We start from the raw sequence: 110139 nt of genomic DNA, 5'->3' as shown, positions 1-110139 counted from the left end.
GATGACAGAAGAAGTTGATGTTGAATGCCCCCCCGCTCGCCGCCAGCCGGGTCAGCTCTTCGCGCAAGGTGGCGAGGCTCAGCATGGCTGCAGGCAATGAGCCCAGCGCGCCGGCCCGAGTCACGGCCAGTGCCAGTGCGCTGTCCTGAACACCGGCCATGGGGGCTTGAATGATGGGGTAGCGCAGCCCCAGTTCGGCAAACAGCGTCATGATGTCGCCTCTTGCCGCTCGGGAGTGACGCCGCCGACCTGGCTGCGCGCCAGGGCGATGGCCCCATCGATGGCCGCCCGGGCCTGCGGGCTGTTCTGCCAGCAGGTCGAGCCCAGCATGCTGGCCACCAGTTGCACGATATGGCCGGTGTCGGCCTCGGCCAATTGCGCCAGATTGTGGTAACCAAGCTGTTCAAGCCGCCTGATGACGGTGGGCCCCACCCCTTTCACGCCGAGCAGCAGCGTCCGCTCCTCGCCCGAAAATCCTTGCTTGCTCTTCATTGATCAGACTCCTTTCCCATACCCTCATTGCACATCGGGCCCGCGAGGGGCCTGATGAAGATAAGTGGTCAACGTACGCTGCGCAGCAGGAAGTCCGGCTGACCGCAGGAGCGCAACTCGCGCTTTTGCATCTCGTCGGAACAGGTGACGGCTGCCGTCCCCTCCTTGTTGATGCAGATATAGACCTCCCGCAGGAATCGACCCCCATCGGCGCAGGCCACCGTGATGTTGTCCGGGGCCAGCCAGTCGTTGGCACTGGCCAGATCCGCCTTGAGCTGGAAACGGCTCTTGCGCAGCGGCTCGGCAGGGGACTGATAGGCGGCCGGGATCTTCACTTTCTGGCGCAGGTCGCTGGCCAGCTGATGAAAGTCGCGCTGGCTCAGACCGGAGCAGGTGCCGTGCTTCTCCCACTCATGGCGATAGAGGAAGCGGCTGGGATAGAGCCCGGCAAACTGCTGCTCCATCGCCGGATCCAGCCGCTCGCGGCTACAGCTGCTCGGGTAGCCGCGCTGATACTGGGGCCAGAGCCCGTGCAGCACGAATCCCAGCTGGCGGGAACATTGGTCCCGGTCGGCCGGCTTGATGGCGCAATGCTCCGGTGACCAGGAGAGCGCCATGGCGTAATAGTCAAATTCGCCGGCCTCCCCTTTAGCCTGAACGGCAGAGGAGAACCAGGGGGCCAGCAGCATGCCGAGCAGCACAACAATCTTCTTCATCTTGGGTATCCAGGGTTATGCACATAATGTCGAGCGGGCCGTTTTGCCCTCGGGAACGGCCATGCTCCCATATTTTGCCCAGAGGGAACACCCTGCCGGGGCACCGGCCCATGTTGGGGTCAGACCAGTAAAGGGTTTCCCCTCCCGGCACCGAGGCGTAAGCTGACTCTCCGGCGGGCCCGCGCGTCCGGCCTGCTTCCCGTCAGCTTTCCTCTTCAACAGGATGTAACATGATCCGCAAGAATCCCTCCGGCCATCTGCCGGTCATCGACGAGTCAGCCTATATCGACAAGACAGCCATCATCTGTGGCAAGGTGATCATCAAGGAGAACGTGTTTGTCGGCCCCTATGCGGTGATCCGCGCCGACGAGGTGGATGCCAGCGGCGACATGGAGCCCATCGTCATCGGCGCCAACTCCAACATTCAGGACGGGGTCGTCATCCACTCCAAGTCCGGCGCCGCCGTCACCATCGGTGAGTACACCTCCATCGCCCACCGCAGCATAGTCCACGGGCCGTGCGAAGTGGGCAACCGGGTGTTCATCGGCTTCAACAGCGTGCTGTTCAACTGCCACATCGGTGATGGCGCCGTGGTGCGCCACAACTCGGTGGTGGACGGCTGCGATCTGCCGCCGGAGTTCTACGTTCCCTCCACCACCCGCATCAACCAGCAGAGCGATCTGGACCATATCCCGCGGGTGTCGGTGGATGCCGCCGAGTTCTCCGAGGACGTGGCCCACACCAACATCGATCTGGTCAAGGGGTACAAGGCGCTCTCCAACGAGTTCTGAGTCCTGCGGCTGCCAGGATCCACAACGGGCGCCCAGGCGCCCGTTGTCACGACTGTAAAGAGGGTGAAAAGGGAGCGTAAAAGCCGTTGAGCTAGCAGCCCGCCTGGCGTTTGATGGGCCATCTTCCCTGGATGGAGTCATCCCCATGTCACGTTACCCCCTCGCACTCACCCTGCTGCTTGCCAGCCTGTCGGCCCAGGCCTGTGAGCCGCCAGCCCCGCCAGCCGGTCGCCCCGACGCGCGCCCGCCGACGTTGCCCACCCCCCTCTATCACGCCAGCAAGCTGGGCCAGGATCCCCAGGCCACCGCCCAGGCGCTGTTCAAGAACATTCCGCCGGCCGAAGCCGACAAACGCTATGAAGTGGTGGTCAGCGTGCGCGAGCTGCCACCCCAGCCCATTAGGCTCCCACCCACCACCGCCCCGCTCAAGGGACAGTGAAACCCACAGCTGGACCGGCAATGAAAAGGGCGCCGCAGCGCCCTTGTCGTTGATGAAAGCCCCTGCTTAGGAGCACTTCTTCAGGCTGATATGCCAGTTGGCGCCGGATTGCACCTGATGTTGGGTGGCGAAGCTGTCCATGTTCAGCGCCACCGACACCTGTAACAGGCTGTTGAGGTAGACCAGCGGCTGGCCTTGTGGCACATCGCCAAAGCTGCTGACATAGGGGGCCTTGCCCTCGTACTTCAGTGCATCCCCTTCGCTGATCTTGATGCAGGCGTTGTCACCCTTGTTGATCCCCGCCTTGGTCAGCAGGCTGTCGTCGATGTTGGTCCAGACGTTGCCGTACTGCACGTCCAGGATCGGAATGGTGCCCTTGAGGGTACCGTCCTGCTCGGCCACTGCCGGCTGATAGGGGATCTTCACCACCTCGCCCGACAGCTTGGGCCCTACCTGTTCATAGCTGATGGCACCGGAGGCGAGCCGGGCGCCGGTGTAGGCGTAAACGTCGCGGCCGTGGAAGGTGTAGGACTTCTCGGAGCCCTTGAGCCGGTTGGTCTTCTCGTCGATCTGACGCACCGTGTCGATGCCGAAGTGTTCGGCTACCAGAGTCAGGGTGCCGTTATCCGGGCTGACGATGTAGTGGCCGCTCTTGGTCTTGAGTACCACCGACTTGCGATCTGTGCCGACCCCCGGATCCACCACGCTGACAAACACTGTCCCCTTGGGCCAGTACTGCAGGGTCTGATAGAGACGGTAGGAGGCTTCCCAGATGTTGTAGGCCGGGATCTCGTGGGTCAAGTCATAGAGCGGCAGGGTGCGATCCACTCCGAAGGCGACCCCCTTCATGGCCGAGACGGCGCCATCCTTGAGACCGAAGTCGGTCTGGATCACCAGCGCCTCGTTGGCGGTGGCAAGGCCGCTGGCCAGCAACAGGGCGAGCGCAAGCGCACGGGGGGCGGTACGAATATCCATATCTGAACTCCTGAAGGTAATAACAAGACAACCATCTAGACATCCAGAATGCCATTACTTCCATATATTGCAAGCCGTATTCCCCGGATGGGGGCGCCGAAAGCCCTCGCCAGCAGGTCGCGGCGGGTGTATGGATAGGGCTGAGTCGCGACCGCCACTAAGGAGACCCCATGACCCGCAACCAGACCACCATCCTGCTCAGCCTGGGGGAGCACAGCAGCCAGCTGCAGCTGACCCGGGCCGACGGCACCCGCTTCACCCGCGACTTGGGCTTTGGCCTTGAAGCCATGACACCGGGCCCGTTTCGCCGGGATCCGCCGAGCGCGCTGGAGCTGGAGCAGGCCATCATGGTGGTGGAGGACGTGCTGATGCCGCTGGCCGCCGAGGTACCGCCCCATGAGGTGGTGACCCTGCAGGCGCCGCTGCCGCTGGCCGAGGTGCTCGGCAGCCGTGAGCTGAGCCGGGAGAGCCTGGAGCAGCTGTTCGGCCAGTTTGCCGCCATGGTGGAAGGTGACCCGCTGGCCGCAGCCAACCTGCCCAAGACCCGGCGCTTTGCCGCCGCCCTCTTGATCCTGCGCGAATGGATGCACCATCTGTCGGCCGAGCGGGTAGTGCTGGCCGACTGAGTCACACTAGCCGGCCGCCGGCTCGAAGCGGGTGCGCCAGGCCGCCCAGGCCAGCCCCAGGCTGATCAGCACGCTGCCGACGGTGAGCAGATCCACCGCCGCCTGCACGCCGCCCCCGTCGCTGACCCAGCCCAGCAGCACCGGCACCCAGTTCGCCACATAGGCGATCACGTAGAAGAGCGACACCAGCCGGGCGTGGCTGGCAGCCGGCGCGATGCGGTTGACCAGGGTCGCACTGCCGACAAACACCGCGCCCTGGGCGTAACCGGCCACCAGCAAGCCGAGCACCGCCAGCCACCACGACTGGGCATGCACGGCGCCAGCAAACAGCAACATGCAGATCGCCAGCGCCAGGGCGCCGCTTTGCAGAGTGTGACGGGCATCGAGCCGGCGTGCCCAGAGCTGACACAGGCCGGAGAGCACCATGTAGGCTGCGATGAGATAGCCGAACAGGCCGAGATCCCGCAGCCCCAGCAGCTGGCTCGCCACCTTGGGGCCGATGGCCAGCAGGCTGGCCGCCACCGCCCAGGCGGTAAACAGCGCCAGTGCACAAATAAAGAAAGCCGCCCCGGTGGCCTTGAGCCCCTCCCCCAGCGATCCCCTGCCCTGCTGCGTTGCCGCAGCCGGCGCCCCTTGCGCGCGGGCGGGCCAGCTCAACGCCACCCCCGCCATGGCGCAGGCCGCCAGCCCCATGATGAGCAGGAAGGGCAGTTGGGTCGGATAGCACTCCAGCTGCAGCGCCAACCCGCTGAACACCGGGCCGAGCGCCAGCCCGGCGGTGAAGGAGAGGGTCGCACTGAGAGCGGCCCGCTTGCCGCCATCGCGCGGGCCAAAGCGCAGCAGAGCCACGTTGGCGGCGCCGGTCAGGGCGCCGGTGCCGATCCCGGCCAGCACCCGCGCCAGCAACAGCGACCAGAAGGAGTCCGCCAGGGAGAACAGCAAGGCGCCTCCCAGTACCGCCAGCAGGGCCGGCAGGATCATGGCGCGCAGATCGCTCACCCTGCCCGCCAGATTGCCCACCCCGAACAGGGAGATCAGCACCCCGCCCGCATAGCCGCCATAGATGAGGGTGAGGCTGACATCGCTCAGGGCCAGCGCCTGCTGATAGTGGGGATAGAGGGGGGTGGGCACACTGCTGTTGAGCAGCGCCGACATCAGCGCCAGCGGCAGAAACAGCAGGATGGCGCGATGGGAGGTGGCCGCCGCAGAGGGGGCGGCGGCGCAAAGAGATGATGACATGCAAGGCTCCGATGAGGGCGGGCAAGGCCGCTGACGAGAGGCGCCATGATAGCGCCCATCGAGGCCCCTCGACAGCCACACAAATGCATCAGTCTGCTTCAATAATGCATGTCAGTGACATCTATCTGCATGTCGAGAAGGGCACTCTCGCCTTGTGATCCCGCCGGTACTGGCTTCTAATGGGCACGCCCCGCCAGGGCACTTTGAGTGGGAGGCTCGATGATCAACTGGGACGACGCGCGGTTTTTTCTGGCACTGGCACGGCAGGGCACCCTGCGCGGCGCCGCCGGCGTACTGGGGGTCGATCAGGCCACCGTGGGGCGCCGCATCACGGCGCTGGAGCAGAACCTCGGCTCCAAACTCTTTATCCGCACCCCCAAGCTCTATGATCTCAGCCCCCTCGGCGAGGCCATGCTGGCGGATGCCAGCGCCATGGAGCAGGCCATCAAGGCCATCGAACGCAAGGCTAGCGCCGACGATCAGAGCCTGTGCGGCGAGGTGCGCATCGCCACCACCGACACCCTGGCCCAGGCCTTCGTGTTGCCCGCCCTCACCCTGCTGCGCGAGCGCCATCCCGGCATCCGGCTCAGCCTGCAGACCGCGGTCAGCGTCAGCGACATCGCCTACCGGGAGGCCGATCTCGCCATCCGCGGGCTGTGCCCGGACAACGACGAGCTGGTGATCAAGCGCCTCACCACCATAGAGATGGGGCTCTACGCCTCCCGCGACTATCTGGCCCGCCACGGCACACCCAAGAGCGGCCATGGCCTCAGCCAGCACGCCCTGCTGCTGTTTGCCAGGGAGCTGGTCTCCCGCCACTGGCACAGCCTGTGCGGGGAACCGCTGCACGAGCCCAACGTGGTGCTGCAGTGCAACGCCCAGCTGCTGTTGCTGGCGGCGGCTCGCCAGGGGCTCGGCATCGCCCTGCTCTCCACCTTTCTGGCCGACAAGGAGCCGGATCTGGTGCGCGTGCTGCCCAGCCTGTGCGATCCGGTCGACATCTGGCTGGTGCTCCACCCCGACTTGCAAAAAGCCAGCCGGGTGCGCGCCGTGGTAGACGCGCTGGAGGAGGTGTTTCACTGCCGCTGAGCCGGCGGCGCCTTCTGCCCGCGGCCCCGCATCTGTTACCATGCCGGCCATCAAGACTGTTTCCAGCGCGGCGTGGCCGCGCCCATCCCGACGGGTACCCTTATGTCCATTGCCTCCTTCGCCGATCTGGCGCTATCTCCCCGCTTGCAGCAGACCCTGACCGAGCTGGGCTACGCCGCGCCGACCCCGGTGCAGGCCAGCGCCATCCCGGTCATTCTGGCGGGGCGCGATCTGATGGCGGGCGCCCAGACCGGCACCGGCAAGACCGCCGCCTTCGTGCTGCCACTGCTGGAGCAGTTGCTGCAAAATCCGACGAACGATGCCCCCCGCCCCATCCGCGCCCTGGTGCTGGTGCCGACCCGCGAGCTGGCGATACAGGTGCATGAGAGCGTCACGCGCTACGCCAAGGGCACCGACCTCACCAGCACGCTGGTCTACGGCGGGGTGAGTATCGCCGCACAGGTGGAGGCGCTGAAAGCCGGGGTGGATATCCTGATCGCCACCCCGGGCCGGCTGCTCGACCATCTGCGGCAGGGAGCGCTGAGTCTGGCGGCGCTGCACCATCTGGTGTTTGACGAGGCGGATCGGATGCTCGACATGGGCTTTATGGACGAGATCAAGGAACTGCTGAAACAGATCCCGGCGGATCGCCAGACCCTGCTGTTTTCGGCCACCTGCGACGACAACTTGTTTGCCTTGAGCAAGGTGTTGTTGCATGACCCTGAACTGATTGAAGTGGCACCGCGCAACACCACGGCGGCCGAGGTGGAGCAGCGGGTCTATACGGTGGATGGCGATCGCAAGCTGGCGCTGGTCGAACACATGCTCAACGTGAAGGGCTGGGCCCCGGCCCTGATCTTCAGCCGCACCCGCCAGGGGGCCGACAAGCTGGCCCAGCAGCTCGGCAAGGCGGGCATCAATGCGCTGGCCTTCCACGGTGACCTGTCACAAGGGGCGCGGGAGAAGGTGCTGCTGGAGTTTCGCGCCGGCACCCTGCAGGCATTGGTGGCCACCGACGTGGCGGCCCGCGGCCTCGATATCAGCGATCTCAACTACGTGATCAATATGGAATTCCCGTTTGTGGCGGAGGATTACGTGCACCGTATCGGTCGCACCGGTCGCGCCGGCAACAAGGGGCTCGCCATCACCTTGTTCAGCCCGGAAGATGCGCCGCTGCTGGAAAAGGTGGAGGCGGTGCTCGACACCCGTTTGCCCCAACAGTGGTTCCCGGGCTTTGAGCCGGATCTGACCCGCTTCGAGCCCGAGCCACGTCGCAGCAGCAAGGCAGCCCAGAAGCAGCGCGCCAGAAAGCAGGCGCTCGCTGGCAACAAGGGGAGTAAGGCTCGGCGCTAAGCCGCTCCGGCACCGCCAATAAAAAACGCCCAGTCGGGCGTTTTTTTGTTTTTCGGCTAACCGCAGGCTGCTATGAATCGGTGGCCAGCACGGGCGGCAGGGCCCGCAGGATGCGCTGCTCGGCCAAAGTGGAGAGCACGAACATCACCAGATAGCCGAGGCCGAGCGCCACGATAATGGCCACCACGTTGGTGGTGAAGCGGGCCACCAGGTAGTAGGCCGCCACCAGCGCCACTATGCCCACCGCCCGGATCAGCAGGCTCTGGGTAAAGTGACCGTGGGCCTTGATGTAGGCGAGCTGGTAGCCGTTGAGCATCATGAAGATGAAGAAGAGGGAGAAGTGCAACAGCACCGGTACGGCCCCCAGATAGTCGGCCGGGAACAGCAGCGACACCAGCGGCTTGCCCGCCAGCAGCATCACCAGGAAGAACACCAGGCTGACGATGGCGCTGAGGCGGAAGATCCAGCGCCGGATCAGGCGGATCTGGCGGTGATCGCCGCTGCGCAGATTGACCGCCAGCTCAGGCAGCACGAAGCGGTAGATGGGGAAGACGAACAGGGTGGTCATGTAGGTGAAAATGGGGCGCACCACCACCTGAAAATCCCCCAGCTCGTCGAGGCTGAAGTGACGGATGGTGAGCAGTACCGTGATGTAGATCATCAGGATGCTGGCCCCCGCCTCGAGGGACGCGGTAAAGCTCTTCTTCACATAGCTGCGCATCTCGGGGCCAAGCTCGACCTTGGCCAGCGGCCGGGTGGCGATGGCCCGGCGCCTGTGCAGATACATGTAGCCGGCGATACCGAGCGAAGAGAACGTCAGCCCGTAGAAGAGCGAAGCAAGGGCATCCATCCCCAGCCCAAAGTAGCAGGCCATAAACAGCAGACCGTTGGCCAGCGGCTCCAGCCAGGTGACCCGGTTGGAGATCCCGTACATCCGGTACATGGCCACCAGATTGGTGAAGTAGACCTTGAGCCCCAGCCCGAAGATGACCCCCACCAGTTGCAGATATTCAGCCCGGATATGGAGCCCGTGCTTGATGTAGGGGATCACCAGCCCCCAGGTGAGCAGCACCATGCCGATGAGGAAGTAGCGGAAGATATTGATGATGTCCCGATCGTTTTTGGTCTGGGAGTAGCTCACCACCATGGAGGAGCGAAAGCCGGTCATCAGGATGAGGGACAGCGAGATCAAATCCACCACGCTGTTGAACAGCGCCAGATCCCCCTTGGCCACCCACTGCGCCAGCCACACCTTGAAGGCGAAGCCGATGATGATGCTGGCAAGGGACGCCCACATGCCGGTGATGAAAGCCTGCTTGAGGCGGCCAAGTGAATCGGGTTGTTCGTCTTGAATTGCGTGCATCACGAAAGGCCCGCTAACTGCGTGAAGAGAGGCCCATCTTATGAAAGGGGGCCGCCCTTGAACAGCCCGAAACTGGAGGCAAGGGCGTCCCCCTGCCAGAAACGCCCGGCCGGGTGCCTTCTTTAGTGCGTCCAGCGCGTCATTAGGCTGCCGCCGCGCCAGCTTATGACTGGGACGCGGCCTTGATCAGCGCCTCGTAGTGATCGATAAGCTCGGGCCCGTGCAGCGGTGAGTCGTGACCGCCCACCACCGTCTTGATCGGCAGCTTCATCGCTTTCAGCCGCTCAAGTGTCTGCGGATAGGCCTTCACATCGGCAAAGCTCAGGTTGCCCAGCTTCTCCTTGAGGATGCAGTTGCCATAGAGCACCTGCTGGTCGGGGAAGTAGACAAAGATGCCGTCCGGCGTGTGAGCCGGGCCCAGGTAGAAGGCGCGCAGCTTGCCCTCTTGCAGCGTGAAGTCGCCCTCGTGCACCACGTTGGGCAGCACCAGCGGCAAGTCCGGGTACTCCGGCAGCCCCTTGCGGGTAAAGGCGACAATCTCGGCCCAGTCGCTCTTCATCAGATCCCGGGTCTGGCGGGTCGATATCACCTTGGCACCGATGGACTTCCAGTAGGCGTTACCGCCTGCCCGGTCGGTGTGGTAGTTGGTGTTGATCACCTCCAGCACCGGCTTGCGGCTGACCCGTTTGATCAGCTTGTGCAGCTCGCGGGCGGTATCCGGCGTCCAGGTCGCCCCCACCACAGTCACTCCCTTGGCCCCGAAATAGACCATGGAGTTTTCCTGCACGTAGTAGTTGTCCTCTACCACGTAGACAGGGCCGCTCACCTGCGTCAGCGACATCCCCGCCGCCCGCACGCTGCCCCCCCAGAAACTCGCCATCAGCACCACGGCCCCGGCCAGCCCGCACTTTATCCAACCCTTCATCATCTTGCTCCCTCGCTCCAACCGGCCCCTCGTCACCCCTGTGACAAGCCGGGCCCATTTATCAGTGGGCAGAAAATACGGGGGATTTGTGAGGGGAAAATGAGGTTGTGTGAAGTCTGGGTGAAGTGAGGGGCTAATCGCGACACAGATTACAGTTGGCAGCGCGGGGAACATTGCGGAAAAGTCGAAAATGGAATGACGGAAAGTCGTCTGTGAGATGGCGGGAACAAACGGCAACTCATGAGTAAAACAGCCTCCTCACCCTGGCCCTCTCTCGAGGGAGAGGAGATGGAAAGTGCCATAACCAAACCACTTATACTCACCAGCACCACATAGCCAACACACAATCACAGCAGGGCATATCTGCCCCCTTCTCCTCCTGCGGGAGAAGGGATGGGGTGAGGGGGAGAGGGGGAGAAAAATGCCAAATGCATGTAATAAACCCAATGATTTAGAGATGATTAGCACAGCGCAATCGTCAGTTTACCATGGCACAAAACGGATCGTTCCTTACAACAAGGGCTGCATAGTAGCTTCATTTCTTCATCGTCAAAATTCGCTTAGCTAGCCCCCCCCAACACGTTGAAGACGTCTATGGACTGATGAGGATTTATTGATATATCATATCGCAAAAAATACATTAAAAATCTCTAATTCATAATTTAATAGACAATACAGAAACGCGTTAACAAGTAATAATTCACCAAGTAAACATAACACCAACCAGAATGGATTTATAAATCAACATGGATAAAGAAACGCTAACTATGGTAGCAAGTTTTGTCGGTGCATCTGCATGGCTTTCTCCGTATTTTTATGAAAAATTCAGAAAGGCTAAATTAGTTGGGAAAGTTATCTCTTGCATAAGTATTGATAATATGACAATGACAGACAATAAAACCGGAGAGGTAATTTCTGCTGGAATTCTATATTTATATAAATTGAGCGTATCATCATTGGGCAGAAATTTTCACCCCAAAGATGTTGAGATATCTGTAAAATATATAAATGGTAGCTGTTTTCCAGGAAGGATTTTTGTTCCACGGAATATAACCTCTGATATCAATGGTGTTCCTCATAAGATATCGCCCCCGAGAGAGTTACTTTTTCCCAATGTATGTGTATTTCAGAAAGATACAGCTCAACACGTCTTTATGCCTTTTGTCGTGGATAAAGCGACGACAGATAAAGTAAGTGTCGTAAGGTTTAAGTTCAAAGATTTCTCTGGAAATGAATCTTCCATTGATATTGATTTCAATAAAATTGATCATGGTCAGTTGATATATGAAGAAATTATTGAACCCACTAGCTTATAAAGATATATAATTGTGGCATAATAGTAGAGATTTTTAATATATACTATTGAGATAATACCCCTTCAGTATGTATCGTAAATGTAAGTTGAGTGTGCTGCTATCTCCCCCTAAAAAGCCTTTCTCAGTGGCATGATCGTTGATAGCAGCTCTAACTTTTGAGGTTAGATGAGGCTACAAACTTCGTTCATAAATCTAGGGCCCCTATAGGCACTGAAATAATGTTACTGATCGAGAACACGCAGTCTTCCCTAGTTTCCACAAACTTAGCGCCGTACCTGCTCCTTTCCATTCTGATCTCTCTACACTGAAAATAAAAAAACCACCCAAATGGCGGGTGGTTTTGTTTTCGTTATCACCGGGCTAACACGAGATATGTAGCCCCAGCCACCAATCACCCCAACGGCGGTGTCCGTGGTGGCACCATACGCTTGCTGCCGGTGGACTCGAAGGCCGAGGCAAAGCGCAGCAGGTTATTGTCGTCATAGGCGCGGCCGGCGAAGGTCAGGCCCACCGGCATACCGATATCGGCCATGATGCCCATAGGAACGGTGACGGTCGGCACGCCGAGGTGGCGGATAGCGAGGTTGCCGTTGGCAACCCAGATGCCATTGCTCCAGGCGATATCGGCGGAGGCCGGATTTACATCCGCATCGGCCGGGGCGACGTCAGCGACGGTGGGGAACAGCACGGCGTCGAGCTTGAGCCCGTCCATCCAGTCCTCCAGATCCAGCTTGCGGGTCTGCTCCAGCCCACACAGACCGTCCGGCACCGAGGCAATCTCGTCAAAGCGCTTGAGACCGCGCTTGGCCATGTTGACGTACTCGTCCATGCCCGCCGCCAGATCACCCTCGCGGTTCGGCAAGGTGCCCGGATCGTGGGGGAAGATCTGGGGGCCATCCACATCGGCCAGCTTGTTGAGTTTGGGATCGCCGTTGGCGCGCAGGAAGTCGTCGAACGCCCAGCCGGAGAGCTCCCACAGCTCGTCGTTGAGAAACTCAGGACTCACGATGCCGCGATTGAACACGGTCGGCGCGCCGGGTCTGTCCCCTTCGCAGTTGGAAACCAGCGGGAAGTCCACCTCGATAACTTCGGCGCCCGCGGCTTCCAGTGCCTGACGGGCCTGCTCCCACAGGGCAATCACGGAGTCGCGGGTATGGATGCGCTGACCAGTCGGGCCGCCGATACCGGGGTTTTCGCTGGTGCCGGCCAGTTCATCCTTGTTGATAAACATGCGCGGCACGCCGAGGCGCTTGCCCTTGAGGGCATCGGGCTTGGCGGCCAGCTCCAGATAGGAAGCCGGACGCACTTCAGAGGCCTTGGGCAGCTGAACCCAGGGCTGCATGCGCCAGAGATCGCCACGGGTGTCGGCATCGTCGGCGACCACTACATCGAGCACTTCCAACAGATCGGCCATGGTGCGGGCATAGGGCACCACCACATCCATGGTCGGAGTCAGCGGCCAGTTGCCGCGCACCGAGATGACGCCACGGGACGGGGTGTAGGCGCACAGGCCGTTGTTGGAGGCCGGGCCACGGCCGCTCGACCAGGTCTCTTCCGCCAGACCAAAGGCGGAGAAGCTGGCGGCGGTGGCGGTACCAGCCCCGTTGGAAGAGCCGGAGGCAAACGGCGCGGTCAGGTAGTCGGCGTTGTAGGGGCTCTCGGCACGGCCATAGACGCCGCGCTGCATGCCGCCATTGGCCATCGGCGGCATATTGGTTTTGCCAAGGCAGATGGCACCGGCGGCGCGCAGGCGCTCAACGGTGAAGGCATCGCGCTGGGCCACCAGATCCTTGAAGGCCGGGCTGCCGGAGGCGGCGGTCAGCCCCTTGACCAGATAGCTGTCTTTGGCGGTGTAGGGGATGCCGTCGAGCGGCCCCAGAGTTTCGCCACGGGCACGGCGCGCATCAGACGCTTGCGCCTCTTTCAGCGCATCGGGATTGGGCACCACGAGGGCGTTGAGCTTGGTGGCAGTCTCGGGGCCGTTGTAAGCCTCGATACGGGCCAGATAGGCCTTGACCAGTTCGACCGCTGTGGTGTGGCCTGCTTCGAGCGCACCGCGCAGCTCGGCAATGGAAACCTCGGTCACTTCGATCATGGGGATCTCCTGTAAAGGGTGACGGTTTGTCATGATGATCGCCGCATCAGCGCCTGCGACCATCACGTCATCAAGAGATAAAACCCCACGGCGTGGGGTTTTGAATGTCTACACTCTTCGACCAGCTTACTGACCTGAAGGGATCTGCTGGGTAATGCAGTGGATATTGCCACCGCCCAGCAGGATCTCGCGGGCCGGCACGCCGACGACCTTATGCTCCGGGAAGATCTCTTCCAGAATGCGCTGGGCTTCGCCGTCGGTGGCGGCATCCAGCAGCGGGTAGACGATGCGATCGTTGGTGATGAGGAAGTTCACATAGGAGCCGGCCAGACGCCCTTCTGCCTCGCGCGGCACACCGGTACCGCTCTCGACACCGGCAGACTCTTCCTGAGTGCAGTAGAGCGGGCCTGGCTGGGGCAGCTTCCACACTTTCAGCTTGCGACCCTTGGCATCGACCGCCGCTTCCAGCACCTTGAGGGCGGCCACGGAGCGGGCGTACTGGGGATCGTTCTGGTCGTCAGTCCAGTGCAGGGCCACTTCACCCGGACGCACGAAGCAGCACATGTTGTCGATGTGGCCGTCGGTCTCGTCCATGTAGACGCCTTCGTCCAGCCAGATAAAGCTCTGCACACCCAGATAGTCGCGCAGGTGCGCTTCGATCTGCTCTTTGCTCAGGTGCGGGTTGCGGTTTTCGTTGAGCAGGCACTCGGCGGTGGTCAGGCAGGTGCCTTCGCCGTCGACATGGATGGAGCCCCCTTCCAGAATGAGCGGCGCGTCGTAACGGGCCATGCCGTGCTGTGCCAGCATCTGGGCCGCCACTTGCTCGTCTTGATCCCACGGGTAGTAGAGACCGCCCTTGTGGCCACCCCAGGCGTTGAAGCCCCAATCCACCCCACGGCACTCGCCGGCCGCGTTGGTGACGATGGTGGGGCCGCTGTCGCGGGCCCAGCAGTCATCGCTGTTCATCTCGACCAGGGTGACATGGGCAGGCATGATTGCGCGAGCCTGCTCCATAAACTGGGCCGGTACCCCCATAAAGACCGGGGTCGCTTGCCCAATGGCATCCGCCACCTTGGCAAAGGTGGCTTGCGCGAAGCGACCGGCCTCACGCCAGTTGTCCGGGCGAAACGGCCAGATCATCCAGACGGCCTGCTGGTGTGCCCACTCGGCTGGCATGGTGAAGCCGTCAGCGGCCGGCGTGGTGTTCATGGTCTTGATGCTCATCGCAAGGCTCCTTGCATGGATTGAGACCCCGCAGGCGTGAAAACGCGGCGCGGGGATCCTGGAAAAATAACAGTGGTCGCAGTGTAAGAAGTTGCGCTCACATCCATCAAATGAATAGGATGGATTGTCCCATAAGCCTGGCAAATAATCTTGATGAAACTGCACCAGCTCGACCTCAACCTGCTGCTCGCCTTTGACGCCCTGATGGCGCAGGGCAGCGTCACCCGCGCCGCCGAAACCCTCTTTATCAGCCAGCCCGCCATGAGCCATGCGCTCAATCGTCTGCGCACCTTCTTTGGCGATCCCCTGCTGGTGCGCACCCCGCAAGGAATGCTGCCAACCCCGCGCGCGCAGCGACTGCATCTTGGTGTACAGCAGGCGCTGCGGCTGCTAGAGCAGCAACTCAGCGACGAGGAGGTGTTCGAGCCGAGCCAGTCGAAGCGCCGCTTCGTGCTCTGCACCACGGATTACGTGGAGTGCGTACTGATCCCGCCGCTCATCCAGCGCCTCAAACGGCTGGCGCCCGCAGTCACCATCGAGATCCGCATCTTGCGCGACACCCTGCCCGAAGCCGAGCTGGCGAGCGGCGAAATCGATCTGGTGCTCGGCTTTGACGAATACATGCAGGTGCCTGGGTATCTCGGCAAGGAGACCTGGCTCACCGAGCCGCTGGCCGGGCTGGTGCGCGCCGATCTGCCGATGGCCGCCCCGGCGCTCGCAGAGAGTGGGGATGAGCCGGCGATCCTGGCCGAGCGCATCAGCTTGGCGCAGCTGATCGAGATGCCCCACGTGTTCCACTCGCCACTTGGCACCTCGGAGGCGAGCCTCGACCGCTATCTGAAGACACTGGGCTTCAGTCGCACCATCTCGGTCAACAGCCAGAGCTATATGTCCGCCGCTGCCATCGTCAGCCAGAGCGATCACCTGCTGGTGCTGCCCAGCATGGTGGCCGAGCTGCTCGCCAGCCACTGGCCGCTGAAAAGCCTGCCGCTGCCCGAAGATGTGCCGGATTATCACCTCAACTGCGTCTGGCATCCCGTTCACGCGCAGCAACCCGCGCTGGTGTGGCTGAAGGATTTGATGAAGGAGCTGGTGAATCCGGAGTAACCCGGCGGCGTGTGACCTCCCCCTCATCCCCAACCCTTCTCCCGCAAGGGGAGAAGGGAGCAAACAACCCGGCGGTGTATGACATCCCCATAAACAACCATGGCTCCCGCGGGAGCCATGGTTGTTTATGGGCGGCGCATTACGCCCGCAGGGCCGTCATCAACTGGGTGACCACGCCGCCCAGCAGGGCGGGATCGGGGCGGCACTGGGCGAAGGTGACCAGGCCCTGAATGTTGATGAGCAGGAAGGCGGTCAGGGTCGGGATGTCGCGCCCGGCCGCCAGCTCGCCGCGCTCGAGGGCCAGGCTCAGCACCGCCGCCAGATCGGCATCCAGCTCGCCATAGATGGCCTTGAGCTTCAGGTGCAGCTCTTCGTCCTGCTCTGCCAGCTCCATCAGGGTGCGGGTCACCAGACAGGTGCCGCAGAGGGCGTCGTTCACCACCTGCTCGAGGTAGGCCTGCACCCCCGCCAGCGGGCTCGCGGCGGCGAAGAAGCTGTGCCGCAGGGCGCTCTTCTCCTGCACATAGTGATCGACCGCCGCCAGCAGCAGGCCGCGTTTGTTGCCAAACGCCGCGTAGAGGCTGCCCGGATGCAACCCGGTCGCCGCCACCAGCTCCTGCATGGTGGTCTTGGCGTAACCCTTGGCCCGAAATGCCTCCATGGCATTTCGCAAGACGTCGTCCCGGTTGAACTCGGCGCTGCGCATGGTTTCTCCGTTGAAAAAGCGGATTCACCGACCAGGGGCCGGCGAGGGGAAATAAGAGGGCGGCAAGTTTACCCCAGCGGGCCGGCAACACCAACCCATGTTGAATGCTCGTTCAAAAAAGACTTGCACACAAAACAAAAAACGTCTTGAATGCACGTTCAAGAATCACTCCCTCAGGACAGACGATCATGAATACCCTGTTTCAGCCCTATCGCCTCAACGACACCCTCACCCTCGCCAACCGTTTCATGATGGCTCCCCTCACCCGCTGTATGGCAGGCCCGGGCCTGGTGCCGACCGAGCAGATGGCCGCCTATTACGCGCGCCGCGCCGACATCGGCCTCATCATCTCCGAAGCCACCATCATCCGGCCGGACGGGCAGGGTTACCCCAATACCCCGGGGATCTACAGCGCCGAGCAGATCGCCGGCTGGAAGAAAGTGACCGGCGCCGTGCATGCCAACGGCGGCAAGATCTTCGCCCAGCTGTGGCACGTGGGTCGTCTCTCCCACCCCTTCTTCCACCACGCCGAAGTGCTGGCCCCCTCTGCCGTCGCCCATGAGGGCACTGTGCCGCGCATGCGCGAGCTGGTCTATCAGGTACCGCGCGCCCTGACCGAGAGCGAAATCTCCCAGCTGGTCGAGGATTACGCCCAGGCCGCCGCCAACGCCATCGAAGCGGGCTTTGACGGGGTGGAGATCCACGGTGCCAACGGCTACCTCATCGATCAGTTCCTGCACCACGCCAGCAACCTGCGCACCGACAACTACGGTGGCAGCCCCGAGAACATGAGCCGCTTCGCGCTGGAGGTGGTGGATGCCATCAATGCCCGCATCGGCGCGGATCGGGTGGGCCTGCGCCTCTCCCCCGGCGCCTATGTGCACCTCGAAGGGGATGCGCGGGATCGCGCCGTGTTCGACCACCTGCTGGCCGAGCTGAACCAGCGCAACCTGGCCTATGTGCATCTGGGCATCTTCGATGACAGCCTCACCTTCGACTACCTGGACGGCCGCGCTTCCGACTACCTGCGCGCCCGCTACGACGGCCATCTGGTGGGGGTGGGCAACTACAGCGCCGAGACCGCAGCCGAGGCCATCAAGGCCGACCGCTTCGACCTCGTCGCCATCGGTCGCCCGCTTATCGCCAACCCGGACTACCTCGCCAAAGTGCAGCAGGGCGACGCCCTGGTTCCCTATGCCGACACCATGCTGGCCGAGCTGGTCTAACGCTCGCCAGCACCTTGCCTGACCAAGGATGGGATCCGCGCCCTCGCGCGGGTTTCCAATGTTTGGGCCCCCTCCCGGGCCCTTTTTTGTGCCTGCTTGTCATACCCGCCGGTTTCGTGATCCTTCGCTGACCCAATAAAAAAGTTGCTAGTAACAACTAGTTGGCTATATTGGTTGTTGATGACAACCAAATAGGAAGCCTGATATGGACCCCCGCCCCCTGCGCGCCCTGTCGCGCGATCTGGTACGTGAACTCGGCATGCTCTCCCAGCAGTGCGGCGAACTGGCGCTCAGTCCGCTCGAAGCCCATCTGCTGATCGAGCTGGAGAGCGGCCCCGCCACCAACCAGCAACTGGCCGAACGGCTGCGCATCGACAAGTCCAACGCCAGCCGCCCGCTGGCCCGCCTGGCCGAGCGCGAGCTCATCAGCTGGCACCCCCATCCGTCCGATGGTCGCAGCAAGGAGGCGCGCCTCACCATCGCCGGCCAGGCCCAGCTGCTGGATCTGCATCAGGAGATGGACAGCGCCATGGAAGAGACCCTGGCCCAGCTCACCCTCGCCGAGCGTGAGCAGCTGTGGACCGGCCTGCGCCTCTATCGCAGCGCCCTCTCCCGTGCCCGTCGCCAGCAGGGTTACCGCATCCGTCCCATCACAGCCGCCGACAACCCCCATATCGCCGCCGTGATCCGTGCCGTCTCCGCCGAATACGGGCTCACCGCCGACAAGGGCTACGGGGTGGCCGACCCCAATCTGGATCGGCTGCATGAGACCTATCAGGGCGCGCAGAGCCGCTACTGGGTGATCGAGGGGCCGGATGGCACCATTCTCGGCGGGGGCGGCATAGCGCCGCTGGCGGGGGAAGAGGGGCAAGTCTGCGAGCTGCAGAAGATGTACTTCATGCCCTCCCTGCGCGGACTGGGGCTGGGACGCCGGCTGGTGCTGCAGGCGCTGGACGAGGCGCGCGCGCTCGGTTATCAGCGCTGCTACCTGGAGACCACCGCCGTGCTGCGCGAGGCCACCGCGCTCTACGAATCCCTGGGCTTCGAGCACCTGCCGGGCCCGCTTGGCTGCACCGGCCACGATGCCTGCGAGATCTGCATGGTGCTGGCGCTTGGCGCCGACGATGGTCAGCGACCGGCCTGAGTGATCAGCTCAGGATAAAAGGGCGGCAGCGATGCCGTCCTTTTGTTTGCCTGCCGCTCAGAGCTGGGCGGCGGGCGGCACGAAACGCAGCGCCACCCCGAGCCGGTTCCAGCTGTTGATGGTGGCCACCGTCACCGACAGCTGCACTATCTGGGCCTCGCTGAAGTGCTCGCGCAGCTCGCCATAGAGGGCGTCGGGCACGCCGTCCGGCGGCAGCCGGGTCAGGCTCTCGGTCCAGGCCAGGGCCGCCCGCTCCGGGGCGCTGAACACGGTGGCATCGCGCCAGGCCGCCAGCTGATCCAGCTTGGCCTGCCCCACCCCGCTGCGACGGGCGATGTTCAGGTGATACTGCAGGCAGAAGCTGCAGCCGTTGAGCTGGGAGGCGCGCAGCTTCACCAGCTCGCTCAGGCTCTTGTCGAGGCCGGCCTCGTCCACCGCCTTGCCGGCGGCGATCAGGGCGTCGTGAGCCGCCGGCAGCAGCTGGCGAAAGTCAGGGTAATCGATGCGGGTGCTCATTCTGGTGTTCTCCTTGGGCATGATTTAATATCAGGGCACGAACAACATATCAGCACCCTGACATGATAAACAAGCCCCCCTTGAGTACAGAGCAGCCCATCCCCCTGCCCGCCCCCGGCGAGGGCAAGCGCGGCGAAGCGGGTCACCTCGGCTATCTGCTGCGCCAGGCCGCGGCCGCCCAGCGCCTGCGCATGGAGCGGGCGCTGGCGGACCTGCCCATCACGGCGCCCCAGTTTGCCCTGCTCACCATGCTGGATGCCTACCCCGGCAGCTCCAACGCCGAGCTCGCCCGGCTCACCCTGCTCACCCCCCAGACGGTGAGCCCCATGGTGAGCAGCCTGGAGCGCAGCGGCCTGCTGGCCCGCACCCCTCACCTCCAGCATGGCCGCATCCAGCAGCTCAGCCTGAGCCCGGCGGGCGCCGCGCTGCTGGCCGAGGCCAAGACCAGGGTCGCCCGGCTGGAGCAGGAGCTGGCCGCCCCGCTGGCCGAGGAGGAGTTGCTGCTGGTCAAACGCTGGTTGGCAAACCTCGCCAGCGGCATGGAGGGCGAGGCCTGACACCAGCCGGTGTTAGCGGACGGTGTTGGCAGTCAGGCCAAGGCAGACAGGAACGCTGGGCGCTTTTCAGGTGGGGAAGTAGAACCAGGCCGTCTTGATCAGGCCCGCCTCCACTTCGAAGACGGCCATGCTCTCCAGCGGCTCGGGGGAGAGGCCATAGATCAACTCGTGATCAAACACCTTGTTGCCGATGACGGTTCTCGACAGCAGCTCTGCCCGCAGAGCCGGGTTGTTGAAACGATGCTCGGCATAGAAGGCTCTGAGCGCCCCCTTGCCCACCGTGCTCGGGCTCTCCGTCGGCATCCGGTATCCCTTGAACGCCTCGCAGAAGCAGGCCAGGAAGGCCTCGAGATCGTGGGCGTTGTAAGCTTGAAATTGTGCCTCGACGGGCAGTTCGACCGACATGCATCACTCCCTGAATCATGTAACAGCCTCCTTTATAGGGGGCATTACCCCCCTTGTCGACGGGTGATGGCAGCTCATCCCCCATCTGCACCTTGATCGCCATGCAAAAAAAGACCCCGCCTGGGCGGGGTCTTTTTTTATCTTGTCTGCCTAGCGGGCAAGCCCTTATCAGTGCTCGCGGGTCTGGCGGAACTGGACGTCAGGGTGACGCTCCTGGGCCAGGCGCAGGTTGACCATGGTCGGCGCGATATAGGTGAGGTTGTCACCACCATCGAGGGCCAGGTTGACCTCGTTCTTGCGCTTGAACTCCTCGAACTTCTTGACGTCGGTCCCTTCCACCCAGCGGGCAGTGGAGACGTTGACCGCCTCGTACAGCGCCTCGACGTTGTATTCGCTCTTCAGACGCGATACCACCACGTCGAACTGCAGCACACCGACCGCACCAACGATCAGATCGTTGCTGATGAGCGGACGGAACACCTGCACCGCGCCCTCTTCGGAGAGCTGCACCAGCCCCTTGAGCAGCTGCTTCTGCTTGAGCGGGTCGCGCAGGCGGATGCGGCGGAACAGTTCCGGCGCGAAGTTCGGGATGCCGGTGAACTTGAGATCCTCACCCTGGGTGAAGGTGTCGCCGATCTGGATGGTGCCGTGGTTGTGCAGACCTATGATGTCGCCGGCGAAGGCGTCTTCCGCCTGCTCCCGGTCACCGGCCATGAAGGTCACGGCGTCGGAGATGTTCACGTCCTTGCCGATGCGCACGTGGCGCATCTTCATGCCCTTGGAGTAGGTACCTGACACGATGCGCATAAAGGCGATACGGTCGCGGTGTTTCGGGTCCATGTTCGCCTGGATCTTGAACACGAAGCCAGAGAACTTCTCCTCGGTGGCAGCCACTTCACGGCTCTCGGCCTTGCGCGGCATGGGCGACGGTGCCCAGTCGGTGAGGCCGTCCAGCATGTGGTCGACACCGAAGTTGCCGAGCGCAGTACCGAAGAAGACCGGGGTCATCTCGCCGGCGATGAAGGCATCGTGATCGAACTCGGGGGAGGCACCCTGCACCAGCTCCAGCTCGCCGCGCAGCTGGGCTGCCAGATCCTCGCCGATGGCGGCATCCAGCTCGGGGTTGTTCAACCCCTTGACCACCCGCTTCTCCTGGATGGTGTGGCCCTGACCGCTCTGATACAGATAGGTCTCGTCCTTGTAGAGGTGGTAGACCCCCTTGAAGGATTTGCCACAGCCGATAGGCCAGGTGATGGGGGCGCACATGATGTTGAGCTCGCGCTCCACCTCGTCCATCACCTCCATCGGATCGCGCACTTCACGGTCCAGCTTGTTCATGAAGGTGAGGATGGGGGTGTCGCGCAGCCGGGTCACTTCCATCAGCTTGCGGGTCCGGTCTTCAACACCCTTGGCGGCATCGATGACCATCAGACAGCAGTCGACCGCCGTCAGGGTACGGTAGGTATCTTCGGAGAAGTCCTCGTGACCCGGGGTGTCGAGCAGGTTGACCAGGCAATCGGCATAGGGGAACTGCATCACCGAGGTGGTGATGGAGATACCACGCTGCTTCTCCATCTCCATCCAGTCGGATTTGGCGTGCTGGCCTGAGCCACGGCCCTTGACGGTACCGGCGCGCTGAATGGCCTGTCCGAACAGCAGGACTTTTTCGGTGATGGTGGTTTTACCCGCATCCGGGTGCGAGATGATCGCAAAAGTGCGTCTCTTGGAGACTTCACTCAGAAATTCAGCTGACATAATTCAACGTTCTTCTATTGGGCGGCGGCCTTAAGCCACCGTGGGATAATTCCGGAGTGCCGCATTGACTCACGGTCCGGCATGGATACGCAACGAGCCACACCAAGCTGGCATCAGACCAACCGGTGGAGAGAGGGAGAGGGTTGCGTTACATGGGTCTTCTCACCTGAGCCAAAGCAAAATTGCGCGACATTATACCCGCGCGAGTGAAAAATACCCAGCCCGGCTTTGCAGGCGAGCAGGGGAGCCTGCGCCCCCTACTCCGCCCGCATCACCTGGTTGCGGCCCGCCTGCTTGGCCCGGTACATGGCCTCGTCGGCCCGTTGCACCAGATCGCCGAAGCTCTCGTCGAGGGGGCTGTACTGGGCACAGCCGATGCTGACGTGCACCGGCTGCCCCTCCGGCATCCCGTCGATGCGCAGCTGGGCGACCCGATGGCGGATCCGCTCCGCCACCTCGACCGCCTCGTCGAGGCTGGTGTCGGGCAGCAGCACCAGAAACTCCTCGCCACCGTTGCGCCCCACCCGATCGAGGGAGCGCAGCTGGGCGGCGACGCAGCTGGCCACCTCGGCCAGCACCTTGTCACCCATGTGGTGGCCCAAGGTGTCGTTGACCTGCTTGAAGTGATCGATGTCGAGCTGCAGCACCGACAAGGTCCGGCCATGCTCTCGCGCCTGCTTGAACCAGGCCTGTCCCTTGGCCTGGATCTGGCGGCGGTTGTGCAGCCCGGTCAGATCGTCGGTCATGGCGAGCCGGCGCATCTTGCGGGAGCGGTTGAACTGATGCAGCGCCAGCATGCCCATCACCAGCAGCAACAAAATGACCACTGCATATTGCCAGTGGCGCCGCTCCTGCAGTTGCTTGAGCTTGGCCTCCTGCAGCAGCTGCTTGGTCTTGAGGGCCTGGTTCTCCAACTCCTTGCGGGCCAGATCGAACTCGAAGCGCATCTGCAACGAACGCTGCTCCCTGAGCACCCGCTCCAGAGAGTGCTTGGTCTCGACGTACTTTTTGAGGCTGGCCAGCGCCCCGTTGATCTGGCCCTGCTGCTCCAGGATCCGGGCCCGCACCTCGTAGACCCGCGCCAGGAAGCGCTGGTTCTTCTCCTTGACGAAGATGGGCTCGGCCTGGGCCAGGTAGTAGAGCGCCTTGGTCGGGTTGCTCTGCGCCGCCTCCGCCATCCCCATCACCAGTTGCCCAAAGTCACGCTGTCGGAGCTCTCGCCACTGCGCAGGATGGCATCCGCCTGCTGCAGCTTGCTCACCGCCTCGGCCACCTTGTTCTGGTTGAGCAGGATGGTGGCGATCTCGATCTGGATCCAGGCCAGCAACCCCTCCTTCTGCTGGGAGCGGTAGAGCTGCTCGGCCTGGATCATCAGCGGCAGGGCCCGTTCATACTCCCCCATCTCGGCATAGAGCAGCCCCTGCTGGGAGCGGATGTCCACCAGCCGCTCCTGATCCCCCAGGGTGCCGTAGTCGTGCTCCAGCTCCTTGAAGTAGCCCTCGGCCCGCTCGTAGAGCCCCATCCGCCGGTAGGCGTTGGCGATCTGGGCCAGCGCCTTGCCGTCCTGCCCCAGCGACTCGAAGCGCTTGTGCGCCTCGATAAGCTCCATCAGCCCCTCCGCCAGCTCCCCCTGATAGGCGTACATGTCGCCGCGAAAGCTGAGAATGTCGGCCTCCTGCAGCCGATCGCCGAGCCGGCGGGCAAGTACCAGCGCCTGCTGATAGTCGGCCTTGGCCTGGTCCATGTTGCCAAGCAGCTGCTGGTGAAAACCGCGACAGGTGAGCAGGCCGGTCTCGGTGATCCTGTCCTTGCGGGCCCGGGCGATGGCCAGCTGCTGATCGGCAAAGGCCACCACGGCGCGATACTCGCTGTCCCACTCGGCGGGCATGGCCCAGCACTGCAGGCGCACGATGCGCCCCTGCACGTCGAGGGGATACTCATCCTTGCTCGCCACCAGCGCGGCGATGCGCAGCCGGAATATGCGGTCGGGCTGGAAGCCCTCTTCCAGCAGCTGCAGCTCGCGGGAGAGCTGGGGTTCGGTCAGCGGCGCCCGGGCCGCCCAGGCGAGGGGCGTGCACAATCCCGTCAGCAGGATCAGGGTCATGATGCGTTTCATGCCGGTTCGGTTTCCCCTCTGGTGGTGCAGCTAGGCAGGTGTGTTCACTATGACCATCATATCCTGCCTTGTTCAAGCACACAGCCACCAGGGAGAAAGAGAGAAAATCAGCCAGATCTGGCGGGCTCTCACACTGACCCCTCGTGCCTCTTTACAGATGGAAAATCAGCATCGACTATAAGCGCCATCCACTACAGGGAAGCGCGGGTTGATGACATACCAGGAGCTGCAGGCGGCCTACGACAAGCTGCTGCAGGAGAACGAACGGCTCAAGCGGGTCGCCGAGGATGCGCGGGAGAAGCTGGAAGCCGCCATGGACGGCACCGGCCTGTGCATCTGGCAGAACCATGTGCCCACCGGCAAGCTCATCATCTTCAACCGCCGCTGGGGCGCCATGCTCGGCTACCAGCCCAAGGAGCTGTCAGCCCACTTCGACGTCTGGCGCGAGCACCTGCACCCGGAAGACAGGGAGCGGGTACTGCAGGCCTTCTTCGATCACCTGAGCGGCAAGAGCCCGTTTTATCAGGTGATGCACCGGATGATCGCCAAGGACGGCAAGACCACCTGGGTGCTGGACCGGGGCCGGGTGGTGGAGCGGGACGCACAGGGCAATCCCATCCGGGTGATGGGTACCCACATCGACATCACCCACGAGAAGGAGTACGAGCAGCAGCTGGCCCAGCTGGCCCACCGGGATCCCCTCACCGGCCTGCTCAACCGCACCGCACTGCAGCGCCAGTTCCCGCAGGAGTACCAGGCGATCTGCTTCATCGATCTCGACGACTTCAAGCAGGTCAACGACAACCTGGGCCACCGCGCCGGCGACGAGCTGCTGATCGCCCTCACCCGCCGCCTGCGCGACTGCTGCGAGGAGGGGGTGAAGATAGGCCGGCTCGGCGGCGACGAATTCGTGCTGCTGCTGCCCTGGACCAGCGACGATCCCCGCACCAGCCACCTGGCCCGCCAGTGCATCAACGCCATCTCCACCCCGTTCGAGCTGCCCAACGGCGACGCCTCGGTGGGATTGAGCATGGGTATTGCGGCGATCCGGCCGCAGGATGATTTCAGCACGGCGCTGGCCCGGGCCGACCAGGCCATGTATCGGGTCAAGCGCAGCGGCAAGCAGGGTTTTTACGTCTCCCAGCCGAGCGGCCAGCCGCTGCTGGATCAGGAACAGGTCAACGAACGGGGGCTCGGCCACCAGCCTCGCTGCTGACGGCCCGTCTCAACTGCGCTGCCAGCGCCGCAGCAGGCGCCCGCGCAGGCCGCAATCGAGCAGCCAGCTGTTGTCGAACACCCGCAGCAGCGCCGGTTTGGCATGGCGGGACATGGCCACCGCGTGAAAGCGGGTCTGCTGCTGGCGCTGGCGGTTCATCCGATCCAGCAGGCTGTGGGGCAGGCTCTGGGCGATGAAGTCGGAGACCACCAGCACGTCCGCCTTGGCAAAGGCGGGGTCATCCAGCTTGATCAGGGCCTTCTCGAGGCAGGGCACCAGATCGGTGCCGCCGTGAAAACTCATGGAGAGGAAGCGCTCCGCCTTGTCGAGCCCGGTGTCGGCGGTGATCTCCAGGGTCGCCACCTCGGTGGAGAAGAGCATCAGGTAGCAGCCCCGCTTCTCGTCCATCGCTACCTTGAGCAGCGCCAGAAACAGCGCCTTGGCACACTCCTCCGGGTATCCCCCCATGGAGCCCGAGGTGTCGATGCAGACGATGAAGGGCCCCCGTTGCTGCAGTTGCCGCCCACCAAGTTCCGGGGTGCGCAGCATGATGCGCTGGCGTGGCAGGGTGCCACGCGATTGGTAGCTGAGCAGGCGCCGCTCCAGATAGCGGCGGTAGAACTCCAGTTCCAGCTCCGGCAGCGCCAGCATCACCGCCTCGCTCGGCAAGAGGCGCATCAGATCGCTGGCCGGGTGAATACCCACCAGATCGTCCGGCACGTCGTCGGTCTGCACCTCCTCCAGCTCGTGCACCTGCACCGGCGGCACCGGCGAGTCGTTGGCCCGGTTGTCCTGCTGGCTGCGCCCCAGCAGGTTGGCGATCTCCGCCAGCAGCGGCTCGCGTTGCAGCATGCGGGCATACTGCTTGACCAGCACCAGGCTGCGCTTGTGCCAGCTGCCCTGCGCCAGATCCCACAGCCCGCCGGCGGAGATCTGGTTGGGATCGAGCGCATCGGCCAGGGTACGGCTCGCCAGCAGCTGATCTTCTATCTCCTGGCGCTGCTTCTCCCGCTCCGCCTCGGCGATCTGCTGCTGCAACTGCAGCAGGCTGCCCACCAGGCTGGTGCGCCACTTCTCGATCAGCAGCTGGCGCTGGCTGTCGGTGGGGTGAGCCATCAGCTGGCGCACCAGGCTGCGCGCCTCGCCGGCGAAGGGACTGTACTGCTCCAGCCCGTCCAGCAGGGCCGGCAGGCGCCCCATCAGCTCGGCCAGCGGCAACCCCTTGTGGGCCTGATAGAGGCGATACTCCTGCTCCAGCGCCACCGGCACCGGCTTGTGGCGCATCTCCTCCCCCAGCTGTTCGCTCCAGCGGCGGATGCGCTTTTGCAACAATCTGCCCTGCAGCGGGGAGCGCTTGATGAACTCGGAGATCTTGGGAGTGGAGGCCAGCAACAGCGCCATCTCGCCCGCCAGCTCCCCCTCGCCGATGAGCAGCCCCAGATCCATCATGCCGATCTCAAGCATGGCGACCTCCGCCGACCAGGCTTACCACAGTCCCTTTCGCGCTCGCCATGGCTCAGGCGTCCAGCTGCGGCAGCCGGTCGTGCCAGTGGCTGAGATCGCTGCGCAGCTGGTCCAGATCCCGGTTCAGCACGAAGAAGCTGTCCTCCACCTGCTGCAGCCAGTGGCGACCGATGAAGAGGTGCTGCTGATGGCGCTCGAACAGGTTGCGCTGGCGCTTGAGCTCCTGCGCCAGCACGCCAGCTTCTGCCAGCAGCCCGGTCAGGGCGGCCTGCCAGGGGGCGATCACCACCTCGGGGATGGGGTTGCGCTCCACCAGCACCAGGGGAATTTGCTGGCGCTGCAGATCCAGCACGTGCAGTCGCAGCTCGTCGTCCAGCACCAGCTCGTAGTGGCCCTCCTTGGGGTTGCCGAGCGGCCAGCCCACCAGCGCCTCGCCGGTGGGATGCCAGTGGGAGAGCAGGGTGCGGTCGAACACCAGCGTCTCCACCAGCCGCTCCGGATCGTCGCCATCCAGCGCCGCCGGGGTGAGCAGGTGGAAGTGCGCCAGCTTGCCGAACGGGCGGGCGTTGGCCAGCGGTATCTGGATGCCGCGGGCGCGGCGCCCGAACCACTGCTGGCGCTTTCTGGCCTTGCAGCACAGGCGCTGGGCCACGCTCTGTTTGAGCTGCTTGAACTGCTCCCGCAGCCCCATCAGCTGACGAGTCATGGCCAGCTGCTGATAGCCGTAGAGGCGGGAGAACTCGGTCATCATCTCCAGCAGGGCGGTGCGCGAGGCCTCGTCATGCCAGAGGCAATCCTTGAACAGCAGCAGATCGAGCGGGGCCACCTCGTCGCGGCCGTTGAAAAAGGCGCTCGCCTTGATGAGCCTGACGGCCTTCTTCCAGCGCCGATCCGACACATAGCAGCTGTGGGCCAGCTGGCTGTCGAGCTGCTGGCGCAGCTGATAGATGAGCTCGAAGCAGTCATCCGGCAACCGGATCCGGTCGATCTGCTCCTGCCACTCTAGGTACTCCTCGCCGTGGATCTGCACCGAGGGCGGCAGATTCTGGTGGGATTGACCGTCGCTAGCCAGCATGGCCTGGAAGTTGGCCTTCTCCTGCACCCGGTCCATCCAGATCCGCACCAGCATGCGGTCGTAGAGCGCTTCCAGCCCGCTGTCGGGGGCCGGCAGCTCGTTGGAGGCGGTCACCAGCAGCCGCATGGGGATGGGGTGCTGACTGTCGCCGTTGCGAAACTGCCGCTCGTTGATGGCGGTGAGCAGGGTGTTGAGGATGGCGGGGCCCGCCTTCCAGATCTCATCGAGGAACACCACCTCGGCCTCCGGCAGGTAGCCGGCGGTGAGCCGCAGATACTTGCCATCTTCCTTCAGCGCCTGAATGGAGAGGGGGCCGAACACCTCCTCCGGCGTGCTGAAACGGGTCATCAGGTATTCGAAGTGGCGGGCATCGAAGAAGGCCAGCTTGAGACGCCGCGCGATCAGGCTCTTGGCGATGCCGGGCGGGCCCAGCAGAAACACGCTCTCACCGCACAGGGCCGCCAGCAGACCGAGCCGCAGGGCATCCTGGCGCTCGTAGAGCCCCTCGCCGAGGGCCGACAGCAGGCGTGGCAGGCGCTCGTGAATGGGGGCGAGACGAAGATTCTGTGATGCTAAAGGTGGCATAGGCACACTTCCGATACTGGGGTTGTCTGGAACCGGCACACCCGCGACGCAATCGAAGGTTCCCTGTCCTGCTTGTTGGATTGTCGGGAGGCCGCCTGTGGCTCGCTCCGGCCGGTTGCCGAGCGCCGGGCCGCCTCACCTGGCTAAAACATACCGCAAAAGATGCAGCAAAACGCGTTCGAGTGTACCCTGCGCAGAGCTTTTTTCATCAATGCAGATCAAGACTGAGTCATCGTCCATGCAAGATCCAGTGCAGCTGACCACGGCGCGGGAGCCCACCCCCGCGCAACCTGACCAGGCATCCGGTCGCCTGCGGCAACACCTGCTGGCCCGGATGGGCATCCCGAGCTGGCAACTGCGCCGGCCAGCCCTGCTGGCGGGCCATCAGGTTGCGCCCGCTTCGGCCAATGAGATCCCGGCAAGCGAGCAGGAGGTGGCCCCCGCCTCGGCCGTGCCGAGCGAGCCGCCAAGCGGCAAGCTCTGGATCCTGGCGAGCCGGCTGCCCGCCCCCAGCCTGCTGGCGGATCTCTGCCAGCTGCTCGGCATCGGCAGCGACGAGGTCAGCCTGCTGAGCAGCCTGCCCGTCGGCCACACCCCGCCCCTGCTCTGGCTGGAGGCGGCCGATCCCGCCTGGCCAGAGGCCCTGATCTGTCCGCTCGCGCCCAGCCCGGCCCAGAAACGGGCGCTGTGGCAGCAGCTCAAGGGGCGCCTCGGCTGAGTGCCGAGCCCCACCCTCTCTTCGTTCAGCCGCCCCGACCCGGAGCCACCATGGTGCAATTTCGTCCCCTGCTCGAGACCGACTTCGAGCTCATCTACCCCATCGAACAGGCTGCCCACAAGGAGCCCTGGAGCCAGGCCAACCTGCTCTCCTGCTTCGGGCCGCGCTACCTCAACGGCCTGCTGCTGGTCGACGGCCAGCCGGCCGGTTTCTACATCTCGGATCTGGTGGCGGGCGACAGCTCGCTGATGAACATCTGCGTGCACCCCGACTTTCAGGGCAAGGGGCTGGGGCGAGCGCTGCTCAGGGAGTACCTCACCCGCAGCAAGGCCAACAAGGCCGAGGCCTGGTTCCTCGAGGTGCGGGCCGGCAACAGCACCGCCATCAGCCTCTACGAGAGCGAAGGGTTTGCCGAGTACTGCCGGCGCGCCGACTACTACGGCACCGGCCAGGATCGGGAAGATGCCGTGCTGATGTCCCGCCTGTTCGACTTCGGCTAAACCGCCGCGCTATACAGCAGCAACACTACAACAACGGCGCGTTGTCGAGAGCCGGATCCTGCAGGCTCTGAGTGGTGTGCAGCACCGCCTCAAACCCGGCGGCGGAGAGCGGCATGAAGAAACCGCGTTGCCAGGTCACCCCGGGCATCCAGATCTGCTGGATATCCACCACTATCTTGATGGGCTTGAGCGGCTCGCCCGGCTGCTGCACATAGATGCCGGGCGGCGTCGCCACCTGCGGGAAGCGCCGCAGTATGTGCTCGCTGCCATCCCCCGCATCTGGATTGAGGCGCACCTTGACCAGCCGGGCCAGCACCGGCGCCATCTCCGCTGATTGCCACAGGCTGGTATCCAGCAGCTTGCAGCGCCGGCATTTGGCGCGTTCGATCACGTAGAGCAGCGGATAGCCCTTGTGCAGGGCCAGCTGCAGCGCCTGCGCATAGCCTTCGGCGCCGCTCAGCCAGGGGTTGTCCTCCTCGCTCCCCGTGCCACCCAGCGTAAACCAGAGCCCGCCGGCCCCCGCCAATAACAGCAATACCCCGGTCACCACCCCCTTGATGCCGACACTCATTGTTCACCCTCCCTGAATGGCTCCGCATGTCAGCCCCCATCATGCCTCAAGTGCCCCCTAATTGACGACTTTGTGATCCAAGACAAATGGCGAACACTTGTAAGCTGTAATCTTAGAGTTTAAACTCCAGCGCGATTTTTCAGTGCCCCTTAGGGCGTACAACTGTTACTTGAGGATGTCTGACTGATGCCGAAACACCACCTGGTTCGACTGATGCGGGAGCGTATCGCCCGGCTTGGCAACAAGGCCGCCCTGCGCGTACAACAGGATGGCCAGTGGCGTGCCATCGGCTGGCGTACTCTTGGACAGGCCATGGACTACTGTGCCCAGGCGCTGATCCGCGCCGGCCACCAGCCCACCGAGATGGTCGGCATCTATGCCCGCAACATGCCGGAGTGGACCCAGGCCGATCTCGGCATCCTGGCCGCCCGCGGCGTCAGCGTCCCCATCTACCCCACCAGCACCCTGGATCAGCTGCGCTACATCGTCAAAGATGCCGGCATCAAGGTGTTGTTCGTCGGCGAACAGCCTCAGTTCGACCAGGCGCTGCAGCTCGTTGAAAACGGCGAGATCCGCCAGCTGGTCGCCCTCGACAGCAACGTCAACCTGCGCGGCTGCCCGCAGGCGAGCCACTTCCAGACGTTTCTGGTCTCCGGCAACCACCAGCCCAGCGAACAGGTGCTGCGCGAGCGCGAGAGCCAGTACCGGATGGACGACCTGCTGACCCTGATCTACACCTCGGGCACCACGGGTGAACCCAAGGGGGTGATGCTCGATTTCGCCAACATCGCCGCCTGCTTCGAGATGCACAACAGCCGCCTCGATCTGAACGAGCAGGATGTGTCGCTCTGCATGCTGCCGCTCAGCCACGTGTTCGAGCGGGCCTGGAGCTACTACGTGCTCTATTGTGGCGCCGAGAACGTCTACATCCGCGATCCGCAGAAGGTGATGGATGTCATCGGCGAGGTGCAGCCCACCGTGATGTGCGCCGTGCCGCGCCTCTACGAGAAGGCCTACGCCATGATCCAGGCCAGGGTGGCCCAGGCGCCGCGTCTGCGCCAGGCCCTGTTCGGCTGGGCCACCAAAGTGGGCAAGCAGATGGTCGCCACCCGCCAGGCGGGCAAAACCGCCTCCCCGCTGCTTTACGGCCAGCTCTGGCTCGCCGAGCGACTGGTGTTTCGCAAGCTGCGCGCCCGTTTTGGCGGCCGCACCCGCTTCCTGCCGGTGGCTGGCGCCCGCCTCGCCGACGAGGTGAACTTCTTCTTCCAGGCCATGGGGCTCAACCTCAAGTACGGCTACGGCATGACCGAGACCACCGCCACCGTCTGCTGCTACGAAGACAGCCAGTTCAAGCTGGGCTCCATCGGCACGGCGCTCTGCGGCATCGAGGTGAAACTGGGTGAGAACAACGAACTGCTGGTGCGCTCCCCTACCGTGATGCGCGGCTACTACAACAAGCCGGAAGCGACCGCCGAGGTGATGACCGAGGATGGTTTCCTGCGTACTGGTGATGCCGGCGAACTCGACAGCGAAGGCAACATCTACTTCACCGAGCGCCTCAAGGAGCTGATGAAGACCTCCAACGGCAAGTACGTGGCCCCGCAACTGGTGGAAGGCACCATCGGCAAGGATCGCTTCATCGAGCAGATCGCCATCGTCGCCGATGCCCGCCACTTCGTGTCGGCGCTGATCGTGCCCTGCTTCGAGTCGCTGGAGGAGTACGCCCGCTCCATCAACCTGCAGTACCAGTGCAAGACCGAACTGCTGCGCCACTCCAAGGTGGTGGAGTTCTTCGAGGCGCGCATTCAGGATCTGCAAAAAGAGCTTGCCAAGTTCGAGCAGGTGAAGAAGTTCACCCTGCTGCCGAGCGCCTTCTCCATGGAGCTGGGGGAACTGACCCCGACCATGAAGCTGCGCCGCAAGATCATCGAGTCCAAGTACCAGAGCGAAATCGAGGCGATGTATAACCATGTCTGAGTACAACCACGTCTGATACCGCTCGGGTTCAGGGAAATAAAAAAGCCGCTTCAAGAGCGGCTTTTTGCTGTTTGTCCGTCACTTACGGCAGCTTGACCAGCGGCTGGTCGCGCAGTTCGGTGGGCCGACCGGCCTGGATCTGCTCCACCCTGGCTAGAGCCTGCTTCACCTCGTCGGCGTTCTGCAGCAGGCGGTAGGTCAGATCGAAGGTCTTGGTCTCCCCCGGCTGAATTTTGGGGACCAGCCCCAGCGGGCGCTGGTACTTGGTGCTGTAGGCATAGCTGGTGCCGGGTTCGATGCCGGTCACATAGCCCTGGGCCCGGGTGTCGGTGTTCTTCCACAGGGTCAGCACCGGCAACTGCCTGGTGTTGTAACCCACCGCCACCCCGGCGCTGCCTGCCCGGTTGTTCAGCACCGCCAGGGTGTTGCCCTCGGCATCGCTGTAGGGCACCAGGTTGAACACCATCTCGTCGAAGCCCTTGGTCGGCCCCAGATAGGTTTGCCAGCTCTTCAGCCCCCCCTTGGCATAGTCGTTGAACGGGGAGATCTGCTTCACCGGGGTGCTGACGCGCGCGCCCTCCTCTAGGATGGGGGCCCCGAAGTTGCCGTGGTAGATGATCTGGTACTCGTTCTCGTAATCGGCGTGGTTGGTCAGCTTGTCTTGCAGGGCAAACTCCGCCTGACCGGGCACGACGCTGAGCTGGGTCCAGGTGACCAGCTCGCTCATCTTGAAGGTGCGCTCATCCACCCGGCCCAGTACGTGAATGGCGTAGGGTGGCTCCTCGTCTATGGTCACGCTGACCACGGAGGCCGGGATGTTCTGCACCCGGCCGTGCAGACTCTTGAGGCGGCCGTCGTCATCCACTCCCGGGTGACCGGTCCACTCGTAGCCACAGCGCACCAGCATCTCGTTGAAGCCATCGAGCCAGCCGAGCCCGGCGCGGCTCTCCAGATCGATGAAGGCCGGATTGACCACCTCCTTGACCGGCGAATCCCAGCCGAGGCGCAGATCGGCGGCTCTGACCTCCTTGATCCCCATGCCGCGGGTCGGGATCAGGGTTATCTTCATCACCCCGTTGTCGACAATCAGCAGGTCCACCCCCTCCTGACGCCCGCCATGCAGCCGTTTCTTCTCGATGCTGAACGGTGCCGGACTCTTGATCCCCAGCTTGTCGCTGGTGATCTTCCAGTCCCCCACATCCAGCCCCTGCTGGGAGTCGGTCAGCAGGAATCCGGCAGCCTGGCCCGAGCTGGCGCCCAGCGTGAACAGTACCGCAATGGAAAGTCTCTTCAACATGGATTTATCCTCGTGTCTCTTGTTTTTGTGAAAGCTGAATCGTTTCAGTGATCGAGAAATTAGGCGGCAAACCCATCAGACTCAAGCTGCAAAAGAGGAAAATGTGAGCCGATTGACAATAAAACCGCCCATCGCGCTGCTGAAGTGAAGGCTGACTCACAGTTATTTTCGGGCCCGTGACGACCGACCGCCCACTGGAGACCGCCCATAAAAAAGCCGCTCCGAAGAGCGGCTTGCAGCAGAAATGGAGCCCGTCAGGCAGGGGTCTTGCTGGTCCCGAAGTAGTCGGCCAGGAAGTCGTCGAACGACAGGCTGTCGCTGCGCTCGCGTTCCCGCTGCTTGGCCAGCGAGTCGCGGGCCTCGCCGGCAAAGTAGGCATCGTCCCAGTACTGCAGCTCACCGGCCAGCATCTCTTCCCGGTAGCGGTTGGCAAGCTCGTCGCCGAAGCAGCCGTTGTCCTGGCCGCTCTCCAGCAACTGCTTGAGCAGGCGGGCGGAGTAGGTGAGCTCGGGGTTGAGCAGCTTCTCGCGGTGCATCGCCAGGGTCTCGCGGTAGCGGTTGCGACCGCAGCAGCGATCCAGCAGCGCGGCCAGCTCGTCGAACAGCTTGAGGCCGTACTCCTTCAGGCCGATGGCATGACCCTGCTCGTCTTCCAGCTCGAGGCCGGGACGACGCCCTTCCAGCACCACCTTGGTCTGGTTGCGGCGATTGCGGGCAATCTCCTCGTCGCCCAGCACCGGGGACGGGCGCAGCAGACACCAGACCAGGAACAGGTCGAAGAAGCGGATCTGATCCACCTCGATACCGTACGGGGTGAAGGGATTCACATCCACGGTGCGCAGTTCGATGTACTCGATGCCGCGCTGCTCCAGCGCGTCCGACGGCTTCTCGCCGCTGCGCGGGGTGCGCTTGGGCCGGATCGGGGCGTACAGCTCGTTCTCCAGCTGCAGCACATTATCGTTGAGCTGGCGGTACTCGCCATTCACCTTGACGCCGATCTTGGCGAAGTCGGGATCATGGGTGTTGATGGCGCGACGCAGGCTGCTCACATAGGCCGGCAGGCTGTCGTGGCTGATCTTGAGCCCCGCCTGGGCGCTGTTGGTGTAGCCCAGATCCGACAGCCGCAGGGCGGTGGCATAGGGCAGGTAGAGGGTGCCCTTGCCAGTCTTCTGGAACGGCAGATTGCTCTTGCGCCCTTTGAGGAAGGAGTCGCAGATGGCCGGCGAGGCACCGAACAGATAGGGCACCAGCCAGCCGAAGCGGTAGACGTTGCGAATAAGCCCCATGTACTTGTCGGAGATAAAGCGCTGGCTGCAGCACCCCTCGCACACCAGCTCCTGCCACTCGCACCAGAAGCTGTCCGGCATGGAGAAGTTGAAGTGCACCCCGGCGATCACCTGCATCAGGCTGCCGTAGCGGTTCTTCAACCCCTGCCGGTAGAGGGTCTTCATCCGGCCGATGTTGGAGCTGCCGTACTGGGCCAGCCGGATGTTCTCCTCGTCGCCGACGAAGCAGGGCATGGAGAGCGGCCAGATCCGCTCATCACCGAGATGATGGATGGTGTGACGGTGGATGTCGCCAAGCTGTTCCATCAGGCTGTCGATGGAGTCGGTGGCCGGCGTGATGAACTCCAGCAGGCTCTCCGAGTAGTCGGTGGTGATGTTGGCATGGGTCAGCGCCGAGCCCAGACTGCGGGGGTGATCGGTCTGGGCCAGGGTTCCTTCCGGGGTGATGCGCAGACATTCACGTTCGATCCCGCGCCGGATCCCCTTGAGGGCGGTCAGCCGTTCCGGCGAACCCAGGGCGGTCAACAACTCGGTGAGTGACAAGCTTGTCGTAGTCATATTCACGGCTCATGTGTGGCCGCCCCACAGGGGGGCGGCACTCTTTATTATGTAGCGCCCTCAGGGCAGCTGCAGCGGATAGATGGGAAGATGAAGCTCCTTCAAGGGTTTTTCAAGCTTTTGCTTGTCCCCCACCACCACAATCACCATCTCGGCCGGGTCAAGCCAGCGTGCCGCACTGGCCTTGAGCGTCTCGGCCGACACCGTCTTGATCAGGTTGTTCTGGGCCTGCACATAGTCCGGCTTCAGGTCGTACATGATCATCTGCAGCAGGAAGCCCGCCTTCTGGCCCAGGGTCTCGTAGGAGAGCGCATCCTGCTGGGAGACGGCGCTGCGCATGTAGGCAAGCTCGACCGGGGTCGGGCCGTTCTTGCAGTAGTTGTCCATCTCCTTGAGGAACTGGCGGATGGCATCCACGGTCGCATCGGCCCGCACGTTGGCACCGGTGGCGAAGGTACCCGCCTCCCGGTTGGCGGAGAAGCCCGAGCTGGCACCATAGGTGTAGCCCTTGTCTTCTCGCAGGTTGAGGTTGATGCGGCTGTTGAAGTTGCCGCCCAGGTTGAAGTTCATCAGCCCGGCGGTGAAGTAGTCACCCGTGGTATCGAACGGCATGGCGCGGCGACCGATGCGGATCACCGACTGGGGCGCCCCTGGCTTGTCCACCAGATAGATGCCCGGCTTGGCCTGCTCGCCCGCCGGCTTGAGGCTGCCCAGAGAGGGCTCGGCCCCCTTCCACTGGGTCAGGAAGGCGAGTTGATCCTCCACCTGGGACTGGGTCACGTCACCCACCACCACCACCTTGGCGTTGGTCGGGTTGTAGTAGTTCTGATAGAAGCGCTTCACGTCCGCCAGGGTCAGCTTCTCGACATCGGCCAGCACGCCGTCACCCGGCTGTCCGAGGCGGTTCTGCTTGCCGTAGACCAGCTCGCGGAATGCCTGACCGGCCAGCCACTCCGGCTGCTGCTCGCTCTGCTTCATGCCCTGCAGCATCTGCGACTTGACCCGCTCGAAGTCGGCTTCGCGCATGCCGGGCCGTTCAAACACCTCGCGCACCAGCGCCAGGGTCTGCGGCAGCTTGTCGGTCAGGCTGCTGATGGTGACCAGGTTGTTGTACTGGGCGCTGGAGACGCTGACGCTGGAGCCGAGCTTTTGCAGCTCGTCGCTGAGCTGAGCCTCGGTCAAACGCACCGAGCCCTGTCCCATCATGCTGGCGGTGAGGCTGGCCAGCCCCAGTTCGCCCTTGCCCTCAGCCCGCATGCCGCCCGGCAGGGCGACCATGATGGAGACGGCGGGGATCTCGTCGCTCTGGGTACCGATGATCTCGATCCCCTTGTCGAGCTTGCCGTGCCAGATGGCCGGCACCTTGACGCTCACCGCATCGGCCGCCTTGGGCTGCACGCTGCGATCAAAATCGTCTTTCACCGGTCGCTCGGCCAGTACCTGATCATGCTTGCTGTAATCCGGCAGCTCACGCTTGGCCGGGGTGAAGTTGGGCTTGGCGGCCTGCCAGTCGCTCTTGCCCTTGGGCACCACGCTCAGCACCACCGCCGGCTTGTTCAGGATGAACTTGTCGTAGGCGGTCTTGACCTGCTCCGGGGTCACCTTGCCGATGGCATCCAGGCTCTTGAACACATAGTTGGGATCCTGGGCGAACACCTGACCCATGGCGAGCTGGCTCACCTTGCCGGAGACGCTGTCCAGACCCCAGATGGCCGAGGCGCGATAGCTGTTGATCGCCTTCTCCAGATCCTCCGGCTTGAGGCCGCGGCCGGCGAACTCGCCGATCACCTTGTCCACCTCGCTCTTGAGGGTCTTCAGGCTGCCGTCCACTGCCGGGTTGGGATAGGCGTAGACGGTCAGGGTACAGGCCAGTTCCTCGCAGTAGTGGGAGGCGCCCGCATCAATGGCCTTGCCGCTCTTGACCAGCGACTGGTAGAGCATGGAGCTGGCGCTGCCGCCCAACACATCGGCAAACATGTCGAGCGCCGGCTCCTGCGGATCGCCGAGCGACACGGTCGGGTAGCTGATGTAGAGCAGCGGCAGGTGCACCTTGTCCTCAAGCGTCACGTAACGGGTCTCGGGCAGGGTGACGGGCGCAGGGGTCGGCTCGGCCACGTCCGGGCCGCGCGGGATGGAGCCGAAATACTGCTCAATCCAGGCCAGCGCCTGCTTGGTGTCGAAGTCGCCGCCCAGAGTCAGAGTCGCATTGTTGGGGCCGTACCAGCGCAGGAAGAACTGCTTGAGGTCGTTGACGTCGACCCGGTCGAGATCCTCCACATAGCCGATGGGCTGCCAGGAGTAGGGGTGGGTGCGCGGGTAGAGCGCCTCGCCCACCTTCTCGCTCACCAGACCGTAGGGCTGATTGTCGATGCGCTGGGCCCGCTCGTTCTTGACGGTGGCGCGCTGGATCTCGAACTTCTTCTGGCTCACCGCATCGAGCAAGAAGCCCATGCGGTCGGCCTCCAGCCAGAGCACCTTCTCCAGCTGGTTGGCCGGCACGGTCTCGTAGTAGTTGGTGCGATCCTTGTTGGTGGTGCCGTTCATGTCACCGCCAGCTTCGTTGATGATCCGCATGTGCTCCTGATCCCCCACATGCTTGGAGCCCTGGAACATCATGTGCTCGAAGAAGTGGGCGAAACCGGACTTGCCCACCTGCTCGCGGGCCGAGCCCACGTGGTAGGTGACGTCCAGGTGCACCAGGGGATCGGATTTGTCGGGCGCCAGAATGACGGTCAGGCCGTTGTCCAGCTTATACATCTGGTAGGGAATGCCGAGCTTGCCCTCTTCCTTGACCTGTTCCGACACCAGGGTGGGTGCCGCCAGCACGGGCAGGGAGAAGCCCAGAAGCATGCTTAATGGAATGAGTTTGTTCACGGTTACCTCGTGAGTGAAGCTAGAAGATCTGCCTGGCCAGCAGAAAGACCAGGGCATAACGCAACAATTTGCCGAGCCCGATGAGAATGAGAGAGCGCCAGAAGGAGAGACGCAGCCAGCCGGCCAGCAGACAGAGACCATCGCCGATCACCGGCGTCCAGGCCAGCAGCAGACACCAGTGGCCATGTTGTTTGAGCCAGCCGAGGGCTTTTTGTTCCCCACGGCCTTGAAAATCTTCCGGTTTTTTCTTGAAGGTGGCGAGCCAGCCGAGCCACCAGGTGGTCATGGAGCCGAGGGTGTTGCCCAGCGTCGCCCACAGCAGCAGGCTGACCATGCTCCACTCCCCCTTGGTCGCCATGGCGCCCAGCAGCACTTCCGAGCTGCCGGGCAGCAGGGTGGCGGAGGTGAAGGCGCTCAGAAACAGCCAGCCGAGCCCCAGCTCGGTGATGCCGTTCATCCGGCAAGAGTCTCCGCGGCAGGCATACGCAGCAACAGCTTGCCGCGCACGTGGCCCTGCTCGATGGCCTGATGGGCCAGCGCCCCCTCGGCCAGGGCATACTCCCCGGCGACCGTGACCTGAACCTCACCCTGGCGCAGCAAGGTCAGCATCTGGCTCAGCTGCTGGCGGTCGGGGTGTACCAGCATGCCGAGCACCTCGATGGCGCTGCCGGCCGCGGCATCCTTGATCTGCTGGGCGCTGATGGTGGGCACCGTCACCAGCCGGCCACCTGGCTTGACGCAGGCGAGCGCCGCCTTGCCGCTCTCGCCCCCCACCAGATCCAGCACCAGCTCGACCTGACCCACCTGGGCTACCCAGTCTGCGTCATGGTAATCCACCATCCGACTGGCCCCCAGCCCGTGCAGGAAGCTGTGGTTGTCGCGACTCGCCGTCGCCACCACCTCGGCGCCATAGGCGCTGGCAAACTGCACCGCCAGGTGGCCGACACCGCCGGCACCGGCCAGGATCAGCACCCGTTGCCCCGCCTTGAGGGCGCCGTGTTCAAACAGCCCCTGCCAGGCGGTGAGGCCCGCTAGCGGCAGCGCCGCCCCCTGTCTGAGGCCAATATCTTCCAGCCTGACCAGCTCCTCCTCGCGCGCCACCACGGACTCGCCGTAGCCGCCGGCCGCGAGGGGAAAGCCCACCATGCCGCACACTCGATCCCCCTCGGCCAGCGCGGTGACGCCGGGGCCTATCTTCTCCACCACCCCGGCCACGTCATAGCCCGGCGTCCAGGGCAGCTTGTCCTTGTTCTGGGCCGCCGCCCAGCCGAGGCCGGCCCGGGTCTTGGCATCGATGGGGTTGACCCCCGCAAAGCAGATGCGCACCCGCACTTCGCCGTCGGCTGGCACCTTGTCCAGGGAAGGGTTGAGCCGAAGTACCGAGGGGTCACCGAATGCGGTAATCTGTAGCTGCGTCATTGCACAATCCATCCTGTTGATTGATCAAGGGTCAACAGAATAACAGCGAGGACACCATGGCTCGAATGTTTCTTATTCCTCTGTTGCTGGCCCTGGGGTGGTGGGCGTTTCTGCTCTACTTCCGCATCCCGCTCAAACAGGGGGCCAAGGGCTTTTACTGGATCATCGGCATCGGTGGCGGGCTGGCCGCCTTCCTCAGCCTGATGATGGTGCTGACCCACTAGCACAGCCCCCACGCGGCAATAAAAAGGCCACCCTGCGGTGGCCTGATGATCAACTCCCCTGCGAGCTGAGATGGTAGTGGCGGTTGCTGCCCTGCCCCAGCACCCCCTGGGCCAGCAGATGCTGGAACACCCGATCCACCTCCTCCAGCGACAGCGACAGCGCCTCTGCGACCCGCCGCTTGCTGCACTTGAGCTCACCGCTCTCCAGCGCGCTGCGCACCTGAGCCACCACCTCCGGCTCGGGCTCCGGTCTGGCCATCACGGCAGGCACCATGGCTGCCGCTTCCGCCTGGCGGGCCAGGGTCTGCTCCCTGGCCTGCTGCCACAGCCAGCTGCGACGAAAGCGGTTCTCCTCGCCGATCAGGCTGACGAAGAAGGCGCCGAACACGTCGAGCAGCACGGAGAGGAAGCAGACCAGCAGAAACTGCACCTGACTGATGCTCATTCCCACCCCATCCGCCAGGCTGCTCATCAGTCCCAGCATGGAGGATTGCTCGTTGATGGGCTTGGCATCGCGCTCCTGGCGCAGCTCATCCTGGCGCAGCCTGAGCTTGGTGTTGGCCTGCTGCAACCCGCTGACGCCGCTGGAGATGCGCGCCATCTCGATGTACTTGCGGGCCGCCTCCTCGTTGAGCTGGATCTGCCGCTCTATGCTGGCGATCTGCTCGTCGAAGCGGGCGATCTCCCGCTCATGGCGCGCCTGCTGGTTGAGTATGGTGTTGGTGGCGCTGTTGATGCCGCCTATGCTGCCACCGATGGAGATGGCCGCCAGCACGCTGTAGAACAGCAACGACCAGAAGGCCCCGCTCAGCTCCCGCCGCGCCTTGCACTCACCGTACTCGTACCAGACGTAGAACTTGCCCAGCTCGAAAATGATGGCCAGGCCGCCGAACAACCACTTCATCAGGGGGTTCTCGTCGATGGAGAGAAACAGCAGCAGGGAGAAGACGATGGAGGCCAGAATGGCCAGCCCGGTAAAACTGTACACCGTGGTCAAGGCGAACCACCCCTTGGGGTAGCGCAGCACGGTAGAAGCCTGTGTAGTCATGATGAAGGGGGTGCGATATGCAGGAAAAGTTGGCTGCCGATTATAGTCAGCCGAGCCACAGAATGAAGGCTAATCATTTGAATTGACTCAGATACCTTCACAAACGGACAGGCTGCGACCAGATTGGGCAAATTGTCGACGCTTCCCCGTTGTCTGCCGCAGAAAACCCCGCTAGCCTGATCGCCTGCCCGCCCGCTGCAAGCCGGCATGACATGCCCGCCAGCTGACGTCGTGCCTAGTTCCGGCCCGGTTAAGGCGCCAGCTTCTACACTGAGACCAATCCTTCCGCACTCGAGGTCATCATGCACAAATCCATACTGCTGCTCTCCCTGCTGCTCGTCCAAGGCATGGCCATGGCGGCGCCCCCCTCCAAGAACAACGATGGCGTCAAACTCTCCACCGACGACATCAAGCTGGACATCAACTGGGATCAGAAAGAGTACGACTGGTGGCAGAGCAACTGCCTCGATCTCGGCATCGGCGACAGCCGCATCCAGCTCAACTGCGACAAGATGGACGGCAAATACCGGGACCACTACAACCGCAGCATCCACAGCGGCAACAACCCGGGCCAGGGCCACAACAAGCAGAAAGGCAACGGCAACAGCAAGAAGAATTGATCCTCATCCCCGTTACCCTGACACAGGGGCCGAGGCCCCTGTGTCCATTTCTCTACCAGTAGTTCTCCGCACTGATGTTGCCGGGCGCCCGCCGCAGGTTCTTGGCCAGCCCCAATGACAGCAGGGTCTGCTGGGTCTCCTTCACCATGGCCGGGTTGCCGCAGATCAGCACCTGACTCAGCTCAGGGGCAAATTCCAGCCCGACCCGCGCCTGCAGCCGACCGTCGGCAATGGCTGCCGGGATCCGCCCTGCCATCGCCTCGGGCCATTCCTCCCGGCTGACGAAAGGCACATAGCGAAAACGCTCGCCGTGGCGGGCGGCAAACCCCACGATAAGCTCCCGGTAGCTCAGCTCTTCCCCCTTGCGCACCCCGTGCACCAGCACCAGATTCTCGAAACGGGCGAAGGCTTCTCCGTCGGCCAGCATGGAGAGGAAGGGGCCGATGGCGGTACCGGTGGAGAGCAGCCAGAGATCGCGCCCGGCCGGTACCTCGTCCAGGGTCAGAAAACCGGTCGCCAGGGATTGCACCAGCAGGCTGTCGCCCGCTTGCAGGGAACCGAGGGACGGAGTCAGTTCCCCATCGGGGATCTCGACGAAATAGAACTCGTGATAGGGGGCTGACGGGGGATTGACGAAGGAGTAGGCCCGCTGGACGCGGCGATCGCCCTGCTCGAGGGCCAGTTTGGTGAATTGCCCCGCCTTGTAGGGGGCCAGCTCGGCCGCCACACGCAGGGAGAACAGGGTGGGCGTCCACTCGATACGCTCAAGGACGCGACCTTCGACCCAGGCCATAGGGATCTCCTCCAGAAGAACGGATCCTTACTCTAACCCTGGGCCTGAAAATAAAAAACCCGCGCAAGTGCGCGGGTTTTTTCTGCAAAAGCGAATCGCTATTACAGGGCAACAACCTGGATCTGTACGGTTGCTTTGACGTCAGCGTGCAGCTGAACAACAACTTCGTAGTCACCGGTGTTACGCAGAACGTTGCCCATGCGGACTTCGCTCTTGGCAACGGCTACGCCGGCAGCAGTGATGGCTTCAGCCACGTCACGGGTACCGATGGAACCGAACAGCTTGCCTTCGTCGCCAGACTTGGAGGCGATAACAACGGCAGCCAGTTCACCCAGCTTGGCAGCGCGCTCTTCAGCGGCAGCTTTACCGGCAGCCAGTTTGGCTTCCAGTTCAGCACGGCGAGCATCGAAGGTCTCGATGTTGGCCTTGGTAGCCATAACAGCTTTGCCTTGCGGGATCAGGTAGTTACGGGCATAACCAGCTTTCACGGAAACTTGGTCACCCAGACCGCCCAGTTTGGCGATTTTGTCGAGCAGGATAACTTGCATTACCTTTCCTCTATAAATTTCGTTGAGTTAGGCTTAAGCGCCGGACCGATTCTTACTTGTTGTGCAGATCGGTGTACGGCAGCAGAGCCAGGTAACGAGCACGCTTGATGGCGCGTGCCAGCTGACGCTGATACTTGGCGCGAGTACCGGTGATACGGCTCGGTACGATCTTGCCAGATTCAGTGATGTAGTTTTTCAGAGTAACGATATCTTTGTAGTCGATCTCGGTAACGTTCTCGGCGGTGAAGCGGCAGAACTTACGACGACGGAAATAACGTGCCATGGCCTTTATCCTCTAGTCAGTGATCCAGAATTACTCTTCGGAAGCAGCTTCAGTAGCTTCTTCGCGGCGCTCGTCGTCACGACGGGTGAAGCGCTCTTCCTTGGCCTTGGCCATCGGAGAAACTTCAGTCACGGCGTGCTTGGTGCGCATGATCATGTTGCGGATAACGGCATCGTTGAAGCGGAAGTTGGTTTCCAGCTCATCGATAACGGCTTGCTCTGCTTCTACGTTCATCAGAACGTAGTGGGCTTTGTGCAGTTTGTCGATCGGGTAAGCCAGCTGACGACGGCCCCAATCTTCCAGGCGATGAATGGTACCACCGGAGGTGGTGATGGCGCCGGTGTAACGCTCGATCATGCCAGGTACTTGCTCGCTCTGGTCCGGATGAACCATGAAGACGATTTCGTAATGACGCATTTTAGCTCCTTACGGATTAATTCAGCCTCCGCCCAGGTGCAGCCAAACCTCGGAGGCAAGGAACATAATGGTGTTTAGACGCTGCTTTTCTAGGGCGGCGTATTGTACAAAATCCCATCCCCCACTGCAACCAGCCGCCACCGATGTTTTTATCTATGGGAACAATACAAAACTTCAATTGATAATAATTATCATTTAGATCTATTCTATCTCCATGCACTTATGGAGGCTGATACCATGCAACCCGCGCTGACCACGGCCATCCCGGCCCGCAAATTCAAGCTAACCCTGCTCGGGCCGGCTTTTATCGCCGCCATCGGCTACATAGATCCGGGCAACTTCGCTACCAACATTCAGGCCGGATCCACCTTCGGCTACCAGCTGCTGTGGGTAGTGGTATGGGCCAACCTGATGGCCATGCTGGTGCAGACCCTCTCGGCCAAACTCGGCATCGTCACCGGCAAGAACCTGGCGGAGCACATTCGCGACCGGCTGCCCAAGCCAGCAGTCTGGGCTTACTGGGTACAGGCGGAGATCATCGCCATGGCCACTGATCTGGCCGAATTCATCGGTGCGGCCGTGGGCTTCAAGCTGCTGCTCGGGGTCACCCTGCTGGAAGGGGCCGGCATCACCGCCGTGGTCACCTGGGGCATTCTGATGCTGCAATCCCGCGGCCAGAAACCGCTGGAGTTCGTGGTGGGCGGCCTGCTGCTGTTCGTGGCGGCGGCCTACATCGTCGAGCTGGTGTTCTCCCGCCCCCACCTGCCGAGCCTGCTGGAGGGTGCCCTCTTCCCCGGCCTGCCCAACAGCGACGCCGTCTATCTGGCGGCCGGCGTGCTCGGTGCCACCGTGATGCCCCACGTCATCTACCTGCACTCGGCACTGACCCAGCACACCCAGGATCAGGGCTCGGTCCCCCAGCGGCTGCACACCACCCGGGTCGACGTGGCCATCGCCATGACCATCGCCGGCTTCGTCAACCTGGCCATGATGGCCATGGCCGCGGCCGCCTTCCACAGCTCCGGCAATCAGCAGGTAGCGGAGCTGGAGTCTGCCTACCAGACCCTCACCCCGCTGCTGGGCCAGGCGGCCGCCACCCTGTTCGGCCTCTCGCTGGTCGCCTCCGGCATCAGCTCTACCGTAGTGGGCACGCTGGCCGGCCAAGTGGTGATGCAGGGCTTCGTGCGCTTCACCATCCCGCTCTGGCTGCGCCGCGCCATCACCATGGCCCCCGCCTTCGTGGTGATCGCCATGGGCCTCAACACCACCGAAATCCTGGTGCTGAGCCAGGTGGTGCTGAGCTTCGGCATCGCGCTGGCGCTCATTCCGCTGCTGATATTGACCGGCGATCGCGCCCTGATGGGGGAGTATCGCAACCACCCGGTGACCCAGGCGGTCGGCCGCCTCATCGTCGCCCTAGTGATCGGGCTCAACGCCTACCTGCTGGTCGCCATGATCTAGCCCGCCATCCCCTCCTCAGGCCGGCTTGTTAACCGAGGTTAATGAGCCGGCCTGCGCTTTGGCGTATGCTGGCGGCTCTCTTCCTCTTCGATTTGCGGGAGCCATCCATGCCACATACCCGAGCCAGCTTCGTGCTGGGCCACCATCAGGAGCAGGCCAGCGTGCTCTTCTGCCAGAGCGGTGACACCAGCCTGCTGGTCACCGACCTCACCCCCTTTCATCCCCAGAGCCACCTCTGGCCCGATCAGCCGGGGGACGTGGGCACAGTGCATTGGGAGGGCGGCGACACGACCGTCGGCCCCTGCCGCATGGGGACCATCAGTCCGGATGGGGAGCTGTTCGTCGACCAGGCGATCCCGGTCAAGCGGGGTGCAGAAGGGTGGCGCTTCGTGGTGGTGCACCCGCTGGCAGGTCACTGTGCGCTGCCAGTGGGCAGCCAGGTGACACTGCGGGTGGATGCCGAGACCCGCCACGCCCTGAGCCTGGGCCACAGCGGCTGCCATCTGGCGGCACTGGCGCTCAACCGAGCGCTGATGCCTTACTGGCGCAAAGAGGTCAGCGAGCGGGACGCGCTGGATCAGCCGGACTTCGATCGCCTCGCCATCCAGACCTCGCGGGTCGAGCCTATGGGTTCGCGCGAGCAGTACCGGATCGGCAAGAGCCTGCGCAAGAAGGGAGTCAACAGCGAGGCACTGCTGGCAGATCTGGCGCAGATTGAAGTGCAGGTCAACCGCCAGTTGGCCGACTGGGTAGCAAGCGGGGCTGACATTCGCCGCAGCCGGGCCGGCGAGGCGATCATCGACTCCCGTTACTGGCACTGCTCGCTGGAAGGCCGGGAGGTCACCATCCCCTGTGGCGGCACTCATGTGGGCAGCCTGGCCGAACTGGGGCAGGTTCAGGTGCAACTGGCCACCTGTGAGGAGGGGTTCACCCTCACTATCCGGGTCACTCCCTGACCGGCCGGCCCGGATGCCTTAAGCAGCCTCCCCCTAGCCGAGGCGGATCAGCAGGATGCCGCCCAGGATCACCAGGGCGGCCAGCAACCGGACCCGCCCCAGCGTCTCCCCCAGCCAACCCCAGGAGAGCAGCACCGCAAACAGCACGCTGCTCTCGCGCAAGGCCGCCACCAGGCCGATGGGCGCCTTGGTCATGGCCCAGATAACGATACCGTAAGCCAACAGCGACAGGGCGCCCCCGATGGTGCCGCTGCGCCACGCCGCAGGCCCCAGCTCGCGCCAGGCGGTGCGACTCTGCCAGCGCATCAGCAGCGGCATCATCAGCGCGGTGAGGGCGAACAGCCAGAGGGTGTAACGTATCGGCTCACCGGCCGAGCGGGCTCCCGCCCCATCGGACAAGGTATAGGAGGCGGTAAACAGTGCAGTGATGAGCACCGCCTGCAGCGCGGCCGGCGCCAGCCGCAGACCGCCGCGCCACGCCATCAGCAACACGCCGCTCACCAGCACCACGGCTCCCGTCACCGCCACCATTCCCGGCACTTCACCCAGCAGCAGGGCACCGAACAGCAGGGTCATCAGAGGGGCGCTGCCCCGGGCCAGCGGATAGATCTGGCCGAACTCACCCAGCCGGTAGGCCCGACCGAGAAAAAGACAGTAGCCGCAGTGCAGCAGGATGGAGAGCCCCAGCCAGGGATATTCGGCCGCCACCGGCCAACCCACCAAGGGCAGCAAGGGTGCGGCAAACAGGCCGGAGCAGAGAGAGACCAGCAAGACGCTGACGCGCCCCTCGGCCTGGCGCTTGGCCAGCGCATTCCAGAGCGCGTGCAGCAGGGCGGCCAGCAGGATGGCAGCAAAGATGGTAGGGGTCACGACAGGGTTCCGATAGCAACAGGCCGCCCAGCATAGCCGGTTTGCCCGGCCATGACAGAGAGCGGCCTCATAAGATGCCTGCTTTTCTCACCCATCGGCCTGCTGCCGATGGGGATGTCAGCGCAATCGACGCTGCCAGTGAATGGCCAGCAGGATGAAGCTGACCCCGACCCAGAGGTTCCACGCCGGGATCTCGCCAAACAGCCAGACGCCCAGCAGTACCACGAACATCAGGCCGGAATACTCGGTCGCCGCGATGCGGTTGGCCTCTACCTGGCGATAGGCGTAGAAGCAGCTGGCATGATAGAGCAGTTGCATGACGCCGCTGCCACCGATCAGCACCAGCAGTCGCCAGTCCACCGGCTGCCATTGATGTACCGCCAGCCCGGCGGTCAGCGGCAGAGCCAGCAGATTGGCCCAGAACAGGGTCGCCACCACCGAGATCCCGGCTGGCAACTTGCGACCCGTGATGTTGAACAGCGCCAGGGTGAAGGCGGTCACCAGGGCGCCCAGCCCGGCCAGATGGAAATCCCCCGGCCGCAGCACGAACACCACCCCGAGCAGCCCCATGCCTCCCAGCAACCAGACGCGGGAATTGATCTTCTCCTTGAGCAGCCAGGCCGCCAGCGGCAGCGTCAGCAACGGAGATACGTAGAAGATGGCGTTGGCCGTGGCCAGCGGCAGCTGGGTCAGGGCCAGCATCATGCCGCCCCCGCCGAGCAGGCAGAGGTGGCCACGCAGCAGGTGCCACTTCCAGGCACCCAACCCCCAGGCCGAGCGCGGTACCCGCAGCATGAAGGGCAGCAGCACCAGCAGGGTCAGCAGCTGGCGCAGGAACATGTATTGGAAGGGGCTGAAGCTAGGGCCGATCAGCTTGACCAGCACGTCGGAGAAGGCCTGGGCCAGATTGCCCAGCACCAGGGTGATGATGGCGAAGGTTTGCAGGTCCAGTGCGAACCGCTTGCGCAACAACTCCATCAGCGACAGCCACTCGAGTGGCGAACGCTAATAAAATGGCTCAACGGCTCAATCGCTGAATCTTGTTCTGAATTAATGGGGTAAAAGACCATTTTTAAAACCTATCCATCAACTGTTGCCGATTAATCACTCAGAGGGTACCCACTAACATGGCGCCGAGCACCCGTTTTCTTTACTACCTCAAGACATAATAATTTCATTGTTATGCTTAAAAGGTATTAAGAGGAGCTCATGCCGATGTGGGGAATGTCATCTTCCAGATAGGGTTCACCCACGGCGGTGAAACCATGACGACCGTAGAAACCTTGCAGGTGTGCCTGGGCCCCGAGATAGATGCTGACCCCGGGCCAGAGCCGGGCACACTCCTGCAGCGCCTGCTGCATCAGCCGGTGACCGAGCCCATCACCTCTCGCTTCGGGCGCGGTCACCACCCGGCCGATCACCACCTGCTGCGCCTTGGCCACGCCGGGCGCCATCAGCCTGGCATAGGCCACCAGTGCCCCATCCTGCCAGCCGAGCAGGTGCAGCACGTCGGGGCGCTTGTCGACGCCGTCCAGATCGAGAAAGACGCAAGTCTGCTCCACCACGAAGACCCGGGATCTCAGGGTGAGCAGTTCATAGAGTTCGTTGACGTCGAGTTGTTCAAAAGACTTGAGAGACCAGTTCATGGGGGTTCCTTGCTCATGATGAGAAGGGCAGCATAGCCAGCCACACGCGAGCCGGCATTAACCTTTGTTAAGATCCTTCAGTCGCTTGCGAATGCGGCTCAGGCTGATGGGGGTGATGCCCAGATAAGCGGCGATCTGGTGATCGGGCACCCTGGCCTCCAGCGCGGGGAAGCTGCGCAAAAAGTGCTGATAACGGGCCTGCGGACTCTCGGTCAGCAGCAGCAGCTCTTTCTCCTCCTTGATGCGCAGCTGCACCGCCAGCAGATGCTGATACCAGGCGGGCCAGCAGGAAAGCGTGCGCAGGTCGGCCAGGTTGAACAGCAAGAGCCTACAGGGCTCCAGCGCCTCAACGCTGTAGCGGGCCGGCTCACCACTGAGCAGGTGGTGGAAGTCGAGAAACTCGTCACCCTCCCAGTAGAACTCCTTGATGTACTCGCGGCCATCCGCCAGCACCACCTTGGCCCGCAGCAGCCCCTGCTCCACCATCACCAGTAGATCGGGTCGATCGCCAGCATGCCAGAGGCAGGCACGAGGGCTCAGGGTCAGCGGCCGGGCAAAAGAGAGGAGGCGCGCGGCCTCCTGCTCATCTGTGACCCGATCCCGGCAAAACGGGGGTCTGTCCATTCAGCTCGCCTCAGGCACGACGCTGGCGCACGGCTTCAAACAGACAGACGCCGGTCGCTACCGAGACGTTGAGGCTGGATACCGCCCCTGCCATCGGGATGCTCACCAGCTCGTCGCAGTGCTCGCGGGTCAGACGACGCATGCCCTTGCCCTCTGCGCCCATCACCAGCGCCATCGGGCCGGTCAGTTTGGCCTGATACACGTCGTGATCCGCCTCGCCGGCGGTACCGACGATCCAGACGCCACGCTCCTGCAGCTCGCGCAGGCTGCGGGCCAGGTTGGTGACCTGAATAAGCGGCACCACTTCGGCGGCGCCACAGGCGACCTTGCGCACGATCGGGGTCAGGCCAGTGGCCTTGTCGCGCGGCACGATCACCGCATGCACCCCGGCGGCATCGGCGCTGCGCAGGCAGGCGCCGAGGTTGTGCGGATCGGTCACCCCGTCCAGCACCAGCAGGAAGGGCTGAGTCTGTTGCTCGGCCAACTTGTCAAGCAGGCTGGCCAGGTCGTGCTCGGCCAGCTTGGGCGCCTCTTTCACCCGGGCCATGATGCCCTGGTGATTGTTACCCTCCGCCTTGTCGTCGAGCGTCTTGCGGTTCACGCTCTGCACCTTGAGGCCGAGCGCATCCAGCTCGGCCAGCAAGGGTTGCAGCCGGTCGTCATCGCGCCCCTTGAGGGCCCACACTTCGATGAAACGCTCCGGGGTGCGCTCCAGCAGCGCGGATACAGCGTGAATGCCGTAGATCAGTTCAGTACTCATTTAGTGCTCTTGGCCTTGTCGCGAGCTTTTTTGCTCGGTCGTCTGTTGCTGGGTTTGGCACGGCCGCCCTTGGCGGATTTGCCGTGGTCCTTGCCCTCTTTCTCTTTGCGTTTTTCGTGGCGTTCGGCGCTCTTGGCCTTCTCTTTCTTGATCTCGGCCTGCTTGCGCGCCATCTCTTTGGCGTTCTTGCCGGTTGCCTTGAGGGGCTCTTCCACCATCACGAAGTCGATCTTGCGATCGTCCAGATTCACGCCCGTCACCTTGACCCGCACCTTGTCACCCAGACGGTAGCGGCGGCGGAAGTTCTCGCCGATCAGTTGCTGGTGCAGCGGGTCAAACTGGTAGTAGTCGTTGGTGAGGGTGCTGACATGCACCAGACCGTCGATGTGGATCTCGGCCAGACGCACGAAGAAGCCAAAGCCGGTGACGCTAGCGATGACGCCGTCAAACTCGTCACCCACGTGATCCAGCATGTACTCGCACTTGAGCCAGTCGGCCACATCGCGGGTGGCGTCGTCGGCACGGCGCTCGGTCATGGAGCAGTGCTCGCCCATCGGGTCCACTTCTTCCAGCTGGTAGTGGTAGCCACCGCTCGGAGTCCACTTGTGGCGCAGGTTGGCCTGCTGCTCCTTGGCGGTCTGATACTTGATCGCGCGGTGCAGGATGAGGTCGGGGTAGCGACGGATCGGCGAGGTGAAGTGAGCGTAGGACTTCAGCGCCAGACCAAAGTGACCGATGTTGTCGGCCTGATAGATGGCCTGACGCATGGAGCGCAGCAGCATGGTGGAGAGCAGCTCAGCATCCGGGCGCCCTTCGAACTTGGCGGCCAGGTCGGCGAAATCTTTCGGCTCGGGCTCCAGACCCCCCTTGAGCTCCAGACCCAGTTCGGCCAGGAAGTCACGGAAACCGGTCAGACGCTCTTCGCCCGGACGGTCGTGCACCCGGAACAGGGCGGCGGCCTCGTTCTTCTCGATGTAGCGGGCCGCGGCTACGTTCGCCTGGATCATGCACTCTTCGATGATCTTGTGGGCGTCGTTGCGCACCAGCGGCACGATGCGATCGATCTTGCGCTGGGCGTTGAAGATGAAGCGGGTCTCTTCGCTCTCGAACTCCACCGCACCGCGCTGATGGCGGGCATGCTTGAGCGCCTTGTAGAGGTTGTTGAGCTCTTCGATGTGACCCACCAGCGGCTCGTACTGCTGACGCAGCTTAGGATCCCCTTCCAGGATCGCCGCCACCTTGGTGTAAGTCATGCGGGCATGGGAGTTCATCACCGCTTCGTAGAACTTGTAGCCGGACATGCGGCCGGCGGCGGAGATGGTCATCTCGCACACCATGCAGAGGCGGTCAACCTGCGGGTTGAGCGAGCAGAGGCCGTTGGAGAGCACCTCCGGCAGCATGGGCACCACGAATTCGGGGAAGTAGACCGAGTTGCCGCGCTGGTAGGCTTCGGTGTCGAGAGCGGTGCCAGGCTTCACGTAGGCGGAGACGTCGGCAATGGCCACCCACAGGCGCCAGCCGCCGCCACGCTTGGCTTCACAGAAGACGGCGTCATCGAAATCGCGGGCATCTTCCCCGTCGATGGTGACCAGCGGCAGGGCGCGCAGGTCGATACGACCCTCTTTGGCCTTCTCCGGCACCTGTTCGCCCAGACCGGCAACCTCTTTGGTCACCTCTTCCGGCCAGGTGTGCGGAATGCCGTGGGTACGCAGGGCGATCTCGATTTCCATGCCGGGCGCCATGTTTTCACCCAGCACTTCCAGCACGGTGCCGACCGCATTGAAGCGGGCTGTGGCGCGCTGATTGATGCGCACGACCACTACCTGGCTCTGGCGAGCCCCCTTGTTCTCCCCTTCCGGGATGATGATGTCCTGGCCGATGCGGCTGTCATCCGGCACCACGAAACCGACGCCGTTCTCGACGAAATAGCGACCGACGATGTCCGCTTCACGGGATTTGAGCAGACGTACCAGACGCGCCTCCTGGCGCCCCTTGCGGTCGATCTCTGTAGGTTGCACCAGAGCGTAGTCGCCGTGCATCAGGCGCTGCATCTCGCGGTTGTTCAGGAACAGATCCGGGCCACCACCCTCGGGGCGCAGAAAACCGAAGCCATCTTTGTGGCCGAGCACGTAGCCTTTCACCAGATTCAGACGATCCGGCAGGGCGTAACACTGGTTGCGAGTGAATACCAGCTGACCATCACGCTCCATGGCGCGCAGACGACGGCGCAGGGCTTCCAGCGGCTCTTCTTCGGTCAGCTTGAGGACCTTTGCCAGCTCTTCACGGGACATGGGCTTTTCATGGCCCTTGATGAGGTCGAGGATCATCTCGCGACTGGCGATGGGGTTCTCGTATTTTTCGGCCTCGCGTTCGAGGAAAGGATCTTTTTGAGACATAAGCAGGCCTTAGGGTAGGTGGTAACGGTGCCATTATATCGGAGGGGGGGGCGAATGGCATCCATCGACTGCCTTTTGGCCAATCTCTCTGTCATACTATGCACAGTTTGCAGGCATGATGAGACATGGAACTCATGAGCAAGGACTCGTTCGCCCAATCCGCCGCCTATCTCAAGCAGGCGGTTCCCCTGATGATCAAGTATCAAATCCCCACCACGCCGGATAATTACACCCTTTGGTATAACTACGTGGCGGCCAGCATGCCCGAGCTCAATCAGGCCATCGATCAGGCCATCAAGCTGCAGGGAACCTGCTCTCTCACCACCTGTGAACGCCTCTATCACCAGCACCTCGCCGCGCAAGATGAGCAGCAGATGGAAACCATGAAGCTCAACCTGGCCGCCATGGCCAACGAGCTTGGTCACACCATGCAGGATGCCCTCTCCGACACCGGCATGTTTCAGGACATGCTCGACAAGAGCTTCGACCGGCTGAGCCTCATCGACGACGAGGGGCTCAGCCTGGAAGACACCATGGGGATCCTGCGGGATCTGGTGCGCGAATCGCGGGACGTGCGCATGTCCACCATGCACTTTCGCAACCAGCTCAGCAGCGCCGAGAAGGAGATCAAGGAGCTGCGCGAGGCGCTCAACGAGACTCGCAAGCTGGCCAACGAGGATGCCCTCACCAGCCTGCTCAACCGGCGCGCCTTCGATCTGGAGATAGAGAGCCTGATCCGCAGCAAGCAGCCCTTCTCCCTGATCCTGTCGGACATAGACCGCTTCAAGAGTTTCAACGATGAATATGGCCACCTGTTGGGAGACCAGGTGCTTCGCGCCTTCAGCAAGCGGCTGCGGGAAACCTGCAAGGAGGGCGTCACCGCCTACCGCCTCGGCGGCGAGGAGTTTGCCCTGCTGGTCCCCATGCGCAGTCTGGCGCTGAGCCGCCAAATGGCGGAGAGCCTGCGCCGGGCCATCGAAAAAATGTCGATCCTGGATCGCAAATCGGGCCGGCGCATCGACCACATCACCGCCTCGTTCGGGGTGGGTGAATACAGCGGCCAGGAGACGGGCGACAGCCTGGTCGAACGCACCGACAAGCTGCTCTACAAGGCCAAGGAGCTGGGTCGCAACCGGGTGATGCCGCTGCCATCCTGATTCCGTCAGCACGCAAAAAGGCCGGTCATTGACCGGCCTTTTTCATGTTTGCCATTCCGGGATCAGAGGCTTTTCAGCTTCTCTTCCGGCAGGGCCAGCTCGTCATTGCGGTTGACGCCGATGCCGCGCTCCAGCACGTGGCGGGCGATGGCATGGGCCTCTTCCAGTGAGTGCATGCTGTAGGTACCGCACTGGTATTCGTTCAGCTCGGGGATCTTGCCCTGCTCCTGCACGGTCAGCACATCGCTCATGGCGGCCTGCCAGGCGGCACCAACCCGGGCCTCGTCCGGCGCACCGATCAGGCTCATGTAGAAGCCGGTCCGGCAGCCCATGGGGGAGATGTCGATGATCTCCACCCCGTTGCCGTTCAGGTGATCACGCATGAAACCGGCAAACAGGTGCTCGAGGGTGTGGATGCCGCGCTCGGAGAGGATCTCCTGGTTCGGCACGCAGAAACGCAGGTCGAACACGGTAATGGTGTCCTTGTTCGGGGTCTGCATGGTCTTGGCCACACGCACCGCCGGCGCAGCCATGCGGGTGTGGTCAACGGTAAAACTGTCCAATAACGGCATTTCTGACTCCTGATTTGGTTACCAGAACCAGCCCCCGCTGGAGAGCTGATCCTTGCATTGTCGATACTGGGCGCCGTAGCGCTGGGCACGGGCCTCCACCTTGCGGGATGTCTTCATCAGCCATCCCTTGCTGCGGTAGCTGCCACGCCGATAGCCACCCCACCCTTCGTGATAGTTGAGATACTGGCCATACGCATCCCACTTGGAGGTGCCATTCAGCCGCTGGGCTTTGTGAGTGTACCAGCCCATGAAGTCGATGGCGTCGGCAAAGTCGTCGCGATCGCTCCAGCCGTTGCCGGTTTCCCGCTGGTAGTCAGCCCAGGTTTCATCTTTGACCTGGGCATAGCCGTAGGCGGAACTGGCACGCCCGGTCGGGATGAAGAGGAAATACTGCATCGGCGGCTGGGCATCGTGCACGAAGGAGGACTCCTGATACATCATGGCCATCACCACCTGGATCGGGGTTCCCCACTTCTCGTTCATCTTGAGCGCCGCCTTGTGCCAGTCCGGTTTCTCGCGAAAGATCTGGCACAGGTTTTCCGGCTGGGCCGGCGGCCGGGTACTACAGGCGGTCAGACCGGCCAGCAGGCCGGCCACCGCAACGAGGCGCATCCAGGACATCAGCAGGATCGAGTCTCCATTCGTTGGCTCATCACGATGCACGGCCATCTCATCAGATGGCGTCTTCGTTCTCTTCGCCGGTACGGATACGAATGACGCGCTCCACCTCGCAGACGAAGATCTTGCCGTCACCAATCTTGCCGGTGCGGGCAGTGTTCTGGATCGCTTCCAGGCAGGCATCGAGATCCTCGTCCTGCACCACCAGCTCCACCTTCACCTTGGGCAGGAAGTCGACCATGTACTCGGCGCCGCGATAGAGCTCGGTGTGGCCTTTCTGACGGCCGAAGCCCTTGACCTCGGACACTGTCATGCCGTTGATGCCGATCTCGGCCAGGGCCTCGCGCACATCGTCCAGCTTGAACGGTTTGATGATGGCTTCAATCTTCTTCATGGTGACTCCTTACCAGTTCTGTTTGCCAAACCCGGACGTGATGGGGTAACGGCGATCCTTACCAAAGTTGCGGGCCGTGATGCGGGGCCCGACCGCCGCCTGACGGCGCTTGTATTCGTTGAGATCCACCAGCCGGATCACCTTGCGCACCACCGCCTCCTCGAAGCCTTCCGCCACCATGTCGGCCACGGAGGCATCTTCTTCCACATAGCGCTTGAGGATGGCATCCAGGATGTCATAGGGCGGCAGGCTGTCCTGATCCACCTGGTCCGGTGCCAATTCTGCCGAAGGCGGACGATCGATGACCCGCTGCGGGATCACATAATCGACGGAATTGCGGTATTCGCACAGCTTGAAGACCAGCGTCTTGGGGACGTCCTTGAGCACGTCGAAACCGCCGGCCATGTCGCCGTACAGGGTGGCATAGCCCACCGCCATCTCACTCTTGTTTCCGGTAGTCAGCACGATGCAGCGACGCTTGTTGGAAAGCGCCATCAACAGCACGCCACGGCAGCGGGCCTGCAAGTTCTCTTCGGTGGTGTCGCGGGCAGTCCCTTCAAACAGCGGTGCCAGCTGGGCCATAAAGCCCTCAAACATGGGCTCGATGGAGATGATATTGAACTCCACCCCCATCCGCTCGGCCTGCTCCTTGGCATCTTCCACGCTCATCTGGGCGGTGTAGCGGAACGGCATCATCACCGCCTGCACCTTGTCGGCGCCGATGGCATCGGCCGCGATGGCCAGGGTCAGTGCCGAGTCGATGCCGCCGGAGAGGCCCAGCACGGCGCCGTGGAACCCGTTTTTGGTGACATAGTCGCGCACCGCCAGTACCAGTGCCTGATAGGTCTCAGCCAACGGCTCCAGCGGTGCCGCGGGTTCCCGCTCTTTCACCGGTTGACCATCGGCAAAACGCACCAGCGCCAGCTCTTCGGCAAACGGTGCCAGCTTGTGGGTCAGCTCGCCTTGGCTGTTGAACACCTTGGAGCAGCCGTCGAAGATCAGCTCGTCCTGACCACATACCTGATTGAGGTAGACCAACGGCAGACCGGTCTGATCGCAGCGCTCGGCCATCAGCTCGCGGCGGATCCAGGGTTTTTCCTGATCATAGGGTGAGGCATTGATGGTGAGCAGCAGCTCGGCTCCCGCCGCCTTGGCGGCCAGCGCCGGACCCGGCTGCCAGAGGTCTTCACAGATGAGCAACCCCAACTGATGACCACGGAAGGGGACCACACAGGTCTCGGTTGCCGCAGTGAAGTAGCGCTTCTCGTCGAATACCCCGTAGTTGGGCAAATCCTGCTTGAAGTAGCGTGCGACCAGCTTGCCTTGCTCGTAGAGGGAGGCGGCGTTGTAGAGTGCCTCCCCATCGCGCCAGGGGTGACCCACCAGAATGGCGCAAGCCCCCTGCCATGCCGCGAGGCGGGCCAGGGCAGCCTCCACCCGGATCATCAGATCGACGCGCAGCAGCAGATCTTCCGGCGGATAGCCGGTCAGAGCCAGTTCGGAGCAGACCAGCAGATCGGCGCCTTGCCGGTCGGCCTCGGCGGCTGCCGCCAGCACCTTGTCACAGTTATCTTCGATGGCGCCTACCGTCAGATTCAACTGGGCAAGCATCAGAGAGAGGGCTTTTGCCATGGCGATGCATCTTGAATTCGAAAATGATGGGGAATGATAAAGAAAAGGCGCTGGCTGTGCCAGCGCCCAAGGCTCAAGGGGTGCAAGTCAGGCTGGTCGCGTTGGTCACTCCATTGTCCACCAGCAGTGAACAGGGGCCGCTCAACACCTGATTGTTGGACTGTTGCGTCATCTGCACGCTGAAGGAGGGTGGCTGCAACATATAGGTGGTGCTGCCCTGGTTGGAATAGGCAAGGTTGATAGCCAGCGTCGAGTTCGCCGGGGCCGTACACAGATAAGCTGCAGGCTGGTTGTTGGCCTGCGGATAGTCGATGCGGCAGGTCGCCCCGGAGTTGGGAGTCGTGATGCTCAGCCTGTTGAACGTATTCTTGCTGCACGCTACCGGTGGGGGATTCTTGCCACCCGTCCCTCGGGTCAGACACTGGATCCAGCCACTGACACTGACGGTCGGTACCGTCTGCGATCCTGTATCCACCTTGACCAGCATATCCGCCGTCTGCGCCAGCGACTGGTCCCGTGGCGAGATGAGCGAAGCCGTGATGCCGGAATTCCCCTGATAGGCAGTGACACGCACGGTGACGCTCTGCAGCACCTGGTTGCTGTCCTTGGTCGATTTCTTCGCCGTCATGTAGCCGCGGCTGTAACTGCCGAAATAGTAGTTGTTGAGATCCACCACCGTCTTGACCGTCTCGTTGGTGACGGCGGCATAGTCGGTGGCATTGCCCGTCAGCAAGTTCTGCGGGGCCATGGCCCACTCCGCCAGCATGGTCAGGTTGATGTCCTGAAACGGCACCTTGGTCAGATAGTCCACCGCGCTGGTATCAATCCCCACCAGATAGACAGGGTCGAGCACATCCACATAAATGCCACGGGCGATGAGCTGCGCCGTACCCGTATTGACGGTGATCCCGGTCGTGGCATCCCCCCCGGCTTCCGCGTTGGTAGCCAGCCAGGCTGAAAAATCGGTGATGGTCGGCAAGGTGGCGGAGGCCCCCTGGGTCCAGTTCAGGGTCGACTTCTGCCAGTCGATGTAGGTCTTGACCACATACTTGATGTATTTCTGATAACTGGCCTGGTTCGCTGGTTTGGCCAGGAAATCGGCCGTGGTCACCACTACCTTGACCAGGTTCCAGTCAGGCAGGGGGCGATAATAACCATCCAGCCGGACGAAGCGGCAGGCATCCACGTACTTGCCGCTGTTCGCCGTGCTGAGGCTGCTGCTGTAGCGTACCCGGCTGGTGTTGAGCGGAGCATAGAAGTTGGTGAAGCTGGAACCACTGCCATCGAAGTGATCCTTGCAGCAGCTGGTACAGAGCGTGGGCTGGCCATTGACGCTGCTGTCCAGCGTCCCCGTGGTCTTGGTCTGCAGCGAGCCTGACTTCCAATAGAGCTGGTTGCTGGCTGAACTGTAGGCCTGACCCGGCAGGTAGGCGCTCAGGCTGGAGCCATAACTGCAGGAGCAGGAGACGGATGCCATGTCCTGCAGCACCTGCTGGGTGTTGCCACCCGCTGCGGGTTTATAAGTCACCGTCTCGAACTGGACCAGCTTGCCCACCAGACCATCTTTGGATGTCACGGTCGGCAGTGGCTTGCTGGTCTCCTGCTTGTTGCCATCGCCCAGCTCCACTGAAATGACGTCCGGGGCCACCCCGGGGGTGTAGTTGACCTTGGGGCCCTGTCTCGCCGTATTCAGACCGCCATCCAGTTGGGAGGAGCTCAAAGACTCGATGGGCGAAACATTGCCAGCCAGTTGCAATGTACGAGCCTGTCCTTCGCTGTCCGTCCACCCGACGTTGACCGTGATCGCCTTGCGGCCCGGGTAACTCAGGCGATAGCCCGCCGGTGCCACGTTTTGCCAGGTTGAGCCATTCAGATACTGATTGGCCACCGTCCATGCCACCGAGTAGGCTTCACCCGACAAGGTTACTGTCGAGTTGGCGGAGGCAATCTGGTTGTAGGACGTCAGTGGGGCCGTCGCGTTCACTATGCTATTGAAGTTGCGAAACTCATCCAGCTTGGACTCCGCCAGTCGCATCGCCGTCTCATAACGCCGGCCATCCTGCGAAACCGTCAGCGCCGACTTGGACATGGCGACCAGGCCGACAATGCCTACTCCCAGCACCACCAGCGTGATCAGGATCTCCAGCAGGCCAAATCCTTTTTGCCCTTTCATCCCCATATCCCCTTACCAGTCTCGCCAGCTGCCGGGCACCTGATTGACGATCTGGAATGCGGCACCATTCGAGATGTTGCTCAGGACACTGGCATCATACTTGGCATCGTAGGTACCGTTGGCGTTGCCCAGTTGATAGTTGGAAACCATGGCGCCATACACGATGGCCCCACCGGTCAGCTTCACGTCCGTCCCGGCTGCTGCGGGGTTGGATGAGTAGGCAAACACCAAGCCATACAGCACCGTATTGCCGTTGACCGCCAGATTGCCATTGCGCACGATGAGAATCACAGGCGCCGTTGCGGAGCCGACGTTGGAAGAGGGTTTGCAGTCCCCATCCACAATGATGAGGCCGGTTGAGGCAGGACCAAGCGAGCTGCAGTTTGTCAGCTTCTGGGTCGCCCTGGCCTCCAGATTGGCCCAGCCGTTGGCATCATCCTTTTCATTGAACAGATACCAGACCAGATCGGTCGGGAAGGCAGTATCGTTGTCCTTGATATCAGACTGCTTGTCCCCCTTCTGGCTGATGTTGGCCGAACAACCGCCGTCGTAGTCCCCCTGATGACAGGTCTGCCCAGTCCCCGTGATCAAGTCGACGTTGCCGCTGGTCCAGACCGACAGTGGCACTCCCAGCCCACCACCATTGGGATTGGCCACTATGGTGAAGTTACCGCCAACCGCCATGCCGCCGGCCACGGTCAGAGGCGCGGCAGGGGAGCCGGCCAATACGCTGAAACGCACGACCTTGGTTTCAACTGCCGCCTGGGCCTGACTATTGCTGAGAGTCGCCTGGGAACGGATCCTTATCGGCGTCACGACCACCGACCCCACCGTGATGGCAGTATCATCAGAGGATGACAAGGTATAGCTGCCCGTGGTCAAGGTAGTCGTGGCCCCGCTGGTACGCCAGGTAGGGTCCAGCGTCAACCGCCCCAGTCCATCGGCCAGACCCACTTCCGCCATTGCCATGGCCTGACGATAGAGCACCTCGTTGAGGGTCACTCGCCGATCTGCCACCAGCATCTTACCAACCAACAGTGAAATGCCCAGCAGGATCAGCACCAGCAACAAAGTGATGGTGAAGGTGGTAAAACCAGCTTGTCGGCTCATGTCAGTACCCATCATTGCGCAGTTTGATATCCCGCTGCAGATTCAGCGTCAGTGCCGGCGTGGCCTTGAACCGCCCGCTCACCATCAATTGCAGCGCCCTCGCCCCGCTGACCTGACTGCTTGGCAGGAGCCTGAACGTCATGGCGGTGATCTCTACGGTATCGTCGCTGGAGATCAGACTGCCATTGCCACAGGTCGTGGTACCAGTCCCTTGCTTGATCCCCTTGCTACTACTGCTGTAGCTGTAAACCAGGGTGTCATCGCTGCTCAACACTCCATTTTCATCGTTGTCATAGCGCACCCTGATACAGGTATACAGGCCGGAGCCCGTCGCGGTTTCCCCCATCAGATCCGTGGCCGTATCAAAATAGAAACTGGACCGGCTGCCAGAAGGAGCGGCAAGAAACTGGGTGGCGTTAGCGTCATACCCGGCCCGCTGGATGTCTCGTGCCATCATGTCCGTCAGCAACTGAACTTCCTGATTCAGACGGCTGGTCTGCATGGCGGTGTAATTGGCCTTGAGAATGGTGGCAAACAGCGAAATGACGGCGGCCACCAGCAGCAAGCCCGCCACCATGGCCACCATCAACTCGACCAGATTGAAACCCCGTATTTTCAGTTGCATGCTACCTCTCCCACCAGGTTGCTGACGGCACAGGTACGTACCCGTCCAAGGTTGTTGGTGACAACCTTCATACTGGCGGCCGAGGAGCTCACCGTGATGCTGCCGCTTGGCAGGGTACCGCGCCGGGGAGAGAAGCTGATGGGACGTATCTGGCTTGAGGACTCCGTGTAGGTGCCCGTCAGAATGATCCCCGGAAATTCACTGGCATCAACGCCTTTGCGCCCCTCGATGCTGGAACAGGTGTCGTTGCAACTGGCGCAACTGCCATCGATGCTGATGCGATAGCACCAGTTGCCGGTGCCGCTGTTGAACAGGATCATTTGCAAATTTCGGTTGCGTTTGAGTGCTTCGGACTTGAGCAGCATCATGTCGGTGTAGACCGCCTGGGTGGCCGCCTTGACCATCTGATCCTGGCGCAGGGATTGATAACTGGGGATGGCCACGGTCAGCAACAGGGCGACCAAGGACAGGGCAACCATCAGCTCTATCAGGGTAAAACCGGCGGATCTGCCCTTTCTGCCTTCCATCAGCTCAAGACTCCTTTCTTTTTGCACGTGCCAGTAGGGTCTACTGTCAGTACTATCCTATAGTATCAACCTGTTTCACGAAGCATGCCGCCCCATGAGAATCAAACAGTCCGGAATCACCTTGCTTGAACTGATCGTCGTGGTCACCATCGTCGCCATCATAGCGTCTGTCGCCTATCCCAGCTTTACCGATGGTTTGCGCAAATCCCGCCGGGCCGAGGCGCTCAAGGGCTTGCTCAGCATGCAGCTGAAACAGGAAGAGTTCCGGGTTTCCAATACCAGTTACAGCGCCACCCCATCCCAAGTGGGCAACCCCACCAGCAGCTACTATGACTTCTCCATTTCAGGTGCCACCGCAACCAACTATACCCTGATCGCCACCAGCAAGGGAGCACAGGTAGGCGACAAGAGCGGCAGCACCATCTGCAATACCCTGACCCTCAACAAGGCCGATACCAAGACTCCCGCTGCCTGCTGGTGACAGACTACCAGCACTCGGCTGCCGTCATGCTGGCCATCGATACCCCCTGCTGTCCGCCCTGATCAAGGGTCAGCAGGCCGCAAGGATCGCCGTTCATCACCCCGGTCGGGATCGCCGTCAGGGTATAGCTGGCGCCGCTGGCATTGAGCGCCAGATTGTAATAGGCAGTCCCGCCATCCCTGGGCAAGGTGGCCAGCCCGGCGGAGGCCAGGTTGCCACCATCATAGTTGCCGTCAGCGGTAAACTGTCGCTCCATGTATTGCGCCGCCTCCAGCAAGGCGGCCTTGGCTTCGGCCCGCTTGGCAGAGGCCATGTAGCTGTTGTAACTGGGATAGGCGATCACGGTCAGAATGGCCGTCACGGCTACCGCAATCATCAGTTCCATCAGGGAAAATCCACGCACCATCTCCACCTCTACTCCAGTTGCAACCAGGACTGGCGACCACCCAAATCACCCGCCCCCTCTTCCAGCGTGACCGATATGTTGCCGCTGGAGCCACTGATGTACTTGCGCTCCATGTCGGCATCTTCCACCACGCTCGGCGTCGTGGTGAGCTCGTCAAACTGCTTGCCGCTGACCGGCACCTTGATGTCGTTGCCGCCACTGTCCTTGATCCCCACATAGTCGTCATCGTTGACGGCACCATCGCCATTGACGTCGAACACCGAGTAGGTCAAACGCGCCCCCGAAACGGGATCCAGCTCCATCAACCAGGAGCGCCCACCGAAGTCACAGGCGTCCGCCGAGGGGATCAGGGTGTTGAAGATCAGCCGCTTGTTGCGATAAAGCATCTCTGACACGGCTCGTTCCCCCACCCCCTTGCTCAACGCAGGGGATTTGAGCACCAGATACCACCCTTTCTGGCTGGTGTAGTTGACCCCCGTGTTGGACACCACCCTAACGTTGAACTTGATGGTGGTGCCATTGGCGGAGTACTCGTGGGTAATGCTCTGCTGCAACAGCTGGCTGCTGAGCACGCTAGCCCCCGTATCCCAGATGCCGTAGACGGCCTCCAGCCTGGGGGTCGCCGGCAGCAACTTGTCGTCATTGGTGAAATAGCTGCCCGTTCCCATCAGCACCATGATGCCCCCCTTGGGATGACGGATGGCCAGCGGGCGCATGGTGACGGGTTGACGCGTACTGGCGGAGCAGGTCCCGTTGCACGCCTGAAACAGCGGTTTTGGCTTGTTGCCGGTCTTGAAGGCACTCCCCCACTGGGCGCTGTTGTTGTCGGTCAGATCGAATTTCCACAGATTGCCCTGCAGATCGCCGGCGTAGACATAGTCCGCCACCCGGTCGCCATCCTCGTCTACCGGCAAGGGGGATGAGAGACCATTGGGCTCGCTGGCCGAGCCCACCTGGGTATCTATCTCCTTGATCACCGCGCCGGTCGCCAGATCCAGCACGAACAGGCGCGCCGTTTGGCTGGTGCTGTTGTAACCGTTGGCTACCAGCGCCACCCATTTGTTGCCGGATTTGACCCGAACCAGGGTCGGTGCCGCCAGCGCCACTCCCATCTCGGTATTGGTAAACTCCCACAACATCTTGTCGGCGGTGAAGTTGTCCGGTGCCGTCACGTCGATGGCAAACACGGCCTTGCCGCCGGCACCGGTCGATCCCAGCAGCACGGTTTTCCAGCTGCTGCCAAGATAGGCATCGCCTACCTTGGCCGTGCCATCGACATAGTAACGATGGCTGTAATCCGGCTTGGTCAGCAAGCTCAGATCCCCCAACAGGCTGACAGGAATGTAGGCCAGGGTCTCCACCCCGTTGGCGACCCTGAAACCATGCAGCATGCCGTCATTGGCCCCCACGTAGAGCATGGGTGTACGGCTGCGAATAGCCGTAGAACCGAGGAAACTCAGATAACCGTCCCGCTCCGCCTGGGTCAGACCGGTGGCGCTGCCGTAGCCGTAATCCCGGCTGCCGACATAGACGGGATCCGAGTTGATGATGTCCCCCAGCAGATCGCTGCGACTGCGAAACAGACCGCCATTGCTCTGTTCGCGACTGCGATCACCGCGCAAATAGGCAACCCGGTTTTCCCCCTGGCTGTCGCCGGCGAGGTTGAACAGGGCACGGTTGGTGGCATTGAGAGCAGCCCAGGTGAAGGGAATGCCGACTCCGTTTTGTCGAGTAAAGATGCTGCGGGAGGTGTGTGCCGGGATCAGGGTGGCGGCATCCCAGGCCATGTTGCCCAGCGACCCATCGCTGTTGAGGGGGATGGAGATGAGTTGCCCCGACCAGTCGCCGCTGTTGTAGCGGGCCTGGTAGATATGGGTATTGCTGTCCAGCCGGGTGGCGTTGGCGGTCACCGAGCTGGCGGAGCTGTTGCGGGCCGCGATCTGGGCCAAGGTGCTGCTCAGGGCTGCGGCAAAGATGTCGGGGTCGCCCGCGCTGAAAAAGCTGCCCTTGCTGTTGAGTGCCGCGTGCCACAGGTCATCGATCTTGTACTCCGGAATGTAGGTCGCATTCTTGTACTCCTTGTCATCCGGATCATGGGGATTGGGCCAGCGGTTCGGGATGCCGTTGGCCGGATTGAGCGACCCGTTGACCCCGAGTCCAACGGTAAAGTTGACCAGATGCTGCCAGTTGGCGGGATCCGCCGTGCTGGTCGGCACCTTGTCGGCCAGATCGGCACGCAAGTCGGTTTTCCAATATTTGTAGGCCACGTCGGCCAGGGTATTGCTGTAACCATCCTTGTCCAGATCCCCTACCGAGGGGGTATCCCCGTTCCAGTAGCCATCTGTCATCAGGATGTTGTAACTCTGCCGGCAGGTGAGGTGGGGCAAGGTGCTGCCGGCACTGGCCGCCCAGGGGCCGTTGTTGTCGGTGCGGGAGAAGTACTCCCCCACATCTTTCAGGCTGGTGCGCAGCGGTGTACCAGCGGCCGGAATATCGCGGCTGTATAGGTCGCTAAAAAAGGCGCTGCGATCGGTGCCGGAAAAAGGCGCTACCCCGCGGATCACGCTGCCGCTGGCGTTGATGGTGGCAAACCCCACCCGCAGAGCCTGCCCCTGGCTTGCAAAAGCACGGCCGACCCCGGCACGAGCCGCCAGGATCCGGGAGCGGTAGTAGGTGTACCAGTTGGCGAAGTTCTGGATCTCCTCGTCATAGGTACAAACGGGGGCGCTCTTGCAATCGCTGCGATTGGGGCGCCCGCCATAGGTACTGCCGGACTTTATCTCCACCCGGGTATAGCTGCCCACCTTCTTCACGTCGCCACTGCCCTTGTAGGCAAAGTAGACGGCAGGCCAGAAGGTTTCATCGTCGTTGTAGTCAGTGGAGGAGAACCCGGTGTAGTAACGCAGGGACTTGGAGCGGTTGTTCTTGGTCAGATCTCGACAGCCGGCGGCGGTATTGAAGGGGTTGTGCGGTGCGCAGCTGATGCTGGCATTCGCCATCAGGGTGCCGTCCGCCTTGGCCCAGGGCCGATAGCTCTGCTGCGGGTTGTAGTAGAGTTTGTTGTTGTTGCTTGAGCGGGTATAGGCATTGCGGTCGTTGTTGCTGGTGAAAGTCACGGTCCGGTTGTCATAATCCTCGCTGCCATAGACATTGTCGGCTCTGGGATAGACGTAGCGGGCGCTGTTCTCGATCAACCCCTCCGGCATCAACTCGAAGTGCATCGAACCTGAGTCATCGAGACTGAACATGATGTTGGGTTCGGCCCGGGTACCCAGATAGAGGGGAACCTGAGCGATGTCGAGGGCCGCCTGCACCTGGGTGCAGAGCAGCAGGGCCGAGAGTCCGTAGCCAGATGCACGCATGGGTTGTTCTCCTAGCGGCTGTAGGTCGATTGCAACAGCACCCGGCTCTCGTCCGAGAGTCCGAATCCCCTTGCCGTGATGCGATAGAGGCGGCGCTCGCTGATGGGCTCGTCAACCGCCAGACTCTCGTTGCTGCCCTGGGTATAGGGCAACCGCTCGATGAAATATTCGGGGGCCCGTCCGCTCAGGCCGCTATTGGCATAGGTGCGCCAGGCCGTGGAGGGAGAAGCGGGATCCACCGCCACGCTGACGAACTCATAGAGGCCGGCACTGTTGTCGTAGGGGCCTGAACTGCCCGCCTCCAGATAGCGCTCGGCAGCACGCAGCGCCGCCTCCGCCGCCTGCAGCGCCTGCTGTGACTCCTTCTGGTTGCCCGCCATCTTCTCCTGCAGCAGGGCGCTCTGCATGCTGGCCATCGCCAGCAGGCTCACCACCGCAAGAAAAATCAGACTGATCACCAACGCCATTCCCCCTTGTCGAGCCATCATGCCTCCCTCCTCATGGCAGCCGGTTGCGCAGGGCGACCGTGGTTTCGGCCACCCAGTACCAGTGATTGTCGACTGCCTGGAAGGTGGCGCCGGCAAAGCTGATGGCCTGCGGATCCGATACCACATTGCCCTGACCGCTGCGCATCAGCAGTTGAACACCGATCCCCAGCACGTTGTCCCAGTTCGGGTTGCTGGCGGCGCTCACATAGCGATCCGCCGCCCGATCCCGGTTCTGATCCTCGCCGAAGGTCAGCTGAACATCGGTGACCCCGTCCACCAGCAGCATGCCGGCGGCCAGCCCGCTCTTGCGATACAGGGCATAGGGTGCGTTGGCAGAGGGGCGGGCAATGTAATAGATCCGGGTCTCCATCCGGCTCAATACCGAGCCGGCACCGAAGCGCTCCTCGACCGGGCTGCTGGCGCCGCCCCAGGAGCTGACGGTATTGCCCGGGGTGTATTTGTTGTCGTTGGAGTGGCCGATATTGACCTCGCTGCCACCACCCACCACCTGGGTCTGGGTGATCTGGAAGATCCGCGCCTTCTGACAGTCGGACACCATGACGATATCCCCCTCGCACAAGTCGCTGTAGCCCTGCTTGCCGGTACCGCAGTAGTTGGCCTTGCTGGAGAGTTGCTGCACGAACAGCTGGGCGGCGCTGTTGTTGCGAGTGACCGGCACCCCGGCGCCGGTCGGCCCCTGCACCAGCAGCACGTCGGTTCCCGGTTTGGGTTTGGGCTCGGCAGCGGTAAACAGGGCAGACAACGCCGTGGGCAGCGTCGCAGTGACATTGTCATAGCCGCGCAGATAGACGGTGAAGTTGTAGGGCAGCGCCGTACCACCGTTAAGGGTGTTGGTGATGTTCACGCCCTGCTTGCTGAGGCAACCCTGGTAGCCCACCATCCGCAGCTCCTGCTGCAGCAGGTTGACGGCAAACCGGCTGTCCTCCTGAACCCGGGCGATGGCCTCACCGGTCAGATAGGTTTTGTGGTTGCCAAGCAGCACCTGAATGATCACCCCGACCGTCAGCAGTGACAGCAGCAGGGCGATCATCACCTCCACCAGACCGACACCGGCCTGACGCAACAAGGTGCGCCGCCCGCTCACAGATCCGTCCTCAGGGTCATGCTGCGCAGCGCAGGCTCAGTGGCCAGCCGGCTGGCATTCCACTGGATGGTGATGGTCGCCTGCCCGGCGCTGACGGCAATCGCCCCGTCACCGCCCGGCAGGCCGGTCAGCGCCTGCTTCCAGTACTGCACGTCCTGTATTGCCATCGAACTGCCGGAGACGGCCTCTCCCAGCCCGACGTTGTATTGGCCGAGCAGGGCCGCGCTGCGATTGGCTCGCATCATGTCGGTGATCATGTAGCCGAACTGAGTCGCTTCAGTGCGGGTGAGCGCCGATTGATTGCTCTTGAGCGCCTGCAACTGCAGGGTCGCCATGCCGAGAATGCCGATCGACAGCACCAGCACGGCAATCATGATCTCAAGCAGAGATACCCCCTGATGTCGTTTCATATGCAGCTGGTCTCCACGATGGATGGGCGCCCGGCCGGGGTGATCGTGATGTCGCGCGAGGCCTCTTGGGCACACTCCGGCGGCTGCAGAGAGAACACCAGCGCCACCTGCTGACGCCCGTCGAGAAAGCCATTGCCACTGAAGCGGACCAGCGACGTATTGCTGACCAGGGTGCCGGCGCCCATGTCGGGAAAGAGCCGCAGCAGTTCGCCGTTGTCGAGGGTGCCGTTGCCGTTGCGATCGACCCAGATCTGCCAGCCAGATTCCCAGTGGTTCTGGGTCAGGTTGCTGGCGGTTGCGGAGAGCGTGACCGCGGTATTGCGGCGAATGGCTTCGGAGCGGGCGAGGTTGATGGCGGCCACGAAGTTGTTGGCCTGGCTGGTCAGCGTCATGTTGCGCAATATCGCGCTAAAGGAGGGAACTCCCAACGTCAGCAGGATAGAGATGAGCGCAACGGTGACCATCAGCTCGATGAGGCTAAAACCTGAACGCAAAAACATCCTGTTTCGCTCTGATTTTGTCGGGGAGGCTCGTTCGCATATCCATGTGCCATCAAGCCAGATGAGAAGATCATCAGCAGTCTAGACCGCAGACCTTCGCTTGCAATTCAATCTACTCAGATCTTGGACATACATCATCAAATTTCGCTGCAATCTCACCACAAACCGGGTAACAAGAGTCATAAGAATCGCCCATGAAAAAGCCACCTCACAGGAGGTGGCTCAGGCACTCATGGCACTATCCCGCACGGGACGGCTGACTCAAAGGATGCGCAGCTCCGGCGGCACCTCAAACACCACGTTCTCTTCACGACCGGGGTGTTCGGCCACCACCTTGCCGCCCAGCTCACGCAGGCGCGTGATGACCGACTGCACCAGCACCTCGGGGGCGGAAGCGCCGGCGGTGACACCGATCGCCTCTACTCCCGCCAGCCAGTCGGCCTCGATCATGGAGGCATCGTCGATGAGATAGGCTTTGGCGCCCACCTTCTCGGCCAGCTCCCGCAAGCGGTTGGAGTTGGAGGAGTTGCGCGACCCCACCACCAGCATGGCGTCCACCAGCCCCGCCATCTCCCGCACCGCATCCTGGCGGTTCTGGGTGGCGTAACAGATGTCGTCCTTGCGCGGCCCCTGGATCTTGGGGAAGTGGGCACGCAATGCATCGATGACGTCCGAGGTCTCGTCCACGCTGAGGGTGGTCTGGGTGACGAAGCAGAGGTCGTCCGGGTTCTTCACCTTGAGCTTGGCCACGTCTTCCGGCGTCTCCACCAGATACATGCCCCCCTCGCGATTCTCGTACTGACCCATGGTCCCGATCACCTCGGGGTGACCGGCATGGCCGATGAGCACGGCCTCGGAGCCCTTGCGGCTAGCGCGATGGACCTCCATGTGCACCTTGGTCACCAGCGGGCAAGTCGCATCGAACACCTTGAGGGCACGGGACTTGGCCATCTCGCGCACCGCTTTGGAGACGCCGTGGGCGGAGAAGATGACGATGCTGTCGTCCGGCACCTCATCCAGCTCTTCGACGAAGACGGCGCCCGCCTCCTTGAGCTTGTTCACCACGTAGCGGTTGTGCACCACCTCGTGACGGACATAGATGGGGGCGCCAAACTTCTCCAGCGCGCTCTCGACGATGCTGATCGCCCGGTCGACACCGGCACAGAAACCACGGGGATTGGCCAGAAGAATATTCATCAGTGAACCGCTTCCTCGTCATCAACCCCCAGGATCTCCACCTCGAACGTGACGGTGTGACCGGCCAGGGGATGGTTGAAATCGACCGTCACCGACATCCCTGCCACCGCCCGGATGATACCCGGCAGCTCGCTGCCGTTGGGCTGGTCAAACAGGATGATGGTGCCGACCTTGGGCTCTACATCGGCACCGAACTTGGCGCGGTCCAGATGATAGATGTTGTCGGGATTGGAGAGGCCGAAGGCCTCTTCCGGTGCCAGCGTGAAGCTCTTGCTCTCCCCTTCACGCAGCCCCAGCAGGCACTGCTCGAAACTGGAGGTCAGGCTGCCATCGCCCATCCGCAGGCGGGCAGGCTTGCCTTGCAACGCAGTGCTGTCGGCCACCGAGCCATCTTCCAGCTTGATGGCGAAGTGGAACAGTACGCTGCTGTCTGCCGCAATCGGCTGGCTCATGGCGTCACATCCTTCTTCTTCTCACTGCGAAAACCGTCCAGCACTATCATGGCGGCGCCGATGAAGATGAAGCTGTCCGCCAGGTTGAACGCTGGCCAGTGGGCACGCTGCCAGTAGAAATCGAGGAAATCGACCACGTGACCCAGCACCAGCCGGTCAAACACGTTGCCGAGCGCCCCGCCGATGATCAGCGAGTAGGCGATGCCGCTCCAGCGCTGAGCGACGGACTGCTTGCGCAGCCAGTGGATCAGCAAGCCGCATATCGCAAACGCCAGCACCGCGAAGAACCAGCGCTGCCAGCCGCCCTGATCAGCCAGGAAGCTGAAAGCCGCCCCCTTGTTGTAGACATGGACCAGGTTGAAGAAGGGGGTGATCTCCACCCCCGGGTAGCCAAATGGCAGCAGCTTGACCACGGCGAGCTTGCTCGCCTGGTCCAGTACAAAGGCCAGCACTGCCAGCCACAGCCAACGCAGGCCGCTTTTATGGTGAGTCATGTTCATCAGGCAAATTGACGAGTTTCGCCGTCACCCTCGACGTTGGTGACGCAGCGGCCACAGATCTCTTCGTGACCCGCGATGGTGCCCACGTCTTCCACATGGTGCCAGCAGCGGTCGCACTTGGCGGCGGCAGACTGGGCCACGCTCAGCCACAGGTCGTCGCGCTCGGTCGCCACGGCGTCTGCCGGGGCGGCATCGACGCTGACAACCTTGGCCTTGGAGGTGAGCAGCACAAAGCGCAGCTCATCGGCCAGGGCGTTCAGACGCGCAGCCAGTGCCGGCTTGGCGAACAGAGTCAGCTCGGCCTGCAGGGAGCCACCGATGCGCTTCTCGCCACGAGCCACTTCCAGCGCCTTGTTCACTTCACCGCGCACGGTGAGGATCTCGGCCCAGAAATCGTCGTTGAGGGTTTCACCCGCTTCCAGCCCGAACAGGCCGTCATACCACTCCTCGGTGAACACGAACTCACCGCGCTCACCCGGCAGCAGCGCCCAGATCTCGTCGGCGGTGAAGCTCATGATCGGCGCCATCCAGCGCACCATGGCTTCGGCGATGTGATAGAGGGCGGTCTGGCAGGAGCGACGGGCCAGGCTGTCAGCCTTGGCGGTGTACTGACGGTCCTTGATGACGTCCAGGTAGAAGGAGCCCATCTCGATGGAGCAGAACTGCATCAGCTTCTGGGTCACACCGTGGAAGTTGTACTCGTCGAACGCCGCCATGATCTCGGCCTGTACCGCTTTGGCACGGCCCACGGCCCAGCGATCCACCACCACCATGTCGGCAGGCGCCACCATGTCGGTCGCCGGATTGAAGCCGTTCAGGTTGGCCAAGAGGAAACGGGCGGTGTTGCGGATGCGGCGATAGGCGTCGGCAGAGCGCTTGAGGATCTCGTCGGAGACGGTCATCTCGCCGGTGTAGTCGGTGCTGGCGACCCACAGACGCAGAATGTCGGCACCCAGCTTGTTCATCACGTCCTGCGGGCTCACCACGTTGCCGATGGACTTGGACATCTTGCGGCCCTGGCCATCCACGGTGAAGCCGTGAGTCAGCACCTGGTTGTAGGGAGCCTTGTCTTTCATCGCCACGCCGATCATCAGGGAGGACATGAACCAGCCGCGATGCTGGTCAGAGCCTTCCAGATACATGTCGGCCGGGTTGCCGTTGAATTCGGGACGGGCGTCAACCACGGAGGAGTGAGTCGAACCTGAGTCAAACCAGACGTCCAGGGTGTCAGGCACCTTGTCGTACAGGTCGGCATCGCTGCCCAGCAGCTCGGCCTTGTCCAGATCCCACCAGGCCTGGATGCCGGACTGCTCGACCCGCTTGGCCACTTCGTGCATCAGGCGCACGGATTCCGGATGCAGTTCCTGGGTCTCCTTGTGGACGAACAGGGAGATGGGCACGCCCCAGGTACGCTGACGGGAGATACACCAGTCAGGACGGTTCTCGACCATCGCCTGGATGCGGTTTTTACCCCAGGCCGGCACCCAGCCGCTCTGGCCGTGCTGTTTGATGCCGTCTTGCTCGATGCGCTCGATCTCTTCCAGCGCGCGCTGCCGCAGACCCTTCTGCTCCATGCTGATGAACCACTGCGGGGTGGCACGGAAGATGATCGGGGTCTTGTGACGCCAGCAGTGCGGGTAAGAATGGTTGAACACCTTGTGGTGCAGCAGGGCGCCACGCTCGGTCAGCACCTCGACCACGGAGGCGTTGGCCTTGAACACGTGCTGGCCGGCAAACAGTTCGGTATCCGGCAGGTACACGCCGTTGCTGCCAACCGGGTTGGCCACTTCCAGACCGTACTTCTGACCGACCACGAAGTCTTCCTGACCGTGGCCAGGTGCGGTATGTACGGCACCGGTACCGGCATCCAGGGTGACGTGGTCACCCAGCACCACCGGCACGTCGAAGCTGTAGAAGGGGTGGTTGAAGCGCAGCAGCTCGAGTGCGGCACCCTTGGCGTAACCCAGGTTGTGGAACTGCTCGATACCGGCGCGGTCCATCACGTCCTTGACCAGCTCGGCGGCCAGGATCAGGCGCTCGGGATGCTCCCCTTCCACCTGCACCAGCGCATAGTCCAGATCGGCGTGCATGGCGATGCCGCGGTTGGCGGGCAGGGTCCAGGGGGTGGTGGTCCAGATCACGGCAGAGATCGGGCCCTTGCCGGTATGGCCTTCGGCGCAATCAAACTTGGCGGCAACGCCCGCCTCGTCGACGGCCTTGAAGCGCACATCGATGGAGGGGGAGTTCTTGTCGTAGTACTCCACTTCAGCTTCGGCCAGGGCGGAGCCACAATCGGTACACCAGTGCACCGGCTTGGAGCCTTTGTGCAGGTGGCCGTTTTCAACGATCTTGGCCATGGAGCGGATGATGTTGGCTTCGGTGCCGAAATCCATGGTCAGGTAGGGGTGTTCCCAGTCACCCAGCACGCCCAGCCGGATGAAGTCGGTCTTCTGCGCTTCGATCTGGGTCTTGGCGTATTTGCGGCACTCGGCGCGGAACTCGGCGGCGGAAACCTTCTCGCCCGGCTTGCCGACCATGCCTTCCACTTTCAGTTCGATGGGCAGACCGTGGCAATCCCAGCCCGGCACATAGGGGGAGTCGAAACCGGAGAGGCCCTTGGACTTGATGATGATGTCTTTGAGGATCTTGTTGACCGAGTGACCGATGTGAATGCTGCCGTTCGCATAGGGGGGGCCATCGTGCAGAATGAACGAAGGCTTGCCCGCTTTGGCGCGGCGAATGGCGCCGTAAAGATCCTGATCGTACCAACGTTTCAGCATGTTGGGTTCGCGCTTGGCCAGATCGCCACGCATCGGAAACTCGGTTTCCGGAAGATTCAGGGTGTGTTTATAGTCGCTCATCAGTCCTGGGTTCCCTTCTTTTCTAAAAGAGTGCTGGGTAAATGGAGTAGTGGCAGCCCGAACCAGGCTCGGGCCGCCAGGGCATCTCGTTCGATCTGCTCTTTCAAGGCGGTGAAAGAGGCAAACTTCTGCTCTTCGCGCAGCTTGTGGCGAAGCAGCACCTTGACCTGTTGACCATATAGGTCGCCAGAAAAATCAAATAGATGTACTTCCAATCTGGCTTGTGTACCGCTCAAGGTCGGCCGTACACCCACATTGGCGACACCGGGGAAGGTCTTGCCGGAACATAACACTTCCACCGCGAACACGCCACCGACCGGGATCACCTGGCGCTTGAGGGCCAGATTGGCGGTGGGAAAACCTATGGTGCGGCCCAGCTTGTCGCCGTGGGCCACCCGGCCGCTGATGGTATAGGGACGGCCGAGCATCAGCTCCACCTCCGCCATGCGACCGGCCGCGAGGGCCTCGCGCACCAGCGTGCTGCTGACCCGCTGACGGGACAACTGGAAGCTCTGGGTGCTGATCACCTCGAAACCGAAGCGCCGGCCGGCCTCTTCCAGCAGGTGGAAGTCCCCTTCCCGCCCCTTGCCGAAACGAAAATCGTCGCCCACCACCAGATAGTGCACGCCGAGTTTCTCCACCAGCAGTTGCTCGATGAAGGTGGTGGCAGACTGCTCGGCGAAGCGATGGTTGAAGCGCACGCAGAGCATGCGATCGATCTGCATCCCCTTGAGCGCTTCATACTTCTCCCGCAGGCGGCTGAGGCGAGCCGGCGCCGCAGCCCCGGCAAACAGCTCCAGCGGCTGCGGTTCAAACAGCATGACGCAGGCCGGCAGGCCCAGCTGGGCTGCTTTTTCCTGCAGGCGAAACAGCACGGCATGATGACCCTGATGAACTCCATCAAAGTTGCCAATGGTCAATACACACCCCCGGTGACGGGGCTTGATATTGTGAATACCGCGGATAAGCTCCATCAATGCCTTGTGCGTCGCTGCTATGAAAATCGCCGGATTATATATCAGGCGGCACTCTGGGTCAGCCCTGTTGCTGACCCGATTTCAGCCATCCCGCCCTGATTGCTGGCTCAAGCGGGACTTCCGCCATGGCGCGCCGACTCAGTCATCCCGCCCCGCTCTCAGATCTTTTGGCCGAATACCCAGCGCCAGCAGGACACCGGCATAGATGGCGCCCCCCAGTACCAGCAGCATGGTCAGCTGCATGCTCGCCTTGCTCATGTGCCAGGCGCCCCATTGGGCCAGATCCGGCGAGAAGTAAAGGAGCACGCTCCCCATCAGCAGACTTGCGGTCAGCAGCTTGAGGCAGAATACCCCGGTGTGGCGGGAGGGCCGGTAGACGTTCTGCTGATGGAGCCCCTTGAACAGCAGGGCCGCGTTCAGCGTGCCCGAGCAGGCAGTCGACAGCGCCAGCCCCACGTAACCGAGCGGATAGATGAAGATGAGGTTGCAGGCCATGTTGGCCGCCATCGACATCATCCCGATCCGCACCGGGGTGCGGGTATCCTGGCGGGCATAGTAGCCGGGGGCCAGCACCTTGATCAGCATCAGCGACAGCAGGCCCGTGGTGGATGCCAGCAGGCTGGCGCTGGACATGCTCACCTCATGCAAGCCGAACTCGCCGCGCATGAACAGTACCCGCAGAATGGGTTCGCGCAGCACGGCGATGCCCACCATGGCCGGCAGGCCGAGCAGCATCACCATCCGTACCCCCCAGTCCATGGTGCGGGAGAAGTCGGCCGGATCAGCATCCACGTGTTTTTTGGCCAGCGCCGGCAGAATGACGGTACTGATGGCGACACCGAACATGCCGAGCGGGAACTCCAGCAGTCGATCCGAGTAGTAGAGATAGCTGATGGCGCCGGTCGCCAGGAACGAGGCGAGCATGGTGTTGACCAGCAGGTTGATCTGGCTGACCGACACCCCGAACAACGCCGGGATCATCAGGGTGCGGATCTTCACCACCCCCGGATGGTGCCAACCCCACTTGGGCCACACCAGCATGTTGATCTGGCGCAGGAACGGGAACTGGAACAGGAACTGCACCAGACCACCGAGGAAGACACCGATGGCCAGCGCCAGTTCAGGGTCGTCCAGCCAGGGCGAGATCCACCAGGCGGCGGCGATCATGGTGATGTTGAGAAAGATCGGCGTAAAGGAGGAGACCCCGAAGCGGCCGAAGGTATTGAGGATGGCCCCCGCCATGGCGGTAAAGGTGATGAACCAGAGATAGGGGAAGGTGATCTTGAGCATCAGGCTCGCCATCTCGAACTTCTCGGCCGCCGGCCCGCCGTGCAACCAGTCCCAGAACCAGCCCCAACCGAACAGGGCGGTCAGCACGCCGGAGCCCAGCACCCCGAGCAGGGTGACCACGGTGACGATCCCCCCTAGGGTGCCCGCCACTGCGGCCAGCAACTCGCGCACCTCGCTCTCGTCGCCCTTTTTCTTGTACTCCGTCATCACGGGAACAAAGGCCTGGTTGAAGGCACCTTCGGCGAACAGGCGACGCAGAAAGTTGGGAATGCGGTTGGCAAAGAAGAAGACGTCTGCGGCCACCCCGGCACCGAGCAGATTTGCGATGACCACATCGCGCACCAAGCCCATCACGCGGGACGCCAACGTCATTCCGGACACTATCATGCCGGATTTGATCAATTTCTTACTCAAGACGAGGCCTCTGGAACTGTCGGAAAGAAAAGAATGCTGTTAGAATCGGCCGACAGTTTAACCGTCTCCCATCTGACACACCACCGGGGGGCGGTGTTTATTTGCACAAATCATTTGACAATATGTGGTTGAGAAGGCATATTTCCGGGCCTTTTCAATACACTCGCTAAGACAGTTTTAGGAGTTTTACCTTGGCTAACATCAAATCTGCTAAGAAGCGCGCTCTTCAGTCAGAGAAACGTCGTCAGCACAACGCCAGCCGTCGTTCCATGACCCGTACCTACCTGAAGAAAGTCATCGCTGCCATCGCCTCTGGCGACAAGGCTGCCGCGACTGCCGCTTTCGCTGTTGCTCAGCCGATCATGGATCGTATGGCGACCAAAGGCCTGATCCACAAGAACAAAGCTGCTCGTCACAAGAGCCGCCTGTCTGCCCAGATCAAAGCTATGGCTTAATTCAGCATCCGCTGAACAAAGCTAAAAAAACCGGCCTTCGTGCCGGTTTTTTATTTCTGTTCGCTGCAGTACAACTTGTGCAGCAATCCTATCATCTCGCGCACCTCGTGGCTGCGCAGCGAATAGTAGACCGTCTGGGCCTCCTTGCGCGTCTCCACCAGTTCATCCCGCCGCAACACAGCCAGATGCTGTGACAACGCCGACTGGCTCAAACCCAGCCGCTCATTGAGCTCGCCCACCGACAGCTCCCGCTCCAGCAGCTGACACAGGATAAACAAGCGCCGCTCGTTGGCCAGCGCCTTGAGCAGAGCGACCGCCCGGCTTGCATTTGCCTCCATCTCTTCCAGTTGCATCTCATTCCCTCTCGTTCGAGGCAAGAATCATACTCTGTGGCCCGTCGATTTAAAATGACAGGGTTGCCGGTTGAATCGTGGTGAAATCCTCCTGACCGGCAAACAGAAAGGAGAAATCGCTCTCGCATACCCGTTTTACCGCCGGATGCTGGATCATCCGTTCGGCGAAGATGACGTAGTACTCCTCCATCAGATCCTGGGTCTCCCCCAGCAGCATCACCTCCTCCCCCTCCAGGATCTCCTCCCGATAGATGGTGGGAGCCATGAAGATGCCCTGGTTGAAGAAGCCGAATGCCTTCATCAGGGCCGCATCGTCAAACTCGCCGAGGATGCTGGGCGATACGCCCTGCTGCTCGAACCACTGGGTCAGCTGGCGGCCCATGGCGGTGCGCCGGCCCGGGATCAGCAGCTTGCGCTCCTCCAGACAGGCCGGAAAAGGGAGCAATGGCAGTGGCGCCTTGCAGAAGAAGCTGACCCCGCAGCCACCAAGCCGCTTGGAGAGCAGGCCGGCGTGCTGGCTGGAGTCCACCGGGCAGTCCGACAGGATCATGTCGAGCTTGTGCTCGCTCAGCTGTTCCAGCAGCAACTCGTGGGTCGATTCGAAGCAGCGCAGGTGGATGGAGCCGTCGTTGGGGATGACGGAGAGCAGTACCCGGCTGGCAAGGCGTTTGGAGAGCGCATCGGCGATGCCGACGTCGAACAGGATCTGGCTCTCCTTGCGGTAGTTGACGATATCCAGCATCTCGTAGGAGAGGCTGAACATCTTGTCGGCATAGCGAAACACCAGCTGACCCAGCTCGGTCGCCTCGAGGGAGCGCCCTTTGCGCATCAACAGCTTGCCGCCCAGGCGCTGCTCCAGCAGCTTGATCTGGCCGGTGACGGTCTGCGGGGTCAAGAAGAGGGCTTCCGCCGCTTGCGTGACGGAGCCCTTCTTCTGAGTCATCCAAAAATAGTAAAGATGGTTGTAGTTAAGGTGTGACATCCGATGGGGTTCCCGCGCTGCGCGGACTCCGGTAGCAACTGAGTTCAGCCGCCAGAATGTCATACATGTCGCTGATCGAGTCAACCTTGTTCGCGTCGAACTGCGCCTGCAGATGGGCCTTGAGGCGGGCCGGATCCGGCATCCGCTCCCCGCAGTAACGCTTGTTGGACTGTTTGACCCGCTCGCCGGCCCGGCTGCTCAGTGCCCGTTCAGCGAAGGTCTCGCCAAACTGGGCCTTGGCCTGCTTGTCCCCCAGCATCAGGGCGCTGTCGACCACCCCGTTGAGGTAGGCCGAGCAGCCGGCCGAGGCCGCATCTTGCTGGCAATCCTGCAGACTGCCGGCCCAGGCCGTCTGGCTCAGCGCCAGCAAGGCCAGCCATCCTAGTCTTTTCATAACCCCTCCGTGCTTTGGTCGGCCTCCCGGTTCGGGAGCGCTATGCGCAGGGCGAGATAACCGACGATCGCCGCCAGGGTCGATCCCACCAGGATCCCGAGGCGCGAATAGCTGCCGTAATCCAACCCGCCGTGCTCGAAGGCCAGCGAGGCGATGAACATCGACATGGTAAAGCCGATGCCACACAGGATGCTGACCGCGAAGATCTGTTTGAAATTGACCCCGTTGGGCAATTGGGCAATGCCGAGCTTCACCGCCAGCCAGCTGATGGTGAACACCCCGAGCGGCTTGCCGATGAACAGACCCAGCATGATGCCGAGCGGCACCGGGCTCAGCAGGGCGGAGAGACCAATCCCCTCCAGCGACACCCCGGCATTGGCAAAGGCGAACAGCGGCAGGATCAGGTAGGCACTCCAGGGGTGCAGGGCATGCTCCAGCTGCTTGAGTGGCGAGGCATAACGCTTGCCGCTGAGCGGGATCATGAAGCCCACGATGACCCCGGCCAGGGTCGCATGGACGCCCGATTTCAGCACCGCCACCCAGAGCACCAGCCCCACCAGCATGTAGAGGCTGATCCGATCCTCGCCGCGGCGGTTCATCCACAGCAGGGTCAGGGTCGCCAGGATGCCGATCGCCAGCGCCGTCAGCGACAGCTGCTGGGTGTAGAACAGCGCGATGATGATGATCACACCCAGGTCATCCATGATGGCCAGCGCCAGCAGGAACACCTTGAGGCTCACCGGCACCCGCTTGCCCAGCAGCGCCATCACCCCGAGGGCGAAGGCAATGTCGGTGGCGGCGGGAATCGCCCAGCCGGCACGCGCCACTTCATCCGAGTAGTTGAAGAAGGCATAGATGAGCGCGGGCGCCAGCATGCCGCCCACCGCGGCGATGGCCGGGAAGGTGGCCTGCACCCGGGAAGAGAGAGCCCCTTCCAGCATCTCGCGCTTCACTTCGAGGCCGACCAGCAGGAAGAAGACGGCCATGAAGCCATCGTTGATCCAGAGCAGCAGCGGCTTGTTGATGTCGAGGGCGGCGATGCGCACCTGCACCTGGGTATCGAGGAAGGCCTGATAGCTGCCGGCCAGGCCGCTGTTGGCCAGGATCATCGCCAGCATAGCCGCCATGATCAGAATTATTCCGGAGGCGGCCTCCAGCTTGAGGAACTTTTTGATTACGTCGCTCATGGTTAAATTATCCACAGTATTACTTTGTTTTGAGTCTATATCCCATAACAATTAATGGAAAATCGTTTCTTACTGCGAAATACAACGAGAAAACCGAAGGCAAAATCAAACATGTCTGCTATAAGCAGGTTTTCTCCCATACGGATATCACTCGAAGCCCAGTCATCAGAATGAATATCCTGTGGTTTTTATGCATAAAAAAGGCGCCTCATGGGCGCCTTTCACATCAGATGGCGACGGGCGCCTTGATGCCGGGATGGGGGTCGTAACCCTCTATTTCGAAATCCTCGAACTTGTAATCGAAGATGGAGTCCGGCTTGCGTTTGATCACCAGAGTCGGCAGCGGGCGCGGCTCGCGGGTGAGCTGCAGCGCGGTCTGCTCCATGTGGTTGGAGTAGAGGTGCACATCACCACCGGTCCAGACGAAGTCGCCCACTTCCAGGTCACACTGCTGGGCCATCATGTGGGTCAGCAGTGCGTAGCTGGCGATGTTGAACGGCAGGCCGAGGAACACGTCACAGCTGCGCTGGTAGAGCTGGCAGGAGAGCTTGCCGTCGGCCACGTAGAACTGGAAGAAGGCGTGGCAGGGAGCCAGCGCCATCTTGTCCAGCTCGCCCACGTTCCAGGCGGAGACGATGATGCGGCGCGAATCCGGATTGTGCTTGATGTCGTCCACTGCCTTCTGGATCTGATCGATGACAGACCCGTCAGCCGCCGGCCAGGAGCGCCACTGGGCACCATACACCGGCCCCAGATCGCCGTTCTCGTCGGCCCACTCATCCCAGATGCTGACGCCGTGCTCTTTTAGGTAGGCGGTGTTGGTATCGCCATTGAGGAACCACAGCAGCTCGTGAATGATGGAGCGCAGGTGGCACTTCTTGGTGGTGACCAGCGGGAAGCCTTCCGCCAGATTGAAGCGCATCTGATGGCCGAACAGGGAGATGGTGCCGGTACCGGTACGGTCGGATTTGACGGTCCCTTCATCGAGGATCTTCTGCATCAGGTCGAGATAGGCTCGCATTACTTTGCCTCCTTGACGCTGTTACCGAACAGCTGCGGGCGCTTGTAGGCAACCCAGATCATCAGGGCACCGATGATGATCATCGGGGTGGAGAGGATCTGGCCCATGCTGATCTCCTGGAAGTAGAGACCGAGCTGGCTGTCCGGCTGGCGTACGAACTCCACCAGGAAGCGGAACAGGCCGTAGAACAGCAGGAACATGCCGGAGATGGCGCCCCGGGGCGGGTTCTTGCGCCAGAACAGGTTGAGGATGATGAACAGTACCACCCCTTCCAGCGCGAACTGATAGAGCTGGGACGGATGACGCGGCTCGGGACCTGCCTCCGGGAAGATGATGGCCCAGGGCACATCGGTGACCCGGCCCCACAGCTCGCCATTGAGGAAGTTGCCGATGCGGCCGACGCCGAGGCCGAACGGAATGAGCGGTGCCACGAAGTCAGCCACGGTGAAGAAGTGGCGATTGGTCTTGTGGGCAAACCAGACCATGGCGGTAATGACCCCGATCAGGCCGCCGTGGAACGACATGCCACCGGTCCAGATCTTGAACAGGTAGAGAGGATCGGCCAGGAACATGTCGAAGTTGTAGAACAGCACGTAACCGACCCGGCCACCCAGGATCACCCCGAGGAAGCCGTAAAACAGCAGGTCCGAGACCTCGTTGCGAGTCCAGCCACTATTCGGCGCATCCGCGCGGCGCCCCGCCAGCCACATGGCAAAGGCGAAACCAAACAGGTACATGAGACCATACCAGCGTACCGATAGTGGTCCCAAACTGAATGCTACGGGATCAATCTGCGAGAAAACCCAATATCCATCGTGCTGCATATGCGGCCCCAGTCATAAGAAAAGCCGCATTTTCCGATCATTCGTCAGCAGGGACAAGGCATGATTATCAATCAGTCTGTTTCGTTTTGTGACCGGCGCGCAGCAAACCGCCCAGGCCGTGCTCTTCCAGATAGCGGGCAAACAGGCCGCGCAGCACGTGCGGGTTGTCGTGCTTGAGGCCATCCGTCAGCAACACCGTCAGTTCGCTCAGGGTGGACTGGCGCAGCACGTACTTGATGCGAGCGATGTTGTGGGTGTTCATGCTGAAGCGGCGATAGCCCATGGCCAGCAGCAGCAGCACCCCGACCGGATCACCGGCCAGCTCGCCACACACCGACACCGGCTTCTGGTAACGATGGGAGGCATCGACCAGCAGTTGCAGGGCGCGGATCACCGCCGGATGGAAGGCATCGTAGATGTTGGCGACGCGAGCGTTGTTGCGATCCACCGCCAGCAGGTACTGGGTCAGATCGTTGCTGCCCACCGACCAGAAATCGATGAGCGGTGCCATTTCGGGCAGGATGTAGAGGGCGGAAGGCACCTCGATCATCACCCCCAGGCTCGGGTAGCGGATCACCGCCTCACGGCTGGCCGCCTCTTCCGACACTTCTCGCCAGGCCTGATCCAGCAGGCGGCGGGAAGCCTTGATTTCACTGACGCTGCTGATCATCGGCAGCATGATGGCCAGATTGTCCAACCCTTCGCTGGCCCGCAGCATCGCCTTGAGCTGCACCAGGAACAGTTCTGGGTGATCCAGGGTGAGCCGGATCCCCCGCCAGCCAAGGAAGGGGTTTTCCTCGACGATGGGGAAATAGGGCAGCTGCTTGTCGCCGCCCACATCCAGGGTCCGCATGCAGACCGGCCGGTTGCGGTAGGTCTCCAGAATGCCGCGATAACGGGCGGTCTGCTCCCACTCGGAGGGGAAGCTGTCCTGCAGCATGAAGGGGATTTCGGTGCGATAGAGGCCGACCCCGTCCGCCAGCTGATTGAGGGATATTTCGGTGTCGGCACTGAGCCCGGCGTTGAGCAGCAGAGAGACTGGCACGCCATCGGCCGTCTCGGAGGGCTGGTTGTCGACGCTGCGCACCAGAGTATCGAGCGCCCGTTCCTCGCTCAGCAGCTGGCGGTACTCGGTCAGGATCACCTGATTGGGCTCGATGAAGAGATCGCCGCTGTAACCATCGACCACCAGCATGCGACCACCGATGTCGCCGAGCGGCAGATCCACCCCCATGATGGCCGCCACCCCCATGGCGCGAGCCAGAATGGCGGCGTGGGAGTTGGTGCCCCCCTTGAGCGACACTACCCCGGTCAGAAACTCGCGGGGGACTTCGGCCAGGATGGTAGCGGTCACCTCGTCGGCCACCAGCACCACCGGCTCGCCGATGGCGATATGCTCTGGCTCGTTTTGCACCAGCCGGCTGATGAGTCGCTGGGCGATGTCCTTCACATCGGTGGAGCGCTCCTGCAGGTAGGGATCCTTCATCCCCTTGAACTGATCGATCAGCCGGTCACTGATGAGCTTGACCGCCGATACCCCCGTCCAGTGCTCCTTGCTCACCTTGTTGCGAATGGGCTTGATGTAGCCCGGATCGTTCAGCAGATGCAGGTAGATGTCGAAGATGGCGACCGAGTCCTGGCTGTAGCTCTCGCGAAACCGCAGTGCCAGGCTCTCCAGATCGTGGCGCACCTCCTCCACCGCCACATTCAGCCGCTCCAGCTGTCTGGCGTGATCCTCATCCTTGCGTGGGGTGATGGAGTTGAGCTCCTTGCGCGGCCGCCACACCCAGGCCTTGGCCATGGCGATGCCGCTGGCACCGGCAATGCCACGCAGCGGCTTGCTCCAGTCGGTCTTCTGCAACCAGCCCTTGGCTTGAGCCTGGGCGATCCGGGCCGCCAGCTGGGCCGCCAGGGTCACCATGAAGGACTCTTCCCCCTCATCGAAGAGACGGCTCTCCTTCTGTTGCACCACCAGAATGCCCACCACCTGACGCTGATGCATGATGGGGGCGCCGAGGAAGGAACGAAACGCCTCTTCGGCCACATCGGGCAGGAACTTGAAGCTGGGATGGGAGGGGGCATCGGCCAGGTTGATCAGCTCTTCCCGCTGACCCACCAGACCGACGATGCCCTGCTCGAACGGCAGGGTGGCCTTGCCCACCGCCGACTCGGCCAGACCATCGGTCGCGGCCAGTCGGTAGCGGCGCATCTCGGGTTCTGAGACATAAACGGAACAGCAGTCCACCATCATGGCCAGCCGGGTCTGGCTGACCAGTGCCTGCAAGGCCAGCTCGAGGGTATTGGCCTCGGCCATGCTTTCGACGATGCGTCTGAGTTCCGTTAACAACTAATCTGTGCTCCTTAACGGGGGCGATTGCGCCGCCCATCCTTCTTGTTGACCTGAACTGCCGGCACCGGCATTGCCAGCGGGGCAAACTCCTTCATTACCCGTCGATAGACTTCCCGCTTGAAGGAGACGACCTGACGAACCGGGTACCAGAAGCTGACCCAACGCCAGTCATCAAACTCGGGATGACCATGACAGCCGAACTGGATCCTGGACTCCCTGCCCGGATCCAGCTGCAGCAAGAACCATTTTTGTTTTTGGCCAATACAGACCGGTGAACTGTCCCAACGAACGAGGCGTTTGGGCAAGCGGTACTTCAGCCAGTTGCGACTGGTGGCCATGATGGTCACATCTTCGGGCTTGAGGCCTATCTCCTCATACAGCTCACGATACATGGCCTGCTCCGGCGTCTCACCATCATCAACCCCTCCCTGCGGAAACTGCCAGGAGTGCTGCCCATAGCGCTTAGCCCACAATACTTGTCCGTCACGGTTACAGATCACGATTCCGACATTGGGACGAAACCCGTCGCCATCTATCACGTGATCACCTTATAAAGGCTGAATCTATAAGGGGATTGTTCCACATTCACCTCGTGGCAGCAAACAGGGACTGCGATCCCCCACTCATGAATAACTTTCAATTTCAAGCCGACTTATAAACAAATCCAAGGATCAACTGAGCCAAGTTGCCCACCCAGACTGTGCATAAGCCTGTGAGCAAGCAGGTATATACAGTAGTTTCATTTATCTGATCCAAACCAGGCGACAGCATACCCCATGTTGATAAAAACAGAATATGTATTTAAATACATGGTGTTAAACAATCAATGCTGGATCAAGATCCATGTCTTTCACGGCCGGCGATCCGGGATCTCGATTGTGAACAAGTTCGACTGTTCAAAGATCCACCACGGCTATTTTATCCACAGGAGTGGCACACTATCTGCTCTGGAATCGCCGTTAAAATCGGTGCTGTTTCACATTTTTTTGTAACAATGAGCCAACTATTAGCACTTGCCGGCAGTTATCCAAGATTTCTGTGGATAACTGTGTGCAACAGCGCGAGCAAACCCTTGGACAACTATTTTGAGCCTGGATCCTGCCGATCAATGACCGACGACATAGAGACAAATTCGTTTAAAATCATTATGATAAGCACTTACTCACAAAACAGCCCCCCCTGTGCATACCCCTGCCAGGATCGGTTATAAAAACAGCGATCCTCAGCGAGGATCAGAGTTGCTAGAATAATCCCCCTTTGCAGGAGTGACCCATGCCCACCAACCCCCAGTCAGAGCAGGAATTGCTGGCCCGCGCCTATGCCATGGCGGGCTTCACGCTGGCCCAGCTGGCCGCCACGGCCGACATCGCCGTGCCGGCGGATCTGCGTCGTGACAAGGGCTGGGTTGGCCAGCTGATCGAGTGGCAGCTGGGGGCCAGCGCCGGCAGCAAGCCCGAACAGGACTTCCCGGATCTCGGCATCGAACTCAAGACGATCCCCATCGATCCTCAGGGCAAACCGCTGGAGACGACCTTCGTCTGCGTGGCACCGCTGATCGGTGTCAGCGGCCAGCAGTGGGAACTATCCAATGTGCGCAACAAGCTCTCCCGCGTGCTCTGGATCCCGGTGGAGGGCAGCCGCGAGATCCCCATCGGTGAGCGCCGGATCGGCATGCCGCTGTTGTGGAGTCCGAATGAAGAGGAGGAGCGGCTGCTGCGCCAAGACTGGGAAGAGCTGATGGACATGATAGTGCTGGGAGAGGTGGAGCAGATCAGCGCCCGCCACGGCCAGGTGCTGCAACTGCGTCCCAAAGCGGCCAACAACAAGGCTCTGACCCGGGCCATCGGCCGCAATGGCCAACCGATCATGACCCTGCCGCGCGGCTTTTACCTCAAGATAGGCTTTACCCACGGGCTGCTGCAGCGCCACTTTGCCCTGCCCGCTTGATCTCTGTTATCAACATCTTTGTCATAAAGTGATATAAAAATAGCCAGCAGCTATTTCTTCGCAATCAGGACAAGGAGGCGTCATGCCGATCAACAAGCAATTTCTCAAGTCCCGCCCCGAGGTCAAGGTGACCTTTGCCGTGGAAAAAGAGGCAGCAGGAGAGGCCGAGCAGGTGCTGTTGCTGGGGGAGTTCAGCCAGTGGCAACCCATCGAGCTCAAGCGGATGAAGAGCGGTGAGTTCAAGACCACCCTCAATCTGCCGACCGACGGTCCCGCTCATTTCGAGTATTGCTACCAGCTGGTGCAACCCAACGGGGAGACCCACTACGACAACGACTGGGCGGCGGATGACTACGTGCCCGGTCCCTTCGGACGCGACAACTCGGTGGTGCGGGTCAGCCAGCCAGGTTGAGCCGACACACCCGAAAGCGGATACAAAAAAGGCTCGCCATTGGCGAGCCTTTTCACTACCTGTCGAGCTTTTCGCCGACATACCGACACCAATTCGAATCGAATTAGTTGAGCTTCTCTTTGATACGAGCAGCTTTGCCGGACAGGTTGCGCAGGTAGTACAGTTTGGCGCGGCGAACATCACCACGACGCTTCAGTTCTACACTGTGGATCAGCGGAGAGTGAGTCTGGAATACACGCTCAACACCTTCGCCGTTGGAGATCTTGCGAACGGTGAAAGCAGAGTGCAGACCGCGGTTACGCTTGGCAATAACGATGCCTTCGAAAGCCTGCAGACGCTCTTTACCACCTTCTTTAACACGAACTTGAACACGTACGGTGTCGCCCTGGGCAAAAGCCGGGATGTCGGTACGCAGTTGCTCTTGTTCAAGCTGCTGAATAATCTTGCTCATTGTCTTTCCTTACCTAGGATAAACTGAAAACTCTACTTAACGCTGTCACGCACTTCGCGGACATACTCGGCAAGAAGTGATTCTTGCTCGTCAGTCAGAGCTAGGTTGTTAATAAGTTCCGGCCTTCTCTGCCAGGTTCGTCCGAGCGATTGCTTGAGCCGCCAGCGCCGAATCACTTCGTGATTGCCGCTTGTCAGCGCCTCTGGCACCGCCAATCCATCCAACAACTCCGGCCGAGTGTAGTGGGGATGATCCAGCAGGCCATCCGTGAAGGAGTCCTGCTCGGCACTGGCCTGATCGCCCAAAACCCCCGGGACCAGACGCGAAACCGCATCGATCAGGGTCATGGCAGGCAATTCGCCACCACTTAACACGTAATCCCCGATAGACCACTCTTCGTCGACTTCGGTTTGTATCACGCGTTCATCGATACCTTCGTATCGACCGGCGACCAGAATCAGTTTCTGATTCGTCGCCAACTCGGTCACGCCCGCTTGAGTCAGCTTGCGTCCCTGAGGAGAGAGATAGATGACTTTCGCCCCGTCTCCCGCCGCTTGCTTGGCTGCATGAATCGCGTCACGCAGCGGCTGAACCATCATTAACATGCCGGGCCCACCACCATAAGGACGATCATCGACCGTACGGTGTTTGTCGTGGGTAAAGTCCCGGGGGTTCCAGCACTCAATCTGCAGCAGGCCACTCTTGACGGCCCGACCCGTTACCCCGTGCTCGGTAATGGCTCGGAACATTTCAGGGAAGAGGCTAATCACCCCAATCCACATAAGAAACCTCCGGCACCCGTGTTAGCGCGGGAAACTAGAAACCAGGATCCCAATCAACTTCGATTGTTCGAGCAGTCAGATCAATGTTCTTGATCACCTGCTCTTCCAGGAACGGAATCAACCGCTCCTTCGCACCAAAGGCATCTTTTACATTGGCCTCAACCACCAACACATCGTTGGAGCCGGTTTCCATCAATTCGGTCACCTTGCCCAGGTCGTATCCCTTGGTGGTCACTACCGAGCAACCAATCAGGTCACGCCAGTAGAACTCGCCCTCAGGCAACGCAGGCAACAGATCGGCGGCTACGCCAATCTCGACATTGGTCAATGCCAGGGCATCCTCGCGCACGTCGATACCATCGAGTTTGCAGATCAGACCCTTGTTGTGACGCTTCCAAGATGAAACCTGAATTTCACGCCACACCCCGTTCTGATTGATCAGCCAGGGGTTGTAATCGAAAATCGCTTCGGCAACATCGGTGAAGGAGTTCACTTTAAGCCAGCCCTTGATGCCGTAAACGGTACCCAGGGTGCCCAGAACTACAGGTTTTTCCACCTTAACTCCTTACCGTTTGGCTGATTAAGCAGCTTTGGCAGCGTCTTTGATCAGCTTGGCAACGCGGTCAGAAACAGCGGCACCAGTACCAACCCAATGCTCGATGCGAGCCAGGTCCAGGTTCAGCTTTTCAGCGTTACCAGAAGCAACCGGGTTGAAGAAACCAACGCGCTCGATGAAACGACCGTCACGGGCGTTACGGCTGTCAGCAACTACTACCTGGTAGAACGGACGCTTTTTCGCGCCACCACGTTGTAAACGAATGGTTACCATATCGTCCTCATTAACATCTAATGAACAAGGCCCGCAAACACGCGGACCCTAGCTTAAAATAAGCCGCGTAATTCTACTTGGATTCGTAATAATTGCAACCAAGCCAGCCATTTTTTGCACAAGCGGCCCCATGAAAAGGGCCCACCCATGGTGAGCCCTTGACGTGTGCATGACGACCCGGCAATCAGAAGGGGCCGCGGCCACCACCGAATCCCGGTGGCAGCATGTTCTTCATCTGCCCCATCATCTTGCGCATGCCACCCTTGCCGGACATCTTCTTCATCATCCGCTGCATCTCGGTGAACTGCTTGAGCAGCTTGTTCACATCCTGCACCTGCATGCCCGAGCCTGCAGCGATACGACGCTTGCGAGAGCCCTTGATGAGGTCGGGATGGGCACGCTCCTTGGGCGTCATGGAGCTGATGATGGCCTCCATCCGCACAGTGAGCTTGTCATCCATCTGATCCTTGATGTTGTCCGGCAGGCCGGACATGCCCGGCAGCTTGTCGAGCATGCCCATCATGCCGCCCATGTTGCGCATCTGGGCCAGCTGCTCGCGGAAATCTTCCAGATCGAAGCCCTTGCCGCTCTTGACCTTGCTGGCCAGCTTGGCCGCCTTCTCTTTATCGACGTTGCGCTCCACCTCTTCGATGAGAGAGAGCACGTCGCCCATGCCGAGGATGCGGGAGGCCAGACGATCCGGGTGGAACGGCTCCAGCGCATCGGTCTTCTCGCCCATACCGATGAACTTGACCGGCTTGCCGGTGATGTGGCGCACCGACAGGGCGGCACCACCGCGGGCATCACCGTCCGCCTTGGTGAGGATCACGCCGGTGAGCGGCAGCGCCTCGTTGAAGGCCTTGGCGGTGTTGGCGGCATCCTGACCGGTCATGGCATCCACCACGAACAGGGTCTCGACTGGCTTGATGGTAGCGTGGAGATGTTTGATCTCGTCCATCATGTCGCTGTCGACGTGCAGGCGGCCGGCGGTATCGACGATCACCACGTCATAGAACTTCTTGCGCGCCTGATCGATAGCCGCATTGGCGATGTCGACCGGCTTCTGGCTGGCATCGCTCGGGAAGAAGTCCACACCGATGTCATTGGCCAGGGTTTCCAGCTGTTTGATCGCCGCCGGACGATAGACGTCGGCACTGACTACCAGCACCTTTTTCTTGCTGCGCTCTTTGAGCAGCTTGGCCAGCTTGCCGACCGTGGTGGTTTTACCGGCACCCTGCAGACCCGCCATCAGGATGATGGCCGGTGGCTGGGCTGCCAGGTTGAGCTGCTCGTTGGCCTCCCCCATCACGGAGACCAGTTCGCCATGCACAATCTTGATGAAGGCCTGGCCCGGGCTCAGGGACTTGGCCACTTCCTGGCCAACCGCCCGCTCCTTGACGCGAGCCACGAAGTCACGCACCACCGGCAGGGCGACGTCCGCCTCGAGCAGCGCCATGCGAACTTCGCGCAAGGTCTCTTTGATGTTCTCTTCGGTCAGACGACCACGGCCGCTGACATTGCGCAGGGTGCGCGAGAGTCGTTCAGTCAAATTCTCAAACATGACGCATTCCGGTTCTTGGCGTAACAAATGGGGGCATTATACCTCAGCCGGCGCAATGAGGACGATTATTCGCCGCACACGACGGTGGCCTGCCCTCAAAAAGGGCTGGCGGCTGGTATTTCGGCCGGTGCCGGCGCACCTTCTGGTGCGCGCCGCTGCGGCAGACTGCTGCCTATATATGGGCGGATTGGCGGCTGCACAACTGGCGAGCACATCTTGTGCAAGGTATACTGCCCTTCCTATTCCCAATCGCTTGCTCGACAACGACCCGGTTATGATCGTGATCTCTGTTCTGGCCTTGGCGTTCTATCTGCTGGCCATCATCGCCTCTCTGCACCTGCTGCTCAGTGCCAAACCAGTGGGACAAGCCCCCCTGTTTGCCTGCATCGGACTGGCCCTGATCGCCCATGGCACCGCCGTGGCCGGCGAAGTGCTGGTGACTCACTCCGGCCAGAATCTGAGCATGCTCAACGTCGCCTCGCTGGTCAGTCTCATCATCAGCTGCTTCATGACCTGCGTCACCCGCCGCTTCAACGGCTGGATCCTGCTGCCGGTGGTCTACAGCTTCTCGGCCCTGCTGCTGGCCGCCAGCGCCCTCATTCCCGGTCGCTACATCACCCATCTGGAAGCCCATCCCCAGCTGCTGTTGCACATTGGTCTGGCGCTGATGGCCTACTCGGTATTGATGATCGCCTGCCTGTTTGCGCTGCAGCTCGCCTGTCTGGACCGGCAGCTGAAGTCGCGCAAGATCAGCCAGCTGCCCGCCATGCCGCCCCTGATGACGGTGGAGAAGCGGCTGTTCCAGCTCATCTCGGCGGGTCTGTTCCTGCTGACTCTCTCCATTGCCTCCGGCCTGTTCTTCCTCGAAGACATGTTCGCCCAGGGCAAATCCCACAAGGCCATCCTCTCGATCCTGGCCTGGTGCGTCTACGTGCTGCTGCTGTGGGGCCACCATACTCGTGGCTGGCGCGGCCGCAAGGTCATCACCCTGAGCCTGATCGGCAGCTTCATTCTGACCCTGGCCTATTTTGGCAGCCGCTTCGTCAAAGAAGTCTTGTTGAGCTGACCGCCGCCCTTTTTATCACCCACTCCCACAGGAGCCCTTCTTGGACAGTATCTCAACGAGTACATTGCTGATTGTTCTCGTTATCTTGATCCTCTTGTCTGCTTTTTTCTCCAGTTCCGAAACCGGCATGATGTCCCTCAACCGCTACAAGTTGCGGCATCTGGCCCAGACCAAACACAAGGCCGCCCGCCGGGTAGAAAAGCTGCTCTCCCGCCCGGATCGCCTGCTGGGGCTGATCCTGATCGGCAACAATTTGGTCAACATTCTCGCCTCGGCCATCGCCACCATCGTCTGTATCCGCGTCTTCGGCGATCTCGGGGTGGCCATCGCCACCTTCGGCCTGACCCTGATCGTGCTGGTGTTTGGTGAAGTGACCCCCAAGACCCTGGCGGCCATGTTCCCGGAGAAGATTGCCTACCCAGCCTCCTGGGTGCTCAAGGGGCTGATGGTGCCGCTCTCGCCGCTGGTCTGGCTGATCAACGGCATCACCAGCGGCCTGCTCAAGCTGCTGCGGCTCAACCCCAGCAAGGATGACGCCCTCAATACCGAGGAGCTGCGCACCATCGTCAACGAGGCCGGCAGCCTCATCCCCCAGCGTCATCAGGAGATGCTGCTCAGCATTCTGGATCTGGACAAGATGACGGTGGAACACATCATGGTGCCGCGCAGCGAGATCTACGCCATCGACATCAACGACGACTGGAAAACCATACTGCGCCAGCTGGCCCACTGCGCCCACACCAAGATCCTGCTCTATCGCGACAACATCGACGACGTGGTGGGCTTTCTGCACGCCCGCGACGCACTGCGGCTGATGGCCAGGGATCAGTTCAACAAGTCGAGCCTGCTGCGGGAGGTGGACGAGATCTACTTCATCCCGGAGGGAACGCCGCTCAACGTCCAGCTGGCCAAGTTCCAGCGCAACAAGGAGCGGATCGGCCTCATCGTTGACGAGTACGGCGACATTCAGGGACTGATCACCCTGGACGACATTCTGGAAGAGATAGTGGGCGACTTCACCACCTCCATGACCCCCGCTCCCAGCGACGAGATCCACCCCCAGCCGGACGGCTCCTTCCTGGTGGAGGGCTCGGCCAGCATCCGCGAGCTGAACAAGGAGATGAGCTGGCAACTGCCCATCGACGGGCCCAGAACGCTCAATGGCGCCATCCTGGAATACCTGGAGGAGATCCCCCAGCCCAACATCAGCCTGCGGCTGGCCGGTTACCCCATCGAGATCCTGGAAGTGGAGAACAATATGGTGAAGATGGCGCGGATAATGCCTGATTTATACCGTAACGAGTCTGGCTTTGAAGATTGAAAAAAGGCTGCCACTGGCAGCCTTTTTGCTTGCTCACTCGCTCTCTTCATCCGGCTCCAGCACCAGAGTCGGAATCAATTCGCCAAATACCTTCTGCAGCTCGTCGCGATTGGCCAGCAGGTCTTGCAGGGTATAGCTGTCCATCACCGCCAGAAAGGCGTTCATCGCCTCCTTCAGGGCATTCTTCAGCAGACAGACCGAGACGATGTGGCAGGCCGGCGAGCCGCAATCTATCCCGTCCAGATTCCCTTCCAGCGCCCGGATCACCTGACCGATGTTGACGGTCTCCGGTGCACAGGCCATCCGGATCCCGCCATTCTTGCCACGCTGGGACTGCAGATAGCCCAGTTTCACCAGCTGGTTCACCACCTTCACCATGTGATTGCGGGAGACGTCATACAAGGCGGAGACCTTGGCCACGCTCGACAATTCGCCCTCCGGCAGGGTCGCCAGATAGAGCAGGGCTCTCAATCCAAAATCGGTATAGCTAGTTAGTCTCATAGTGCCTGTGGCGCATCGCGCGGAAATTGATTATTGATTCAGATCAAATAAACATCTAGGATGCAGCTTATTAAGTGACATTTTAGATGTTCAATTAGCAAGGACCCCCTATGTTAGACCAAGCCACCATCGCCGTCATCAAAAGCACCATCCCTTTGCTCGAATCGGCGGGCCCCGCGCTCACCCAGCACTTCTACCAGCGCATGTTCAGCCATAACCCCGAACTGAAGGACATTTTCAACCTGGCGCACCAGCGCAGCGGCGGCCAGCCGCTGGCGCTGTTCAATGCGGTGGCAGCCTATGCCAAGAACATCGACAACCTGGGGGCACTGGCCGGGGCCGTGGAGCGTATCGCCCACAAGCACACGGGTTTCCTGATCCAGCCAGAACAATATCACATTGTAGGTAGTCATCTCTTGGCCACGCTCAAAGAATTGGGTGGAAGTGCGGTCACCGACGAGGTGCTGGATGCCTGGGGCAAGGCGTATGGCGTGCTCGCCAGCATCTTCATCGGCCGCGAGAGCGAGATTTATCAGGAGAAGGCGAGCCAGGCAGGTGGCTGGCAGGGTTCCCGCCCCTTCCTGATCAAGGAGAAGCGGGTCGAGAGCGAACTCATCACCTCCTTCCTGCTGGCGCCGGTGGATGGCAAGCCGGTCCTGGACTTCAAGCCGGGCCAGTACCTCAGCATCAAGCTGGTCCACCCCGAGCTGGAATATCAGGAGATCCGCCAGTACTCCCTCTCCGATGCGCCCAATGGCCAGCACTACCGCATCAGCGTCAAGCGCGAGCCACAGGGTCAGGTTTCCAACCTGCTGCACGATCATCTGCAAGCGGGTGACAAGATTGAGGTGATGCCCCCCACCGGCGACTTCTACCTGAAAGCCGATGGCCATACCCCGGTGGTGCTGCTCTCGGCCGGTGTGGGTATCACGCCGATGATGAGCATGCTCAACCAACTGCTGGCGAAGGGCCATCAGGCCGACATCACCTGGCTGCACGCCTGTGAACAGGGTGCTGTGCATGCCTTCAGGGAGGATATTCAGCAAAAGTCCCGCCAAAACGCCAACCTGCTGAGCCGGGTCTGGTATCGGGAGCCGCAGGGCAGTGACGTGCAGGGCGAAGGGTACGACTTTGCCGGTACCATGGATCTGAGAGCAGTGAAGGATCGCATCACGCCGCAGGCCCACTACTACTTCTGCGGTCCCGTCGGCTTCATGCAGGCAGTCAAGCAGCAGCTGATCGCGGCGGGCATTCCGGCCGGCCAGCTCCATTACGAAGTTTTTGGTCCCCACCAAGATCTGTAAGGCGATCTGATCACTATAACCAGATGAGGGGCCAGCCTGTCACGGCACGGCGGCCGGCTCCTCCCGGCCCACGGATGCAGATCCGTGGGTCATTTTTTTGGCTCAGTGCATCGCCTTGGCACGGGCGATGGCGTTGGCCGGCATCCGGTTGCCGAGCCGGCTCAGCAGGCTGGTCGCCTTCTGGTGCAGCGCCTTGTCGCCGATCACCGTGCTGTGCAACCAGTGGTAGGCCTCTTCATAGTCGAGCGGGCTGCCCATTCCCTGCAGCAGCATCTCCACCCACTCTATCTGCGCCCGCTGGAAGCCCAGGCTGGCGGCCTCCCGCATCAGGGTCTCAGCCTTGAGCAGATCCTTTTGCACCAGCGTGCCTTTCCAGTAGTAACGGCCCAGCTGTTCCAGTGCCGGCGCCAGCCCCTGATTGGCCGCCTCCCACATGAATTTGACCCCCAGCTCCGCATTGGGCTTGATACAGACCCCCCAGGCCAGCATGTCCCCCCACAAAAACTGATAGGCAGGCACCTTCATCACCTCGGCCCGCACCTCGATATCCTGGGTAAGCTGACACCTGTCCTGCTTCACCTGCTGCAGGTGACGCCCCTGCTCAATCCAGTTGAGCAGCTCGTCCTGGCGATAGAGCGGCACCGCCTGCAGCGTGCCGCTGTCCACATTCAGCCCACTGCTGCTGCTCGGGGTACTGGTCATGGGGCGGCTATTGGGTGAGCGCCCACTATCCGTGGCGGCAGGTGCAGGAATGGGGGCCGCTGCCGGCGCATCGGCCGTCGCCGGACTGGCCGATGGTGGAGCCGTGGTATCCGCAGCCGCCGGCACAGCGGCCGCAGCAGATGGCACCGCCGCCTCCGGCTGCGCCGGCGTGCTGGCCGCTGCGGAGGCGGCCACGGCCCCGCTCGTCGCGGCGGCGGCAGAGGCGGAAGGCTCGGCCCCCTGCGCCTGGCTCGTCAGCAATGGGGGCGTCAGCAAACAGAGAAGGCCGACAAGGGTAATGGGTTTCATCATAAGGATCTCCTGCAGCACCCTGTTATCGGCAGCCGGTGGCATCCCCTTAGGCCGGCGCCGCCTGCATCCGTCACCATAACGACAAAGGGGAGCCGAAGCTCCCCTTGCTGTCCATCCGGACACCTTACTTGACGAACTCGACACCCAGCTGGATATCGGCTTTCAGGGTGGCCAGCATGCCATCCATCGCCTCTTGTTCAAAGGCGCTCAGCTTGCCGTAGTCCAGCACGGTTTCGACACCGTTCTTGCCCAGCAGGATCGGCTGTGCAAAGAAGGTGGCGTGTTTGCCGTCGCCTTCCACGTAGGCGCACTCGATGACGTTGGCTTCACCCTGCAGACCCTTGATGAGCGACAGACCGAAACGGCAGGCAGCCTGGCCCATGGAGAGGGTAGCGGAACCGCCACCGGCCTTGGCTTCCACCACTTCGGTACCGGCGTTCTGGATACGCTTGGTCATGGCGGCCACTTCGTCAGCGGTGAAGCTGGCACCTTCAATCTGGGAGAGCAGCGGCAGAATGGTCACGCCACTGTGGCCACCGATCACGTTGACGCGCACCTTGTCGACGTTCAGACCCTTGGCCTCGGCCACGAAGGTCTCGGCACGGATCACGTCCAGAGTGGTGACGCCGAACAGGCGACGCTTGTCATAGACACCGGCTTTCTTCAGCACTTCGGCAGCGATGGCGACCGTAGTGTTGACCGGGTTGGTGATGATGCCAATCAGCGCTTTCGGGCAGGAGGCCGCGCACTTTTCCACCAGGTTCTTGACGATGCCGGCGTTGATGTTGAACAGGTCGGAACGATCCATGCCGGGCTTGCGAGCCACGCCGGCGGAGATCAGCACGACATCGGCGCCGACCAGAGCCGGGCTCGGATCTTCACCGCAGAAACCTTTTACTTTCACGTCAGTCGGGATATGGCTCAGATCGACCGCCACGCCCGGGGTCACCGGAGCGATGTCATACAGGCTCAATTCGGAACCAGCAGGCAGACGGTTTTTCAACAGCAGAGCGAGGGCTTGGCCGATGCCACCGGCGGCACCCAGAACGGCAACTTTCATGATCAACTCCATGTTTAAGCGTAGGTTTAAGGTTGTTTCTTGTTGTGCGCCCAACCTTAAAGGATCCCCCCCTAAAAAACAATCTGATAACAGTTGTAATCACAGGTTCTGTGAGCCAATAAACAGGCGGCGAATAAAAATGGGGGGAAATGCAAAAAATTGGAGGGGAAGCACAGATTTCCTGCACTTCCCCTCACCATTAATAGGTAGATCTACCGACTTCAGCCCTGGAAGGCCAGCGCCCTGCGTTCACACCAACGAAAACCAATTGTTAACAATCCGTTCATGGTCAGGTAGAGGGCACCGGCCACGGTGAACACCGCCAGGGTGTCATAGGTCTGGGCATTGAGGCGCTGGGCCAGCCCCATCACATCCATGATGGTGATGGTACTGGCGAGCGAACTCCCCTTGAGCACCAGGATCACCTCGTTGGAGTAGGCGGGCACCAGCCGCCGGGCGGCGTGACGCACCTTCATCCACAAAGTCTGGCCGGCGGAGAAGCCGAGCGCGCGGCAGGCCTCTACCTCACCGGCCGGGATCGCATCGAGCGCCCCCTTGAACAGCCGGGTGGAGTAGGCGGCGGTATTGAAGCCGAGCGCCAGCACGGCGCAGAACCAGGGCTGCTTGAGCAGCGGCCAGAGCGGCCCCTCTTTGAGCCAGGCAAACTGGCCCGGCCCGTAGTAGATGAGGAAGATCTGGATCAGCAGCGGCGTGCCGGTGAAGATCAGCACCCACAGCTGCACCAGCTGGGTCACCACCGGAATGCGACGCTCCAGCACCCAGGTCATGGCTGCTGCCATCAGCACACCGAGCAGCAGGCTGAATGCCGTGAGTTGCAGGGTAATCGCCAGGCCACCCAGCAGGGTCATCAGGTAATCCTGCATGATCAGCCTCCGTAACGACGGGTGTAACGGGACGCCTGCTTCAAGCCAAACTCACTCACCAGGCTGATGGCCAGGTAGATGAGGGCCGCCGCGGCATACCAGGTGAAGGGTTGATAGGTACTGGCCGAGGCCATCTGGGCCTGGCGCATCATCTCGTTCACCCCGATGAGGGAGACCAGTGCGGTATCCTTGAGCAGCACCAGCCACTGATTGCCGAGCCCCGGCAGGGCGTGCCGCCACGCCTGGGGCAGCACGATGCGAAAGAAGATGTGACGCTTGCCAAGGCCGAGCGCCAGTGCCGCCAGCCGCTGCCCGGCGGGCACCGCATTGAGGGCGGCCCGCAGGGTCTGGGTGGCGTAGCTGGCGAACAGCAGGGAGAGCGCCAGTACGCCGCAGGCGAACGGGCTGAACTCCACATACTCACCGGTGATGAGGAACAGCACCTGGGTCGAGCCGAAGTAGATGAACAGCACCACCAGCAGCTCGGGCAACCCTCGGATCAGCGTGGTGAGGGTGGCCACCGGCCACACCAGCGCGCGCTGCTTGCTCAGTTCGGCGGCGCTGAACGCCAGCGCCAGCACCATGCCCCCGACCAGGGATGCCAAGGCCAGCCCGAGGGTCATCCAGGCTGCATCCAACAACAGGCTCAACATGGCTTAGTGCGCGAAATATTTGTCGTAGATCTTCTGATAGGTGCCGTTGGCCTTGATGTCGGCCAGCCCCTTGTTCAGCTGAGTCAGCAGCTCCTGATTGCCCTTGGCCACCGCGATGCCAAAACCGGTACCGAAGTACTTCGCGTCAGTCACCGGCGTGCCGATAACGGCATACTCCTTGTGCTGCTTGAGCCAGTCGGCGGCAACTGCGGTATCGGCAAACACGCCGTCGGTGCGGCCGTTCATCATGTCGAGGAAGGCGCTCTGGTAGCTGGCGTAAGGTACGGTCAGCAGACCCTTGCTCACCCAGTTGTCAACCAGATAGGACTGGTGGGAAGTGCCGTTCTGCACGCCGACGGTCTTGTCCACCAGCTCTTCCGGCCCCTTGAAGGCGCCCTTCTTGGTCACGAACACCGCGGAGTTCTGGTAATAGATGTCGGAGAAATCGACCTGGGCGGCCCGCTCCGGGGTCACGTCCATGGCGGCGATGGCGGCGTCATAGCGACGGAATTTCAGGCTGGGGATCAGGCTGTCGAAGGCCTGGTTGTGGAAGCTGCACTCCAGCTTGGCCTGTTCACAGATGGCGCGGGCCAGATCGATGTCAAAACCCTGGAACTCGTTCTTGTCGTCCAGGTATTCGAACGGCGCGTAGGTGGCCTCGGTGGCGAACTTGATCTCCTTGGCCAGCACCGAGGTGCTCAGCAGGCCCATGGCGGCGACCAGCAACAGACTCTTTTTCATGACAGCTTCCTTATCGATTTGAATATCAATGCATCAAGAATTCGGCAAACCGGCTGGTTTGCGGGGCTTGGAAAATGGCGGCGGAGCCGGCTTCGATGATCCGCCCCTTCTCCAGATAGATCACCTGGCTGGCCACCTTGCGGGCGAACTCCACCTCGTGGGTCACCACTACCTGGGTGATCCCGGTCTGGCCCAGGTTGCGGATGATCTCCGCCACTTCCTTGGTGATCTCGGGGTCGAGTGCTGCGGTCGGTTCGTCAAACAGCAGCACCTGGGGGTCCATCATCAGGGTACGGGCGATGGCTACCCGCTGCTGCTGACCACCAGACAGCCGAGCCGGCCAGGCGTCGCGCTTGTCGGCCAGTTGCAGCTGGGCCAGCAGATAGCCCCCCTTCTCCATGGCCGCCGCCTTGCTCATGCCGAGCAGCTTGACCGGCGCCTCGATGAGGTTCTCCATCACGGTGAGATGGGGCCACAGATTGTACTGCTGGAACACCATGCCCACCTTGCGCCGCAGCGCCTGGGTCTGGCGGTTGAACTCGGCGGTGGAGAGGCTGGACGGGAAAGAAAATTCACTTTCACCGATGCGCAGAACACCGGCATCCGGGGTGTCCAGCAGGTTCATCATGCGCAGCAGAGAACTCTTGCCGGCACCGCTCGGGCCCAGCAGCACCAAGGTCTCACCGGGAGCGGTCCGAAAGCTGACCTGTTGCAGTACCGGCACCTTGTGCCAGGATTTTTCGATACCGATTAATTCAATACCCATACAGCCCAATTGAATAAGTTTTCAAAATTTCGTCCTGATTCTAACGCTGGCATGGGTGGATGCAAGCTATATTTGAATCAATATGCAGAACAAGCGCCGCTTCCTTGCAAAAATAGGCATATGAATGCAAAATGGGCACGCTGTTCATATCTGCCGCCTGAGCGTGACAGGCAGCCAAACCTCCTCATTCGTGAGTCCAAGATGAAGCATAACGACAAGCAAGAAAAACTGGCCAAGGCCTTTAAAGCCTTGCTGAAAGAAGAACGATTTGGCTCCCAGGCAGAGATAGTGACTGCCCTGCAAGAGATGGGCTTCGAAAACATCAACCAGTCCAAGGTATCGCGCATGCTGAGCCGCTTCGGCGCCGTTCGCACCCGCAATGCCAAGATGGAGATGGTCTACTGCCTGCCGGTGGAACTGGGCGTGCCCACCACCTCCAGCCCGCTCAAGAATCTGGTGCTGGATGTCGACCACAACGGTGCCCTGGTGGTGATCCACACCAGCCCGGGTGCGGCCCAGCTGATCGCCCGCCTGCTCGACTCCCTCGGCAAGGCCGAAGGGATCCTCGGCACCATCGCCGGTGACGACACCATTTTCATCACCCCGACCAGCGACACCGACATCGAAGAGCTCTACCTCTCCGCCCTCGAGCTGTTCGAACAGACGCCGTAATGGTTGCCGCCGCGTCATCGCGGTCCAGCCAAAACGCAAAATCCCGGCCAAGGCCGGGATTTTTGTTATCTGCAGGTGGGCGAGCCTTATTTGCCCTGCGCCACCAGAAAATCTTCTGAAGGGGCGAAGAAGGCTGCGCCGGTCACCGCTTTGGTGAAGCGCAGCAGGTGATCGAAGTGACTGCCCTCCCCCTTGTACATGCTGGCCAGCATGGCGTTGAAGTGCTGCGGGGTGCGGCAGCAGGAGATGAAGTAGAGCCCCTGCTCTGTCATGGTGCCCCAGGGCATGCTCTGGCGCAGTATCTCCATGGACTCGCCCTTCGGGGTCTTGAGGTTGACCCGCTTGATGTGGGCGGTCAGCGGCTTGTCGGCCGACTCGTACTCGATGTTGTCGACCTTGGTGCGACCTATGATGTCTTCCTGCTCCTTCAGTGCCAGCTTCTCCCAGTCGCTCATGGCGTGGACCCAGCGCTGCACGTGGATGTAGGAGCCGCCGGCAAACTCGCCGCCGGCCAGCAGCGCCACTTCGGCGCGGTGCTCATCCTGCGGGTTCTCGGTGCCGTCGACGAAACCGGTCAGATCGCGGCAGTCGAGGTTGCGAAAACCGCGCACCTCTTCCGCCAGCGCCACCAACCCCGCCAGCAGGGCCATGACGCGCTGACCGGCGTGATGCAGCACATCGACCCGATCGGCGCGCAGTTGCACGAACAGATCGAACGGGGTATTGGGCGCCTCCTGGCCGTTGGCGGATTGCGCCATGAAGCCGCGGAACTGGGGCGGACGGGCGGCAGGATAGAGGCCATCCCAGGCATCGGCACCGACGGCCACCAGACCGCTGAAGCCGGCAGCGGGGAAATCGGCGGCCACCGCCTCCCACAGGGCCGGCAACCCGGCCAGACGGGCTACCAGCTCGGCGGCGTCACCGGTGCGGTTGAACATCAGATAGAGGGCGTGCAGATTGGGCTCGGCACAGATCCCGGCTTGGGCTTTCATATATCTCTCCCCTGAACAGACATTGGCGATATGGGCGGTTAGCGTTGCGCGATTATAAACCAGCGCGGTTCCAGTTCATTGATTTCACGACGATATCACGCGTTCAGGGTAAAGGGTCAAACAACACCAGTACGTGGGGCGTTACTCTGACCCGCGCCCGCGCGCCCTCCAGCGGCTCGCCGATGCTCGCCTCCAGCCGCAGCTCGCCACTCTCGAACAGCACCCGGCAGTGATGGCCGAGGAACTGCTGCTCCACCACCTTGAGCTCTCCATCCGCGGCGCTTTCCAGCAGCAGCTGCTGGGGCCTGAGCATCAATTGCAGCAGCTCACCCACTGCCCGGCCATGGGGCTCGCTGCCGCAGATGACCCCGAGTGCCGTGCGCACGCAGTGGCTGTCCACCACCTCGGCCGCCAGGTAATTGACCCCGCCGAGAAACTCCGCCACGAAGCGGTTCTGCGGGCGGCGATAGAGCTGCTCCGGCTGGCCCACCTGCTCGATGTGACCCGCGCGAAACAGCGCCAGCCGATCGGCGAAGGCAAAGGCCTCTTCCTTGCTGTGGCTGACGAAGATGGCGCCGATCCCCTGCTGCTTGAGCAGGGCGCGGATCTCGAGGATCAACTTCATCCGCACCTGGGTGTCGATGTTGGAGAAAGGTTCATCCAGCAGCATCAGCCGCGGCTTGCATACCAGCGCCCGGGCGATGGCCACCCGCTGCTGCTGGCCACCGGAGAGCTGGTGCGGATAGCGATCTCCCAACCCCTGCAGATTGACCAGCGCCAGCGCCTCTTCAACCTGTTGCTGACGGGCACGGCGATCGAGCTTGGTCAGGCCAAAGCCGACATTGTCGGCCACCGTCAGGTGGGGAAAGAGGGCGTAATCCTGAAAGATCATGCCGATGTTGCGCGCCTCGGGCGGCACGCTGGCACCCGGCCCGTCGAGCAGGGTATCGCCGAGGCGGATCGTGCCCTCCGCCAGCGGCAGCAGGCCGGCGATGGCCTTGAGCAGCGTGGTCTTGCCGCAGCCGCTCGCCCCCAGCAGGCAGACGATCTCGTTGTCTGCCACCGTCAGGGAGAGCAGTTCCAGCACATTGCGGCCGTTGTAACGGCAACTGACATTTTCAACCTGCAAACAGGACAAGGCTGACTTCCTCATATTCTTTTGAACCAGACCGACCGGCGGCCGGACAACATTCCAGTGTGGGCTAACTCAGTGCCCTGCACCATCCAGGTTGCGGTTGACCCAGATCAGCGGCAGCAGCCCCACCAGCACGATGACGATGGCACCGAGCGCGCCGCGCTCCAGCATCTCGTCCGACACAAACTGGTAGACATGGGTCGCCAGGGTGTCGAAGTTGAACGGCCGCAACAGCAGGGCGGCGGGCAGCTCCTTCATGGATTCGATGAACACCAGCATGGCGCCGGCAAACAGGCCGCGCCGCACCAGCGGCAGGTGCACCCGCCGCAGCATGGCGCCATCCCCCTGCCCCAGGGAGCGGGCCGCCATATCGAGGCTGGGGGAGATCTTGCCCATGCTGCTCTCCACCGAGCCGATGGCGATGGCCACGAAGCGCACCAGATAGCCGAACACGATGGCGGTGATGGTGCCGGTCAGCAGCAGCCCAGGCCCCTGGCGCCCCAGCCACTCGGCCAGATCGTTGATGGCAAAATCGAGGGCGGTGAGCGGCACCAGCACCCCGATGGCGAGCACGGTACCCGGCATGGCGTAACCCATGGCGGCGATGCGCAGCGGCAGCAGGCTCTTGATCCCGCCATCGAGACGACGACAGAAGCCGAGCAGCAGGGCGATGCCCATGGCCAGCAGGGCGGTCAGCGCCGAGATCGCCAAGCTGTTGCTGGCAAAACGGACGAACTCCGGCGTCCACGACAATTCGAAGTAGCGCACGCCGTAGTCCAGCAGGATGACGAACGGCAGGCCGAAGCCGGCCAATACCAGCCCCCAGCACCAGAGACCGGCCAGCCAACGACTCATCCCCTTGAGCGGGTAGCGCAGCGGCTGTTCGTGGCCCATGGACTTCTGGAACACCTGCTGCCGGCTGCGCGAGCGGCGCTCCAGCGCGATCAGCAGCACCACCGCCAGCAGCATCAGACAGGAGAGCTTGGCGGCAGTGGCCAGACTGCCGTAACCGAGCCAGGTGTCGTAGACCGCCGTGGTCAGGGTATTGATGGCAAAGAAGTGGACGGTGGCAAAATCGGCCAACGTCTCCATCGCCACCAGCGATAACGCCACCATGATGGCGGGGCGCGCCAGCGGCAGGCTGAGGCGGCGAAAGCTCTGCCAGGGGGAGCAACCGAGCAGGCGGCTGGAGTGAATGAGGCTGACCGACTGCTCCAGAAAAGAGGCGCGGGTCAGCAGATAGACGTAGGGGAAGAGCACCAGCGCCAGCACCCAGGCGGCGCCGCCGAGGGAGCGGATGGCCGGGAACCAGTAGTCGGCCGGCCCGCCCCAGCCAACCAGCTGCCGCAACCCCGCCTGCAGCGGGCCCGAGTAGTCGAGCAGGTCGGTGTAGACGTAGGCGACGATATAGGAGGGCATGGCCATCGGCAGCATCAGCGCCCACTGCAGGGCGCGCCGCCCAGGCACCTGGCACATGGCCACCAGCCAGGCGGTCGGCACACCGAACAGCAGGCTGAGCAGCACCACGCCGACCACCAGCCCCAGGGTATTGGCCAGATAGTCGAACAGCACGGTATCGGCGAGGTGGCCAAACAGATCTCCGTCGGCCAACAAGGCGGAGAAGACCAGAGCAAGCACCGGCAAAGCCAGCAGCAGGGCGCTGGCCCAGCTGCCGGTAATCCATCCAAAATTTTTCATGAGACCACAGAGGTTGATGGGGCCCTTGGCCCCATCTGAATTACAAGTCGAATTTCACTTCATCCAGCAACTGCAAGGCGTCCTTGCGGTGCTTGGCGTAATCGCTGACCGGTAGCGCATCAGACTTGAAGCTGCCCCAGGACTTGACCATGGCGGAAGGCTCGACCCCGGCCTTGACCGGATACTCGGCGTTCACGTCCGCATACATGTGCTGGGCGGTGTCGCCGGCCAGGAACTCCATCAGCTTCTGGGCCTCGGCCTTGTTCTTGGCGTACTTGGTCATGGCCACGCCGCTCACGTTGACGTGGGCGCCGCGGTCAGCCTGGTTCGGGAAGTTGATGTAGACGGCATCCGCCCAGGCTTTCTGCGCCGGATCCTTCAACATGGCGCCCAGGTAATAGCTGTTGCCGAGCGACAGGTCACAGATACCATCCTTGATCGCCTTGACCTGATCCCGGTCGTTGCCCTGCGGCTTGCGCGCCAGGTTGGCCTTGACCCCTTCCAGCCAGCTCCTGGTCTCGGCCATGCCGTGATGAGCGATCATGGAGGAGACCAGCGCCACATTGTACTCATGCTTGCCGCTGCGGGTGCAGATTTTTCCTTTGAATTCAGGCTTGGCCAGATCTTCGTAGCTGATGGTATCGAGCTTGCCGAGACGATCCTTGCTGGAATAGATGGCGCGCACCCGGGTAGTCAGCGCGAACCAGCGGTTGTCCGGATCGCGATAGATGGCGGGGATGTTCTCCTGCAGGATCTTGCTGTCCACCGGCTGCACCAGCCCCTTGTCCACCAGATCGGTCAGCCGGCTGATGTCGACGGTCAGCATCAGATCCGCCGGGGAGAGCTTGCCTTCCCGCTCCAGACGCTCGTTCAGCCCCTCTTTGGCGAACACCACGTTGACCTTGATGCCCGATTCCTTCTCGAACTGCTGGATGATGGGCTTGATCAGCTCATCCTGCCGGTTGGAGTAGACATTCACCTCCCCTGCCGCCAATGCCGACTGAGCCACCAACGCAGAGAAAGCCAGTGCCAACATCTTCATTTTCATCATCCATTCCTTGAGTTGCTATATCGAGTGAGAACCATTGCTGTTTGCATTTTGCATTGAGCTCGACAGCCGGATCAAGAAATCCTGATGTGGCGGAATCACATATTTAAACCCTGTTCAAACAAAGGGGCCGGATAGAATCCTATCTGGCCCCACCATGGAGTCAATCAGCGACAACGTACCGATCATTCGCCCCATCCAGCGCGATCAGAGCGCCTCGTCGTCGCTCTCACCGGTCCGAATGCGCACGGCCTGCAGCAGGTCGTAGACGAAGATCTTGCCATCACCGATCTTGCCGGTATAGGCGGCCTTGCAGATCGCCTCGATCACCCCTTCGACGTTGTCGTCGGCCGTCGCTATCTCCAGCTTTACCTTGGGCAGGAAGTCGACCTGATACTCGGCTCCCCGGTATAATTCGGTGTGCCCCTTCTGGCGGCCAAACCCTTTGACCTCGGACACGGTCAGACCCTCGACCCCCAGGTTGGCGATGGCCTCGCGCACGTCGTCCAACTTGAAGGGTTTGATAATCGCAGTAATCAGCTTCATCTGGTTGCTCCCAATCCATGGTATGTCATGAATGGGGAATCAATTCTTGTGCCAAGTCTTTTTATTGTTTAATTTCAAAAAGATAGCATTTACGTCTGGAGCAGGACTCTCCCGGCATCACCAAGGGAGCGCATCTCGCCCCATTATGAGGCACCAAGCTGAGCCAGCCACAGCCGATGCACCAAACAAGAGCACCGCAGTATGTTAGTCATCTCCAACAGCGTTACCCTGCCCTGGCATGAACTGCAATTCCAGACCATGCGGGCACAGGGCAACGGTGGCCAGCACGTCAACAAGACCGACTCCGCCGTCTGGTTGCGCTTCGATTACCGCAACTCCCCCAGCCTCACCCCGCTCTACAAGGAGGGGCTCGACAAGCTGAGCGACAGCCGGGTTCACGACGGTTTTATCATGATCCGGGTCGAGACCCACCGCAGCCAGGACATGAACCGCAAGGAGGCGATGAACCGTCTGGTGGAGCTGCTGAAGAAAGCGGCCTGGCGCCCCAAGGCCCGCCACGCCACCAAGCCGACCCGCAGCTCCCAGCGCAAGCGGGTCGATGCCAAGAAACGCAAGGGGGAGATAAAATCGACCCGCGGCAAGCCGGTAGTGGACTAGCCGGGCCCTTGCCCAACGCCCGAGGATGACAGAATGAAATTCAGTTTTTGCGACAGCGCCCACGGCCCCCTGCTCATCGCCATCGACCGGGACGGGCTGCGCTATGTGGAGTTCGTGCTAGGCGAGCAGCCGGTGACCCCAACCGACGAGTGGCAGCGCGACGATCAGGCGCTGGCCCCCTTCATCGAACAGTTCGCGGCCTACTTCGCCGGTCGCCTGCGCCGCTTCGATCTGCCGCTGGCCGCCCGGGGCACCCCTTTCCAGCAGTCGGTGTGGCGTGCCCTGGGCGACATCCCCTACGGCGAGACCGTCAGCTACCTCGAGATAGCCCAGGCCATCGGCAATCCCAAGGCGGTTCGCGCTGTGGGGGCGGCCAATGGCCGCAATCCGCTCAGCATCATAGTGCCCTGTCACCGGGTGATCGGCCGCAGCGGCGAGCTGACCGGTTATGCCGGCGGCATACCCATCAAACGCTGGTTGCTGGCGCTGGAACAACAGACTGACGACAACTTCGCGCTGACCCCCTGAGCCTCTGAGCAGTCAGTCCCATTGCGTTTAGCAAAATGAACATAGTATGAAGAATCGCCTCAGAAGGGCTTCAGACAGCATCAGGCATCATGGCTTCACACTTGGATGGCATGGCTCATCCCTCATTCAAGTGGCACCCATGTGACGCTTCCAATCTGTCTTTTCCCCGCGCCTCCCTGAGGCGCTTTTTTTTGCCGGCAAACGGCCACAAAAAAGCCCGCCGAAGCGGGCTCTGACCGGAAGGTGCTAGCTTCAGGGTCAATCAGAGGGCGAGGAACAAGCCGGCCAGCGAGGCACTCATCAGGTTCGCCAGCACCCCCGCCAGGATGGCGCGCATGCCGTAACGGGCGATGAAGGATTTGCGCTCCGGCACCATGGCGCCCAGGCCGCCGATCAGGATCGCCATGGAAGAGATGTTGGCGAAACCACACAGGGCGAAGGTGACGATGGCCTTGCTCGACTCGCTCAGGGTCTGATCCTGCACCAGGGCGATGAAGGCGACGAACTCGTTCACCACTATCTTGGTCCCGATCAGGGCGCCGGCGGCCTGAGCCTGCTCCCAGGGGATACCGATCAGCCAGGAGACGGGTGCAAACAGCCAGCCCAGAATGATCTGGAAGCTCAGCTCCAGCCCTACCAGGTCGCCGGCCCAGCCCAGCAGGCCGTTGAGCATGGCGATCACCCCGACGAACGCCAGCAGGGTAGCCCCCACGGCAACCGCGATGTTGAGGCCGGACATGGCGCCATCGGCGGCCGCTTCAATCACGTTAGTGGCGCGCGGGATCACCACGTCCTGATGATGGTCCTGCTCTTCGGCGGCAGGCGGCACCAGGATCTTGGCCATGGCCAGACCGGCCGGTGCCGACATGAAGGCCGCCGCGATCAGGTATTTCAACTCTACCCCGATGCTGGCGTAACCCACCAGGGTACCGCCGGCCACGGAGGCGAGGCCGCAGCTCATCACCGCGAAGAACTGGGAATCGGACATCTTGGAGAGATAGGGTTTGACCACCAGCGGCGCCTCCACCATACCGACGAAGATGTTGGCGGTGGCGGAGAGGCTCTCGGCGCGGCCGGTGCCCAGCAGCTTCTGCAGGCCACCGCCGAGCAGGGCGATCACTTTCGGCATCAGGCCGATGTGGTAGAGGATGGCGATCACCGCGGAAAAGAAGATGATGACCGGCAGCACGTTGAAGGCAAAGATGAAGCCCAGCTTGAACTTGGCCAGATCGCCGAACAGGAAGGCGATCCCCTCCTGACCGTAACCGATCACGCTGCTGACGCTTTCGCTCACCCCGTTCAGCACGTGCTGACCGGCGGGCAGCCAGAGCACCAGGCCGGCGAAGAGGATCTGCAGGCAGAGGGCCAGGCCCACTGTTCGCAACGGGATACGACGACGATTATCAGAGCAGAGCGTGGCCACGGCCAGAATGCTCAGGATGCCGAGCAGGGCAATCATAGGGACTCCATCAGGTGGGGCGAAAGATGGGCGCGGATTCTGCGCTCCCGGCCTCGCCACTGCAAGTCCACTTGGTTACAGCCCTGTTAGCAAAAACGTTTGCACGATACCGGTTGCGGCAACTGGCTGATTTGACTCGATTTTGGTTTCAAGCGAAAGCCAGTGTTCTTATATGGAAACGATTATTCCTCGGTGCCGGACAATTTGCCGCCGAGCCAGGGGGCCAGCCGCTGCTCCCAGTAGGGATTCGGACCAAAGCTCTCCTTGAGGAAATCGATGAACAGCCGGATCTTGGGATCCAGGTGCTCGCGTCTGGCATAGACGGCGTGCACCGCCATCTTCTGGTTAGGCCGCCACTGGGGCAGCAGCGGGATCAGCTGGCCGGACTGCAACTCCTTGTCCAGCAGGTAGTTGGCCACGTAGGCAATGCCGAGCCCGGCCAGGGCGGCGTCGCGCACCGCCTCCGCCAGATCCACCCGGTAGTTGCCGGCCACCTGCACCGTCTGACGCTCCTTGCCCTGACGAAACGACCACTCGTGGTAGCGTCGCTCCCGGCTCTGATAGGTGATGCAGTTGTGCTGAGCCAGGTCTCTGGGGTGCAGCGGGGTGCCGTGGCTCAGCAGATAGTCCGGCGAGGCCACCAGCACGAAGTGAATGTCCGCCAGCCGCTGCCCCACCAGGGCCTCGGGCTTGTCCTCGTAGGTGGTGATCCAGAGATCCAGCCCCTCATCCACCAGGTTGGTGCGGTGATCGAACAGCGAGACCTCCAGCTCCAGCTCGGGGTAGCGATCCTGGAACGCCTTGAGGCGCGGGATCACGTGCAGCCGGCCGAAAGACTGGCCAACCCCCAGATGCAGGATGCCGCTCACCTTGCCGCGCCGCTCCGCCACCATGGAGTCGGCCTCCAGTGCCACCGCCACCAGGGCGCGGCAGTGGCGGGCATACTCCTGACCAAGCTCGGTGAGGGAGAAGCGGCGGGTGGTGCGCTGCACCAGCTGGGCACCGAGTTCGGTCTCCAGCTGGGCCAACTGCTTGCTGATGTGGGATTTGGAGACCCCGAGCCGCCGGGCGGCCGCCGAGATGCCCTGTTCACGGACCAGGGCATCGAAGATCACCATTTGGGGCAGACGTTGCAGCACGGGATTACCAGAGAGAAGAGCGGGCCCCCATTATTCCAGAGCCGCCCGCCGCGGGGTAGCGCTAAAGGCCGAGCGCCCGTTTGACCTCTTTTTGCAGGGGATCGTCCGCCGGATTCTGGTTCGCCCCATAACTCGCGACCAGCTTGCCGTCACGGCCGATCAGGTATTTGTGAAAGTTCCAGCCCGGCGCCTCGCCCGCCGCCGCGGCCAACCCCCGGTAAAGCGGGCTGGCATCGGCCCCGCGCACGGCGATCCGGTTGAACATGGGGAAGGTGACCCCGTAATCGCGTCGGCAGACCGAGGCGGTCTTGCCCTCGTCCCCCGCCTCCTGCCAGAAGTCGTTGGAGGGGAAGCCGAGCACCATCAATCCCTTCTCCTTGTAGGTCTGATAGAGCTGCTCCAGATCCCGAAACTGGCCGCGATAGCCGCAGTAGGAGGCGGTATTGACCACCAGTACCACCTTGCCCTCGGTCAGCTGGCAGAGGTTGTGGCGCTGGGTGCTGTTGAGCTCCCGCATCTCCACGTTGAAGTAGTCCGGGCAGGCGGCGACGGCCGCCCCGGCCCCGAGTGTCAGCAACAACATGATCCATTTCATCGAGCGACTCCTGTCAAGCAGATGAGTGACATACGCGCGGGCACGCCGGCCGGTTCACCCGCTCAATAGAGGGGGATGCCGGTAAGCATGCCGTGCCCCCAGAAGATCAGCAGAGCGGTGAGCGCCAGCCCGGCCCCTACGCTGAGCCCGGTGCCATACCAGTTGGCTACCGGCCGGGGATGGCGCTGCCAGTCCCGCACCGAAATCCAGACGATGCTCACCAGCGCCCACAGGCCGATGCCGCCAAACAGCACCAGGGAGCGGGCCTCGCTGTTGACCGCCAGGTGGGCGCCGGCCCAGAGCAGGGTGCCGAGCAGCTGGGGATGCACCAGCCAGCGCCGCAGGTGGTTGGGCCCCTGGCCGGAGCAGAACAGGATCAGGGCGATGGGCATGACCGCCATCATCAGGGTCGGCCCCCAGACGGGCAGAAAATAGAGCGGCAGGGGGCTGGCGGTGCGCCAGCCGGCGATGATGCAGGCGATGGCGATGAACACCAGCAACGAGAAGAGTCCCTTGTAGCGATTCTCCCCCAGCCGCTCGCGCAAGCGGGCCCGATGGGCACCTGCGAAGCAGGGATAGAGGTGGATCAGGGTAAACAGCAGTACCCCCAGGGTCAGCAAGATCATGGGTTGCTCCTTGTACTATGGGGGATCACTATGCCGCAAAGTCGGCGGCCAGAATACAGAAACCGCAGAAAAGCACAGGCTATACAGCAGGATAATGAAAAAAGCCGATCATCTGATCGGCAAGGTGTTTCGGGCAGACCTGCAGCGGGGCAGGTCGTCACCGCGACACGGGGCTAGGTTGGCCGGCGCCAGGCACCGGCCAGAAGAGAGTCAGGGTCGCAGCAGATAGAGCGCCGCCACGTTGCGGGCCGTGAGCTGCAGGTTGGTGGTGGCGGTGGCCAGCGCCTCTGGCAGCGACATGGCACGGTTGACCACGGCGAACACCGCATCCAGCCCATGCTCGTGCACCACGCCGCAGTCGTCGGTCAGGCAGCCCGCAATGCCGATCACCGGCTTGCCGAACTGCTTGGCGCAGCGTGCGACACCGATTGGCGTCTTGCCGTGGATGGTCTGGCTGTCGATGCGTCCCTCGCCGGTGATGACCAGATCCGCATCGGCCACTGCCTCGGCCAGTTTCAGCGCCTCGATGACGATCTGGATGCCGGGTTTGAGCTCGGCGCCGAGCAGGCCCACCAGGGCCGCCCCCATGCCACCGGCGGCGCCCGCCCCCGCA

At 61.9% G+C, this 110139-nt stretch carries 112 protein-coding genes and 1 pseudogene (2 of these 113 cut by a window edge); 30 read left to right on the top strand and 83 right to left on the bottom strand.

Annotated features, from left to right (window positions below; translation table 11 throughout):
• From AHA_RS03790 to AHA_RS03780, 3 genes are all read right to left on the bottom strand, one after another.
• On the bottom strand, positions 1-211 hold the beginning of the coding sequence (locus AHA_RS03790) for an NAD(P)H-dependent flavin oxidoreductase (protein WP_011704707.1). Its footprint begins 848 nt before the window's first position; 211 of the gene's 1059 nt are visible here — the first part of the coding sequence; its start codon is at positions 209-211; its stop codon lies off the left edge, out of view.
• Positions 208-492, bottom strand: coding sequence for a hypothetical protein (locus tag AHA_RS03785; RefSeq protein WP_011704706.1), 285 nt, complete (start codon positions 490-492; stop codon positions 208-210). The genes AHA_RS03790 and AHA_RS03785 overlap by 4 nt, the downstream gene beginning before the upstream one ends.
• 68 nt (positions 493-560) lie before the next feature.
• Positions 561-1208: a ribonuclease T2 family protein gene (locus AHA_RS03780; RefSeq protein ID WP_029302014.1), complete on the bottom strand. Its 648-nt coding sequence runs from the start codon at positions 1206-1208 to the stop codon at positions 561-563.
• A 230-nt stretch (positions 1209-1438) separates the two neighbouring features.
• Between AHA_RS03780 and AHA_RS03775 the strand changes: the two genes are divergently transcribed.
• Both AHA_RS03775 and AHA_RS03770 read left to right on the top strand, forming a co-directional pair.
• Positions 1439-1999 carry a carbonic anhydrase gene (locus tag AHA_RS03775; protein ID WP_005309014.1) on the top strand — a complete coding sequence of 187 codons (561 nt, stop codon included), beginning with the start codon at positions 1439-1441 and terminating at the stop codon, positions 1997-1999.
• Between the two features lie 145 nt (positions 2000-2144).
• On the top strand, positions 2145-2438 hold the full coding sequence (locus tag AHA_RS03770) for a hypothetical protein (RefSeq protein WP_011704704.1): 294 nt from the start codon (positions 2145-2147) through the stop codon (positions 2436-2438).
• Positions 2439-2504: 66 nt separating this feature from the next.
• Here AHA_RS03770 and AHA_RS03765 read toward each other — a convergent pair whose 3' ends face one another.
• Entirely contained in the window at positions 2505-3413 is a 909-nt protein-coding gene (locus tag AHA_RS03765) for an SAM hydrolase/SAM-dependent halogenase family protein (RefSeq protein WP_011704703.1), read from the bottom strand.
• A gap of 170 nt (positions 3414-3583) precedes the next feature.
• Between AHA_RS03765 and AHA_RS03760 the strand changes: the two genes are divergently transcribed.
• Complete coding sequence (locus AHA_RS03760; protein ID WP_011704702.1) at positions 3584-4039, top strand: hypothetical protein; 456 nt, start codon at positions 3584-3586, stop codon at positions 4037-4039.
• A gap of 6 nt (positions 4040-4045) precedes the next feature.
• On the opposite strand, the gene AHA_RS03755 is transcribed toward AHA_RS03760, so the two are convergent.
• Positions 4046-5278, bottom strand: a complete 1233-nt coding sequence (locus tag AHA_RS03755) for an MFS transporter (RefSeq protein WP_011704701.1) — start codon at positions 5276-5278, stop codon at positions 4046-4048.
• Positions 5279-5497: 219 nt separating this feature from the next.
• Here AHA_RS03755 and AHA_RS03750 point away from each other — a divergent pair, with 219 nt between their 5' ends.
• Together AHA_RS03750 and AHA_RS03745 are read left to right on the top strand one after the other, a co-directional pair.
• Positions 5498-6367 (top strand): LysR family transcriptional regulator, encoded by an 870-nt coding sequence (locus AHA_RS03750; protein ID WP_011704700.1) that lies wholly within the window; start codon positions 5498-5500, stop codon positions 6365-6367.
• Between the two features lie 102 nt (positions 6368-6469).
• Complete coding sequence (locus AHA_RS03745; protein ID WP_011704699.1) at positions 6470-7720, top strand: DEAD/DEAH box helicase; 1251 nt, start codon at positions 6470-6472, stop codon at positions 7718-7720.
• Positions 7721-7790: 70 nt separating this feature from the next.
• On the opposite strand, the gene AHA_RS03740 is transcribed toward AHA_RS03745, so the two are convergent.
• Entirely contained in the window at positions 7791-9083 is a 1293-nt protein-coding gene (locus tag AHA_RS03740; RefSeq protein ID WP_011704698.1) for a lipopolysaccharide biosynthesis protein, read from the bottom strand.
• Between the two features lie 163 nt (positions 9084-9246).
• The gene (gene cphA, locus AHA_RS03735; RefSeq protein WP_081398937.1) at positions 9247-10011 is read right to left on the bottom strand and encodes a CphA family subclass B2 metallo-beta-lactamase; all 765 of its coding nucleotides are present in this window, start codon (positions 10009-10011) and stop codon (positions 9247-9249) included.
• Positions 10012-10754: 743 nt separating this feature from the next.
• Between cphA and AHA_RS03730 the strand changes: the two genes are divergently transcribed.
• Complete coding sequence (locus tag AHA_RS03730; RefSeq protein WP_139348848.1) at positions 10755-11324, top strand: hypothetical protein; 570 nt, start codon at positions 10755-10757, stop codon at positions 11322-11324.
• Between the two features lie 391 nt (positions 11325-11715).
• On the opposite strand, the gene AHA_RS03725 is transcribed toward AHA_RS03730, so the two are convergent.
• Positions 11716-13419: an amidase gene (locus AHA_RS03725; RefSeq protein WP_011704696.1), complete on the bottom strand. Its 1704-nt coding sequence runs from the start codon at positions 13417-13419 to the stop codon at positions 11716-11718.
• 126 nt (positions 13420-13545) lie between these two features.
• A complete protein-coding gene (gene aguA, locus AHA_RS03720; protein WP_011704695.1) occupies positions 13546-14643 on the bottom strand; it encodes an agmatine deiminase in 1098 nt (365 codons plus the stop codon).
• Positions 14644-14796: 153 nt separating this feature from the next.
• Between aguA and AHA_RS03715 the strand changes: the two genes are divergently transcribed.
• Positions 14797-15750: a LysR family transcriptional regulator gene (locus tag AHA_RS03715; RefSeq protein WP_164927784.1), complete on the top strand. Its 954-nt coding sequence runs from the start codon at positions 14797-14799 to the stop codon at positions 15748-15750.
• A 139-nt stretch (positions 15751-15889) separates the two neighbouring features.
• Here the strand turns inward: AHA_RS03715 and AHA_RS03710 are convergent, their stop codons facing one another.
• Positions 15890-16456 (bottom strand): TetR/AcrR family transcriptional regulator, encoded by a 567-nt coding sequence (locus AHA_RS03710; RefSeq protein ID WP_011704693.1) that lies wholly within the window; start codon positions 16454-16456, stop codon positions 15890-15892.
• Positions 16457-16644: 188 nt separating this feature from the next.
• On the opposite strand from AHA_RS03710, the gene AHA_RS03705 reads away from it, so the two are divergent.
• Positions 16645-17682, top strand: coding sequence for an alkene reductase (locus AHA_RS03705; RefSeq protein WP_164927545.1), 1038 nt, complete (start codon positions 16645-16647; stop codon positions 17680-17682).
• A gap of 205 nt (positions 17683-17887) precedes the next feature.
• Positions 17888-18826: a bifunctional helix-turn-helix transcriptional regulator/GNAT family N-acetyltransferase gene (locus AHA_RS03700; protein ID WP_011704691.1), complete on the top strand. Its 939-nt coding sequence runs from the start codon at positions 17888-17890 to the stop codon at positions 18824-18826.
• A 57-nt stretch (positions 18827-18883) separates the two neighbouring features.
• On the opposite strand, the gene AHA_RS03695 is transcribed toward AHA_RS03700, so the two are convergent.
• Complete coding sequence (locus AHA_RS03695) at positions 18884-19342, bottom strand: carboxymuconolactone decarboxylase family protein (protein WP_011704690.1); 459 nt, start codon at positions 19340-19342, stop codon at positions 18884-18886.
• A 62-nt stretch (positions 19343-19404) separates the two neighbouring features.
• Between AHA_RS03695 and AHA_RS03690 the strand changes: the two genes are divergently transcribed.
• On the top strand, positions 19405-19899 hold the full coding sequence (locus AHA_RS03690; protein WP_011704689.1) for a MarR family winged helix-turn-helix transcriptional regulator: 495 nt from the start codon (positions 19405-19407) through the stop codon (positions 19897-19899).
• Between the two features lie 66 nt (positions 19900-19965).
• Here AHA_RS03690 and AHA_RS03685 read toward each other — a convergent pair whose 3' ends face one another.
• The 3 genes and pseudogenes from AHA_RS03685 to AHA_RS21995 all read right to left on the bottom strand — a co-directional run bounded on the left by AHA_RS03685 (position 19966) and on the right by AHA_RS21995 (position 24163).
• The gene (locus AHA_RS03685; RefSeq protein WP_011704688.1) at positions 19966-20304 is read right to left on the bottom strand and encodes a nuclear transport factor 2 family protein; all 339 of its coding nucleotides are present in this window, start codon (positions 20302-20304) and stop codon (positions 19966-19968) included.
• 168 nt (positions 20305-20472) lie between these two features.
• Positions 20473-22062, bottom strand: a complete 1590-nt coding sequence (gene prfC, locus AHA_RS03680) for a peptide chain release factor 3 (RefSeq protein ID WP_085946238.1) — start codon at positions 22060-22062, stop codon at positions 20473-20475.
• Positions 22063-22316: 254 nt separating this feature from the next.
• Positions 22317-24163 (bottom strand): annotated as a pseudogene (locus AHA_RS21995) (diguanylate cyclase).
• A gap of 223 nt (positions 24164-24386) precedes the next feature.
• Between AHA_RS21995 and AHA_RS03670 the strand changes: the two are divergent.
• Positions 24387-25391: a sensor domain-containing diguanylate cyclase gene (locus AHA_RS03670; protein ID WP_011704684.1), complete on the top strand. Its 1005-nt coding sequence runs from the start codon at positions 24387-24389 to the stop codon at positions 25389-25391.
• A 9-nt stretch (positions 25392-25400) separates the two neighbouring features.
• Here the strand turns inward: AHA_RS03670 and viaA are convergent, their stop codons facing one another.
• Positions 25401-26855 (bottom strand): ATPase RavA stimulator ViaA, encoded by a 1455-nt coding sequence (gene viaA, locus AHA_RS03665; RefSeq protein ID WP_077392294.1) that lies wholly within the window; start codon positions 26853-26855, stop codon positions 25401-25403.
• Positions 26856-26907: 52 nt separating this feature from the next.
• The gene (locus AHA_RS03660; protein WP_162498688.1) at positions 26908-28515 is read right to left on the bottom strand and encodes an ATPase RavA domain-containing protein; all 1608 of its coding nucleotides are present in this window, start codon (positions 28513-28515) and stop codon (positions 26908-26910) included.
• Positions 28516-28753: 238 nt separating this feature from the next.
• Here AHA_RS03660 and AHA_RS03655 point away from each other — a divergent pair, with 238 nt between their 5' ends.
• Together AHA_RS03655 and rimI are read left to right on the top strand one after the other, a co-directional pair.
• The gene (locus tag AHA_RS03655) at positions 28754-29233 is read left to right on the top strand and encodes a DNA polymerase III subunit psi (RefSeq protein ID WP_077392295.1); all 480 of its coding nucleotides are present in this window, start codon (positions 28754-28756) and stop codon (positions 29231-29233) included.
• Positions 29234-29283: 50 nt separating this feature from the next.
• Positions 29284-29733 carry a ribosomal protein S18-alanine N-acetyltransferase gene (rimI, locus tag AHA_RS03650; RefSeq protein WP_011704681.1) on the top strand — a complete coding sequence of 150 codons (450 nt, stop codon included), beginning with the start codon at positions 29284-29286 and terminating at the stop codon, positions 29731-29733.
• Positions 29734-29758: 25 nt separating this feature from the next.
• Here rimI and AHA_RS03645 read toward each other — a convergent pair whose 3' ends face one another.
• Positions 29759-30304 (bottom strand): thioredoxin domain-containing protein, encoded by a 546-nt coding sequence (locus AHA_RS03645; protein WP_011704680.1) that lies wholly within the window; start codon positions 30302-30304, stop codon positions 29759-29761.
• Positions 30305-30490: 186 nt separating this feature from the next.
• Here AHA_RS03645 and AHA_RS03640 point away from each other — a divergent pair, with 186 nt between their 5' ends.
• A complete protein-coding gene (locus AHA_RS03640) occupies positions 30491-32281 on the top strand; it encodes an AMP-dependent synthetase/ligase (RefSeq protein WP_011704679.1) in 1791 nt (596 codons plus the stop codon).
• Positions 32282-32363: 82 nt separating this feature from the next.
• Here the strand turns inward: AHA_RS03640 and AHA_RS03635 are convergent, their stop codons facing one another.
• The 5 genes from AHA_RS03635 to AHA_RS03615 all read right to left on the bottom strand — a co-directional run bounded on the left by AHA_RS03635 (position 32364) and on the right by AHA_RS03615 (position 39727).
• Complete coding sequence (locus AHA_RS03635) at positions 32364-33578, bottom strand: aldose 1-epimerase family protein (RefSeq protein WP_011704678.1); 1215 nt, start codon at positions 33576-33578, stop codon at positions 32364-32366.
• A gap of 254 nt (positions 33579-33832) precedes the next feature.
• A complete protein-coding gene (gene gshA / locus AHA_RS03630) occupies positions 33833-35422 on the bottom strand; it encodes a glutamate--cysteine ligase (protein ID WP_011704677.1) in 1590 nt (529 codons plus the stop codon).
• 60 nt (positions 35423-35482) lie between these two features.
• Positions 35483-38296, bottom strand: a complete 2814-nt coding sequence (locus tag AHA_RS03625; RefSeq protein WP_011704676.1) for a M16 family metallopeptidase — start codon at positions 38294-38296, stop codon at positions 35483-35485.
• Positions 38297-38315: 19 nt separating this feature from the next.
• Positions 38316-38753, bottom strand: a complete 438-nt coding sequence (locus AHA_RS03620) for a YqaA family protein (protein WP_011704675.1) — start codon at positions 38751-38753, stop codon at positions 38316-38318.
• Positions 38750-39727 (bottom strand): NADP-dependent oxidoreductase, encoded by a 978-nt coding sequence (locus AHA_RS03615; RefSeq protein ID WP_011704674.1) that lies wholly within the window; start codon positions 39725-39727, stop codon positions 38750-38752. Before AHA_RS03615 ends, AHA_RS03620 begins: the two co-directional genes overlap by 4 nt.
• Before the next feature lie 44 nt (positions 39728-39771).
• Between AHA_RS03615 and AHA_RS03610 the strand changes: the two genes are divergently transcribed.
• A complete protein-coding gene (locus AHA_RS03610) occupies positions 39772-39939 on the top strand; it encodes a hypothetical protein (RefSeq protein ID WP_005308905.1) in 168 nt (55 codons plus the stop codon).
• Between the two features lie 49 nt (positions 39940-39988).
• Here the strand turns inward: AHA_RS03610 and AHA_RS03605 are convergent, their stop codons facing one another.
• Positions 39989-40987: a hypothetical protein gene (locus AHA_RS03605; protein ID WP_026080232.1), complete on the bottom strand. Its 999-nt coding sequence runs from the start codon at positions 40985-40987 to the stop codon at positions 39989-39991.
• Between the two features lie 302 nt (positions 40988-41289).
• Between AHA_RS03605 and AHA_RS03600 the strand changes: the two genes are divergently transcribed.
• Positions 41290-41607, top strand: a complete 318-nt coding sequence (locus AHA_RS03600) for a hypothetical protein (protein WP_011704671.1) — start codon at positions 41290-41292, stop codon at positions 41605-41607.
• Positions 41608-41659: 52 nt separating this feature from the next.
• Here the strand turns inward: AHA_RS03600 and AHA_RS03595 are convergent, their stop codons facing one another.
• From AHA_RS03595 to rpsF, 4 genes are all read right to left on the bottom strand, one after another.
• A complete protein-coding gene (locus tag AHA_RS03595; protein WP_011704670.1) occupies positions 41660-42400 on the bottom strand; it encodes a ferredoxin--NADP reductase in 741 nt (246 codons plus the stop codon).
• Between the two features lie 101 nt (positions 42401-42501).
• Positions 42502-42948 (bottom strand): 50S ribosomal protein L9, encoded by a 447-nt coding sequence (rplI, locus tag AHA_RS03590; protein ID WP_011704669.1) that lies wholly within the window; start codon positions 42946-42948, stop codon positions 42502-42504.
• A 52-nt stretch (positions 42949-43000) separates the two neighbouring features.
• The gene (gene rpsR, locus AHA_RS03585; RefSeq protein ID WP_005308890.1) at positions 43001-43231 is read right to left on the bottom strand and encodes a 30S ribosomal protein S18; all 231 of its coding nucleotides are present in this window, start codon (positions 43229-43231) and stop codon (positions 43001-43003) included.
• Positions 43232-43261: 30 nt separating this feature from the next.
• Entirely contained in the window at positions 43262-43648 is a 387-nt protein-coding gene (gene rpsF, locus AHA_RS03580) for a 30S ribosomal protein S6 (RefSeq protein ID WP_005308887.1), read from the bottom strand.
• Between the two features lie 237 nt (positions 43649-43885).
• On the opposite strand from rpsF, the gene AHA_RS03575 reads away from it, so the two are divergent.
• Both AHA_RS03575 and AHA_RS03570 read left to right on the top strand, forming a co-directional pair.
• Complete coding sequence (locus tag AHA_RS03575) at positions 43886-45109, top strand: Nramp family divalent metal transporter (RefSeq protein ID WP_016349448.1); 1224 nt, start codon at positions 43886-43888, stop codon at positions 45107-45109.
• A 65-nt stretch (positions 45110-45174) separates the two neighbouring features.
• On the top strand, positions 45175-46065 hold the full coding sequence (locus AHA_RS03570) for an alanyl-tRNA editing protein (protein ID WP_164927544.1): 891 nt from the start codon (positions 45175-45177) through the stop codon (positions 46063-46065).
• 33 nt (positions 46066-46098) lie between these two features.
• Here AHA_RS03570 and AHA_RS03565 read toward each other — a convergent pair whose 3' ends face one another.
• From AHA_RS03565 to rnr, 6 genes are all read right to left on the bottom strand, one after another.
• Entirely contained in the window at positions 46099-46935 is an 837-nt protein-coding gene (locus tag AHA_RS03565; protein ID WP_011704666.1) for a DMT family transporter, read from the bottom strand.
• A gap of 117 nt (positions 46936-47052) precedes the next feature.
• Positions 47053-47913, bottom strand: a complete 861-nt coding sequence (locus tag AHA_RS03560; RefSeq protein ID WP_164927543.1) for a DMT family transporter — start codon at positions 47911-47913, stop codon at positions 47053-47055.
• Between the two features lie 218 nt (positions 47914-48131).
• Positions 48132-48581, bottom strand: coding sequence for a GNAT family N-acetyltransferase (locus tag AHA_RS03555; protein WP_011704664.1), 450 nt, complete (start codon positions 48579-48581; stop codon positions 48132-48134).
• Between the two features lie 57 nt (positions 48582-48638).
• Positions 48639-49205, bottom strand: a complete 567-nt coding sequence (locus tag AHA_RS03550; protein WP_005308861.1) for a Crp/Fnr family transcriptional regulator — start codon at positions 49203-49205, stop codon at positions 48639-48641.
• 10 nt (positions 49206-49215) lie between these two features.
• The gene (rlmB, locus tag AHA_RS03545) at positions 49216-49965 is read right to left on the bottom strand and encodes a 23S rRNA (guanosine(2251)-2'-O)-methyltransferase RlmB (RefSeq protein ID WP_011704663.1); all 750 of its coding nucleotides are present in this window, start codon (positions 49963-49965) and stop codon (positions 49216-49218) included.
• Complete coding sequence (gene rnr / locus AHA_RS03540; RefSeq protein WP_011704662.1) at positions 49962-52361, bottom strand: ribonuclease R; 2400 nt, start codon at positions 52359-52361, stop codon at positions 49962-49964. Before rnr ends, rlmB begins: the two co-directional genes overlap by 4 nt.
• 134 nt (positions 52362-52495) lie before the next feature.
• On the opposite strand from rnr, the gene AHA_RS03535 reads away from it, so the two are divergent.
• Entirely contained in the window at positions 52496-53518 is a 1023-nt protein-coding gene (locus tag AHA_RS03535; protein WP_024944559.1) for a GGDEF domain-containing protein, read from the top strand.
• 62 nt (positions 53519-53580) lie between these two features.
• Here AHA_RS03535 and luxS read toward each other — a convergent pair whose 3' ends face one another.
• The 8 genes from luxS to AHA_RS03495 all read right to left on the bottom strand — a co-directional run bounded on the left by luxS (position 53581) and on the right by AHA_RS03495 (position 61169).
• A complete protein-coding gene (gene luxS / locus AHA_RS03530; RefSeq protein WP_011704660.1) occupies positions 53581-54090 on the bottom strand; it encodes an S-ribosylhomocysteine lyase in 510 nt (169 codons plus the stop codon).
• 18 nt (positions 54091-54108) lie between these two features.
• On the bottom strand, positions 54109-54702 hold the full coding sequence (locus tag AHA_RS03525) for a transglycosylase SLT domain-containing protein (protein WP_274382240.1): 594 nt from the start codon (positions 54700-54702) through the stop codon (positions 54109-54111).
• A gap of 61 nt (positions 54703-54763) precedes the next feature.
• Positions 54764-55102: a nitrogen regulatory protein P-II gene (gene glnB / locus AHA_RS03520; RefSeq protein ID WP_005308848.1), complete on the bottom strand. Its 339-nt coding sequence runs from the start codon at positions 55100-55102 to the stop codon at positions 54764-54766.
• 9 nt (positions 55103-55111) lie between these two features.
• Positions 55112-56734: an NAD+ synthase gene (locus tag AHA_RS03515; protein WP_011704658.1), complete on the bottom strand. Its 1623-nt coding sequence runs from the start codon at positions 56732-56734 to the stop codon at positions 55112-55114.
• A 73-nt stretch (positions 56735-56807) separates the two neighbouring features.
• Positions 56808-58907, bottom strand: coding sequence for a type IV pilus modification PilV family protein (locus AHA_RS03510; RefSeq protein ID WP_011704657.1), 2100 nt, complete (start codon positions 58905-58907; stop codon positions 56808-56810).
• A 12-nt stretch (positions 58908-58919) separates the two neighbouring features.
• Positions 58920-60017, bottom strand: a complete 1098-nt coding sequence (locus tag AHA_RS03505; protein WP_011704656.1) for a PilX N-terminal domain-containing pilus assembly protein — start codon at positions 60015-60017, stop codon at positions 58920-58922.
• 1 nt (position 60018) lies between these two features.
• Positions 60019-60642 carry a PilW family protein gene (locus AHA_RS03500; RefSeq protein ID WP_011704655.1) on the bottom strand — a complete coding sequence of 208 codons (624 nt, stop codon included), beginning with the start codon at positions 60640-60642 and terminating at the stop codon, positions 60019-60021.
• Positions 60633-61169, bottom strand: coding sequence for a GspH/FimT family pseudopilin (locus AHA_RS03495; RefSeq protein WP_011704654.1), 537 nt, complete (start codon positions 61167-61169; stop codon positions 60633-60635). The genes AHA_RS03500 and AHA_RS03495 overlap by 10 nt, the downstream gene beginning before the upstream one ends.
• Positions 61170-61263: 94 nt before the next feature.
• On the opposite strand from AHA_RS03495, the gene AHA_RS03490 reads away from it, so the two are divergent.
• The gene (locus AHA_RS03490) at positions 61264-61650 is read left to right on the top strand and encodes a type IV pilin protein (protein ID WP_011704653.1); all 387 of its coding nucleotides are present in this window, start codon (positions 61264-61266) and stop codon (positions 61648-61650) included.
• A gap of 4 nt (positions 61651-61654) precedes the next feature.
• On the opposite strand, the gene tppA is transcribed toward AHA_RS03490, so the two are convergent.
• The 11 genes from tppA to ribF all read right to left on the bottom strand — a co-directional run bounded on the left by tppA (position 61655) and on the right by ribF (position 73905).
• The gene (gene tppA, locus AHA_RS03485; RefSeq protein ID WP_011704652.1) at positions 61655-62056 is read right to left on the bottom strand and encodes a type IVa pilus pseudopilin TppA; all 402 of its coding nucleotides are present in this window, start codon (positions 62054-62056) and stop codon (positions 61655-61657) included.
• Positions 62057-62064: 8 nt separating this feature from the next.
• Complete coding sequence (locus AHA_RS03480; protein ID WP_011704651.1) at positions 62065-65418, bottom strand: pilus assembly protein; 3354 nt, start codon at positions 65416-65418, stop codon at positions 62065-62067.
• Between the two features lie 11 nt (positions 65419-65429).
• Positions 65430-65906, bottom strand: coding sequence for a pilus assembly PilX family protein (locus AHA_RS03475; protein ID WP_011704650.1), 477 nt, complete (start codon positions 65904-65906; stop codon positions 65430-65432).
• Between the two features lie 10 nt (positions 65907-65916).
• The gene (locus AHA_RS03470) at positions 65917-67011 is read right to left on the bottom strand and encodes a PilW family protein (protein WP_011704649.1); all 1095 of its coding nucleotides are present in this window, start codon (positions 67009-67011) and stop codon (positions 65917-65919) included.
• Positions 67008-67421, bottom strand: a complete 414-nt coding sequence (tppB, locus tag AHA_RS03465; protein ID WP_011704648.1) for a type IVa pilus pseudopilin TppB — start codon at positions 67419-67421, stop codon at positions 67008-67010. The genes AHA_RS03470 and tppB overlap by 4 nt, the downstream gene beginning before the upstream one ends.
• Entirely contained in the window at positions 67418-67921 is a 504-nt protein-coding gene (tppE, locus tag AHA_RS03460) for a type IVa pilus pseudopilin TppE (RefSeq protein WP_011704647.1), read from the bottom strand. Before tppE ends, tppB begins: the two co-directional genes overlap by 4 nt.
• 261 nt (positions 67922-68182) lie before the next feature.
• Entirely contained in the window at positions 68183-69118 is a 936-nt protein-coding gene (ispH, locus tag AHA_RS03455) for a 4-hydroxy-3-methylbut-2-enyl diphosphate reductase (protein ID WP_011704646.1), read from the bottom strand.
• Entirely contained in the window at positions 69118-69570 is a 453-nt protein-coding gene (fkpB, locus tag AHA_RS03450) for an FKBP-type peptidyl-prolyl cis-trans isomerase (protein ID WP_011704645.1), read from the bottom strand. Before fkpB ends, ispH begins: the two co-directional genes overlap by 1 nt.
• Complete coding sequence (gene lspA, locus AHA_RS03445; protein ID WP_011704644.1) at positions 69567-70070, bottom strand: signal peptidase II; 504 nt, start codon at positions 70068-70070, stop codon at positions 69567-69569. Before lspA ends, fkpB begins: the two co-directional genes overlap by 4 nt.
• Positions 70070-72931, bottom strand: coding sequence for an isoleucine--tRNA ligase (ileS, locus tag AHA_RS03440; protein ID WP_011704643.1), 2862 nt, complete (start codon positions 72929-72931; stop codon positions 70070-70072). Before ileS ends, lspA begins: the two co-directional genes overlap by 1 nt.
• A complete protein-coding gene (ribF, locus tag AHA_RS03435; RefSeq protein WP_011704642.1) occupies positions 72931-73905 on the bottom strand; it encodes a bifunctional riboflavin kinase/FAD synthetase in 975 nt (324 codons plus the stop codon). The genes ileS and ribF overlap by 1 nt, the downstream gene beginning before the upstream one ends.
• On the opposite strand from ribF, the gene AHA_RS03430 reads away from it, so the two are divergent.
• Positions 73810-74007, top strand: a complete 198-nt coding sequence (locus AHA_RS03430; RefSeq protein WP_164927494.1) for a hypothetical protein — start codon at positions 73810-73812, stop codon at positions 74005-74007. The genes ribF and AHA_RS03430 overlap by 96 nt on opposite strands.
• A 39-nt stretch (positions 74008-74046) precedes the next feature.
• On the opposite strand, the gene murJ is transcribed toward AHA_RS03430, so the two are convergent.
• Positions 74047-75612, bottom strand: coding sequence for a murein biosynthesis integral membrane protein MurJ (gene murJ, locus AHA_RS03425; RefSeq protein WP_011704641.1), 1566 nt, complete (start codon positions 75610-75612; stop codon positions 74047-74049).
• 191 nt (positions 75613-75803) lie between these two features.
• On the opposite strand from murJ, the gene rpsT reads away from it, so the two are divergent.
• The gene (gene rpsT / locus AHA_RS03420; RefSeq protein WP_005308808.1) at positions 75804-76067 is read left to right on the top strand and encodes a 30S ribosomal protein S20; all 264 of its coding nucleotides are present in this window, start codon (positions 75804-75806) and stop codon (positions 76065-76067) included.
• A 50-nt stretch (positions 76068-76117) separates the two neighbouring features.
• On the opposite strand, the gene AHA_RS03415 is transcribed toward rpsT, so the two are convergent.
• The 8 genes from AHA_RS03415 to rppH all read right to left on the bottom strand — a co-directional run bounded on the left by AHA_RS03415 (position 76118) and on the right by rppH (position 83717).
• Entirely contained in the window at positions 76118-76420 is a 303-nt protein-coding gene (locus tag AHA_RS03415) for an ArsR/SmtB family transcription factor (protein ID WP_016349423.1), read from the bottom strand.
• Positions 76421-76469: 49 nt separating this feature from the next.
• A complete protein-coding gene (gene nhaR, locus AHA_RS03410; RefSeq protein ID WP_011704639.1) occupies positions 76470-77402 on the bottom strand; it encodes a transcriptional activator NhaR in 933 nt (310 codons plus the stop codon).
• The gene (locus AHA_RS03405) at positions 77389-77796 is read right to left on the bottom strand and encodes a Rossmann-fold NAD(P)-binding domain-containing protein (RefSeq protein WP_026080223.1); all 408 of its coding nucleotides are present in this window, start codon (positions 77794-77796) and stop codon (positions 77389-77391) included. Before AHA_RS03405 ends, nhaR begins: the two co-directional genes overlap by 14 nt.
• Positions 77793-78983 carry a Na+/H+ antiporter NhaA gene (gene nhaA, locus AHA_RS03400; protein WP_011704638.1) on the bottom strand — a complete coding sequence of 397 codons (1191 nt, stop codon included), beginning with the start codon at positions 78981-78983 and terminating at the stop codon, positions 77793-77795. The genes AHA_RS03405 and nhaA overlap by 4 nt, the downstream gene beginning before the upstream one ends.
• A gap of 226 nt (positions 78984-79209) precedes the next feature.
• Positions 79210-80004, bottom strand: a complete 795-nt coding sequence (gene thyA / locus AHA_RS03395) for a thymidylate synthase (RefSeq protein ID WP_011704637.1) — start codon at positions 80002-80004, stop codon at positions 79210-79212.
• Positions 80004-80828: a prolipoprotein diacylglyceryl transferase gene (gene lgt, locus AHA_RS03390; RefSeq protein WP_011704636.1), complete on the bottom strand. Its 825-nt coding sequence runs from the start codon at positions 80826-80828 to the stop codon at positions 80004-80006. Before lgt ends, thyA begins: the two co-directional genes overlap by 1 nt.
• Positions 80829-80895: 67 nt before the next feature.
• A complete protein-coding gene (ptsP, locus tag AHA_RS03385; protein ID WP_011704635.1) occupies positions 80896-83175 on the bottom strand; it encodes a phosphoenolpyruvate--protein phosphotransferase in 2280 nt (759 codons plus the stop codon).
• A 14-nt stretch (positions 83176-83189) separates the two neighbouring features.
• On the bottom strand, positions 83190-83717 hold the full coding sequence (gene rppH / locus AHA_RS03380; protein WP_011704634.1) for an RNA pyrophosphohydrolase: 528 nt from the start codon (positions 83715-83717) through the stop codon (positions 83190-83192).
• A gap of 733 nt (positions 83718-84450) precedes the next feature.
• Between rppH and mutH the strand changes: the two genes are divergently transcribed.
• Entirely contained in the window at positions 84451-85125 is a 675-nt protein-coding gene (mutH, locus tag AHA_RS03375; protein ID WP_011704633.1) for a DNA mismatch repair endonuclease MutH, read from the top strand.
• 82 nt (positions 85126-85207) lie between these two features.
• Positions 85208-85537 carry an isoamylase early set domain-containing protein gene (locus tag AHA_RS03370; protein ID WP_011704632.1) on the top strand — a complete coding sequence of 110 codons (330 nt, stop codon included), beginning with the start codon at positions 85208-85210 and terminating at the stop codon, positions 85535-85537.
• A gap of 103 nt (positions 85538-85640) precedes the next feature.
• On the opposite strand, the gene rplS is transcribed toward AHA_RS03370, so the two are convergent.
• From rplS to ffh, 5 genes are all read right to left on the bottom strand, one after another.
• The gene (gene rplS, locus AHA_RS03365) at positions 85641-85988 is read right to left on the bottom strand and encodes a 50S ribosomal protein L19 (RefSeq protein ID WP_005313505.1); all 348 of its coding nucleotides are present in this window, start codon (positions 85986-85988) and stop codon (positions 85641-85643) included.
• A 32-nt stretch (positions 85989-86020) separates the two neighbouring features.
• Positions 86021-86770, bottom strand: coding sequence for a tRNA (guanosine(37)-N1)-methyltransferase TrmD (trmD, locus tag AHA_RS03360; protein ID WP_011704631.1), 750 nt, complete (start codon positions 86768-86770; stop codon positions 86021-86023).
• A gap of 34 nt (positions 86771-86804) precedes the next feature.
• Positions 86805-87326: a ribosome maturation factor RimM gene (rimM, locus tag AHA_RS03355; protein ID WP_011704630.1), complete on the bottom strand. Its 522-nt coding sequence runs from the start codon at positions 87324-87326 to the stop codon at positions 86805-86807.
• 24 nt (positions 87327-87350) lie between these two features.
• The gene (gene rpsP / locus AHA_RS03350) at positions 87351-87599 is read right to left on the bottom strand and encodes a 30S ribosomal protein S16 (protein ID WP_005341383.1); all 249 of its coding nucleotides are present in this window, start codon (positions 87597-87599) and stop codon (positions 87351-87353) included.
• Between the two features lie 184 nt (positions 87600-87783).
• Entirely contained in the window at positions 87784-89160 is a 1377-nt protein-coding gene (gene ffh / locus AHA_RS03345; protein ID WP_011704629.1) for a signal recognition particle protein, read from the bottom strand.
• Positions 89161-89434: 274 nt separating this feature from the next.
• On the opposite strand from ffh, the gene AHA_RS03340 reads away from it, so the two are divergent.
• Together AHA_RS03340 and AHA_RS03335 are read left to right on the top strand one after the other, a co-directional pair.
• On the top strand, positions 89435-90226 hold the full coding sequence (locus AHA_RS03340) for a cytochrome C assembly family protein (RefSeq protein WP_011704628.1): 792 nt from the start codon (positions 89435-89437) through the stop codon (positions 90224-90226).
• Positions 90227-90266: 40 nt separating this feature from the next.
• Positions 90267-91547, top strand: coding sequence for an HlyC/CorC family transporter (locus tag AHA_RS03335; RefSeq protein ID WP_011704627.1), 1281 nt, complete (start codon positions 90267-90269; stop codon positions 91545-91547).
• Between the two features lie 33 nt (positions 91548-91580).
• On the opposite strand, the gene AHA_RS03330 is transcribed toward AHA_RS03335, so the two are convergent.
• Positions 91581-92048 carry an Rrf2 family transcriptional regulator gene (locus AHA_RS03330; RefSeq protein ID WP_011704626.1) on the bottom strand — a complete coding sequence of 156 codons (468 nt, stop codon included), beginning with the start codon at positions 92046-92048 and terminating at the stop codon, positions 91581-91583.
• Positions 92049-92158: 110 nt separating this feature from the next.
• Here AHA_RS03330 and hmpA point away from each other — a divergent pair, with 110 nt between their 5' ends.
• Complete coding sequence (gene hmpA / locus AHA_RS03325; protein WP_011704625.1) at positions 92159-93352, top strand: NO-inducible flavohemoprotein; 1194 nt, start codon at positions 92159-92161, stop codon at positions 93350-93352.
• A 102-nt stretch (positions 93353-93454) separates the two neighbouring features.
• Here the strand turns inward: hmpA and AHA_RS03320 are convergent, their stop codons facing one another.
• The 6 genes from AHA_RS03320 to AHA_RS03295 all read right to left on the bottom strand — a co-directional run bounded on the left by AHA_RS03320 (position 93455) and on the right by AHA_RS03295 (position 98470).
• Entirely contained in the window at positions 93455-94054 is a 600-nt protein-coding gene (locus AHA_RS03320; RefSeq protein WP_016349413.1) for a tetratricopeptide repeat protein, read from the bottom strand.
• 436 nt (positions 94055-94490) lie between these two features.
• Complete coding sequence (gene mdh, locus AHA_RS03315; protein ID WP_011704623.1) at positions 94491-95426, bottom strand: malate dehydrogenase; 936 nt, start codon at positions 95424-95426, stop codon at positions 94491-94493.
• A 221-nt stretch (positions 95427-95647) separates the two neighbouring features.
• Complete coding sequence (gene artM / locus AHA_RS03310) at positions 95648-96310, bottom strand: arginine ABC transporter permease ArtM (protein ID WP_011704622.1); 663 nt, start codon at positions 96308-96310, stop codon at positions 95648-95650.
• A 2-nt stretch (positions 96311-96312) separates the two neighbouring features.
• The gene (artQ, locus tag AHA_RS03305) at positions 96313-96963 is read right to left on the bottom strand and encodes an arginine ABC transporter permease ArtQ (RefSeq protein WP_011704621.1); all 651 of its coding nucleotides are present in this window, start codon (positions 96961-96963) and stop codon (positions 96313-96315) included.
• A gap of 3 nt (positions 96964-96966) precedes the next feature.
• A complete protein-coding gene (locus AHA_RS03300) occupies positions 96967-97704 on the bottom strand; it encodes a transporter substrate-binding domain-containing protein (RefSeq protein ID WP_011704620.1) in 738 nt (245 codons plus the stop codon).
• Between the two features lie 25 nt (positions 97705-97729).
• A complete protein-coding gene (locus AHA_RS03295) occupies positions 97730-98470 on the bottom strand; it encodes an ATP-binding cassette domain-containing protein (RefSeq protein ID WP_005308671.1) in 741 nt (246 codons plus the stop codon).
• A 201-nt stretch (positions 98471-98671) separates the two neighbouring features.
• Between AHA_RS03295 and argR the strand changes: the two genes are divergently transcribed.
• Positions 98672-99142, top strand: a complete 471-nt coding sequence (gene argR / locus AHA_RS03290) for a transcriptional regulator ArgR (RefSeq protein WP_005308670.1) — start codon at positions 98672-98674, stop codon at positions 99140-99142.
• 86 nt (positions 99143-99228) lie between these two features.
• Here argR and AHA_RS03285 read toward each other — a convergent pair whose 3' ends face one another.
• From AHA_RS03285 to glnK, 5 genes are all read right to left on the bottom strand, one after another.
• Entirely contained in the window at positions 99229-100134 is a 906-nt protein-coding gene (locus AHA_RS03285) for a Dyp-type peroxidase (protein WP_011704619.1), read from the bottom strand.
• Between the two features lie 103 nt (positions 100135-100237).
• A complete protein-coding gene (locus AHA_RS03280) occupies positions 100238-101272 on the bottom strand; it encodes an ABC transporter ATP-binding protein (protein WP_011704618.1) in 1035 nt (344 codons plus the stop codon).
• 69 nt (positions 101273-101341) lie between these two features.
• Positions 101342-102967, bottom strand: a complete 1626-nt coding sequence (locus AHA_RS03275; RefSeq protein ID WP_011704617.1) for an ABC transporter permease — start codon at positions 102965-102967, stop codon at positions 101342-101344.
• 40 nt (positions 102968-103007) lie between these two features.
• Entirely contained in the window at positions 103008-104015 is a 1008-nt protein-coding gene (locus tag AHA_RS03270; RefSeq protein WP_011704616.1) for a Fe(3+) ABC transporter substrate-binding protein, read from the bottom strand.
• Positions 104016-104222: 207 nt separating this feature from the next.
• Positions 104223-104561 (bottom strand): P-II family nitrogen regulator, encoded by a 339-nt coding sequence (glnK, locus tag AHA_RS03265; protein WP_011704615.1) that lies wholly within the window; start codon positions 104559-104561, stop codon positions 104223-104225.
• A 201-nt stretch (positions 104562-104762) separates the two neighbouring features.
• Here glnK and arfB point away from each other — a divergent pair, with 201 nt between their 5' ends.
• Both arfB and AHA_RS03255 read left to right on the top strand, forming a co-directional pair.
• The gene (arfB, locus tag AHA_RS03260; protein ID WP_011704614.1) at positions 104763-105179 is read left to right on the top strand and encodes an alternative ribosome rescue aminoacyl-tRNA hydrolase ArfB; all 417 of its coding nucleotides are present in this window, start codon (positions 104763-104765) and stop codon (positions 105177-105179) included.
• 33 nt (positions 105180-105212) lie between these two features.
• Positions 105213-105707: a methylated-DNA--[protein]-cysteine S-methyltransferase gene (locus AHA_RS03255; RefSeq protein ID WP_011704613.1), complete on the top strand. Its 495-nt coding sequence runs from the start codon at positions 105213-105215 to the stop codon at positions 105705-105707.
• Positions 105708-105969: 262 nt separating this feature from the next.
• Here the strand turns inward: AHA_RS03255 and AHA_RS03250 are convergent, their stop codons facing one another.
• The 5 genes from AHA_RS03250 to AHA_RS03230 form a co-directional block, all read right to left on the bottom strand.
• Positions 105970-107166 carry a NupC/NupG family nucleoside CNT transporter gene (locus AHA_RS03250; RefSeq protein WP_011704612.1) on the bottom strand — a complete coding sequence of 399 codons (1197 nt, stop codon included), beginning with the start codon at positions 107164-107166 and terminating at the stop codon, positions 105970-105972.
• Positions 107167-107348: 182 nt separating this feature from the next.
• Positions 107349-108284 (bottom strand): LysR family transcriptional regulator, encoded by a 936-nt coding sequence (locus AHA_RS03245; RefSeq protein WP_016349403.1) that lies wholly within the window; start codon positions 108282-108284, stop codon positions 107349-107351.
• Positions 108285-108366: 82 nt separating this feature from the next.
• The gene (locus AHA_RS03240; RefSeq protein ID WP_011704610.1) at positions 108367-108900 is read right to left on the bottom strand and encodes a glutathione peroxidase; all 534 of its coding nucleotides are present in this window, start codon (positions 108898-108900) and stop codon (positions 108367-108369) included.
• A 62-nt stretch (positions 108901-108962) separates the two neighbouring features.
• On the bottom strand, positions 108963-109526 hold the full coding sequence (locus tag AHA_RS03235) for an NnrU family protein (RefSeq protein WP_011704609.1): 564 nt from the start codon (positions 109524-109526) through the stop codon (positions 108963-108965).
• Between the two features lie 210 nt (positions 109527-109736).
• A protein-coding gene (locus AHA_RS03230) for a glycerate kinase (RefSeq protein ID WP_011704608.1) crosses the window boundary here: on the bottom strand, positions 109737-110139 show its 3' portion. It continues 731 nt past the right edge of the window; only the last 403 of its 1134 coding nucleotides appear in the window; its start codon lies off the right edge, out of view — the gene reads right to left on this strand; it ends in the stop codon at positions 109737-109739.

It is taken from the genome of Aeromonas hydrophila subsp. hydrophila ATCC 7966 (genome assembly GCF_000014805.1).
Taxonomy (GTDB): Bacteria; Pseudomonadota; Gammaproteobacteria; order Enterobacterales; family Aeromonadaceae; genus Aeromonas; species Aeromonas hydrophila.
Note: the sequence above shows the minus strand (reverse complement) of the source record. Positions and strands in the feature narration are given on the sequence as shown.

Excerpts from the sequence above, each read along its gene's own strand:
- AHA_RS03765 (WP_011704703.1), bottom strand. The coding sequence starts at position 3,413 with ATGGATATTCGTACCGCCCCCCGTGCGCTTGCGCTCGCCCTGTTGCTG.
- AHA_RS03750 (WP_011704700.1), top strand. The coding sequence starts at position 5,498 with ATGATCAACTGGGACGACGCGCGGTTTTTTCTGGCACTGGCACGGCAG.
- rlmB (WP_011704663.1), bottom strand. The coding sequence starts at position 49,965 with ATGAGTACTGAACTGATCTACGGCATTCACGCTGTATCCGCGCTGCTG.
- AHA_RS03690 (WP_011704689.1), top strand. The coding sequence starts at position 19,405 with ATGATAAACAAGCCCCCCTTGAGTACAGAGCAGCCCATCCCCCTGCCC.
- AHA_RS03500 (WP_011704655.1), bottom strand. The coding sequence starts at position 60,642 with ATGCAACTGAAAATACGGGGTTTCAATCTGGTCGAGTTGATGGTGGCC.
- trmD (WP_011704631.1), bottom strand. The coding sequence starts at position 86,770 with ATGTGGATTGGGGTGATTAGCCTCTTCCCTGAAATGTTCCGAGCCATT.
- AHA_RS03550 (WP_005308861.1), bottom strand. The coding sequence starts at position 49,205 with ATGGACAGACCCCCGTTTTGCCGGGATCGGGTCACAGATGAGCAGGAG.
- rpsR (WP_005308890.1), bottom strand. The coding sequence starts at position 43,231 with ATGGCACGTTATTTCCGTCGTCGTAAGTTCTGCCGCTTCACCGCCGAG.
- AHA_RS03595 (WP_011704670.1), bottom strand. The coding sequence starts at position 42,400 with ATGGCCTGGGTCGAAGGTCGCGTCCTTGAGCGTATCGAGTGGACGCCC.
- AHA_RS03475 (WP_011704650.1), bottom strand. The coding sequence starts at position 65,906 with ATGATGGCTCGACAAGGGGGAATGGCGTTGGTGATCAGTCTGATTTTT.
- rplS (WP_005313505.1), bottom strand. The coding sequence starts at position 85,988 with ATGAGCAAGATTATTCAGCAGCTTGAACAAGAGCAACTGCGTACCGAC.
- viaA (WP_077392294.1), bottom strand. The coding sequence starts at position 26,855 with ATGCTTGAGATCGGCATGATGGATCTGGGGCTGCTCATCGGCGAGGGG.
- AHA_RS03285 (WP_011704619.1), bottom strand. The coding sequence starts at position 100,134 with ATGAAAGCCCAAGCCGGGATCTGTGCCGAGCCCAATCTGCACGCCCTC.
- fkpB (WP_011704645.1), bottom strand. The coding sequence starts at position 69,570 with ATGAGCCAGCCGATTGCGGCAGACAGCAGCGTACTGTTCCACTTCGCC.
- nhaA (WP_011704638.1), bottom strand. The coding sequence starts at position 78,983 with ATGAGCGACGTAATCAAAAAGTTCCTCAAGCTGGAGGCCGCCTCCGGA.
- gshA (WP_011704677.1), bottom strand. The coding sequence starts at position 35,422 with ATGACTACGACAAGCTTGTCACTCACCGAGTTGTTGACCGCCCTGGGT.
- AHA_RS03700 (WP_011704691.1), top strand. The coding sequence starts at position 17,888 with ATGGACCCCCGCCCCCTGCGCGCCCTGTCGCGCGATCTGGTACGTGAA.
- AHA_RS03660 (WP_162498688.1), bottom strand. The coding sequence starts at position 28,515 with ATGCCACCTTTAGCATCACAGAATCTTCGTCTCGCCCCCATTCACGAG.
- AHA_RS03515 (WP_011704658.1), bottom strand. The coding sequence starts at position 56,734 with ATGGCAAAAGCCCTCTCTCTGATGCTTGCCCAGTTGAATCTGACGGTA.
- AHA_RS03245 (WP_016349403.1), bottom strand. The coding sequence starts at position 108,284 with ATGGTGATCTTCGATGCCCTGGTCCGTGAACAGGGCATCTCGGCGGCC.
- AHA_RS03235 (WP_011704609.1), bottom strand. The coding sequence starts at position 109,526 with ATGATCTTGCTGACCCTGGGGGTACTGCTGTTTACCCTGATCCACCTC.
- AHA_RS03645 (WP_011704680.1), bottom strand. The coding sequence starts at position 30,304 with ATGAGTGTCGGCATCAAGGGGGTGGTGACCGGGGTATTGCTGTTATTG.
- AHA_RS03250 (WP_011704612.1), bottom strand. The coding sequence starts at position 107,166 with ATGATTGCCCTGCTCGGCATCCTGAGCATTCTGGCCGTGGCCACGCTC.
- glnK (WP_011704615.1), bottom strand. The coding sequence starts at position 104,561 with ATGAAGCTGATTACTGCGATTATCAAACCCTTCAAGTTGGACGACGTG.
- AHA_RS03605 (WP_026080232.1), bottom strand. The coding sequence starts at position 40,987 with ATGACTACACAGGCTTCTACCGTGCTGCGCTACCCCAAGGGGTGGTTC.
- ribF (WP_011704642.1), bottom strand. The coding sequence starts at position 73,905 with ATGGAGCTTATCCGCGGTATTCACAATATCAAGCCCCGTCACCGGGGG.
- AHA_RS03505 (WP_011704656.1), bottom strand. The coding sequence starts at position 60,017 with ATGAGCCGACAAGCTGGTTTTACCACCTTCACCATCACTTTGTTGCTG.
- AHA_RS03370 (WP_011704632.1), top strand. The coding sequence starts at position 85,208 with ATGCCGATCAACAAGCAATTTCTCAAGTCCCGCCCCGAGGTCAAGGTG.
- argR (WP_005308670.1), top strand. The coding sequence starts at position 98,672 with ATGAAGCATAACGACAAGCAAGAAAAACTGGCCAAGGCCTTTAAAGCC.
- artQ (WP_011704621.1), bottom strand. The coding sequence starts at position 96,963 with ATGTTGAGCCTGTTGTTGGATGCAGCCTGGATGACCCTCGGGCTGGCC.
- nhaR (WP_011704639.1), bottom strand. The coding sequence starts at position 77,402 with ATGTCACACCTTAACTACAACCATCTTTACTATTTTTGGATGACTCAG.
- AHA_RS03655 (WP_077392295.1), top strand. The coding sequence starts at position 28,754 with ATGCAAGATCCAGTGCAGCTGACCACGGCGCGGGAGCCCACCCCCGCG.
- thyA (WP_011704637.1), bottom strand. The coding sequence starts at position 80,004 with ATGCGAGCCTATCTCGACCTGATGCAGAAGATCCTCGATGAAGGGACC.
- luxS (WP_011704660.1), bottom strand. The coding sequence starts at position 54,090 with ATGCCGTTATTGGACAGTTTTACCGTTGACCACACCCGCATGGCTGCG.
- AHA_RS03240 (WP_011704610.1), bottom strand. The coding sequence starts at position 108,900 with ATGAAATGGATCATGTTGTTGCTGACACTCGGGGCCGGGGCGGCCGTC.
- AHA_RS03610 (WP_005308905.1), top strand. The coding sequence starts at position 39,772 with ATGGCTCGAATGTTTCTTATTCCTCTGTTGCTGGCCCTGGGGTGGTGG.
- AHA_RS03730 (WP_139348848.1), top strand. The coding sequence starts at position 10,755 with ATGGATAAAGAAACGCTAACTATGGTAGCAAGTTTTGTCGGTGCATCT.
- AHA_RS03780 (WP_029302014.1), bottom strand. The coding sequence starts at position 1,208 with ATGAAGAAGATTGTTGTGCTGCTCGGCATGCTGCTGGCCCCCTGGTTC.
- AHA_RS03495 (WP_011704654.1), bottom strand. The coding sequence starts at position 61,169 with ATGGAAGGCAGAAAGGGCAGATCCGCCGGTTTTACCCTGATAGAGCTG.
- hmpA (WP_011704625.1), top strand. The coding sequence starts at position 92,159 with ATGTTAGACCAAGCCACCATCGCCGTCATCAAAAGCACCATCCCTTTG.
- AHA_RS03600 (WP_011704671.1), top strand. The coding sequence starts at position 41,290 with ATGCACAAATCCATACTGCTGCTCTCCCTGCTGCTCGTCCAAGGCATG.
- AHA_RS03405 (WP_026080223.1), bottom strand. The coding sequence starts at position 77,796 with ATGAAAAGACTAGGATGGCTGGCCTTGCTGGCGCTGAGCCAGACGGCC.
- AHA_RS03270 (WP_011704616.1), bottom strand. The coding sequence starts at position 104,015 with ATGAAAATGAAGATGTTGGCACTGGCTTTCTCTGCGTTGGTGGCTCAG.
- AHA_RS03705 (WP_164927545.1), top strand. The coding sequence starts at position 16,645 with ATGAATACCCTGTTTCAGCCCTATCGCCTCAACGACACCCTCACCCTC.
- lspA (WP_011704644.1), bottom strand. The coding sequence starts at position 70,070 with ATGAACATGACTCACCATAAAAGCGGCCTGCGTTGGCTGTGGCTGGCA.
- AHA_RS03740 (WP_011704698.1), bottom strand. The coding sequence starts at position 9,083 with ATGCACGCAATTCAAGACGAACAACCCGATTCACTTGGCCGCCTCAAG.
- AHA_RS03745 (WP_011704699.1), top strand. The coding sequence starts at position 6,470 with ATGTCCATTGCCTCCTTCGCCGATCTGGCGCTATCTCCCCGCTTGCAG.
- AHA_RS03330 (WP_011704626.1), bottom strand. The coding sequence starts at position 92,048 with ATGAGACTAACTAGCTATACCGATTTTGGATTGAGAGCCCTGCTCTAT.
- AHA_RS03710 (WP_011704693.1), bottom strand. The coding sequence starts at position 16,456 with ATGCGCAGCGCCGAGTTCAACCGGGACGACGTCTTGCGAAATGCCATG.
- AHA_RS03725 (WP_011704696.1), bottom strand. The coding sequence starts at position 13,419 with ATGATCGAAGTGACCGAGGTTTCCATTGCCGAGCTGCGCGGTGCGCTC.
- AHA_RS03300 (WP_011704620.1), bottom strand. The coding sequence starts at position 97,704 with ATGAAAAAGAGTCTGTTGCTGGTCGCCGCCATGGGCCTGCTGAGCACC.
- AHA_RS03340 (WP_011704628.1), top strand. The coding sequence starts at position 89,435 with ATGATCGTGATCTCTGTTCTGGCCTTGGCGTTCTATCTGCTGGCCATC.
- AHA_RS03785 (WP_011704706.1), bottom strand. The coding sequence starts at position 492 with ATGAAGAGCAAGCAAGGATTTTCGGGCGAGGAGCGGACGCTGCTGCTC.
- rpsP (WP_005341383.1), bottom strand. The coding sequence starts at position 87,599 with ATGGTAACCATTCGTTTACAACGTGGTGGCGCGAAAAAGCGTCCGTTC.
- AHA_RS03770 (WP_011704704.1), top strand. The coding sequence starts at position 2,145 with ATGTCACGTTACCCCCTCGCACTCACCCTGCTGCTTGCCAGCCTGTCG.
- arfB (WP_011704614.1), top strand. The coding sequence starts at position 104,763 with ATGTTAGTCATCTCCAACAGCGTTACCCTGCCCTGGCATGAACTGCAA.
- AHA_RS03510 (WP_011704657.1), bottom strand. The coding sequence starts at position 58,907 with ATGAAAGGGCAAAAAGGATTTGGCCTGCTGGAGATCCTGATCACGCTG.
- AHA_RS03535 (WP_024944559.1), top strand. The coding sequence starts at position 52,496 with ATGAGCAAGGACTCGTTCGCCCAATCCGCCGCCTATCTCAAGCAGGCG.
- AHA_RS03320 (WP_016349413.1), bottom strand. The coding sequence starts at position 94,054 with ATGACCAGTACCCCGAGCAGCAGCAGTGGGCTGAATGTGGACAGCGGC.
- glnB (WP_005308848.1), bottom strand. The coding sequence starts at position 55,102 with ATGAAGAAGATTGAAGCCATCATCAAACCGTTCAAGCTGGACGATGTG.
- AHA_RS03255 (WP_011704613.1), top strand. The coding sequence starts at position 105,213 with ATGAAATTCAGTTTTTGCGACAGCGCCCACGGCCCCCTGCTCATCGCC.
- tppE (WP_011704647.1), bottom strand. The coding sequence starts at position 67,921 with ATGTTTTTGCGTTCAGGTTTTAGCCTCATCGAGCTGATGGTCACCGTT.
- AHA_RS03430 (WP_164927494.1), top strand. The coding sequence starts at position 73,810 with ATGATGACCCTGATGAACTCCATCAAAGTTGCCAATGGTCAATACACA.
- ileS (WP_011704643.1), bottom strand. The coding sequence starts at position 72,931 with ATGAGCGACTATAAACACACCCTGAATCTTCCGGAAACCGAGTTTCCG.
- AHA_RS03575 (WP_016349448.1), top strand. The coding sequence starts at position 43,886 with ATGCAACCCGCGCTGACCACGGCCATCCCGGCCCGCAAATTCAAGCTA.
- lgt (WP_011704636.1), bottom strand. The coding sequence starts at position 80,828 with ATGCAGCACGATGGATATTGGGTTTTCTCGCAGATTGATCCCGTAGCA.
- cphA (WP_081398937.1), bottom strand. The coding sequence starts at position 10,011 with ATGATGAAGGGTTGGATAAAGTGCGGGCTGGCCGGGGCCGTGGTGCTG.
- AHA_RS03570 (WP_164927544.1), top strand. The coding sequence starts at position 45,175 with ATGCTGGCGGCTCTCTTCCTCTTCGATTTGCGGGAGCCATCCATGCCA.
- AHA_RS03415 (WP_016349423.1), bottom strand. The coding sequence starts at position 76,420 with ATGCAACTGGAAGAGATGGAGGCAAATGCAAGCCGGGCGGTCGCTCTG.
- AHA_RS03670 (WP_011704684.1), top strand. The coding sequence starts at position 24,387 with ATGACATACCAGGAGCTGCAGGCGGCCTACGACAAGCTGCTGCAGGAG.
- AHA_RS03640 (WP_011704679.1), top strand. The coding sequence starts at position 30,491 with ATGCCGAAACACCACCTGGTTCGACTGATGCGGGAGCGTATCGCCCGG.
- AHA_RS03525 (WP_274382240.1), bottom strand. The coding sequence starts at position 54,702 with ATGCGCCTCGTTGCGGTGGCCGGCCTGCTGGCCGGTCTGACCGCCTGT.
- AHA_RS03695 (WP_011704690.1), bottom strand. The coding sequence starts at position 19,342 with ATGAGCACCCGCATCGATTACCCTGACTTTCGCCAGCTGCTGCCGGCG.
- tppA (WP_011704652.1), bottom strand. The coding sequence starts at position 62,056 with ATGGTGCGTGGATTTTCCCTGATGGAACTGATGATTGCGGTAGCCGTG.
- AHA_RS03560 (WP_164927543.1), bottom strand. The coding sequence starts at position 47,913 with ATGGAGTTGTTGCGCAAGCGGTTCGCACTGGACCTGCAAACCTTCGCC.
- ffh (WP_011704629.1), bottom strand. The coding sequence starts at position 89,160 with ATGTTTGAGAATTTGACTGAACGACTCTCGCGCACCCTGCGCAATGTC.
- mutH (WP_011704633.1), top strand. The coding sequence starts at position 84,451 with ATGCCCACCAACCCCCAGTCAGAGCAGGAATTGCTGGCCCGCGCCTAT.
- mdh (WP_011704623.1), bottom strand. The coding sequence starts at position 95,426 with ATGAAAGTTGCCGTTCTGGGTGCCGCCGGTGGCATCGGCCAAGCCCTC.
- AHA_RS03775 (WP_005309014.1), top strand. The coding sequence starts at position 1,439 with ATGATCCGCAAGAATCCCTCCGGCCATCTGCCGGTCATCGACGAGTCA.
- AHA_RS03480 (WP_011704651.1), bottom strand. The coding sequence starts at position 65,418 with ATGCGTGCATCTGGCTACGGACTCTCGGCCCTGCTGCTCTGCACCCAG.
- AHA_RS03685 (WP_011704688.1), bottom strand. The coding sequence starts at position 20,304 with ATGTCGGTCGAACTGCCCGTCGAGGCACAATTTCAAGCTTACAACGCC.
- AHA_RS03490 (WP_011704653.1), top strand. The coding sequence starts at position 61,264 with ATGAGAATCAAACAGTCCGGAATCACCTTGCTTGAACTGATCGTCGTG.
- artM (WP_011704622.1), bottom strand. The coding sequence starts at position 96,310 with ATGCAGGATTACCTGATGACCCTGCTGGGTGGCCTGGCGATTACCCTG.
- AHA_RS03755 (WP_011704701.1), bottom strand. The coding sequence starts at position 5,278 with ATGTCATCATCTCTTTGCGCCGCCGCCCCCTCTGCGGCGGCCACCTCC.
- AHA_RS03635 (WP_011704678.1), bottom strand. The coding sequence starts at position 33,578 with ATGTTGAAGAGACTTTCCATTGCGGTACTGTTCACGCTGGGCGCCAGC.
- rpsF (WP_005308887.1), bottom strand. The coding sequence starts at position 43,648 with ATGCGTCATTACGAAATCGTCTTCATGGTTCATCCGGACCAGAGCGAG.
- AHA_RS03620 (WP_011704675.1), bottom strand. The coding sequence starts at position 38,753 with ATGAACGGCATCACCGAGCTGGGGCTCGGCTGGCTGTTTCTGAGCGCC.
- AHA_RS03295 (WP_005308671.1), bottom strand. The coding sequence starts at position 98,470 with ATGGGTATTGAATTAATCGGTATCGAAAAATCCTGGCACAAGGTGCCG.
- AHA_RS03555 (WP_011704664.1), bottom strand. The coding sequence starts at position 48,581 with ATGAACTGGTCTCTCAAGTCTTTTGAACAACTCGACGTCAACGAACTC.
- aguA (WP_011704695.1), bottom strand. The coding sequence starts at position 14,643 with ATGAGCATCAAGACCATGAACACCACGCCGGCCGCTGACGGCTTCACC.
- rplI (WP_011704669.1), bottom strand. The coding sequence starts at position 42,948 with ATGCAAGTTATCCTGCTCGACAAAATCGCCAAACTGGGCGGTCTGGGT.
- ispH (WP_011704646.1), bottom strand. The coding sequence starts at position 69,118 with ATGAATATTCTTCTGGCCAATCCCCGTGGTTTCTGTGCCGGTGTCGAC.
- rnr (WP_011704662.1), bottom strand. The coding sequence starts at position 52,361 with ATGTCTCAAAAAGATCCTTTCCTCGAACGCGAGGCCGAAAAATACGAG.
- AHA_RS03715 (WP_164927784.1), top strand. The coding sequence starts at position 14,797 with ATGAAACTGCACCAGCTCGACCTCAACCTGCTGCTCGCCTTTGACGCC.
- rimI (WP_011704681.1), top strand. The coding sequence starts at position 29,284 with ATGGTGCAATTTCGTCCCCTGCTCGAGACCGACTTCGAGCTCATCTAC.
- AHA_RS03275 (WP_011704617.1), bottom strand. The coding sequence starts at position 102,967 with ATGAAAAATTTTGGATGGATTACCGGCAGCTGGGCCAGCGCCCTGCTG.
- AHA_RS03760 (WP_011704702.1), top strand. The coding sequence starts at position 3,584 with ATGACCCGCAACCAGACCACCATCCTGCTCAGCCTGGGGGAGCACAGC.
- tppB (WP_011704648.1), bottom strand. The coding sequence starts at position 67,421 with ATGAAACGACATCAGGGGGTATCTCTGCTTGAGATCATGATTGCCGTG.
- AHA_RS03615 (WP_011704674.1), bottom strand. The coding sequence starts at position 39,727 with ATGGATTGTGCAATGACGCAGCTACAGATTACCGCATTCGGTGACCCC.